A 109,457-nucleotide genomic window follows, 5' to 3' on the forward strand; every position below is an offset into this window, starting at 1 on the left:
GGGACGGGGTTCAGGGGGCGGCGGAATCGACCCGGCGCAGCACGAAGGTGGTGCCCACCTCCGGGTCGCGGCGCCAGCGCCCGTCGCCGGTGGCGACGAGATTCACCGTGTGGCCGCGGCGGGCATTGAGGGTGAGGCGCCCGTCGGCGAAGCGCCAGGTGACCGGATCGAACACCGTCAGGCCGCCGTCGCGGCAATTGTCGAGGATGCGCACGGGAGCCGGGGCGGTGCCGGGCGTCAGCTCGATGCGGCAGACGTCCTGTTCGCGGTAGCGGTCGAGGGCGTAGGTGCCCGGCGCCGGGCCTTCGCCCGGGGGTGCGGCCTCGGGTGCCGGGGCGCTGCGCGTGTCCGGGGCGGCGCTGCCCGCACCGGCGTAGCCGGCACCGGGGCTGGTGGGGACCGCGTCGGTGGGCGGCACCATGGCGACGATCTGGAGCGGCACCAGGCTGAAATGCTCGTCGCCCGCCGCGGCCACGAGGCTGCGGGCATCGACCCGGGCGGCGAATTGCAGCACCGGCCGGACGTCCTTGTCGACGAGGCGCAGGTTGCCGTCGGCGAAGAGCCAGCCGGCGATGTGGTTGAGGATCGGCAGGGCCCGGCGGCATCCGGCCGGGAAGGACAGGCGCCGGCCCGCCGGCCCGCTCGCGCCCGAGAGGGTCAGGACGCAGCGCCGGGTGCTGCCGTCCCGCGACAGGTCCCAGGTGCCCGGCACCCCGGCGATGTCGCGGGGCAGGCTCTCGACGAAGGGCTGCTCGGGCGTGCCCGCACCCGGCGCGGGCGCGGCTTCCTGGCCCGGCGCGGGCGCCGCCTGCGGGGCCGGGGCGGTCTCCTGCGCCAGGACAGGTCCTGGCAGCGCGAGTCCTGCCAGCACGAAACCTGCCAGCACGAAACCTGCCAGGCCGGAGGCGCGGGCGGCGATGAGGCGGGTGCGGATCATGCCTTGGCCGTCCAGGGCGTCTCCGCCACCGGCGTCAGCGGCCCGCGTCCGTCGAACCAGGCGACGAGGTTGTCCACCACGAGCCGGCCCATGGCCGCGCGGGTCTCCACCGAGGCCGAGCCCACATGCGGCAGCAGCACGACATGGTCCATGGCCACGAGCTCGGGCGGCACGTGCGGCTCGCGGGCGAAGACGTCGAGGCCGGCGCCCAGGATCGTGCCGGCCTGGAGCGCCCGGATCAGCGCAGTTTCGTCGACGAGGCTGCCGCGGGCGACGTTGACGAGGAGGCCCTGCGGCCCCAGCGCCTCCAGCACCGCCGCATCGACGATCCCGTTGGTCTCCGGCCCGCCCGGCGCCACCACCAGCAGCACGTCGGAGGCCTCCGTGAGGCCGAGCAGGGTGGGGTGGTAGGCGTAGGGCACGTCGTCCTGCGGCCGGCGGCCGTGATAGGCGATCGTGACGCCGAAGCCTTCGAGTCGCCGGGCGATGGCCCGCCCGATCCGCCCGAGCCCGAGGATGCCCACATTGCGCCCGCGCAGCGTGGGGGTCAGCGGGTAGGTCCGGCGCGGCCAGTGCCCGGCGCGCAGGTGGCGGTCGGCCTGGGGGATCTGGCGCACGGTGGCCAGCAGGAGGCCGAGGGCGAGGTCGGCGACCTCGTCGGTGAGCACGTCCGGGGTGTTGGTGACGACGACGCCCTGCGCGGCCGCCGCCGCCGTGTCGATGGTGTCGTAGCCGACGCCGAAGCTCGCGACGATCTCGAGAGCCGGCAGGCGCGCCAGCAGGGCCCGGTCCACCGGCGCCTGCGCGCCCGTCGCCAGGCCGCGGATGCGCGGGCCGGTCTCGGCCAGGAACGCCTCCGGATCGGGGGCGGTGTCGAGCCGGTGCAGGGTGAAGCGGCGCGCGACGGCGTCCATGACCTCGGGATGCATCGCCTTGAGCATCAGGATGTCGATGGGCTGCATGGGGATCTCGGCGGATATCGGGGTCGGCGCGGGGCCCGGCGGGGCCTGGATGGCGACAGCTTTAGGCTGCGGGTCCGGACCGGTCCAGTGACCCCGGAGCGGCATCCGACCCCCCATGCGGGCGCCTCCGGGCTGCCATCCGCCCGGCGCAGTCAGGCCCCCACTTCCGCCGGGCGCCTTGGAACACTACTAAAGGGTGACCCGAACCCGTTTCCCGATGAACAACCAGAACAGCCACGCCATGACCGCGCCGCGCACCCTCTACGACAAGATCTGGGACGACCACGTCGTCGATGTCGAGCCCGACGGCTCCACGCTCCTCTACATCGACCGCCACCTCGTCCACGAGGTCACCAGCCCCCAGGCCTTCGAGGGCCTGCGCGTGGCCGGGCGCCGGGTGCGCCATCCCGAGAAGACCCTCGCGGTGGTCGATCACAACGTGCAGACCTCGGACCGCCGCTTCGGCATCGAGGACCCGGAGAGCCGCATCCAGCTGGAGGCGCTGGCCGAGAACGTGCGCGACTTCGGCATCGAGTTCTACGACGCGCTGGACCGGCGCCAGGGCATCGTCCACGTGATCGGGCCGGAGCAGGGCTTCACCCTGCCGGGCCAGACCATCGTCTGCGGCGACAGCCACACCTCGACCCACGGCGCCTTCGGGGCGCTGGCCCACGGCATCGGCACCTCGGAGGTGGAGCACGTGCTCGCCACCCAGACGCTGCTGCAGAAGAAGGCCCGGAACATGCGCATCAGCGTCGACGGCACCCTGCCGCCGGGCGTGACGGCCAAGGACATCATCCTGGCGATCATCGGCGAGATCGGCACCGCCGGCGGCACCGGCTACGTCATCGAGTATGCGGGCTCGGCGATCCGCGCCCTCTCGATGGAGGGCCGGATGACCATCTGCAACATGTCGATCGAGGGCGGTGCCCGCGCCGGCCTGGTGGCGCCGGACGCCACCACCTACGCCTATGTCGAGGGCCGGCCGAAGGCCCCCCAGGGCGAGGCCTTCGCCCGCGCCAAGGCCTATTGGGAGAGCCTAGTGACCGACGAGGGCGCCCATTTCGACCGCGAGGTGCGCCTCGACGCCGCCAACCTGCCGCCGATCGTCAGCTGGGGCACCAGCCCCGAGGACGTGGTCTCGATCTCCGGCGCCGTGCCCGATCCGTCGCGGATCGCGGACGAGAACAAGCGCCAGTCGAAGGAGAAGGCCCTGGACTACATGGGCCTGACGCCGGGCACCAAGATCACCGACATCACCCTCGACCGGGTGTTCATCGGCTCCTGCACCAACGGCCGCATCGAGGACCTGCGGGCGGTGGCCAAGATGGTCGAGGGCCGGAAGGTCCACGCCAACGTCTCCGCCATGGTGGTGCCGGGATCCGGCCTCGTGAAGCAGCAGGCGGAGGCCGAGGGGCTCGACCGGATCCTGAAGGCGGCCGGGTTCGACTGGCGCGAGCCGGGCTGCTCGATGTGCCTCGGCATGAACGCCGACCGCCTGAGCCCGAACGAGCGCTGCGCCTCGACCTCGAACCGCAACTTCGAGGGCCGGCAGGGCCATCGCGGACGCACCCACCTCGTCTCCCCCGCCATGGCGGCGGCGGCGGCGGTGGCCGGCCGCTTCGTTGACATCCGCGAGTGGCGCAGCGAGGCCTGAGCCCCGATCGCCGGGCCGGCCGAAAAATCCGCCCGGGGGCGGCAAGAATCCCCGCGCGGGCGGATTGACGGCCGGCCCGGCCCCGCCTAAACGAAACCCCGTCGGCGCCGCAGAGCGGCCTCGGCGAGCCCAGGTGGCGGAATTGGTAGACGCGCTGGTTTCAGGTACCAGTCTTGCAAGAGGTGAAGGTTCGAGTCCTTTCCTGGGCACCAATGTTTTGAGCAACGTCTACGGCTCAGAAATCTAAAGACCGGATCTGGTGTCGAGATCAGCGGACAGCGCCATGGCGGCGTGTGGCACGCTTCTTACCCTCCACCATCCGATGACGCAATCAGACTTCTCTGAAATGCGATCTAACTCGCTCCGCGACATCGATAACCGGCACTTCGGTACTGGCCGGACCCTTCCCGTGCATCGCTACTTCGCGATCCTGTCGCCATGGGCGGCGAAAACCTTTCCAGGCCTCTCCCGCTGAGACGTCGCCGTTGTCGGCCGCCGCGACGTCCATCGCCGCCGAGCGGGCGCCTGAATGGCGTGGTGCCGAGGCTCCGTTCCGAGCGCCCGTCACGCATGGATCGGTTCCTGCATCGCGCACGTTTCCCATGGTGCGTCACAGCATGAGGATGCCGCGATGTCGTTGTTACGCGAAGCCGCCGAAGACCTGGATGCGATGGCGACGGCGGCGCGGGAGGCCATCGACCGGCGCCTGCAGGGTCTGGCCGGCGACGAGGCCGGGCGTTTCTGGTCGGCCGTGGCGAAGCTCTACGCCCGGGGCCTTCCGGAGATCGCGGCCGCCGTGCCGGTGGCGGTGATCCCGCTGATCAATCCGCTTCCAGACCGTACTCCGCCAGAAGCGCCGCCCGCCGGCCTCGCAGCGCAAGCGCCTTGATGGCGTGGTTGCGGCTCGTCGTGAGGATCGCGGCCGCCGTTTCATGCTGAGTGCCGCGCATCGTGTCGGCCAGGGCGGCGAGTTCCGAGGCGGCCGCTTCCTCCGCCGCGATGCCCGCCCGAAGGGTATCGAGCACGGCCTGAACCATGGGAATGACCTGAGGGTACCGAACGTCGTCTCTCATCCTCGGCCCCTATCTCCTTGCGCCCCGTCGCGCGCTCCGACTCGACCCGCCGCGCCCCTGCTCGCGCGCGATCCGCGACAGGGTAGCCTCCTGGGCTCAGGGAGCAAGCGGGTGCGCGCGGGCGCGGGCGTGGCCTCGGGTCGGGCGGAGACGCGCCGCGGCATCACCGCAGGCGGACAGCCTGGATGATCTCGGGCTTCGAGGCATGGACCGCGACGAAATTCGGCGGCCCCTGAAAGTTCTCGTCGCGCGGGTCGTAGCTCCGGAAGGCGGCGCCCCGGGGCATGATCGGGCCGAGAACGAAGCCGTGGCCGGTCAGCACGCGCCAGAAATCCAGCAGCAGGAACTTCGTGTAGATGTTGATCATGCCGTATTCGAACTGGATGACCGAGATCTGCCCCTCGCGCAGCATCCGCGAGAAGCCCTCCAGAACCAGGTGTTCGGCGCCCTCGACGTCGATCTTGAGGAAGTCGATCCGCGCGATGCCGCGTTCCGCGCAGTAATCGTCGCCCCGGATGACCTCGACGCTGCGCCTGGTCCAGGTGCCCCTGTTGATGGCGGTGCCTTCGATCAGGGAGCTCAGGCCGTCCTTCCTGGGATTGACGTTGATCTCCACGGATCCGGGCGTGTCGGACAGGCCGAAATCGTTCGCGACCACCCGGTCGGAGCGCACGTTCGCGACGAACTTCGCGTAGGTCTCGGGAACGAGTTCGAAGGCGTGCAGCTCGGCGTCCCGGAACCGGGTCAGGCAGGCGTTGGCGTATTCGCCCTTGTTCGCGCCCACGTCGAAGATGGTCTTCGTCTCGAAGCGGGCGAGCGTGTCGAGGAGATTGTACTCGCCGTTGGTCCGCATGTCGTAGTTCAGGTTGTTGTAGCTCTTCGCATACGCATTCGCCACGTGATACGCGGCGGTCGAGAGCGGACCGAAATTCTGCGAGAGCAGACGGTTCACCGTGCGGACGGCGCGATCGAGCAGGCTCATGCGTGGGGTCTCCGAAGGCAGGTCAGGTCGGCGGGCGCTGCGCGACCGTCGGGGAGCGCGGGTTCCAGCCGAACCGGGCCGGGACGGCTTTTCTCAGTGCCGCGTGCCGCCCGTCGGCTCCGGGGCCGGTGCGAGCGCCAGGGCCTCGGTCAGCGGGAATTCCAGCACGATCTCGCCGGCGGCGTCCTCCACGAACAGTACGGCCCGGAGGAGCTGCGGATCGCTGTCGGCGCCCTGGAGGAGCTGGCGGGCCAGGAGCCGGGCGGCGTCCCAGGCGGCGTCCGCGTTCGGCAGGTCGCGGCCGTCGGGGTCGACCACGACGTCGTCGCCGATATGCGTGTGGAAGTAGTAGCGCTGCATGAGTGCCGATCCCATTCTGCGCCGCCCGGTGCCGGCGCGTCCCGGGGAGATAGGCGCGCGCAGGGCCGCGGGGCAGGGGTCAGCGCTTCTTGCCGAGTTCGGCCGCGATGTCCTTGGTCATGCGGCCGACCTTGCGGTGGGCGGCCGTGAGCTGGTCCTGGGTGACGCCCCAGCGCTTCATCCAGAACTCCACCGCCTTGCGCTCGGAGAGGTCGAGGCGGTCCTTGTCGATAAAGCCGCGCTTGTCCTTGAGGCCAGCCATGAGAGATCCCGTCCGGTCGGGCGCGGAGCGGCGCCGGACCGGGATATGGGACGCCGGGGCGGCCGGGGCGAGGCGGCGCTGGCCTGCACGCGCCGCCTCGGCGGAACCCGCGGACGGAATCGGCGGGCGGAGCTAGCGCGTCGGCGCGCCGGTGCCCTTGCCGGCCGAGCCCGGCGAGGCGCCCGAGCCGGCATCGTTGGCGCCCGTGCTGTTGGCGGTGCCGGAGCGGCTCTTGTCGCCCGTGGAGGGTCCGCTGCCGGCGGCCCCCGGGGACGAGCCGGCGCCGGCGTCGTTCGGGCCGGTGGTGTTCATGGTCCCGGACTTGGTGGTGCCGGAGCCGCCTTCCGCCGCGAGGGCGGCCGATCCGAGGAGGAGGGTGCTGGCGAGCGCGACTGCGAAGACCTTCATGGCGTTTCTCCCTGATGTTTGGCGTGAAGCACGCGGGAGGGTAACGCCACGCCGGCAGGGCATGTTCGGCCCGGGACCGGTCCGGGGCGCCTGCGCGGGATCGACCGGATGCGGCGACAAGGCCCGTCGCTGTGGATACCGCGCCGTCCGACTGGCGTGCTGCACAAAAATTGCACAGGCAGGACGGCACGCTTCAGGAAAGTCGATTCGCCGATGCCGCTGACCAAACGCCGCCTCCTCGTCGCCCTCGGTCTCGGCGCCGCCCTGCTGTCCTCCGCCGGTGCCCGGGCGCAGGACGCGCTGGCGGGGATCGCCAAGGCCAAGCTGGTCAGGATCGGCATCCCCACCGACTACCCGCCCTACGGCTTCGTCGGGATCGACCTGCAGCCCATGGGCCTCGACGTCGACGTCGCCAATCTCATCGGGGCGAAGCTCGGCGCCAAGGTCGAGCTGGTGCCGGTGGTGAGCGCCAACCGGATTCCCTACCTGCAGACGAAGAAGATCGACCTCATCGTCTCGACCCTCGGCAAGAACGAGGAGCGCCTGAAGATCATCGACTTCAGCGCCGCCTACGCGCCGTTCTACCAGGGCGTGTTCGCCCTCAGATCCATGAGCATCAAGAGCTTCGACGATCTCGCCGGCAAGTCCGTCGCGGTGACCCGCGGCGCCATGGAGGACGAGATGCTCGGTAAGGTCGCGCCGGCCTCGACCCAGATCCAGCGCTTCGAGGACCAGGCCGCGACCACCGCCGCCTTCGCGGCGGGACAGACCCAGGTCATCGCCACCAGCGTCTCGAACATCGGCGTGCTGACCCGCAAGAACCCGAGCCTCGGGGTCGAGTACAAGCTCCTCCTGCGCGACAGCCCCTGCTTCGTCGGCGTCGCCAAGGGCGAGGACGCCCTCCTGAAGAAGGTCAACGAGATCGTGCTGGCGGCCAAGGCGGACGGAACCCTGGAGGCCCTGTCCCAGAAGTGGCTCAAGCGCGGCACCGGCGACCTGCCGCTCTGATCCGTCCCGCCCGCACGGTCCGCCCTGGTGGGGACCGTGCGACCGTCGCCCCCCCCGGGTTCGTTCGCCACGATGCCGCTGCAGCTCGATTTCACGAGTATTCTCGTCCAGTGGCCCCTGCTCCTGCGCGGAGCGGCCTGGACCGTCGGGTTGACCGCGGTGGCGACGCTCCTCGGCGCCGCCCTGGCGATCGCCTGTGCCTGGGCGCGCTCCGGCGGACCCCTCGCCCTGCGCTGGCTCGTGGGCGCCTATGTCGAGCTGATCCGCAACACGCCCTTCATCGTCCAGCTGTTCTTCGTCTTCTTCGGCCTGCCGGAGGCCGGCATCCGCCTGTCGCCGGCGACGGCCTCGGTCCTCGCCATGACGATCAACCTCGGCGCCTACGCCACCGAGATCCTGCGCGCGGGCATCGAGGCGACGCCGCGCGGGCAGATCGAGGCCGCCGAGAGCCTCGCGCTCACCCGCGCCCAGGTCTTCACCCGGGTGGTGCTGCCGCCGGCCCTGGGAAAGGTCTGGCCGGCGCTCGTCAGCCAGATCGTCATCGTGATGCTCGGCTCGGCCGTCTGCGGCCAGATCTCCACCGAGGAGCTGAGCTACGCCACCAACCTGATCCAGAGCCGCAACTTCCGCGCCTTCGAGACCTACATCGTCGGCACGCTGTCCTATCTCGGCCTCGCGATCCTGGTCCGGACCCTGCTCAACTGGGCCGGGCCGCGCTTCCTGTTCGGCCGGTAGGGGGGCGCCATGCCGGACTTCACCCTCTGGGACATCCTGCGCAACCTCGCCCTCGCGGCGCGCTGGACCGTGGCCCTCTCCCTCGTGGCGTTCCTGGGCGGCGCCCTGGTCGGCCTCGTCCTGCTGCTCGTCCGGCTCGCCGGCGGCCCCTGGCTCGGCCGCGCGGTCGGCGCCTACGTCCAGCTGTTCCAGGGCACGCCGCTGCTGATGCAGCTGTTCCTGCTGTATTTCGGCCTCGCGGCGATGGGCTTCGACACCTCCGCCTGGCTCGCCGCCTGCGTCGCCCTCACGCTCTACGCCTCGGCCTACCTCACGGAGATCTGGCGCGGCTGCGTCGCCGCCATTCCGCGCGGGCAATGGGAGGCCTCGGCGAGCCTCGCCCTCAGCTTCGGCCAGCAATTCCGCCACATCATCCTGCCCCAGGCCCTGCGGATCGCGGTGGCGCCCACGGTGGGCTTCCTCGTGCAGGTCGTGAAGGGCACGGCGCTCGCCTCCGTGATCGGCTTCGTCGAGCTGACCAAGGCCGGCGGCATGATCGCCAACGTCACCTACGAGCCGATGCTGACCTATGGCTGCGTCGCGCTGATGTACTTCGTCCTGTGCTTTCCCATCAGCCTCTGTGCCCGCGTCCTCGAAAGGAAACTCGCGATGAGGACCCTCGCATGAGCGCCGCCCCGAACGCGCCGCCGGCCGGTGCGGGCGAGCCCCACACCCAGGTCGGCGCGCCGATCCTGCACATCACGGCCCTGCGCAAGTCCTACGGCGCGCACGAGGTGCTGCGGGGCATCGACCTCGACGTGGCGCGGGGGGAGGTGGTGGCGATCATCGGCAAGAGCGGCTCGGGCAAGAGCACGCTGCTCCGCTGCATCAACGGCCTGGAGGCCTTCCAGCACGGCTCGCTGATCGTCGACGGCCGGCACCTCCTTCACGACAACCCGAAGGCCATGCGCGAGCTGCGCCAGGGCGTCGGCATGATCTTCCAGAACTTCAACCTGTTCCCGCACCTCTCGGTGGGGCGCAACGTCATGCTGGCCCCCCACCTGGTGAAGCGGCGGCCGGGACCGGAGAACGCGGCGCGCGCCCGTCGGCTCCTCGCCCGGGTCGGCCTCGCGGAGAAGTTCGACGCGATGCCGGACAAGCTCTCCGGCGGGCAGCAGCAGCGGGTGGCGATCGCCCGGGCGCTGGCCATGGACCCGGCCATCATGCTCTGCGACGAGATCACCAGCGCCCTCGACCCGGAATTGGTGGGCGAGGTCCTGCGGGTCGTGGAGACCCTGGCCGAGGAGGGCATGACCCTGCTGATGGTCACCCACGAGATGAGCTTCGCCCGCAAGGTCGCCAACCGGGTGATCTTCATGCACCAGGGGCTCGTCCACGAGATCGGGACCCCGGCCGAGATCTTCGGAGCGCCGCGGACGCCGGAGCTGCGCCAGTTCCTGTCGTCGCTGCAGGATTAGGAGGGGTCCGGCTCAGGCCGCCTGGGCCGGCTCGATGTCCTCGCGGGAGGGCTCGTAGGCGCACCACTGGCAGTAGCCCTGGTCGGCGGCCTTCGGTGCGTTGCGCTGCGAGCAGCGGGGACAGATCAGCACGGACAGCTTCGTGCCGCGCAGGCGGGCGTAGCCGCGGCCGCGGAAGGTGACGGCCACCGACTCTCCGGGCTGGGAATCAGGGCTGGATGACATCGGGGCTCCTCGTTCCGTGATCGACGAGGATCAACGGCCAACCTTCGCATCGGTTCAGGCCGATCCCCAGACAATGCCGCGCCGCCGCATTCGGATCTGGCGCCGTCTCAGGCCGGGCGCCGGGCCGCGCCGCTCTCTCCCGAGGCGGATTGCGGACCGAAACGGGCATCGACGGCCGCCATGGTCCGCGCCAAGAGCGATGACAGGGCGGCGATCTCCGCCTCCGTCGTCGGCACCGAGCCGGAGCGGGCCTGGGCCTCGATCGCGCCCAGGGTCTCTGCCAGGGCGCGGCCGCCGATGTTCAGGCTCATCGACTTCAGGCTGTGCGCCGTCCGGGCCACCGCTTCGGCATCGGCTGAGCCCCAAGCGGCCTGCAGGTCCGCCAGGGCCCTCGGAGCGTGCTCCCGGTAGAGGCCGAGGATACGGGCGGCGAAATCGCCTCCGGCCCGGGCCGCCATGTCGACCAAGCCCGCGACCACTTCCGCGTCGAGGAGCCCGTCGGATTCCGATTCCGACGCCGCGACGGGTGTGCCCGCCGGCTCGGCCGCGGTCCCGGCCACCGGCGGCAGGGCGGACTGCGTGTCGGGCACCAGGAAGCCCGCCAGCGTGTCGGCCAGGGCCGACAGGGTGAAGGGCTTGGCGAGCTTGGCGTCCATCCCGGCGTCGCGCCAGGCTTCGGCGCCCGCCCCGACCACGTGGGCGGTGAGGGCGACGATCGGCGTGCGGGGGCGGCCCTCGGCGCGCGCCTCGGCCCGGATGGCCTCGGCCGCCGCGTAGCCGTCGAGGACCGGCATGCTGCCGTCCATGAGGACGAGGTCGAAGGTCCGGTCGCGGCAGGCTTCCAGGGCCAGGCGTCCATCCTCCACTAGGGTGACGGCCGTGACGCCGCAGCGGGCCAGGGCTTCGCGGGCGACCTCGCGGTTCACCGGGCTGTCGTCGGCCACGAGGATGCGGGCGGCGGGGAATTGCGGCAGGCGCGCGCGGGCGGCCGGGCCGGCCGCGCGCACGGCGAACGGCGTGCCGCCGGCGAGCGCGGCCAGGGCCACGCGCCATTCCTCCTGCACCACCGGCCAGGCCAGGACGTGGTCGGCCCAGCCGGCCTCCAGGATCGGGGCCGCGGCCGGGTCGCCGAGGCGCGCCAGGGCCATGACCCGGCCCGCGCCGGTCGGGCGATGCCCGAGGGCCAGGATCGTCGCCGCATCGGCGATCCAGTGGGCTGTGCCGGCCTCGGCGCTCTCCGCCGCCAGGGGGGCGAAGCCGGTCTCGGCGAGGCGGCGCGAGAGGCTGTCCCGGGTGGCCTGCCCCGGCACGGCGACGACGATCCCGGCCGCGACCGCGTCCGCGCGCCGGATGGGGGCGGAGGCGTCGGTGTCGATCGCCTCCAGGGGCAGCTCCGCCCAGAAGGTCGAGCCCTCGCCGAGCACGCTGTCGACGCCCATGCGGCCGCCCATGGCGAGGGCGAGGCGATGGGCGATCGAGAGGCCGAGGCCGGTGCCGCCGAAGCGCCGCGTGGTCGACTGATCGACCTGCGAGAAGGCCGAGAACAGGGTTCCGACCTTGTCGGCCGGGATGCCGACGCCGGTGTCCCGCACGCTGAGCCGCAGCATCCCGCCGGCGCCGCGCTCCAGCCGCACCAGCACCGATCCGGAGGGCGTGAACTTCAGGGCGTTGTTGACGAAGTTCGAGAGGATCTGACCGAGGCGCACCGGATCGCCGGTCACCCGGCGCGGCACGTCCGGGGCCACGGAGGCGGCGAGATCGAGACCGTTCTCGACGGCCTTCTCGGCGAACAAAGAGACCACGGTGTCGACGATCTCAGAGGGGTCGACGGGGATGCGCTCCAGGTCGAGCTTGCCCGCCTCCACCTTCGCGAAGTCGAGGATGTCGTTGATGATCGCCAGCAGGCTCTGGCCGGAGCGCGCGACCACCTCGGCGTAGCGCTGCTGCCGCTGCGGCAGTTCGGAGGCCGCCAGGAGCTCGGCCATCACCAGCATGCCGTTCAGCGGCGTGCGGATCTCGTGGCTCATGGTGGCCAGGAAGGAGGACTTGGCGGCGTTGGCGGCCTCGGCCGCCTGCTTGGCCTCGTGGAGGTCGGCCGTGCGCTCGGCGACGTCGGCCTCCAGGCGCTGCATGTGCCGGGCGAGGCGCGCGTCGCGCTCGCGCACGGTCTCGAGGAGCGCGTTGAACGATCGCGCCAGGACCCCGACCTCGTCGTCGCGCACGATCGCGGCGGCCCGGCTGTAGTCCTGCTCGACGCGGACGCTGTCCATGGTGCCGGCGAGCGCCGCGATCGGCTGCGTGATCGCCCGCTGGATCGCGTAGGAGATCGCGAAGCCCAGGACCATGACGAGGCTCGAGATCAGGGCCGAGGTCCGGAGCAGGGCGAGCAGGCGACCGTTGAGGTCGGCGAGGTCGGAGACGAGGATGAGGCTGCCGACGATCCGCCCGGCCTCCGCGACGGGCACCGACACCAGGGCGGTCCGGCTCGTGAGCAGCGCCAGGGGCGACTGGCCCTTGCGCAGGTCGAAATCATCGGCGAGGCGGGCCGTGAGCCCGCGATCCGCCAGGATCGAGCCGTCCGGGCGCTCGATGGCGGCATAGACGAGCTCGGAGGCCATGCCCTCGCGGGCGTCGGCGCCGTCGGTCTCGGTCCCGGCACCATCGAACTTGCCGATGGCGTTCAGGACGCGGCCTGCCCCCGCCGGATCCCCGGCCGCCGTGGCCTGGGCGCCCGACGCGGCGAGCACGTTGGCGATGGCGACGAGGGAGTCGCGCTTGTCGTCGGCGTAGCGGTTCACCTCCTGCCAGAGCGAGAGCAGCGTTCCGGCGAGGAAGGCGAGCGCCACGGAGGCGAACACCGCCAGGGCGAGGCGTCCGGCCAGGGTGCGCTGTCGGCGCGATTGGCGGGCGGACGGTCGAGGGTCGCCGGAGCGGTCGGGCGCGGGCCGTGGATCGGTCATGGTCGCGCAAGCTTACGCCGTGTTGGTTGGAAGGGTCTTAATCGCCCACGGTCTGCGACCCGCGATGCAGGGCGAACGGGCCGCGAGGCTGGTGTCCGCGACGTCAGGTCATCCATTTCGGGCGGATACCGGAAGATGAGGCGGCGATCAGGCGTCGAGGGCGCGACCCCGAGACCTGTGCGGATACGCAAGCAGCCTTCATGGAAGCCCTGCGGCGTGGGCCGGAGCGCAGGGAATCATTCATCAAGCCGGGTGATTTTGCCCGATTTGCCGGAATCTTAAGCGCTCGCGGCTAGACCGGAGCCGGGCTTCCCGCGACCCGTCCCAACCGTGCCCCGGCAGGTCGCCCGATCCGAATTCCACCCCGTCCCATGTCCGATCCCGCCAGCCCCGATCGCGTCGTCGCGAGACACGGCCGCCCCGTCCGGGGCGGGGGCAGGTGGCTGCGCGCGGTCGTGGCCCGCGCCTCCGTGCGGCGCTTCCGGAAGGATCAGTCCGGCGCCATGGCGGTCGAGTTCGCCATGGTCCTGTTCCCCCTCTGCATCCTGATCTTCTTCGTCCTGGAGAACGCGTTGGTCTTCTGGGTGACGTCCGCCCTCGACAACGGGCTCGACGCCTCGATGCGGCAGTTCTACGTCCAATCCGGCGCCTCGGCGACGTCGCTGCTCGACTCCGTGCGCGGTGAGGTCTGCCGCCAGGTCAATCCGTTCGTGCGTTGCGAGAACCTGAAGGTCGATATCGGCGTCTACGACAGCTTCACGCGGATCGACCGGAGCAGCCCCATCGACGCGGCCTCCGGAACCTGGCGGGCGGATTTCGGTGTCCAGCACGGCTGCCTCACCAAGGGAAGCGTGGTGGTGGTCCAGGCCGCCTTCGCCCAGCACACCTTCCAGAAGTTCGGCGTCGTGAAGAACCAGTTCCAGGACGGCAGCTGGCTCATCAACGCCACGGCCGTGCTGCAACTCGAAGGCAACTCCACCGGCGGCAGCGGCTGTTGAGGCATGCCCGTCGCGCCTCCCCGCCCCGTGATCGCGATCCAGCGGATGAAGGAGGGCCTCGCCCTTCGCTTCGCCCGGGCCGAGGACGGCGTCGCGATCCTCGAATTCGCCCTGATCGTGCCGGTGCTGCTGCTGATCTACTTCGGGACCGTGGAGCTCACGAGCGTGATGCGCAACGTGCGCAAGGTCGACATCCTGTCCCGCACCATCGGCGATACGCTGTCCCAGCGCACGATCCCGACGGCCGCCGAGGTCAACGACGTGTTCCAGGTGGCGCCCATCGTGCTCGCTCCCTTCGAGAGCGGCGGGGTGCAGATGACGGTGAGCGCGGTCGGGGTGGTCGGCGACGGCGAGACCGGTCCGCTCCAGGTCTGCTCCAGCGTGGCCGCATCGGGGTCGCCGGTCCGGGCGGCCGGGGCGCCGGCGCCCGTCGCCGAGGCCGACAGCATCCAGCCGAAGGGGACGCGCATGCTCCTCGTGGAGATCAGCGCCACCTACAAGCCGGTGGCCGGCACGGCCTTCTTCAAGGATGGGGCGGGCTTCGCCATCACCCGCAAGACCCTGTGGCCGGTCCGCTACGGCCGGCGCTACGCCAGCATGAGCCCGGAGGTCGTGCTCGGGAACGGCGTCTCCTGCCCGCCGCGCTGAGGGCAGCGGAACAGCCTCGCCGCTCGCGCGGCGCTGCCCGTCGGCCGACCCGGGCCTATTGCGTGAGCTGCGTGTCAGCGGAGCTCGGGCCGACGCCGGCCGGCACCGGCACGTCGGTGCTGCCGTAGCGGGCGTTCAGCATCAGGTTGGGGCCGTCGTAGAGGTTGATCGTCCGGGCGACGATCACCGTGTAGGCCGACTGATCCGCGACCGGCTTCTTGGAATCGATGATCAGGCGCCCGAGGGGCAGGTAGATCGTCCCCAGGAGCGTGCGGGCGTTGTCGCTGATGATCCGGTACTCGCGCAGGGCGATGAAGCCGCCCGGGGCGGGCTTGGCCTTGCCCTTTCCGCTGAGCGGCAGGGGCAGGATGGCGGGGATCGTGGCGTTGCGGTCCTCGAAGAACAGCAGCCCGGCCAGCAGGCCGTCCTTCGGCGCGGTGAGGCTGACGGTGCTCTTCTCGTCGAAGAGCAGGCCGCCGCGCACGCCGGTGAAGTAGAAACCGGTGTTGACGCCGCTCAGGCTGCCGCCCTTGTCGACCACGAGGGGGCCGTCCTTGAGGATGTAGATCCCGGGCTGCAGCGTGACGACGGCGCCCTTGGTGACGTGAAGGCCGCCGCAATAGGTGCCGGGCTGCAGGGTCACCGTCCCGCTGACGACGTTGACGCCGTAGGTCGGGTCGTCGATGCCGTCGATGAACTTCTTCGGATCGACGAAGAAGCCGAGGCTGATGCACGAGCCCGGCGCAGGACCCTGCCGGTCGATCAGCGGATCGCGCAGGGCGGGGCAGCCGGTGGCGGGCGGCGGCGTGAAGTTCGCGCCCGAGCCGGAATAGCCGCCGGCCGAGCAGGTGGAGAGGGCGGTGGCCACCGCGGCGTTCTCGCCCTGGATGCCCTCGGGGTTGGCGGAGTTCGAGTAGAGCGAGCAGTCGGTGGCGGTGATGCGGGCCGCGCTCTCCAGGTGGAAGGCGCCCATCGCCTGGCGGTCGAGGGCGAGCAGGCACAGCCGGGTGGTGCCGGCGAGCTTCGCCGTCGAGGAGACGCTGACCTCCAGGCTCGGGACGTTGAGGAGCTTGCCGAAGGACAGGGCGACCTGCTCGGTGAGCGTGAGGCGGACGCCGGAATGGTTGTTGAGGACTTCGGCCGTCACGGCCGGGGGCGCCGCGCTGCCGCTGCGGGCCTGGGCCAGGGCCATGGTCTTGGCCGTGCGGATCGCCGCCGCATCGTCGGCATTGGCGAGCTTGAACTGGTTGACGCCCGCGATGCTGCCGCTGTCGGCGGCGCGCTGGAGCTCCGCCCGCCGCTTCACCAGGGAGGCGTAGTCGATGGCCACGGCGCTCAGGCCGGTCAGGATCGGGAACATCAGCGCGACGATCACGAGGACGCCGCCGCTCCGGTCGCGCTTCAGCCGGTCGAGAAGGAGAAGAACGTTGACGAATGTCATGGCGCCGTCATGTCTTGAGCCGGGTTTCCAAGGGCTGAAGCCGTTCGTCGCGAATCCCGTACAGCGCACACAAAGCGGGGGACCGCGCGTCAGGATGCGCGCCGAACCGCGCCGGAAGCCCCGTTCCCGCCCGCCGCCGCACCGGCCTGCAGGGACGGCTGGTCGTGCGCCCGGAGGAAGGCGTCGACGCAGCGCGGGTCGAAATGCGTGCCCGCCTGTTCCCGCAGATAGGCGAAGGCCTCGCCTTGCGACCAGGCCTGCTTGTAGGGACGGTTCGAGGTCAGCGCATCGAACACGTCGGCGACGGCGACGATGCGGCCGCACAGGGGGATCGCCTCGCCGCGCAGGCCCCAGGGATAGCCGGTGCCGTCCCAGCGCTCGTGGTGGGTGGCGGCGATCTCCGCCGCGACCTGCACGAGGTGGGACGAGCTGCCCTCGAGGATGCGGCGCCCGCGCTCGGCATGCAGCTCCATCTCGCTGCGCTCCACCGGCGTGAGCGGGCCGGGCTTGAGCAGGATCGCGTCGGGGACGCTGATCTTGCCGACATCGTGCATGGTGGAGGCGAGGCTGAGTTCGCGGATCTCCGCCTCGGGGAGCCCGAGGGCCCGGGCCGTCAGGGTGACGTAGGCGGCCACCCGGGCGACGTGGTCGCCGGTCTCGGTGTCGCGATGCTCGGCCGCCTTCATCAGCATCGTGACGATCTCGCGCTCCCGCGCCTCGATCACCGCGGTGGCGGCCTTGACCTCGCGGTCGAGCCAGGCGGCGCGGTCGCGCTGCTCCAGGCGCGCCCGGTTGAGGGCCAGGAGGTTGGTGACCCGCGCCCGGACCTCGGAGGCCTCGAAGGGCTTGCCGATGAAGTCGGTGACGCCGCTCTCGAGCGCCTCGCGGCGCAGCTCGCGCGCGTTCATGCTCGTCACCATGACGAAGGGCACGTGCGCGAAGCCCGGCACCGCCTGGGCGGCCTTCAGGAAGGCGAGGCCGTTCATCCCCGGCATGTCGAAATCCGAGATCGCGACCCCGATCGCCTCGGCCTGCGCGCGGACGAAGGCCAGGGCCTGAGCAGGCTCGGTGAACGCGACCGTCTCGCAGCCCGGCAGGCCGCGAATGGCTTCGCCCATCAGGACATTGTTCAGCGGGTCGTCGTCGAGGATCAGAACATACATCAAAACTCAACCATCAGACGCGCGCCCTAACCTCGGTTTATGGGGCATGCTTCTCTACAAAAGGTTGAAATGATCTTCGTGCTCTATTGGCTCCGGGCCTTTCGCGGCCGCCTTGATTCCTGCTCCATCTCTGCGTGTTCCTGCGATGCGCGCCACAGCTCCGAATGGAAAGGGGCCGGATACGAGGCGCGTGCGCCCCGCATCCGGCCCCCAGGCCGTGTCATCGGGAACGGATCGCCCTACTCGGCGGCGATCTGGCTGGGCCGGACCGCCTCGACGCGGGCGGCGCAGAACTTGAACTCCGGGATCTTGCCCATGGGGTCGAGGGCCGGGTTGGTCAGGAGGTTGGCGGCGGCCTCGGCGTAGCAGAACGGCATGAAGATCATGCCCACCGGCACGTCGCGGTCGGACCGGACCTTGAGCTCCACCGCGCCGCGGCGGGTCTCCAGGCGCATGGTGTCGCCCGGTTCCAGGCCGAGGCGGTAGAGCTCCCGCGGCGCCATGAAGGCCACGGCCTCCGGCTCCAGGGCGTCGAGCACGCCCGAGCGCCGGGTCATCGATCCGGTGTGCCAGTGCTCCAGCACCCGCCCCGTCGACAGCACCATCGGGAACTCGGCGTCGGGCACCTCGTCCGGCGGCACGACGTTGGCCGGGACGATCTTGGCCCGCCCGCTCGCCGTCGGGAAGCCGGCATAGAAGATGATCTCGTTGCCGGGCTGGTCGGGACCGTCGACCGGGTAGGTCACGGCGCCCTCGCGCTCCAGCCGCTCCCAGGTGATGTTCTTCAGGGACGGCATCACCTGCGCCATCTCGGCGAAGATGTCGGCCGGGCCGGTATAGGTCCAGTCGAGCCCCAGGCGACGGGCGAGCTCCTGCAGGATCCACCAATCCTGGCGCGCGTCGCCGGGCGGCGGGACCACCGGCTTGGCGATCTGCACGCGCCGGTCGGTGTTGGTGAAGCTGCCCGCCTTCTCGGCGAAGGCCGAGGCCGGCAGCACCACGTCCGCGTGGAAGGCGGTCTCGGTCAGGAACAGGTCCTGCACCACGAGGTGGTCGAGCATCGCCAGGGCGTGGCGGGCGTGGTTGAGGTCGGGGTCCGACATCGCCGGGTTCTCGCCCTCGACGAACATGCCCTTGATCTCGCCCGCATGGATGGCGCGCATGATCTCGACCACCGTGAGGCCGTTCTTCGGATCGAGGGACTGGCCCCAGAACGTCTCGAACAGGTCGCGGACGGTCTCGTTCTCCACCGACTGGTAGTCCGGATAGACCATCGGGATCAGGCCGGCGTCGGAGGCGCCCTGGACGTTGTTCTGGCCGCGCAGCGGGTGCAGGCCGGTGCCGGGGCGGCCGATCTGGCCGGTGGTCAGCGCCAGTGCGATCAGGCAGCGCGAGTTGTCGGTGCCGTGCACGTGCTGGCTGACGCCCATGCCCCAGAAGATGATCGAGGCGCGGGAGCGCGCGTAGAGCCGGGCGACCTCGCGCAGGGTCTCCGCGTCGATGCCGCAGACCGGGGCCATCTTCTCCGGCGTGAACTCGACGATGCGCTCCCTCAAAGCCTCGAAGTTCTCGGTGTACCCGGCGATGTACTGCTCGTCGTAGAGCTTCTCCGTCACGATGACGTTGAGCATCGCGTTGAGCATCGACACGTCGGAGCCGGGCTTGAAGGCGAGGTGCTTGTAGGCGTGCCGCGACAGGACCTGCCGGCGCGGATCCATGATGATCAGCTTGGCGCCGCGCTCCTTGACCGCGTTCTTGATGAAGGTCGCGGCCACGGGGTGGTTCACCGTCGGGTTGGCGCCGATGATGACGATGACCTCGGCGTCGAGGGCCGCCGCGAACGGGGCCGAGACCGCGCCGGAATTCAGGCCCTCCATCAGGGCCGCCACGGAGGAGGCGTGGCAGAGCCGCGTGCAATGGTCGACGTTGTTCGAGCCGAAGCCGAGGCGCACCAGCTTCTGGAAGAGGTAGGCCTCCTCGTTCGAGCCCTTGGCCGAGCCGAAGCCCGCCAGGGCCTTGCGGCCGACGGTGTCGCGGATGTGCTTGAGGCCGCCGGCGGCGCGCTCCAGCGCCTCCTCCCAGGTCGCTTCGCGGAAGTGGGTCCAGGGATTGGCCGGATCGACCTGGTCGTTGGCGTCCTTGGCCACGTTGTCGAGGCGGATCAGCGGCTTGGTCAGCCGGTGGGGGTGGTGGACGTAGTCGAAGCCGAAGCGGCCCTTCACGCAGAGGCGGTTCTGGTTGGCTGGCCCGTCACGCCCCTCGGCGTAGACGATCTTGTCGTCCTTGACCTTGTAGGAGACCTGGCAGCCGACGCCGCAATACGGGCAGAGGGAATCCACCTCGCGGTCGGGATAGACGGTGCGGGTCTGGCTGTCGTCGAGATAGGCCGCCGGCATCAGCGCGCCGGTCGGGCAGGCCTGGACGCACTCGCCGCAGGCGACGCAGGTCGACTGGCCCATCGGGTCGTCGAAGTCGAACACGGGCTTGGCGCTGGACGAGCGGTAGGCCATGCCGATGACGTCGTTGACCTGGACCTCGCGGCAGGCGCGGACGCAGAGGTTGCACTGGATGCAGGCATCGAGGTTCACCCGCATGGCCGGGTGGCTCCAGTCTCCCTCCCAGCGCTGGGCCGCCGGGAAGCGGCTCTCGGTGACCTCGACATGGTCGGCCTGCGCCCAGAAATGCGAGGTCGGATCGTGCGAGATCTCGCGGGCCGGCTGGTCGGCCACCAGGAGCTCCATCACCATGGCGCGCGCCTTGGTCGCCCGCTCCGAGGCCGACTTCACCTTCATGCCGACGCCCGGCACCCGCTTGCAGGAGGCGGCGAGCACGCGCTCGCCCTCGATCTCGACCATGCAGGCGCGGCAATTGCCGTCCGGCCGGTAGCCCGGGGCGGGCTTGTGGCAGAGGTGGGGGATGTGCGTGCCCAGGCGCTGGGCGACGGCCCAGATCGTCTCGCCGGGGGCGGCCTCGACCTGCTGCCCGTCGAACTCGAAGACGACGCCGGGGATGCCGGCCGGCATCTCCTTGAGGCCGAAGGTGCCGCTCGGGGCGGGACCCGCCTGGCCGCCGGACTGGGCGCCCTCCGAATAGGTGCTCCCGGCGCCCGGGTTGGCGCCGTCCGCCTTGCCGCCCGCATCCTGCGGGCCGGTGGGCGTGGTGGCGTGGGCTCCGCTGAGACCCGAGTTCTGTGTGCCGCTGCTCATGGTTCCGCTCCAGTCATGGTGCAGGAAAATCGGGGCGCCGGAAAACCGGGCTTGGTGCAGCCGCCGCCGGGGGCAGCCGCGCCGTCGGGTTCAGGATCGGATCGCTACTCGGCCGCGATCCGCTGCGGCGACGGGAAGAGGTCCGGGAAGTACTTGATCACGGTGGTGAGCGGGTTCGACGCCGCCTGGCCCAGGCCGCAGATCGAGGCGTCGCGCATGCATTGCGAGAGTTCGCCGAGGAGATCGGTGTCCCACACGTCGTTCTCCATCATCACGCGCGCCTTCTGCGTGCCGGAGCGGCAGGGGGTGCACTGCCCGCAGGATTCGTCCTCGAAGAACCGCATCAGGTTCAGGGCCGCGCCGCGCACGTCGTCCTGGTCCGACAGCACGATGACCGCGGCCGAGCCGATGAAGCAGCCGTATTTCTCGAGGGTGCCGAAATCGAGGGGGATGTCGTCCATGCTGGCCGGCAGGATGCCGCCCGAGGCGCCCCCCGGCAGGTAGGCCGCGAAGCTGTGCCCGTCGCTGATGCCGCCGCAATATTCCTCGATCAGTTCGCGGATGGTGAGGCCGGCGGGGGCGAGCTTGACGCCCGGTTCCTTGACGCGGCCCGACACCGAATAGGAGCGCAGGCCGACCCGGCCGTTGCGGCCGTGGCTCTTCCACCACTCGGCGCCCTTCTCGATCAAATCCCTGACCCAGTAGAGCGTCTCGACGTTGTTGATCAGGGTCGGGCGGTTGAACAGGCCGACCTGGAACGGGAAGGGCGGCTTGTGCCGCGGCAGCCCGCGCTTGCCCTCCAGGGACTCGATCAGCGAGGATTCCTCGCCGCAGATATAGGCGCCGGCGCCGCGGCGCAGGTGGATGCGCGGGCCGCCGGCCGGGAGCTTCGCGATCTCGCGGGCCAGGATCTCGCGGGAGATCGGGTACTCGTCGCGCAGGTAGATGTAGACGTCGTCCGCCTCCACCACGTGGGCGCCGATCAGCATGCCTTCGAGGAAGCGGTGCGGATCGGCGTTGAGGTAGAGCTGGTCCTTGAAGGTGCCGGGCTCGCCCTCGTCGCCATTGACCGCCATGAGACGGGGGCCGGGCTCGCCGCGCACCGAGCGCCACTTGCGCCCCGTGGGGAAGCCGGCGCCGCCGAGCCCGCGCAGGCCGCCGTCGTCGAGCACCTGCAGGATCGCGTCGACGCTGAGCTCGCCCGAGCGCAGCCGGTCGAGGACCGCGTAGCCGCCGCCGGCCCGGTAGGCATCGTAGTCGGGATAGGCCGGCAGGTGGGCGTGGGTGTCGCCGGCCTCCACCGCCGCCTTGACGCTGGCGACGTCGGCCTTGTGCAGGAAGTTGTGGCCGACCTCGACCGCAGGGGCGTGGTCGCACAGGCCGACGCAGGGCGCGCGCACGACGCGGACTCCGCTGCCGAGGGTCTCTCGCAGGGCCTCCATCAGGGGCTCGGCGCCGAACATCGCGCAGGTGAGGCTGTCGCAGACGCGCACGGTGAGCGCCGGCAGGTCGGCCTCGCCGTCCTTCAGCACGTCGAAATGCGCGTAGAACGTCGCCGTCTCGAAAACCTCGGCGAAGGCCAGACCCATCTCGTCGGCCAGCGCCGCGAGATGGGCGGCGCTGATCTGCCCGTAGGTGTCCTGGACGAGGTGGAGGTGCTCGATCAGCAGGTCGCGCTGCCGCGACCGGTCGCCCAGCAGGCGCTCGATCTCGACCTTGGCCACGGGCTCGACCTGCCGTCCCTTGGGGACGGGCCGGGCCCGATTGCGTCCCTTGCCGGGATGGTCGAAGCGGCGAACCTCGCCGATGTCATGCGCGCTCATGCGATCATCCTACCCCTTTGGTATTCAAAATACCAGATTCTGCGCAGTGTTCTTATAGGCCTCCCCTTAGCAGCACATCATAAAAATTCGGAAGTGAATTTGGTCGCGCCTCACTGCCCGCCATAGGCGCGCAGCGGACGTCCCGCCTCCGAACGCTGGACGAAGGCCGGTCTTCCGTTCGCCGGCAGCTCCGCGAGTCTTGGACCGACCACGGCACCGAGCTCGAGTTCGAACGCATCGAGGGCTTCGTTGGCCCGTTTCACTGCGTCGGCATCGAGGGATGCTCCGTGCGGGCGGTCGAGGCCGGCTCGGCGTAACGTCTCGCGCACCGCGTCGAGCAGGTCCGGCGTCAGGGGCGGCGCCGCCTCGTCGGCGTAGCCGCGCGCCACCAGTTCGGCCCAGTCGGCCGGGGAAGAGGTCTGGGTTTCGGTCATCGATGCGGCTCCAAGTCGCGACTGTCGGAACACCAACGCGCGACGCGGCCTTTCCGCCGCGCGTCAGTAGCCGCGCATCCGGTCGAGGCCGGCGGGCACCCGGCCCGTCCGGCGGAACTCGGCCACGGCGTCGGCGACGATGGCGGCGGCCGAGGCCATGTCCGTCGGTGCCGCGACGTGGGGCAGGATCGTGATCCCGGGATGCGCCCACAGGCGGTGTTCCGGCGGCAGGGGCTCCGTGGGGAAGACGTCGAGGATCGCGTGGCCGAGGGCGCCCGCTTCCAGGGCGGCGAGGAGATCGTCCTCGACGAGGTGGGCGCCGCGCCCGAAATTCACCAGGGCCGCGCCCGGTGGCAGCTGCCGGAAGACGTCCGCATCGAGGATGCCGCGGGTGTCCGGCGTCAGGGGCAGCAGGTTGACCAGGATGTCCGCCGCCGCGAGGCTCCGCGCCAAGCCCTCGGGACCGCAGGCGACCGGGACCGATCCGTGCGGGGTGCCGGACCGGCTCCAGCCCCGGACGGGGAAGCCGATGGCGCGGAGCAGATCCGCCGCGGCGCGGCCCATCTCCCCGAGGCCGAGGATCGTCACGCGGCGCGCGCTCGCCGGGCGAACCGGGTGCTGGCGCCACGTCCCCGTCCGCTGCTGCGCCGCGTAGCGCGGGAAATCGCGGTGGAGGGACAGCACCGCCGCCGCCACCGCCTCCGCCATGGCCCGCGCCAGGGTCGGGTCGACGAGGCGCCGCACCGGCACGTCGGGCAGCGTGTCGTCCAGGACGAGCCGGTCGACGCCGGCCCACAGGCTCTGGATCCAGCGCAAGCTGGGAAGGCCGGCAAGGGCTCCCAGCGGCGGGTTCGCCACGATGGCGACCTCCGCCTCGGCGGCCTCGGCGCCGTCCGAGATCGTGAGAATGCGCTCATCCGGCATGGCCGCGCCGAGGGCGTCGCGCCAGCCGGCTTCCTCCTCGGCGGGGAGGCTGGTCACGAGAAGCAGAGGGGCCGGCATGGGATTGGATCTCCTCGGGGTCATCGCGCCGCGACGGGATCACCCCGCGACCCGCCCGGCGTCAACGGAGCGGCTTGACCTCCCTGGTATGAAGCATGCCTGATTGCGATCCTCACCGGTCAGCGTCAGGATCCCATGTCCAAGCCCGCGCTCGTCTCCAAGCCCGCGCTCGTCGTCGCCCTCGCGACCCTGCTCACCCAGGCCGTGCCCGCCTCGGCGCAGAGCCAGGCCGCAGCGCCGTTCCGTGTCGAGGAAGCGACGATCGCCGGACTCCGCGAGGCGCTCGCCGCCGGGCGAATCACCTGTCGAGCTCTCGTCCAGGGCTATCTCGACCGCATCGCCGCCTACGACCAGGCCGGCCCGAAGCTCGCGGCGGTCCGGGCGGTGAACCCTCAGGCCCTGGCGCAGGCCGAGGCCTACGATGCGGACCGCGCGGCGGGCGCGGCCAAGCCCCTCGGCTGCGTGCCGCTGCTGCTGAAGGACAACTACAACACCGCCGAGTTGCCGACGACCGGCGGCTCGGCTGCCCTGGCGGGGGCGCAGCCGGCGCAGGACGCCACGTCGGTGGCTCGCCTGCGCGGCGCCGGCGCCATCGTGCTGGCCAAGGCGAACATGCAGGAATTCGCCCTCGGCGGCGTCTCGGTCAGCTCGCTGGGCGGCCAGGTCCGCAATCCCTACGACCTGACCCGCACGCCCGGCGGTTCCAGCGGCGGCGTCGGCGCGGGCATCGCCGCCGGCTTCGCCCTCGGGGGCCTCGGCAGCGACACCGTGAATTCGATCCGCTCGCCGGCCTCGGCCAACGACCTCGTGGGCCTGCGCGTCACGCAGGGGCTGATCAGCCTCGCGGGCATCATGCCGGTCTCGAAGACGCAGGACGCCATCGGCCCGATCACCCGAACGGTGGCGGATGCGGCGGCACTGCTGCAGGTCATGGCCGGAACCGACCCGGCCGATCCGCTCACCGCCGCGGCGGCCGGCAAGGTCGGGCAGACCTACGCCGATGCGCTGAAGCCCGACGCCCTGAAGGGGGCGCGGCTCGGCGTCGTCACCGCCCTGTTCGGGACCAAGCCGGAGCATGCGGAGGTCAATGCCGTCATGCAAAGGGCGCTCGACGCCCTGGAGGCGGCGGGCGCCACCCTGGTGCGGATCGACGATCCGGTCTTCGAGGCCGACGCCCTCAACCGCGAGGACGACGTCCAGACCTACGAGTTCAAGGCGCTGATGAACGGGTATCTCGCCACGATTCCCAACGCGCCGCACAAGGATCTCGCCGGCATCCTGGCCTCGGGCCAGTTCCACCGCGCCGCCCTCGAGAAGTTCCTGACGGCGGCCGAGGCGCGCCGGGACGGCATGGCCGAGCCCGAGTACAAGGCCCGCCTCGGGCGGATCGCCGACCTGAAGGCACATGTCGCCGAGGTCTTCGCGGCCCAGACCCTCGATGCCCTGGTCTATCCGCTGCAGAAGCGGCTCGTGGTGCCGATCGGCGAACTCAACCAGGCGGATCGCAACGGGATCGTCGCCGGGCTGACGGGCTTTCCGGCCATCGATGTCCCGGCCGGGTTCTCGGCGGCCACCGAGACGGCGCCCGAAGGTGTGCCGGTGGGCATGGACCTGCTCGGCCGGCCCTGGAGCGAGGCGAAGCTCCTCGGACTCGCCTACGCGTTCGAGCAGGCGACAAAGCTGCGCCGCCCGCCGGCCAGCACGCCGGCGCTCGGCGCGCCTTGATCAGGTCGCCAGGGTCGGGGCCGGCACCAGATCACGCACCCGCCACATCGCCCGCGCGAGATGCGAGCGATAGGGCGCGAAGGGAAGGGCGCAGGCCTGCGTGTCGGTGCATCCGGTCAGGCGCCGAAGACTGCCGACGGCGGCGACGTCGCCGGCCGGCCAGATGTCCGGGTCGCCGTAGTGGAAGATGCCGATCATGTCGGCGGTCCACTGACCGACGCCCTTGATGCTCCTCAGGATCGTCGAGCGTTCCGGGTGGGCAAGCGTGGCGAGGGTGGGGCCGAACAGGCCCGCCTCGTCCGCCGCGCGGATCGCCAGCACGGCGCGCACCTTGGCGCCGGAGAGGCCGCAGCCGCGCAGGGTCTCGGCATGCGCTTCGACGAAGAGGTCGCGGGGCGTGAGCTTCTGCAGGAGGGCCGCCGCCTCGACGCGGCCCCAGATCGCCGCAGCGGCGCGGATCGAGAGCTGCTGGTTGACGACCTCGAGGGCGAGGCGGTCGGCGACATGAGCGTGGGTCGGCGGATCGACCGGCACCGGTCCGATGCGCATCAGGGCGTCATGCAGGGACGCGGACAACCCCCGGGCGATGCCCAAAAGGTGGGTGTGCGGATCGGGGTCGGGCGTCATGCGGTCCGGTAGGGACGGGCATCGAAAGGCCTCGGCCCCTAGACGGGGCCGAGGCGGTCGGTTCAGCGGTCGCGGCGCTCGCGCGTGATGGTGGTGCGCTCCTCGCGACGCTCGATCCGGTCGTCGCGGCGATCCGGGTCGACGCCGAGGACGCCGCCGACGGTTCCGGTGGCCGCGCCGACGGCGCCGCCCACCACGCCGCCGATCGGGCCGGCCGCACGGTTGCCGTCCTCAACGCCGCGCTCGGCGCCCCGGACGGTGCCCTGGGCCTGGGCCGTGCCGGCAAGCGCCACGGGGGTGAGCAGGAGGGCGGTGGCGATGACGAATGACTTCATGAGAGGGACCTCGCTTCGGTGGTTCGGAATGGCCGGTCACGGCTTCGCGACCGGTTCGGCATGACCCATCAACGGCCGAGACGCGGAAAGGTCACAGAATTCGTTGGATCGGGCGCGGGAGGACGTCGGGTGAGGCCGCACTCCGGTGCCTCGCTCCATGCCGTCTCCGTCCGCGTGGTGGCGCAAGCAAGACGGCACCGCGATGACGTCGACGACGGTCCCTGCGTCGGGCGCCCGGTCGGGGATCGCGTCGGCCGCGAGGCACTGACCGGTGGCGATGGCGCCGTCTCTATCCATGGTCCCGATGCGGCGGGCCGCCATGCCGGAGGCCCGCCGGTTCGGGGCAGCGCCCGTCAGCGCCGTGAGGTCGGCCGGGGCTTCAGGTCGTCGAGGGCGTCGGCATTGGCCCGGCCCCAGGCGTAGAGAAGCTCCACCGGCTCGACGAAGCGGTCGCCGAGCGGGGTGAGCCGGTACTCCACCGCCGGCGGCACCGTGCCGGCCACGTGCCGGGTGAGCAATCCGCTCGCCTCCATGTCCCGCAGGGTCTGGGTGAGCATCTTCTTCGAGATCCCGGGCAGGCTCCGTTGGAGGATTCCAGTGCGCGCGCAGCCGGCATGGCGGGCGTGCAGGGTGTGCAGCACCATGCTGGTCCACTTCGTCGCGAACAGTTCGAGCACCCGGCGCGGCGCACAATCCTCGCGCCAATCCGCGTCCACGCTCAGCCTCTCCATCGTGGTTACCTTCAGGTGCCTATGACCCCAATCGGTGCCGTCTGGTCAGGGACGGACTGTCTCCATAGGTCGGTTCGAAATCAAGACGGAGACTTTCATGACCAGGACGGCCCTCATCGCCGGCGTCAGCGGTATCGTCGGCAACAACCTCGCCCGCCACCTCGTGTCGGAGGGCTGGTCCGTGGCCGGTCTCGCCCGGCGCCCACCCGCCGACCTGCCCGGCGTGACGCCTTTGGCCGCCGACCTGCTCGATCCCGAGAGCCTGCGCGCCGCGCTGGCGGAGATCCGGCCCACCGACGTCTTCATCACGACCTGGCTGCGCCAGGAGACGGAAGCCGAGAACATTCGCGTCAATGGCGCGATGGTGCGCAACCTCCTGGACGCCCTCCGGCCGAACGGTGGCGTGGAGCATGTCGGGCTGGTCACCGGGCTCAAGCACTATCTCGGGCCCTTCGAGGCCTACGGGAAGGGCACGCTGCCGGCCACGCCGTTCCGCGAGGACCAGGGCCGCCTCGACGTCGAGAATTTCTACTATGCGCAGGAGGACGAGGTCTTCGCCGCCGCCGCGCGGGACGGTTTCGGCTGGAGCGTGCACCGGCCCCACACCATCATCGGCTACGCGCTCGGCAACGCCATGAACATGGGCGTGACGCTGGCGGTCTATGCCAGCCTCTGCCGCGAGACCGGCCGTCCGTTCCGCTTCCCCGGCTCGGCCGTGCAGTGGAACGGGCTCACCGACATGACCGATGCGCGGATCCTGGCGCGCCAGCTCGCCTGGGCCGCGACCACGCCGGCGGCGCGCAACGAGGCCTTCAACATCGTCGACGGCGACGTCTTCCGCTGGAGCTGGATGTGGGGCCGGATCGCCGACTGGTTCGGCGTCGAGCCGGCGCCCTTCGACGGAACGGTCCTCCCGCTCGAGCAACAGATGGTCGGGGCCGCCCCGCTCTGGGCCGAACTCGCCGCGCGGCACGGTCTCAAGGAGGCCGATCTCGGGCACCTCGCCTCGGCCTGGCACACCGATGCGGATCTCGGCCGCCCGATCGAGGTCGTCACCGACATGAGCAAGAGCCGGCGCTTCGGCTTCCTCGACTATCAGGCCACCGACGACGCGTTCTTCGACCTGTTCGCGCGCCTGCGGGCCGAGCGGGTCATCCCCTGACGCGCGCCCTGACGCGCGCGTCGTGCCGGGCCGCGGGACATCTCGGGTGACCGCGACGCCCCGCGGCGGGTCCCGCGACTTGCGGGTCTTGCGACTTGCGGGTCCTGCGACTTGGCGGCCCGGCCGTTCGGCTCCATCATCGCCAGAGCCCTCCGATCCCGGGACCCCGATCCGATGAAGCCGTTCGACTGGACCACCGGCTACCCCACCGTGCGGATGCCGATCTTCGGCCGCAACATGGTCTCGACCTCGCACGCGCTCGCGGCCCAGGCCGGCATCCGCATGCTCTGGCAGGGCGGCAACGCGGTGGACGCCGCCATCGCCACGGCGGCGGCCAAGACCATCACCGAGCCCTGCAGCAACGGGCTCGGCTCGGACGCCTTCTGCATCCTGTGGGACGGCCGGCAGCTGCACGGGCTCAATGCCTCCGGCGGCGCGCCGGCGGCCTGGACCCCCGACTACTTCACCCGGAAATACGGTGCGGCCGAGCGCCCGCCGATGCGGGGCTGGGATTCCGTCACGGTACCGGGCGCTGTCGCGGCCTGGGTGGCCCTGAGCGAGCGCTTCGGAAAGCTGCCCTTCGCCGACCTCCTGCAGCCCGCCATCGACATCGCCGAGCGCGGCTACCTCGCGCCGGTGGTGGTGCAGCAGAAATGGGCGGCGGCCGCCCGGGTCGCGGACCTCGTGCGCCAGCCCGGTTTCGCCGAGACCTTCCTGCCCCACGGCCGCGCCCCGCATGTGGGCGAGCGCGTCACCCTGCCGGGCATCGCCCGGGCGCTTCGGGCCATCGCGCAGACGAAGGGGCGCGCCTTCTACGAGGGCGAGATCGCGGAGGCCATGGCCCGGCACGCCGCGGCCCATGGGGGCGCCATGACGGTGGCGGACCTTTCCGCCTTCCGGCCCGAATGGGTGACGCCGACGGCCAAGGATTACCGGGGCTACACGCTCCACGAGATCCCGCCGAACGGCCAGGGCATCGCCGCACAGATCGCCCTCGGGATCCTCGAATCCTTCGACCTCGCCGGCCTGCCGGTGGACGGGCCGGAGGCGCAGCACCTGCAGATCGAGGCGATGAAGCTCGCCTTCGCCGACACCTATCGCTACGTCGCCGACGCCCGCACCATGGCGGTGACCCCGGAGGCGATGCTCGACCCGGCCTATCTGGCGGCGCGCGCCAAGCTGATCGACCCGCGCCGTGCCCAGGACTTCGGCGCCGGCAATCCGGTCCGCGGCGGCACGATCTACCTGACGGCGGCCGACGAATCCGGCATGATGGTGAGCTTCATCCAGTCGAACTTCATGGGCTTCGGCTCCGGCGTGGTGGTGCCCGAATGGGGCCTGTCCCTGCAGAACCGCGGCTACGGCTTCGTGCTGGACGCGGCGAGCCCCAACGTGGTGGCGCCGGGCAAGCGGCCCTTCCACACCATCATCCCGGGCTTCCTCACGCAGGGTGAGGCGCCCGTGATGAGCTTCGGCGTGATGGGCGGCAACATGCAGCCCCAGGGACACCTGCAGACCCTGGTGCGGATGATCGACCACGGCCAGAACCCGCAGGCCGCGTGCGATGCGCCGCGCTGGCGCTTCAATGCCGGGCTGGAGATCAACGCCGAGGCGACGCTGCCGGCCGCGACCCTGCAGGGCCTGGTGGAGCGCGGCCACCGCGTCGACGTGATCGAGGACAGCTACCAGGATTTCGGCGCCGGCCAGTTCATCTGGCGCATGGGCGATCCCGGCACCGAGGGCTATGTCGGCGCCAGCGATCCCAGGCGGGACGGGCAGGTCTCGGTCTGGTGAGGCCGGGTCGTTGCCAACCGGTCCGCTGGCACAGATAATGTATGCACTTTTGGACGTGCCGACCGGATCGAACCTGCCGCGCGTCCTGCGCGGACGAGCGCCGATCCCGAACGGTCCCTGACCCGAAGGACATTGGATGCTGCGTCTGTTCGCTGCCAGCCTCGCCGTGGGCGCTGTCTCGCTGTCACCGGCCCTCGATCACGCTGCCCAGGCTCAGACCCTGCGCTTCGGCCTGATGGAGGACCCGGATGCCCTCGACCCGACGCTCGCACGCACCTTCACCAGCCGCATGGTCTTCGCCGCGATGTGCGACAAGCTCGTGGATATCGGCCCCGACCTGAAGCCGGTGCCCCAGCTCGCCACCCGCTGGAGCCTGTCGGAGGACCAGAAGACGCTGACCATGACCCTGCGGCCGGGCGTGCTCTTCCACGACGGCGAGAAGCTCGACGCCGCGGCGGCGAAGTACAGCATCGAGCGCCACCTGAAGCTGCCCGGCTCGCAGCGGCGCGGCGAGATCGCGCCGATCGACCGGGTCGAGGTCGTCGACGACCTGACCTTCAAGATCTTCCTGAAGACGCCGTTCGCGCCGCTGATGGCGCAGTTCACCGATCGGGCCGGGATGATGGTCTCGCCCAAGGCCGCCGAGCGCCTGGGCGACAAGTTCTCCACTGCGCCCGTCTGCGCCGGGCCGTTCAAGTTCGTCGAGCGGGTGCCGCAGGACCGGATCGTGGTCGAGCGCTTCGACGATTACTGGAACAAGGACCAGATCCACCTCAAGCGCATCGAGTTTCGGCCGATCCCCGACGGCACCGTCCGGTTGACCAACCTGCGCGCCGGTCAGCTCGAACTCCTGGAGCGCCTGACCCCCACCGACCTGTCGCAGGTGACCCGCGACCCGAAGCTCAAGGTCGGCTCGACCATCGAGCTCGGCTTCCAGTCCATCGTCTTCAACCCGAACAGGGCGGGCTCCGCCGTGGCCGATCCGCGGGTGCGCGCCGCCTTCGACCTCGCCATCGACCGCAACGCCCTGAACCAGGTGGTGTTCAGCGGCGAGTTCCTGCCCGGCAACCAGTGGGTCTCGCCCAAGCACCCGGCCTACGTGAAGGACTATCCCCTCCCGAAGCGGGACGTCGCCAAGGCCAAGGCCCTGCTGGCGGAGGCCGGCGTCCCGAAGCCGTCCGTCACCCTCACGGTCTACGCCAACAACGAGGCGCCGCAGGTGGGGCAGGTCATCCAGGCGATGACCCGCGAGGCGGGCTTCGACGTGAAGCTCCAGGCCACCGACTTCACCACCGCGCTCGATGCCGCCGACAAGGGCAACTTCGACGCCTACCTCTACTCCTGGAGCGGCCGGCCCGACCCGGACGGCAACACCTTCAGCTTCCTGGCCTGCAAGACGCCGCTGAACTACGCCCGCTACTGCAACCCGGACGCGGACGCGGCGCTCGCTGCCGAGCGCGCCACGGTGGACCCGGCCCAGCGGGCCGAGGCCTGGAAGCGCCTCGCCGACAAGGTGATGGCCGACCGGCCATTGATCTACCTGTTCCACCGCAAGCTGTTCTGGGCCTACAGCACCAAGCTCGCCGGCTTCACGCCCTATCCCGACGGCCTCGTGCGCTTCACCGGCCTGACGCTGAACTGAGGCGGGAGCCCGGCCGATGCTGCGCTTCCTCGTCCAGCGCCTGGCGCTCGCGATCCCCACCCTGGTGATCGCCTCGATGATCATCTTCACCCTGCAGCAATTGCTGCCGGGGGACACGGCGACCGCCCTGTCGGGCGAGGAGCGCGACCCCGAGGTCATCGCCTTCATCCGGCAGAAGTACCATCTCGATCAGCCGCTTCCCGTGCGCTACGCCCTCTGGGCCGGCGGCGTGCTCCAGGGGGATCTCGGCGAATCGATCCGCCTGCAGAAGCCGGTCATCGACCTCGTGATCGAGAAGCTGCCGGTGACCCTGGAGCTCGCCTGCCTCGCCATGCTGGTGGCCCTGGTCATCGGCGTGCCGATGGGCATCCTCTCGGCGGTCAAGCGCGGCACCGCCGCCGACACCCTGGCCAACGGGATCGCCCTCTGGGGCCTGTCGGTGCCGAACTTCTGGCTCGGCATCCTGATGATCCTGCTGTTCTCGGTCCAGCTCGGCTGGCTCCCGGCCTCCGGCTACGTCTCGCCCTTCGAGAGCCTGTCCGAGAACCTGCGCTCCATGGCGATGCCGGCCTTCGTGCTGGGCAACGCCATCGCGGCGGTGATGATGCGCCACACCCGCGCGGCGATGCTGGGCGTGCTCGGCTCGGACTACGTCCGCACCGCCCGGGCCAAGGGCGTCTCCCCCCTGCGCCTGATCCTGCGCCACGCCCTGCCCAACGCCGCGATCCCGATCATCACCCTGGGCGCCCTCGAATTCGGGCAGCTCCTGTCCGGCGCCGTGCTCACCGAGCAGGTCTTCTCGGTGCCGGGCTTCGGCAAGCTGATGGTCGATGCTGTGTTCAACCGCGACTACGCCACCGTTCAGGGCGTCGTGATCTGCACCGCCACCACCTACGTCCTCCTCAACCTCGCGGCCGACCTCCTCGCGGCCTTCGTCAACCCGAAGCTGAGGCGCGCGTGAGCAACGTCGGCATCACTCGGCCGGACATCCGCGAACCCGGCGCGGCGCTTCCCCCGGCGACGCCGCTGCGTGCCGAGCCCGGCCCCGTCCGCGAATTCTGGACGCGCCTCAGCGCGCGGCGCACCGCAATGGTCGGCCTCGTCATCGTGGTGGCGCTGATCCTGATGGCGGTCTTCGCCGACTGGATCGCGCCCTACGATCCCATCGCCACCGACTGGGGCGCCATCCGCACCGCGCCGAGCTGGGCGCACCCGTTCGGCACCGACGAGGTCGGACACGACGTGCTCTCGCGCATCATCTTCGGGGCGCGGGCCTCCCTGGGGGCCGGCCTGACCTCGGTGGCCCTCGCGGTGGCCCTCGGCCTCCCGTTCGGACTGCTCGCCGGCTATGCCGGCGGCGTGGTCGATCTGCTCATCATGCGCCTGACCGACGCGCTGCTGGCGATCCCGTTCCTGATCCTCGCCATCGCGCTCGCCGCCTTCCTCGGCCCGAGCCTGACCAACGCCATGGTGGCGATCGGCCTCTCGGCGACCTCGACCTTCGTGCGCCTGACCCGGGCGCAGGTGCAGGCGGTGGCGGCGGAGGAGTTCGTGGAGGCCGCGCGCGCGGTCGGCAACCCGCCCTGGCGCATCGCCATCCGCCACATCGTGCCCAACATCGTGCCGGCGATCCTGGTCCAGGCGACCCTGACCATCGCCGCGGCGATCATCGCCGAGGCCAGCCTGTCCTTCCTCGGCCTCGGTCAGCAGCCGCCGGAGCCGTCCTGGGGCTCGATGCTCAACGTCGCCAAGAACTTCCTCGAGCAGGCGCCCTGGATGGCGATCTGGCCCGGCGCCTCGATCTTCCTCGCGGTGCTGGCCTTCAACCTCCTCGGCGACGGCCTGCGCGACGCCCTCGACCCCCGGCAGAGGACCTGACGATGGGCCAGGACAGGGAAACCCTGCTCGACGTCCGCGACCTCGCCGTCGCCTTCGACAGCGAGGGCGGCGCGGTACACGCGGTCAACGGCGTGTCCTACACGCTGGCCGAGGGCGAGACCCTCGGCATCGTCGGCGAATCCGGCTCCGGCAAGAGCGTCCACGTACTGGCGATGCTGGGCCTGATCCCGCGACCGCCCGGCCGCATCACCGGCGGACGGGTCCTGTTCGAGGGCCGCGACCTCCTCGCCCTGCCGGAGCGCGACCTGCGCAAGGTGCGCGGCGGCCAGATCGGCTTCGTGTTCCAGGACCCGATGAGCTCGCTCAACCCCGGCATGACGGTGGCCGCGCAGATCGTCGAGCCCCTGCGCATCCATCTCGGCCTCGACGGCCGCGCGGCCCGCGCCCGCGCGAAGGACCTCCTCGACCTCGTGCGCATCCCCAATGCCGGCGCGCGCCTCGACCAGTACCCGCACGAGTTCTCCGGCGGCCAGCGCCAGCGGGTGATGATCGCCATCGGCCTGTCCTGCCGCCCGAAGCTCCTCATCGCCGACGAGGCGACGACGGCCCTCGACGTCACCGTGCAGGCCGAGATCATCGCCCTGGTGCAGGAGCTCAAGCGCGAGATCGGCATGGCGATCGTCTGGATCACCCACGACCTCGGGGTGGTGGCCGGCATCGCCGACACCGTGCAGGTCATGTATGCCGGCCGCATCCTCGAGCGCGGCCCCGTGGACGACATCTTCCGCGATCCACGGAGCGCGTACACGCTCGGCCTGCTGCGCTCGCTGCCCGATCTCAGCCGGGGCCGGGCCGGGCGCCGGCGCCTGCACCAGATCGAGGGGGCGCCGCCCGACATGCGCCATCCGCCGCCGGGCGACCCCTTCGCCGCGCGCAACGCCTACGCGACGCCGCGCTGCCTCACCGAGGCGCCGCCCCTGGTCCAGGCGCCCGGCGCCGCGCCGGGCCATCTCGTCGCCGCCTGGTACGACCTGCCGGCGCGGCTCGCCGCCGAGGAGGGTGCGCGATGAGGCCGGAGCCCGCCCACCGCTATCCGCTGCTCTCGGTGCGGAATCTGAGCAAGCACTACCCGCTGCGCAGCTGGTGGGGCGGCAAGGGCTCGGTGTTCCGGGCGGTGGAGGATGTCAGCTTCGACATCCGGCCCGGCGAGACCCTGGGCCTCGTGGGCGAGTCCGGCTCGGGCAAGTCCACCATCGGCCGCGCCGTGACCATGCTGAATCCGCCGAGCGCCGGCACCGTCGCCTTCGAGGGCACCGATCTCGCCAAGCTCTCCGCCGGGGAGATGCGCCGGATGCGCGCCCGCATCCAGATGGTGTTCCAGGACCCCTACGCCGCCCTCAACCCGCGCATGAGCATCGGCGATTACGTGGCCGAGCCGTTCCGGCTGCACCGGCCCGAGATGGCACGGGCGGAGCGCCGCGACGAGGTCGAGGGACTGCTGGCCCGGGTCGGGCTCGATCCGCGCTTCGCCCGGCGCTACCCGCACCAGTTCTCCGGAGGCCAGCGCCAGCGCATCTGCATCGCACGCGCCATCGCCCTGAAGCCGAGCTTCATCGTCGCCGACGAGCCCATCGCCGCCCTCGACGTCTCGATCCAGGCGCAGGTCGTGAACCTGCTGCAGGACCTGCAGGACGAGCTCGGCATCTCGTACCTGTTCATCTCCCACGACCTGCGCATGGTGCGCTACCTGTGCCAGCGCGTCGCCGTGCTCTGGCACGGCCGCGTGGTCGAGCTCGCGGAGGCGGATGCCCTCTACGAGGATCCGCGCCACCCCTACACCCGGCGGCTCCTCAGCGCCGTGCCGGTGCCGAACCCGGTGGAGGAGCGCGCCCGCCTGCGCGCCGCCTCCCTCCTGCCCCCCGCCGACCCGGATGCCACCGGCGGCCTGGTCGAGGTCGCCCCCGGCCACTGGGTCGCCGACACCCGCTATTCCTGACGCGCCAAGGACCCGACGCCGTGAGAGACTTCTCCCAACCGGGCCGCTCGCCCGTCTATGCCGCCAATGCCGCGGTCGCGACCTCCCATCCCCTCGCCAGCCTGGCGGCCATCGAGATCCTGAAGGCCGGCGGCAACGCCGTCGACGCCGCCATCGCGGCGGTGGCGGTGCAGGGCGTGGTCGAGCCGGCCATGACCGGCATCGGCGGCGACTGCTTCGCCCTCTACGCGCCGAAGGGTGCCTCCGTCCCGATCACGCTGAACGGCTCCGGCCGCAGCCCGGCCGCCGCGCACGATGCCTGGTACGTGGAGAACCATGTGGCCATCGAGGCGACCTCGCCGCATGCCGTCACGGTGCCGGGCGCGGTGGCGGCCTGGGCGCGGCTGCTGGCCGATCACGGCACCCGCAGCCTCGGCGAGCTGCTCCAGCCCGCGATCCGCTACGCGGAGGAGGGCTATGCGGTGCAGCCGCGGGTCGCCTACGACTGGGCCCGCAACCGGGACAAGCTGCGGGCCGATCCGGGCTCGGCCGCCGCCTATCTCGTCGACGGCGAGGCGCCCCGGGTCGGCACGACCATGCGTCACCCGAAGCTCGCCGCCACCCTGCGGCGCATCGCCGAGCACGGCGCTCCCGGCTTCTATGAGGGGCCGGTGGCCGAGGACATGGTCGCGCGCCTGCGCGAACTCGGCGGCCTCCACACCGTGGAGGATTTCGCCGGCGCCGCACCCGAATACGTGACGCCGATCTCCACCCGCTATCGCGGCTACGACGTCTACGAGTGTCCCCCGAGCGGCCAGGGTCTCGCCGCCCTGATGATGCTCAACGTGCTCTCGCGATACGACGTCGGCGCGTTGACCGAGCTCGACCGAGTCCACCTCTTCGCCGAGGCCTGCAAGCAGGCCTACCACCATCGCGACGCGCTCTTCGCCGATCCGGTGGTGCACGCGGTTCCGGTCGAGCACCTGCTCTCCCAGGCCTGGCAGGCCCGGGCGCACGGCGCCATCGACATGGCCCGCGCGCAGGAGCCCGTGCTGTGGCCGGAGATCCGGCACACTGACACGGTCTATCTCTGCGTGGTCGACCGCGACGGCAACGCGATCTCGCTGATCAACTCGATCTTCCAGGGGTTCGGCAGCGGCATCACCGCGCCCGAGAGCGGCGTGCTCCTGCACAATCGCGGCTTCTCGTTCCGGGTCGAGCCCGGCCACCCCAACACCATCGCGCCGTCGAAGCGCCCGATGCACACCATCATCCCCGGGATGCTGATGCGCGACGGCGCGGTGGTGGCGCCCTTCGGCGTTATGGGCGGGCACTACCAGGCCATGGGCCACGTCGAGCTCCTGACCGGCATCATCGACCGGGGCCTCGACGTGCAGGAGGCGCTGGATGCGCCGCGCAGCTTCGCCTACGGAGGCGGCATCGAACTGGAAGGCGGCTTCGGTCCGGGCCTCGCCGAGGCGCTCGCCGCCCGCGGCCACGTCACGGTGCCGGCACCGGTCCCGATCGGTGGCGGCCAGATCATCTGGATCGACCCGGCGACGGGGATGCGCGCCGCCGGGTCCGATCCGCGCAAGGACGGCTGTGCCCTCGGCTACTGAGGCGCGGGGTGCCGGTTCAGGGGTAGCGCACCGGGGCCGGCTGCTCGGGCAGGGGAATGAACTCGGATTCGCCCGGTACGGTGTCGAAGCGGGCCTGGCGCCAATCCTCCTTGGCCTGCTCGATCCGTTCGGGCCGCGAGGAGACGAAGTTCCACCAGAGATGGCGCAGGCCGTCCATGGGCTCGCCGCCCAGCACCATGAAGCGGGAAGCCTCGGTCGCCCGCACGCTGATCCGGTCGCCCGGCCGGAAGACGAGGAGCTGGCCCGGGCCGAACCCGTCCCCGGCGATCTCGATGGCGCCCGAGACCGTGTAGATCGCGCGCTCGTCGTAGGTCGGGTCGAGGGGCAGGACCGCGCCGGCCTCGAGCATCACGTCGGCATAGACCATCGGGCTCGATGTCCGCACCGGGGATTTCGCGCCGAAGGCCTCGCCGGCGATCAGCCGGACGGTCTTGCCCTCGCCGCTGAGGATCGGCAGCGCCCCGGCCTCGTAATGCTCGAAGGCCGGTGCGGCCTCCTCGTCCTTGCCGCTCAGCGCCACCCAGCTCTGGAGGCCGAACAGGGTCGAGCCGGTCCTGCGCAGGTCCGCGCCCGTGCGCTCGGAATGGGTGATGCCGCGCCCGGCCGTCATCCAGTTCAGCTCGCCCGGCCGGATCGGCAGCTCGGTGCCGAGGCTGTCCCGGTGCATGATCTCGCCCTCGAACAGGTAGGTCACCGTCGAGAGACCGATATGCGGGTGCGGGCGCACGTCCATGCCCTGGCCGAGCAGGAACTCCGACGGCCCCATCTGGTCGAAGAAGATGAACGGGCCGACCATCCGGCACTCGGTCGAGGGCAGGGCGCGCCGGACGGCGAAGGAGCCGAGGTCCCGCGAGCGCGGCACGACCAGGGTCTTGATCGCGTCGCAGGTGAAGTGGTCGCCCGGGACCGGGTCGTCCGCACTGTGCCAGCTCATCCGAAATCCTCCTGCGCGATTCCATCCGGACGGATCGGCCCGTCCGTTCCGGTCAGCCTTAGCACGCGGACGCGGCCACGGCGTCCCGGGGCCGAGTGTCTTGGGGCCGAGTGTCCTGGCGCCGAGTGTCCTAGCGCCGGATTCTCCGAGACCGGCATCCCTGGCGCGCAGGCGCCGGCAGGCCCATGATCGCGACACCGGCGGTCGGTTTCGCTGGGGCTTTCCCGGCCGGGGCGGCGACGGGCAACGAGGCGCGGACATGAACAGTCCCCTGCATCAGGACGAGAGCCGCCGTTTCGCGCGGGCGCAGTTGCGCGGGCAGATGCTGGACTGGCTCCTCGCCGGGACCCGGGGCGAGCGTTTCCTCGACGACATCTTCGTGGCCTTCTGCGCACGCCTGCGCGAGGCGGGCGTGCCGGTGGCGCGGGGCACGATCCACCTGCGGACGCACCATCCGCTCTGGCTCGGCACCCGCATCCTCTGGCGAAGGGGGGCGGAGACGGCGGAGCTGCAGAACTTCGAGTACGGCATCGTCGACACCGACCAGTTCAAGCTGAGCCCGGCCGCCGAGATCCTGAACGGGGCGGAACAGGTCCGCAAGCGCCTGGAGGAGCCGGAGCAGCCCGAAACCGACTACGGCATCTACCGGGACCTGCGGGCGGAGGGACTGACCGACTACGTCGCCTGGCCGCTGCACTACACGCTGGGCAAGCGCCACATCGTCAGCTTCTCGGCCGACGGACCCGGCGGGTTCGAGCCCGACGACCTCGACCTGCTGGCCTCGCTCCTGCCGGCCCTGTCGGTGGTGACGGAGGTGCGGCACAAGAACCGCCTCACCCGCCTGCTCCTCGACACCTATGTCGGCCCGCATGCCAGCGAGATGATCCTCAACGGGGCCACCCGGCGCGGCAGCGGCGTCACCGTGGAGGCGGCCATCATGGTCATCGATCTGCGCGGATTCACCGAGATCTCCGAGCTTTGGCCGCGCGACGACGTGATCTCCCTGCTGAACGACTACTTCGACGCGATCTCGCTGCCGATCGAGCGCCATGGCGGAGAGATCCTGAAGTTCATGGGCGACGGCCTTCTGGCGATCTTCCATCTCGACACGCCGGCGGCCTGCACCGCCGCGCAATCGGCCGCCGGGGAGGCGCGCGCCGCCATGCGGGCGCTGAACGCGGCGCGGTCGGAGCGCGGGCAGCCGCGCCTCGGCTACGGCATCGGCGTCAATGTCGGCGCGGTGATGTACGGCAATATCGGGTCGCGCTCGCGCCTGGACTTCACGATCATCGGCCCCGCCGTGAACGTGGCGGCCCGCCTGGAGGGCCTGACCAAGGTCCTCGACGTCAGCGTGCTGTTCTCGGGCGCCTTCGCGGCCCGGTCCGGCGACGGGCATCGCCTCGTGCCCCTGGGGACCTTTCCCCTGCGCGGCGTCGGCGATCCCCTGGAGGTACTCGCCCTGCCGGACGACGAGGGCGGAGCGTGAATCCGTTGCGCCGTCCGTGAAACGACGAAGGCCAGCCTCGCGGCCGGCCTCTTGGATGGTCGAAGCGGGTTCGAGGCCGCGACTTACTCGGCGGCGGTCATCTCGGGCGAGAAGTGGCCGCACCAGTCGGCGGAGCCGACGACCGGCCACAGGCCATGATCGGACGGACCCGGCTGGCTGATCGGTGGGTTGAACCGGCACAGGCCCTCGTCGGCCGACGCGGCGGCGCCGTTGACCTTGTGCTCGTCGAAGAACTTGCAGCTCTCGCACTTCGCGTTCGCCATGTCCGTGATCTCCATCCTGCGCGGCATCCGCGCCGCCCGTAGTTGCGAATTAGAACAGATCCAATGTAGCAGTCAACAGCGTTTTCGACGGCGGGTTCCCATCCGCTCGGGAAAAGGGTGCGGATGCCGATCGTGAGCCGACCGGGCGCCGATATGGAGCGACCGTATTCCGGCCGGCCGCACTTTGGCCTATCAGCCGCCCATGTCCGCTACGCCCGTCGCCCCCGACGACATCGCCCACGTCATCCAGATCGCCCTCGCGCCCGCCTTCCTGCTGACGGCGCTGGCGACCCTGCTCAACGTCTTCTCGACACGCCTCGGCCGCGTCGCCGACAAGGTCGATGCGGCGGCGGCGGGCCTGCGGACCGCCGATGCGCACGAGGCCGTCCGCCTGTCCCGGCAATTGTCCTACCTGCGGCGGCGCTCCTTCGTGCTCGATGGGGCCGTGGTGCTGGCCTGCACCGGCGCCGTGATGACCGGCATCGCCGTGCTGACCCTGTTCGTGGGGGCCTTGCGCGATGCCGCGACCGCCTCGATCCTGTTCGCCTGCTTCGGCGTCGCGCTGGTCTGCACCGTGGTCGCGGTCGTCGCCTTCCTGGTGGAGATCCTGATGGCCGGCCGCGGCATCCGGGACGAGGTCGACCGTCAGCAGGAGCACGCGGAGGATCGCGGCGCCCGCTGACGTGGCGCCCCGGTTGGCCGGGCGGCGAACGGGAGGCCGGCGCCGCAGCGATGGCCTCGATCATCCGGCCGCACCCTGCTACGCGCCTTCCCGTCGGTGAGGAATGCGGTGGAGGTCCGATGAGCGGCGAGACGGACAGGGCGGATGTGGTCGTCATCGGCGGCGGAATGGTCGGACTCGCCTCGGCGATCGCCCTGCGCGACCGCGGCCTCGACGTCCTGCTCTGCGACCCGGGCGAGGCGCGCGCCCGCACCTCCTTCGGCAATGCCGGCGTGATCAGCCGGGGCTCGATCTTCCCGATGTCGAGCCCGGCCCTCTGGGCCAAGCTGCCGACCTACCTGCGCAACGCGGATCGCGGCCTGCGCCTGCGCCATGCCCACGTGGCCCGCGTCCTGCCCTGGACGGCGCATTTCCTGGCCTCCGCCCGGACCTCCGCCTGGGAGCGGGCCGCCACGTCCCTGCTGCCGCTGACCAGTGCGGCGCTGCCCGAGCATCTCGCACTCTCGGAGCGGGCGGGCGCCGGGCACCTGCTGCGCCGCTGCGGCTGGATCAAGCTCTACCGGACCCATGCCGCCTTCGCCGGCGCGGCCCTGGAGCGCGTGATCCTCGCCCGACACGGCGTGACCTTCGAGATCCTCGACCCGGACGACATCCGCGAGGCCGAGCCGGCCCTGGTCCGGCCCTACGCCCAGGGCATGCTCCTGCCGGAGACCGGGGCGGTGAGCGATCCCGGCGGCCTTCTCGAGGCCTATGAACAGCTCTATCGCGGGCTCGGCGGCCGAACGCTCCGGATGGTGACCACCGCCCTTGAGCCCGACGGCGAGGGCTGGCGCGTCCGGCACGAGGGCGGCGCCGTTCAGGTACGCCAGGTCGTGCTGGCGGCCGGCGCCGCGTCGGGGGACATCGCGCGGGGCCTCGGCTACCGCTTCGCCTTCGCGGCCGAGCGCGGCTACCATGCCCATTACGCCCTGCACCCGGACAGCCCGCCGCTGGTCCGGCCGGTGCTCGACACGGGCGCCGGCTCGATCATCGCGCCGATGGGGGAGGGGCGGATCCGCGTCCTGTCCGGGGTCGAGCTCAACGCCCGCGCGGCGCCCCCCGACTACGTCCAGATCGAGGCGGCGACCCGGGAGGCGGCCGGCACCCTGCGCCTCGGTGCGAACCTCGACAACCGGCCCTGGATGGGCGCGCGTCCCTCGACCCCGGACGGCCTGCCGGTGATCGGCCCGGCGCCCCGGCACCGCGGGCTGATCTTCGCCTTCGGCCACGGCCATATCGGGCTGTCCACGGGGCCGATCACCGGGCGCCTGGTCGCCGATCTCGCCACCGGCGCGATGCCGGCCATCCCGGTCGCCCCCTTCGCGCCCGAGCGCCTCCTCGGCTGGCCGCGATGGAACCCGCCGCGGCGGCGCTCCGGCGCGGATTGACGCCTCCCCCCGGAGGCGCCATGCCGGTGGACCGCGCCACCCCCTCGCCCGAGGACAACGGTCCCCATGCGCCTGAGCGTTCGCCTCGACGGGGGCATGTGCCGTCGTTGGCACCTCCGGCTGATCGAACGCCTCCTGCGCCGCCCCGGGCTGTCGGTGTCCCTCGACCTGTCGCCGGGACCGGGGGCGTTGCCGCCCAACGCCGCCCTGCTGTTCCGGCTCGAGGCGATGCTGCGAAGGCTGCCGCGCACCGGACCGGCCCTGCGGGTCGAACGCGCGGATCTCGAGGCGCGCGCATCCCCATCCGGCGGCCGGCCCGGCCTCGTGCTCGACCTCTGCGGCGACGCCGCGGGGCTGCCGGGCGTCCCGGTCTGGCGCCTCGCCTTCGACGGGGCCTGCGGCGAGGCGGCCCTGCTCGCCTCGCTGCTGGCCGGGCGCACGCCCGTGGTCAGCCTGAGCGAGGACGGACGGATCGTGGCCTCCGGGCGGGTCGGAACCGAGGCGCGCGGGATCATGCTCACGGCCTTCGAGGATGCCCTGGTTCGGACGACCAGCCTGATCCTGGCCGCCCTCGGCGGGGCGGGGCCACGGCTCGCGCCCGACGGACTGGCCGTCCCGGGCCCGGCACCGACGGGCTTCACGGCCACCGCACTCGCCGCCCGTGCCCTGCGCACCTGCACCCGGATGGCTGGCCGGCGGCTCTATGCGCTCTGCACCTGGGCGCCTCACTGGCGGGTCGGCTGGCGCCGGCTCGCCGGCCCCGACCTCATCGACCTCCAGGCCCATCCGGAGACCGGCTGGCATACCCTGCCCGACGACGGGCGCCGCTTCTACGCCGATCCCTTCCCGATCGCGGATGTCGCCGGGACGGTGCTGTTCGTGGAGGATTACAGCCACGTCCTGCAGAAGGGTGTGATCTCGGCGGTGCGCTTCGGGACCGACGGCCCCCTCGGCGCGCCGGTGCCGGTGCTGGAGGCCGCCCACCACCTCTCCTATCCGTTCGTCTTCGCGGAGGACGGCGCCCACTGGATGGTGCCGGAGAGCGGCGCCACCGGGACCCTCGACCTCTACCGCGCCACCGCCTTTCCCGGCGGCTGGGTGAAGGAGGCGACCCTGATCGCGGGCCTCAACCTCAGCGACCCGACCCTGCTCCGGCACGGCGGCCGCTGGTGGCTGTTCGCGACGGTCCGGGACGACGGCGAGCACGACGGCCCCTTCGCGGCCTGGGGCTCCTATTCCGACAGCCTGCATCTCTGGTCCGCGCCGGATTTCCGCGGACCCTGGACCCCGCATCCGCGGAATCCCGTGCTGGTCGACATCGCGGCCGCCCGGTCCGGCGGCCGCATCGTTGCGCGCGACGGCGCCCTGTTCCGGCCGGTGCAGGATTGCCGGGACGGCTATGGCGGGGCCTTGGGCCTCGCGCGGATCCGGCGCCTCGACGAGACGGGCTACGCCCAGAGCGTGGAGATGATCCTGCGATCCGGGCCGCGCTTTCCGGGCACGGGTCTGCACACGCTCAACCGGGCATCGCATTTTGAATTCATAGACGGTGCCGGGCGCGTCCGCCGACGGTTCTAAAATCCGACGTATCGCAGCGACTTACGTCATCACGCAGATTTTAATCCCGCCCGAGGAACAATCAGTTTCGCCCACGCTTGTGCCACCGCTGCCGGGGGGGCGGGGCGTCCGGTCCCCCGCGAGCCCGATCTCACATCGTCCTGCTCGAACGTCCGGAAGGGCCCCCTCATGGCCGAGCCGCTCTCCCCCCGCACCACCACGACGATGCGAAATCCCTCGACGCGCGCCCTGCGCGGCCTCGATGCCCTGAACTTCTTCCTCGCGGACGTCCGTGACGGCCTCGGTCCCTACCTGGCGATCTACCTGATCGCCGTGCGCGGCCCGGATCAGGGCTGGAACGAGGCCACGACCGGCCTGATCATGACCATCGCGGGCATCGCCGGCCTCATCGCCCAGACGCCGGCCGGCGCCCTCATCGACCGCACGAACCGCAAGCGCGCCATCGTGATCGCCGCGGCGGTGGCGGTGACGGTGAGCTGCCTCGTGCTACCCTTCATCTCGAACTTCTACGCGGTGGCCGCCACGCAGTCGGTGGCCGGCATCGCGGGGGCGATCTTCCCGCCGGCGCTGGCGGCCATCACCCTCGGTGTCGTCGGCCCGAAGATGTTCGCCAAGCGCATCGGCCGCAACGAGGGCTTCAACCATGCCGGCAACGCCGCCTCGGCGGCGATCGCGGGCGGCACCGCCTATTTCTTCGGACCGATCGTGGTGTTCTGGCTGATGGCGCTGCTCGCCGTCTGCAGCGTCGGCGCCATGCTGATGGTGCCGGCCGATTCCATCGACGACGACGTCGCCCGCGGTCTCGACCAGACCGAGGCACAGGCCCGGACCGAGGGACAGGAGGAGCCTTCGGGCCTGACTGCGCTCCTGAAGAACAAGTACCTGCTGCTCTTCGCCGTCCTGGCGGCCCTGTTCCACCTGTCGAACGCCGCCATGCTGACCTCGGTGGGGCAGCTGCTGACGAAGCTCTCCGGCAAGGACAACGCCACCTCGCTGATCGCGATCTGCATCGTGGCCGCGCAGCTGGTGATGGTGCCGGTGGCGGTGTTCGTCGGCGCCAAGGCCGACGTGATCGGGCGCAAGCCGATCTTCCTCGCCGCCTTCGGCGTGCTCGCGGTCCGCGGCGTGCTCTACACCCTGTCCGACAACCCGTTCTACCTCGTGGGCGTCCAGCTCCTCGATGGGATCGGCGCCGGCATCTACGGCGCGCTCTTCCCGGTGATCGTCGCCGACCTGACCCGGGGCACCGGCCGCTTCAACGTCTCGCAGGGCGCGGTCGCCACGGCGCAGAGCCTGGGCGCGGCCCTGAGCGCGACGCTCGCGGGCGTGATCATCGTCTCGGCGGGATATTCCACCGCCTTCCTGTCGCTGGCGGCGATCGCAGGCCTGGGCTTCGCCCTCTACCTCTTCGCGATGCCGGAGACGCGGGGCTTCGAGCCCGGCCGCTCGGGCGCCGATGACGGCGGCCTGACGCCGGTCCCCGTGGCGGCGGCCTGACCGGCATGAGCGCCAGCGACGACATCCTCGCCTTCGCCCATATCGGCGACCTGCACCTCACCACCGCGGGCGCCGACAATGCCCGCGACGTCCACGCCATCGTGGACCAGATCAACGCCGTGGACGGGCTCGATTTCGTCTACGTGCCCGGCGACAACGCTGACAACGGCACGGCCGAGCAATACGGCCTGGTGCGGGCGGAGCTCGAACGCCTGCGCCGGCCGGTCCATGTCATCACCGGCGACCACGACATGGAGGGCGGCAGCCTCGACGCGTTCTACGAGGGCCTCGGCGCGCCGCGCCTGCCCTACGCGGTCACGGTGTCCGGCACCCGCTGCCTGTTCCTCGACATGTGCGGGCCGGGCTCCGGCGGGCCCGACTTCCGCCTCGGCGCCGAGCAGGTCGCCTGGCTCCGGCGCGAGGTCGATGCGGCCGAGGCGCAGGGGCAGGACTGCGCCCTGTTCATGCACAGCTACCCCGCCGACCTGAAGGGGGAGGGCGAGGCCGCAGCGGTGGCCGAGCTCGTGCACCGCTCGCGCATCCGCCTCGTCGAGATGGGGCACACCCACTACAACGAACTCGCCAATGACGGCCGGACCATCTACGCGGCGACCCGCTCGACGGGGCAGATCGAGGAAGGACCGGTCGGCTACACCATCGCGGCGATCGACCGCGGCGTGGTGAGCTGGCGTTTCAAGGAACTGGCCGAACGCTGGCCCTTCGTGGTGATCACCGCGCCGGCCGACCGGCGCCTCGCCCATGCCGAGGACCATATCGTCTCGGGCAGCACCGAGATCCGCGCCCTGGTGCTCGGCGCCGGCCGGATCGCGGTCTGCGAATTCAGCATCGACGGCAGTCCCTGGCGTCCGATGCGGCGCGCCGAGGGCGAGCGCCGCTTCCGCGCCATCGTCGATTGGCCGGCCGGCGCCGGGCACCTGACGGTCCGGGCGCAGGACGCAGAGGGCGAGGTCGGCGAGGATCGGATCGAGCCGGCCGGCGATGCCGGCGCGCTGGTCACCTCCAAGGGGCTGGGCAGCGACGCCGATTCCGTTGGCGCCTGGCCGGACCGGGGCATCCTCGGCACCCAGCTCGGCCCGAACCGCAACGGGCGCCACTGGTGAGGCGTCGAGCCCGCCACGCCTGACCTTCCTTCGCGATCAAGGACTTCGAGCCCCATGGGTGCGCTGACGCTGACCCCGAACCTCGTCACATGGGCGATCGCCGCAATGGCCACCCTGGGGGTGATCACCCGTCCCTTCTCCTGGCCGGAGGCGATCTGGGCCGTGCTCGGCGCCGCCGCCCTCGTGGTGTTCGGCCTGTTGCCGGCCGGGACCGCCTGGGAGGGCGTCCTCAAGGGAACGGACGTCTACCTCTTCCTCATCGGCATGATGCTGATGTCCGAGGTGGCGCGGAAGGAAGGCCTGTTCGACTGGCTCGCCGGCATCGCAGTGCGGGCGGCCAAGGGCTCGGCCACCCGCCTGTTCACCCTGATCTACGTGGTGGGCACGGTGGTGACGGTGTTCCTGTCCAACGATGCCTGCGCGGTGGTGCTCACCCCGGCCGTCTACGCCGCCACCAAGGCCGCCAAGGTCGAGAACCCGCTGCCCTATCTCCTGATCTGCGCCTTCATCGCCAATGCGGCGAGCTTCGTGCTGCCGATCTCCAACCCGGCCAACCTCGTGGTCTTCGCCGAGCACATGCCGCCGCTGACCCAGTGGCTGGCGATGTTCGCGCTACCCTCCGTGCTGGCCATCGTCGCCACCTACGCGACCCTGCGCCTGACCCAGAACGCCGTGCTGCGCGACCAGCAGGTCGCCACCGACGTCGAGGCCGTGCGCTTGTCGCGGACCGGACTCGTCGCCGGCCTCGGCATCGTGGCCACCGGCGGCGTGCTCATCGGCGCCTCCGCGTTGGGACTCGACCTCGGCCTGCCGACCTTCGTGGCCGGCGGTCTCACCACGGCCGCCGTCCTGCTGATGAAGCGGGGCGGCCTCGTCGAGGTCGCCAAGGACGTCTCCTGGAGCGTGCTGCCGCTGGTGGCCGGCCTGTTCGTGCTGGTCGAGGCGCTGGAGAAGACCGGCGTCCTGCGGATGATCGCGGACGCCCTCAAGCAGGCGGCGTCCGCTTCGCCCGTCGAGACCGCCTGGGGCGCCGGCACCCTGATCGCGGTGCTCTGCAACCTGGTCAACAACCTGCCGGCCGGCCTCATCGCGGGCGCTGCCGTGCAGACCGCCCACGTGTCCGACAAGGTCGCGGGCGCCGTGCTCATCGGCGTCGATATCGGCCCGAACCTGTCGGTGACGGGCTCGCTCGCCACCATCCTGTGGCTCACCGCGATCCGCCGCGAGGGCCAGGACGTCGGCTTCTGGCGTTTCCTCAAGCTCGGCCTCCTCGTCATGCCGCCGGCCCTCCTGCTGGCGCTCGCCGGCCTTCTCCTCGTCTGATCCGTCGCGTCTTCAGCCCGAAGTCCCCAGCCCCAGGTCCCCCGTGAACGCCGCACTGCTCTATCCCTTCATCCTCGTCGCGGGCGTCCTGCAGGCGCTGGGCAATTCGATGAACGCGCAGCTGCGCGGCCGGCTCGTGAACCCGTGGCTCGCCGCCTCGGTCTCGTTCCTGCCCATCGTGTTCGTGTTCGCCACGCTGTTCCTCGTCATGCCGACGCCGCTCCCCACCCTGGAGACCCTCGGCAGGATGCCCTGGTACGCGCCCCTCGGGGGCGTGGCCGGCGCGGTGGCGGTGTTCGGCGGGCTCGCCTTCATCGACAAGGTCGGCGCAGGGCCCTTCAACGGACTGACGCTCACGGCCAACATCCTGGCCTCGCTCGCCATGGATTCCTTCGGCCTGTTCGGCCTGCAGGGCGGCGGCTTCAAGCTCATGCCCTGGATCGGCGGGCTGCTGATGGCCGTCGGCGTGTTCTTCATCGCCCGCACCACGGCCGACACGGGCGGAGACAAGGAGGGCGGGCACGGCCTCAACCCGAAGCTGCTCTACCCCTTCATCGTGGTGGCGGGCATCCTGCAGGCCGTCGGCGTCGTCTGGAACTCCCAGCTGCGCGGCGCCCTGGTGAACCCCTGGCTCGCCGCGACCGTCTCGTTCCTGCCCGTCGTGTTCGTGTTCGTGCTGGTGTTCCTCGTGCGCCCGACGCCCCTGCCCACGCGCCAGGACGTGTCCGGCGTGCGCTGGTGGATGCCGCTCGCCGGCATCACCGGGGCGGTGGCGGTGTTCGGCGGCCTGCTCTTCGTCGACAAGGTGGGGGCGGGCGCCTTCAACGGGCTCCTCATCACCGCCAACCTCCTGACCTCGGTGGCCCTCGATCATTTCGGATGGGTCGGCATGAAGCAGGTCAAGGCCGGCCCCGCCCGCCTCGGCGGCGCCGCCCTGATGGTCGCCGGCATCGTCCTCATCTCGGTATTTTGAGCGGCGCCTACGTATTCGAAAACGCGAAGCTTGAGGACAAGCGGTTGCAGCCGCCGGGAAACGTTGGCCTTTTCGGCGCCCGGCGTGCTAAACCTCCGACGATCCCGCCCGGAGCCGATCCGCGTCAAGGGTGTGTGGACAGCCTCTCGTGCCGCCCGATTGCCGTCTCCCGGTCTAGTCCGGCGCGCGTCACGACCTGATCGGTCACCGGAATCCGGCGCCCGGGCCGCCCACGCGGCCGCGCCGACGGGCATCTGCGACGCCGCGCCGAGCGCGTGCGGGAGGGTTCAAGGACAGGAATGCAATGAGCGACGAGACCGACGCCCGGACCCGATCCGAAGAGCGCGCCGAGCGGGCCGAGCGGATGGCCAAGGAAGGCGCCCAGGCCATGGCCGAGCATCTCGCCTCGGTGAAGGCCGTGGACGAGCGGACGGTGAAGCTGCGGGCCCTGCGCCTCGCCAAGGAGGCCGCCGACGCCGAGGCGAAGGCCGCCGCCCCGCCGCCCGCGCCCAAGCGCAAGCGGTCCTGAGACGGCCCGGCGGAGGAGAAGCCATGGCATTCGATCGCTCCCGTCGACCGAGCGACCCGCGACAGGCCGCCGAGGCGGCCTTCAAGGCCGCCACCACCAAGCCCGTCGAGACCGCCAAGCCGGCCTCGGCCGTTCCGGCATCCCCGGCCTCGGCCGTGCCCGGCGCCCGCGAGATGGTGAGCCTGCGCCTCGACCGCGCCGTGCTCGAGCATTTCCAGAAGGACGGTCCCGGCTGGCAGGACCGCATCAACGCGGCGCTCAAGGCCGCCGCCGGCCTCTAGGCGGAGCGGCTCGCCGCGACCGGTTCGGCGAACGAGGCCTAGCCGAACCCGCCTCGCTTCAACCGCATGACCGTGCGGTCGAGGGCACCGAGGAAGGCGGAGCGGTCGCGGGCCGAGAAGGGTTTCGGCCCGCCGGTGATCGCGCCGGCCTCGCGCAGGTCCTGCATCAGGTTGCGCGTGGCCAGCGCCATGCCGATGCCGCTCTCGCTGAACGGCTTGCCGGTGGGCGCGAGCACCTCCGCCCCCGCCTTCACGCAGCGGCTGGCGAGGGGCACGTCGGCCGTGACGACGATGGCGCCCGGCCGCGCCCGCTCGGCGATCCAGTCGTCGGCGGCATCGAACCCGTCGCTCACCACCACCCGTTCGATCCAGGGCTCGCGCGGCAGGGCCAGGAAGCTGTTGGCGACCACGTAGACGTGGAGACCGTAGCGCCCGGCGACGCGGTAGGTCTCGTCCTTCACCGGGCAGGCATCCGCGTCGATAAAGACGGCGATGGCCCGGGATGCCGCGTCCCCGCTCATTGCGCGGCCACCGCCTGCGGCGGGATGCCGGGCTCCACCGCCTTCGCTCCGACCCGCTCCAGGGTCGAGACGCTGAGGGGTTGGCCGCGCCCCCGGAGGGCGTGCGCGCCGAGGGAACGGGCGCGGATGCCCTCGGGCAGGCGCGCGATCCGGGCCAGCAGGTCGTCGGAGACGAGGATCTCGGTGCCGAGGGGCCGGCAGAGGGATTCGATGCGCGCGGTGACGTTCACCGCATCGCCGAAATACGCGATCTTGTGCCGGTCGACGCCGACTTCCGCCGTCACGATCGAGCCGCCGTGCAGGGCGGCGCGCAGGCGCGGCACGGTGCCGAACCGGGCCATCCAGGCCTCGGATTCCGCCTCCAGCCGGTCCATCACGTCGAACACGCAGGCGACGCAGCGCGCGTCCTTGAGGCCGCGGGCCATCGGCCAGGTGATCATCGCCATGTCGCCGATGTAGTCGTCGATGGAGCCGGCATTGCGCCGGACCGGCTCGGCGAGAGCCGCGAAGACCGCACCGAGATAGGCCTGGGCCTTGAGGTCGCCGTGGGTCTCGGCGAAGGCGGTCGAGCCGACGACGTCGAGGAACAGGAAGATCCGCTCCTCCCGCACGGGCTGGTGGTAGCGCCCGACCAGGAAGTTCACGAACACCTCGCCGCCGATCAGGTCGCGCATGCGGATGACGAAGACGAGCATCGCCGAGACCGCGAGGCAGTAGGCCAGCACCCGCGGGGTGATCCGCACGGCGTGGCTGAGATCGTCGTTGGTCAGGCCGAGGGCCCAGACCAGCAACCCGCCGAGGGCGATGCCGGCCGCGATCATCAGCACGTAGGCGAACTCGGCCGCCGGCACGTAGAACTTCGCCGGCATCCGGCGCATCCGCGCCTGGAGACCGCCGAGGATCAAGCCCCGGTCGAAGGCCAGCGTCGTCCCGCCCACCGCCAGGCCGTAGATCAGGCCGGCGAGCGGCGTCGCGCCACCGGCGAACAGCACGTTGTAGAGGAGGCCGGCTCCGCCGCAGGCGATGAGGATGAGGAGCCAGAACCAGCGGTGCTGCGGCAGCATCAGCGGCGTCCCCCGTTCGTTGCCCCGGCGGGGGCCGGCGGCGGCGATCCGGCAGGAATGGGGGAGGGTGCAGCGCTGCGCAACGGATGGGCCCCTTCGGGGATAGGCCCGACGGCGGCGCAGCCCCTTGGCGCACCGAGCTTCGGACCACGTCCCCATCACCGCCCCATGATGGCGCGAGTAAGGCCAAGGTGACGCAGGTCAGCGGATCGGGGACCGGTGTGGCTCCCGCGCGTTGGCTCCCCGGACCATCTGGACAGGAGCGCGGGACGGATGCGGAGCAGGACTTTCGGCGCGGCGGACCGCGCGGTGCCCGTCATCGGGCAGGGCACCTGGCACCTCGACCAGGCGGACCACGCCACCGCCGTCGCGACGCTGCGGGCGGGGCTCGATGCCGGCATGACGCATATCGACACCGCCGAGATGTACGGCGAGGCCGAACCCCTGGTGGGCAAGGCCATCGCGGGCCGGCGCGCGGAGGTGTTCCTGGTGTCCAAGGTGGTGCCGGGCAATGCCAGCCGGACGGGCGTGGTCGCGGCCTGCGAGCGCTCGCTCAAGCGCCTCGGCACCGACCATCTCGACGCCTACCTGCTGCACTGGCCGGGCCGGTACCCGCTGGAGGACACCATCGCGGGCTTCTCTACCCTGAAGCGGGCGGGCAAGATCCTGTCCTGGGGCGTGAGCAACTTCGACGTCGCCGATCTCGACGAGGCCCTGGCGATCGCCGGCCCGGGCCAGATCGCCTGCAACCAGGTGCTCTACCACCTGCAGGAGCGCGCCATCGAACACGCGGTGCTGCCCTGGTGCCGGCGCAACGGAGTCGCCCTGGTCGGCTATTCGCCCTTCGGCAGCGGTGATTTCCCCGAGGCCGGGAGCGCCGGAGGCCAAGTGCTCGCCCGCCTCGCGGAGGCGCACGGCACGACGGCGCGGGGCATCGCCGCCGCGTTCCTGACACGCGACGAGGGCACCTTCACGATCCCGAAGACGGCGCGGCCGGAGCGGGCGCGGGAGAATGCGGCGGCGGGCGCGATCACCCTGACGACGGAGGATTGCGCCGCCCTGGAAGCGGCCTTCCCACGCGGCCCGCGCCCGCGCAGCCTGCCGATGCTGTAGCGACCCGGGCGAAGTTGTGGCCAATGGCCGGGGATGATCCAGCGCGGACGGTCCGCGCCGGCCAATGGGTAGGGAGTGCGAGCGATGGCGCGATGGCGGGGTCCGGCGATCCTTCGTCGGGCAGTCCTTCGTCGGGTTGTCCTCGGTTCGGCCTTTCTCGGCCTGTGCTGGCTCGCCGAGGCGCCCGTGCTGGCGGAGGAGGTCAGGTCCGACCGGCGCAACCCGGAGCAGCCCGACGGCGAGACCCTGACGATCGACGGGAAGGGCATCACCCTGACTTTCCCCGACGTCGCCAAGCTGCGCATCGGCGGCAAGCTGCAGCTCGATTACGGGGCGGCCGCCATCCGGCAGGCCGGCTTTCCCGAGCCTTTTCCGGAGAACTTCGCGGTGCGCCGGGCCTGGATCGAGAGCTATCTCACCCTCGGCAAGAGCCTGGAACTCGCCTTCCAGTATGATTTCGCCGACCCGATGCGGCCGATCAACGATGCCGCCGCGGCCTATACGGGTCTGGAGAACACCCTCCTGACGGTGGGCAACATGAAAGAGCCCTTCAGCCTCGACCAGTTGACCAGCGACAACAACACCCTGTTCACCGAGCGCTCGCTCGCCGACGCCTTCGCGCCCGCCCGCAACCTCGGTGTCGCGCTCGGCCGCCACGGGGGGGACTGGACCGTGGTCGCCAGCGTCTTCGGCGGCAACGCCAACACCGGTATCGGCAGCGAGGGTGTCGCCGCCACCGGGCGCGCCACCTACGCGCCGATCCGCGAGGACGACCGCGTGCTGCATCTCGGCCTCGCCGGGAGCGTCCGCGATCTGCCTCGCGACGGTCAGGGATTGTCGCTGTCGAGCCGGTCCGAGGCCTTCCTGTACCAGCGCAACTTCGTCGATACCGGCGACATCCGTGACGCCGCGAGCGTCGGTCGCATCGGCCTGGAGGCCGCCTATCGCGACGGGCCGTTCCTGGTCCAGGCCGAGTACATCCGCACCGCGGTGGAGCGCACCGGCGGCGCTCGGACCATCGGCTTCCAGGGCGGCTACATCCAGGCCAGCGTCATCCTCAACGGCAAGGGCCGGGCCTACAAGCTCGCCCCCGATTACGGCGCCACCTACGCGACCTTCTCCGGCGTGCAGGTGGCGGAGGCCGACCGGATCTCGCGGGGCGGGATCGGCGTGTTCGAACTCGGCACCCGCTTCAGCGCCATCGACCTCGACGATGCAGGCATCCGCGGCGGCATCGAGCGCGACGTCACGGTCGGACTGAACTGGTACCCAGACCGCAACATCCGGGTGGTCGCCGACTATGTCCGCTCCCACACCAGCCCCTCGGCGGTGCAGGGTGGCCGCACCATCGACGCGGACACCTTCATCGGGCGGTTTCAGCTGTATTGGTAGACAGCGGTTCCGGGCGATTTGGAGCCGCCGGACCGGGTTGCGGCCGACCCCCGGTGCGGTGCTACGATGCGCCCGAAAGCCGGGCCGCGCCCGGCGCTCCGGGTCGGCGTGACGATCCATGCAACGCACGGAAGTCCTGATCGTCGGCGCCGGCCCGACGGGCCTGGTCCTCGCCCTGTGGCTGACGCGACTCGGAATCCGCGTCCGGATCATCGACCGGACGGAAGGGCCCGGCACCACTTCCCGGGCGCTCGGCATCCAGGCGCGCACCCTCGAGCTCTACCGCCTGCTCGACCTCGCCGACGCGGTCGTCGAGGCCGGGCACCCCGTGCACGCCGTCAACATCTGGACCGCCGGCACGAAGCGCGCCCGCGTGGCGTTCGCGGCCGACCCGCGGGACCCCACCCCCTATCCCTTCCTGCTGATCTACCCGCAGGACGCGCACGAACGCCTCCTCATCGATCGCCTCACGGCGGCGGGGGTCGAGGTCGAGCGACGCACCGAGCTCGTCGGGTTCACGCAGGACAGGACATGCGTCGTCGCCACCCTGCGCACGCTCGACGGCGCGCAGCAGCAGGTCGCGGCCGCCTACCTGGCCGGGTGCGACGGCGCCCGCTCCACGGTGCGTGAGACCCTGGGGATCGGCTTTCCCGGCGGAACTTACGACCGATTCTTCTACGTCGCCGACATCGCCGCGGACGGTCCCACGATCGACGGCGAGATCCATCTCAACCTCGGTGGAGCCGCCGATTTCCTCGCCGTCTTCCCCCTGGCGGAGCGCGGGCGGGCGCGCCTCGTCGGGACCGTGCTCGACGATCACCCCGGCCGCCGCGAGAGCCTGACCTTCGACGACATCGCCGCCACGGCGCTGGAGGGCCTGCAAATCGCGCCGCGGACGGTGAACTGGTTCTCGACCTACCGGGTGCATCACCGGGTCGCCGACCGCTTCCGGGACGGGCGCGTCTTCCTGCTCGGGGATGCCGGGCATATTCACAGCCCGGCCGGCGGGCAGGGCATGAACACCGGGATCGGCGACGCGATGAACCTCGGCTGGAAGCTCGCCGCCTGCCTCCGGGGACGGGCCGGCGACGCCCTGCTCGAGACCTACGAGACCGAACGGATCGGCTTCGCCCGCCGCCTCGTGGCGACGACGGACCGGGTGTTCACCCTGGCGACCTCGGAGAACGCGCCGGCGCAGCTCTGGCGGACATGGCTCGCACCCTGGCTGGCGCCCTGCATCGCCGGCTTCCCGGCCCTCCGGCGCTTCCTGTTCCGCACGATCTCGCAGATCGGGTTGGCCTACCGGCACAGCGCCCTCGGCGCGGGTCGTGCGGGACGAGTCCAGGGAGGAGAGAGGCTGCCCTGGCTGCCGAGTGCGGACGATGTCGCCCCGGAATGGCAGGTGCGGGTTCACGGAACGGCAGCGCCGGACCTGGCGCGCTGGTGCGCGCAGGCGGGCCTGCCCCTGCGCGTCCTCGCCTGGAGCCCCGAGGCCGAGCGGGGAGGCCTGGCCCGGAACGCCCTCTACCTCGTGCGCCCCGACGGCTACGTGGCCCTCGCCGATGCGAAGGCTTCCGTCCCGACGCTGGCCGCCTTCCAGGCGCAGCACGGCCTGCGCTGGGGAGCGGACGCCTGATCTGAGGAGGCGCGGGGGCTACTCGCCGACCCCGAACAGCTTCTCGAGGAAGTTGCGGTCATCCTGGCTCGGGCCGCGGCTCGCATCCGCGTGGCGGGCGGCCGGGCGCGGCGGGGCGGCGGCCTGCGGCTCGCCGAGGAGGGCACCGATCAGGCCACCGGGGGTGCTGCTGGTGACGGCCGGCTCGGACGGGCCGCGGTTGCGCCAGCGGTTGGCGCCGGGCAGCATCGCCGGGCTCTGCCCCTTCAGCGCCACCGTCATGTAGGCCTTCCAGATCTCGCCCGGCAGGTTGCCGCCCGAGACCTTCTTCGTCGGCTCGCCGTCATCGTTGCCGAGCCAGATTCCGGTGACCAGGGTGGCCGAATAGCCGATGAACCAGGCATCGCGGAAATCCTGGCTGGTGCCGGTCTTGCCGGCGAGATCCCAGCCCGGAACCTCCGCCTTCTTGGCGGTGCCGGTGACGAAGGTCTCGTGCATCATCGCGTTCATCATCGAGACCGCGTTGGCGTCGATGACGCGGCCGAGGCCGCCGTCCTTGCGCTTGTAGAGCACCTTGCCGTCGGCGCTCTTCACGCTGGCGATGATGTAGGGGATCACCCCCGTACCGCCGTTGGCGAAGGCCGCGTAGGCGCCCACCATCTCCAGGGGCGTCACCTCGGAGGTGCCGAGCGCGATCGAGCCGTTGGCCTGGAGCGGGGACGAGATGCCGAGGCGCTGGGCCGTCTGCACCACGGTCTTCGGACCGACCTCCTGGCCGAGGCGGACCGCCACGGTGTTGAGGGAGAGCGCGAGGGCGTCGCGCAGGGTCACGGGTCCCCGGTAGTCGCGGGAGTAGTTCTCCGGGTTCCAGCCCTTGATGCTGATCGGCGCGTCGTCCCGCACGGTGTCGGGGGTCAGGCCGTGCTCGACCGCCGCGAGGTAGACGAAGGGCTTGAACGACGAACCGGGCTGGCGCTTGGCCGTGGTGGCACGGTTGAACTGGCTCTGGGCGTAGTCGCGCCCGCCCACGAGGGCGCGGATCGCTCCGTCCGGCTTCATCGAGACGAGGGCGCCCTGAGCGACGTTGTAGCGGCCGCCCTTCTGGTTCAGTTCGTCCACGAGCGCCTTCTCGCCGGCGGCCTGGAGGCCGGTATCGACGGTGGTCGCGATGACGATGTCGCTCTCGAACTTCGGCAGGAAATCGTCCAGCACGTCCATCACGAGGTCGGCGACGTAGTTCGCCGAGCCGCCGCCGCGCACGCTCGCCGGCCGTGCCGGGGTCGCCAGGGCCAGCTTCGCGTCGGCCGGCTTGGCGAAGCCCAGCTCCTCCATGGCGGCGAGCACCTGGGCGGCGCGGGCCTGGGCCGCGGGCAGGTTGCGGTTCGGCGCCAGGCGCGAGGGCGCCTGGACGAGGCCGCCGAGCATCGCGGCCTCCGCCAGGGTCACGGCTTTCGCCGGCTTGCCGAAGTAGCGCTGGGCCGCGGCCTCGACGCCGTAGGCGCCGGCGCCGAAGTAGACGCGATTGAGGTAGAGCTCGAGGATCTCGTCCTTGCTGTACTTGTGCTCGAGCCACAGGGCGAGGATCGCTTCCTGGATCTTGCGCGAGGCCGAGCGCTCCGGGGTCAGGAACAGGTTCTTGGCGAGCTGCTGGGTCAGGGTCGAGCCGCCCTGGGAGACGCCCCGCCGGGTCACGTTCTGGGCGACCGCGCGGGCGATGCCCACGGGGTCGACGCCGAAATGGCTGTAGAAGCGCCGGTCCTCGATCGCCACGAAGGCGCGCGGCAGGTAGGGCGGCAGTTCCTTGATGCTGACGACCCGGCCGCCGGTCTCGCCGCGATTGGCCAGGAGCGAGCCGTCGCTCGCCAGGATCGCGATGTTGGGGGGGCGCTTGGGCACCGCGAGCTGGTCGATCGGCGGCAGCTGCGAGGCGTGGTAGGCCACGAGCCCCGCGATGCCGATCACGCCCCAGAGGCCGAGGACGAGCACGCCGTAGACGAGCCGCCCGAGGATCGAGCGGCGGGCGCGCCGCGGCGCCTTGCGCAGCGCCCGGGCTGGCGGTGCGGCGGATGCGCGGCCCTTCGCGCCGCGGCCGCCCTTCGAACCTGACTCGCCTCGCGCCACGCCGCCTCCCGCGCGATCGGATCGCGAGAGCCGCAGATCGAGGTCGGCCGGGTCCTCGACGCGGCCCTCGGGCACGTCGAAGTTCGGCTCTCCCCTGCCTCCGCCTGCGCGTCCCTTCGCCATGCGTCCCGTCTGCCCCAAGGTTCGTTCGCGATTCGAGCGTCCCTGCTTGCGCACGGTAAATGCGGCGGGTTTAAGGGGTGTTAACCGGCTGATTTTTCAAAGCCTTGAGAAATCAGGGGAAATTCGATGGCCTCCGCGGTTCGTGCACCGAATGTTCAGGCGGCCGCCGGGCGGGCCGGATGTGCCGGAACGACCTGACGCGCGATGGTCCGCCCCGCTCACCCCTTCTTGCGCAGGGGCCTGACCGAGAGGACGCCCTGGTCGGTGAAGCCGGTGGCGGCGCCGAAGGCCTGCAGGTCCGCCTGCCGAGGGCCGGCGAGCAGCTGGATATCGCCGCACCCCGCCGAGCGCGCCGCCTGCGACGCCGCCTTCAGGAGGAGGCGGCCGATGCCGCGCCGTCGTGCATCGGGATCGACCAGCAGCGTGGTGATCTGCGCCGTCGCCAGGCTGGCGGCCAGGGACGGATACCAATGGACGACGACGAGGCCGCTCGGCGGCCCCCACTCGATGGCGACGAGCGCGGCGCCCGCGCCCTGCCGAAGGGCCTCGATCCGCTCGGCCAGGGCCTCGGCGGCGACGGGATGGCCGCAGGATCGCAGGAGTTCGGCGAGGCCCGCCACGTCGCCGCCATGCGCCGCCCGGATCTCCAGCCCGTAACGGCTCGCCACGCATCGCTCCGATCGGCTCCGCCAGCCGGGCCGGCGGAGCGAGGGGTCCCTGGACCGTTCTAGTCGCGCCGCATCAGGCCGAACAGGGCGAAGCCCGCCAGGGCCGCGAGGCCGAGGGCGAGGCCGCGATTGTCCTGGAAGCGGCTCGCCGCAGCCTGCCCCGCCGCGCGCAGGTCGTTGCCCAGCGGCGAGCCGCTCAGGATGCGCTCGGCACGGTCGTGGTTCTCCGGCCGGGTCGCGATCGACACCGCGAAGGCGTCGTCGTCCAGGCGGTCGATCTCGACGCTGTTGCGCGCGAAGCCGGCGCGCGACAGGCGATCCCGCGCCACGCGGGCGGCCCTGAGAGACGGAACGGTCACGGTGGCCAACACGCTGTCAGACATCAAGTTTTCTCCCTATTCGGCAAACCAAACCTCGGCCGGCGGAATAGGGTTCCGCGAGAGGGCGTCCGGGAAGGTCGCCGGCCGCGCGCCTTAAGCATCCGGCAACCAGCGCGGTCCTAAGCCCGAACCTCGCCGCGCGGTGCCGCCTCGCGAGGCCGTCGAGAGGAGCCTGCCGGACTTGCGCGATCCGTTCGTTCCTGCCGCCCTCGCCGACCGCCTGCGGGAGAAGCGCCGCAAGCCGCGCGCCCGGGATGCGCTCGCCTACGAGCCGGCCAAGCCTGTCTTCGCCGAACTCCTCGACGCGCGTGGGCACGGCACTGGCCAGTTCGTGCGCCTGTCCCAGGGCATGGTGGAGGCGATCACGCGCGGGGTCCGGGAGGAGGCCTGATCGCCGGCCGAGTCCGCATTGGGATCAGCGGTCGCAGCCGATACAGATGTCGCGCACCACGCGCTGGCGTCCGAGACCCGTACGCTGGTTCGGCAACTGTCCGTTGAAGGCATGCTCGACCGGCCGGGCCGTCGGCGCCACCGGTTTCGGCGCCTCGGGCGAGGCCGGCCGGGGGGCGGGGGCTGTCAGGGCCATGTACTGCGCGGCGGCGGGCGGCGAAGCGAGGCCGAGCGCTAGGCCGGCGAGAGCGAGGCTCAGGGGCGACCGCCGGGAGAACGCGCGTTCGCGCGGGGCGGTCGCGGGACGTCGCGTGGCCATCGGATCCTCCGGTCGTGATCTCACGGTGCGAATCGACACGGCGCCGCCATGCGGCGATCCGGCGTCCAGCCTGACGGGAACGAGGGGAAGCAGGGATCGTTCCCAGTCCCTTTGACCGGCTCCGGGCCGGATGGGACCGCACAGATGCTGCACCTCCTCGTGGCCGATGGGAACGACCGGTCGGGACGGGCCGATCACGTTTCGGCCACCGGCGTCACCTCGGCGGAAGCCTACGCGGAGGTCTTGCGCCAGATCTCGGCCGGGGTCGCCTGCACCCTGATCAACCCGGCCGACGCCGATGCGGCACTGCCCCCCGGCATGACGCTCGCCGGCTTCGACGCCCTCGTCCTCACGGGCTCGGCGCTTCACGTCTGCGACGAATCCGCGGCGGTTCGGCGCCAGATCGGTCTCGTGGCCGAGGCGCTCGGTGCCGGACTTCCCGTGTTCGGCTCCTGCTGGGGCGTCCAGGTCGCCGCGGTGGTGGCGGGCGGCCACGCGGCCCGCAATCCGAAGGGGCCGGAATACGGGTTCTCGCGCGACCTCGTGCGGACCGAGGCCGGGCGGGCGCACCCGCTTCTCGCGGGACGGGACGAGCGCTTCGACGCGCCGGCCATGCATCTCGACGCCGTCATCACCCCGCCGGCTCACGCCACTGTCCTGGCCGGCAACGGGGTCCTGTCGGTCCAGGCGATCGAGATCCGGCACGGCGCGGGCGTGTTCTGGGGTACGCAGTACCACCCGGAACTCGACCTCGACGCCCTCGCGGCGATGCTGCGCCTCAGCGCCGACGACGTGGTGGAGGCCGGCGCGCTGCCGGACCACGCGGCGGTGGAGGCCTATGCGGCCGATCTCTGCCGCATCCACGCGGACCCGGACGGGCAGCGGGACCTGATCGCCCGCCACCGGCTCGGGGCCGAACTGCTGGAGCCGGCGCGCCGGCGCGCGGAGATCGGCAACTTCCTCGACCGTCTCGTGCGTCCGCGGGTCGAAGCCGCGGCCTGAGGGATCAGACCACGCGCAGGGCGGCAGCGCCCGGCCGCGGGCGGGCGCCGACGATGTGGAAGGCGCGCGGCCGCACGAACAGGAACGACAGGCGCGTGTGACGGATCATCCGCTCGAAGGCCAGCGGAACCAGGATCGCCACCACGGTCACGACGAGGCTCGCCCAGCCGATGTCGGTGATCGCCCCGGACTTCACGATCAGGGTGCGGGTGAGGGCCATCGGCAGGAAGAAGGCCAGATAGATCACGATCGAGCGCTGGCCGCAGGCCCGCAGGGCCGCCGTCACTGGGCCGCCCGCGCGGGACATCAGGGCGCCGATGGCGACGATCGCCAGGGCCCCCGCGCCGCTGAGGACGAGGCTCAGGCCCGGAAGGTTCGCCGGAAACGGAACGGCGCGGAATCCCGTGGGGATGAACACCATCGCGGCGTTGACCGCGGCCCACAGGGCGAGGCCGAGAAGGGCCGCGCGGGCATGGCGCTGCACGAGGTCGGCGAAGGTGAAGATCCGCGCCGCGAAGAGATAGCCCACCAGGAACCAGACGTAGCGGTCGCAGAACTCGTTGATCAGTTCCGAGCCGGTATGGACGGGCAGGACCTGCAGCAGAGCCGCCCCGCCGAGGAGCCAGGCCGTCGGCACCGGCCGCAGGGCCTTGGTCAGGACCGAGAACACCGCCAGCAGGTAGATGAACCACAGGGTCGAGTAGGGCTCGACGACGGCCAGGGCGAGGTGGGCCACGAAGGCGCCGGGACCGGCACCGTCGGTGATCTGGCCATACTTGAAGGCCGACTGGATCAGCACCCAGAGGACGTAGAAATAGACGAAGTGCACGAGGCGCCTGTCGAGGAACAGGCGCCAGTCGCGGTCGATCACCCGCCCGAGGAACAGTCCCGACAGCAGGAAGAAGTCCGGGATGCGGAAGGGGCGCGCGAAGGCCACGACGGTGTGGAGGAAGCCCTCGCCCTCCATGGCGATGCCGGCGCCCAGGGTCGAGTGCATCATCACAACCAGGATGATGCAGAGGCCCTTGGCGACATCCACCCAGGCGAGCCGGTTCGCATCCTCGGGGGACCCCGCCGCGTGCCGCCCCGCTCCCTGCCCAGCCTCGACCGCCGCCATGATCCGTCCCCGCTCACAGGGCTGCGATCCTCGGGCGCGAGGTCTTAAGGATGGGGATACGGGCCGGAACGCTCGGCGATCATACCGAACGGACGGTAAAGGCGCCGTCGCGAATCGCGGCCTTCAGTGCGGGTTGCGCTTGGCGCCCCGGCGGCCGCGCGTCATGCGGGTCGCCGCATGGAAGTCGTCCGGCTTCGTGCGGATCCAGGCCAGGAACTCCGCCATCTCGGGTGCGGCCCGCAGGGCGTCCACCTCGGCGAGGCGGCGGGCGATCTCGGCCTCGCTGAAGCGGGCGTGGATCGCCGAGTGGCAGATCTGGTGCAGGCGCACCGTACCGGCCCGCGCTCCGCCCTTCAGCTTCGGGGTCAGGTGATGCAGGCTCGATTTGGCATGGGGCGGGATCGGCCGCTCGCAGAGCGGGCAGGTGACCGCAGGCTTGGCCTGTGGACCGTGCGTCGCCGGGTCGTCGTTGCGCCAGAGTCGGGCTCGTCGTCCCAAGGGCCTCTCCGTCGGATGGGTCCGTCAGCGGACCGCTGGCGGGACAAGGGGGCGGCAGGCCGGATCGTTCGATCCGAAGACATCGAGGGCCTGCCGATCCTGCGTCCCGAGGATGGACACGTGGTCGCCGGCGATCACCGTCATTCGCGCGCGCGGACCGGCGAGTGCGGCCAGCCGCTCGGCATGCGCCCTGGGCACGACCGCATCGTCCGCGCCATGGACGATGAGCACCGGCCCGGTACCCGCGGCGATGCGGGAATCGGACCGGAACGTGTCCTGCAGGAGCAGGCGGGTCGGCAGGTACGGGAAACGCCCGGCGACGATGGCCGAGAGGGAATCGAACGGCGCCTCGAGGTAGAGGCCGAGATGCGGCCGGCTCTCGGCCAGGGCCACCGCCACCGCGGCGCCGAGGGAGTGCCCGTGCAGCAGCACCGGCGCCCCGGGCGCCCGGGCCTGGACCAGCGCGTAGGCCGCCTGCCCGTCGGCGATCAGGCCCGCCTCGCTCGGGCTCCCGGTCGAGCCGGGATAGCCGCGATAGGCGATGGCGAGGACGCCCCAGCCTGCGGCGCGCCAGGGCGCGCCGGCAAAGCGCGCCGCGCCGGGCTCCGGGCGCGAGCCGTTGCCGTGGAGGGTTAGGATGATGGGGCAGCCCGGCTCCGGCGCGCGCCAGAACCCGAGCAGGCGCTCCCCGTCGGCCGTCGGCAGGCTGACCGCCTCCGTGCCCGCCGGTGCCGGCCGGGCCGGAGCGGGCGCCTGGCCGCGGAAGGCGCCGGGGTAGATCAGGTGGCGCTGGAACACGGTCAGGAGCGTGACTCCCAGGAGGGAGAGCCCGAGGAACGCGGTGGCCACGAGGGAAGCGAGAAGACGCATGCGCTCGACTGATGGGAGGCCGCGATCCGGCGAAGCCTCGAGGTGTCATGGCGGGGCGCCGGACCCGAGGAAGGGGCTTCGGGGCGTGTCCGAGAGGTAGGGACTGGACTTTGGCGTGTCACCAGCGATGTTGCGTCGCGTGAAAACGCCCGTTCCCGTCTCCCCCCGCCGCCGGCTCGAGCAAGTGCACGACCGGGCCGTCCGGCCCGCACCGGTCCGGCGCCGCGCGCCATGACGGGATCGTCCGGCGATGGACGGGCCGCGGGCATTCCGGGCCTGAGCCCGAACGTGCTCCTCCTCGGGCTGATCTTCTGCGGAATCGGCTTCGGCATCGGTGCCGGGGCACTCGCGGGCTCGGGCGCCGCCTTCGTGTTTCTGATGGCCGGCTGGGTGCTCGGCCAGTGCCTGCACGAGTACGGCCATGCGCGCGCCGCGCGCCATTGCGGCCTGGCTCCGACCGGGGCGCTGACCCTTGATCCGCTGCGGGCGCCCGCCCCTGTGGCGACCATGCTGCTGCCGGCCCTGTTCACCATCTTGGGCGGCATCGGGTTTCCCGGCGGAGCCGGTGTACCGCCCGAGGGAAGGCTGAGCCGGGGCCGGCAATCCGCGGTGGCTGCGGCCGGTCCGGCGATGAGCTTCGCCTTCCTTCTCACGCTCGCGCTGCTCTACGGCCTGACGAGTGCGGAGGCCGAGACCCTGCGGGCGGTTCTCGCCGTCTCGGTTCTGTTCCAGGGGACGGCCCTGGTCCTCGGCCTGATGCCGGTCCCGGGCCTGGACGGCTACGGCATCCTCCGGCCATGGCTGCCCGACTCCGGAACCGCCATCTTATCCTGGACGGACCGGATGGCCCGGCGTCCGAGCCTCGTCCTGCTGGGCCTGTTCCTGGCTTCCTCGGCTTTCACCCGACCCCTGTTCCGGGCCAGCCTGCTGTTGACCGAGACGTTCGGTATCGATCTCGCCGATGTGATCGCCGGTTTCAGGCTCGTTCGCCTCTGGTGATGGAGCAGATGCTCCGCCACGGCGGACGGGGCGCGATATTTGATTTGCCGGCTGAATGCCTGCGATGCAATGTGTCCGTCAGCGAGCCGGGCCGTACGCTTGCCGCGGGTGCGGACAGGTCGTGCAGGGCTCGGAATCCGGGGCGTCGCGCCCGATGGCGGCGATGGTCGAGGTCGTGAGCACAGCATGCGTGACGATACGTCGGGGCGGCAGGCCTCGCCTCACGCCTACCGCGTTCTCCTGCTCGACGCTTCCGGCCGTGTCCTTCGCACCAAATCCCTCGCGGGCTGCACCGAGGCCGAGGCCATCGAGCGGGCCCGAGACTTCGTGGATGGACGGTCGGTCGAGCTCTGGGACGGTAGCCGCCTGATCCAGCGCCTCGACGCGTCCCATGACCCGGAATCGGACGAACCCTGACTGGACGGGCAGCCGCGGCATTCGGGCATCGTGGGGGCCGAGCGAGCTTTCGTGCTAGGTGCCCCTCGACCTCCGGACCCGACGCGATCCGGTGCGCCCGGTGGAGAGACCCCGCGATGGCCCTCAAGACGACGTTCCTGGTGCAGACCTTCGTGCTCAAGCGCAAGCGGCTCTCGCCGGGGGACCGCGAGGTGGCGGTGACGGAGAGTGGGGCGCTGAAGAAAGCCGAGGCCATGGCGGCGCGCTTCCCCGGTACGGCGGCGATCAAGGTCGTGGCCGACGACGAGACGGGGGAACTGGAGAGCGCATCCATCCTCGGCAGCTTCGGCGAGGTGCCGGACGATTTCGCCGAGAGCCTGCAGGGGTCCTGAAGCGGCACCCTCGGCGTCCGCAAGCCCGGGTCTCGAAACGCGAAAAAGGGCTCCGCCTCGCGGCGGAGCCCCTCGATGCTGCGGTGACGCGTCAGCCGTCAGGGGCAGGCGTGGCGCTGGCCGTCATTGCCGAGATAGGTCCCGGTGCGGCGGTCGTAGGAGCGGAAGCGCTGGACGCAGTAGGCGACGTCGTCGCCGCCGGTGGCGACTTCCGGACCGGCCTCGTAGCCCGTCGCGGCATAGCCGCCACCATAGGGCGCGTAGCCGCCGTAATAGGCCGGGGCATAACCGCCGGCATAGTAGTCGTCGCCGTAGTAGCCGCCATAGGCGCTGCCGAGGCCGTAGCCGATCCCGGCTCCTGCGAGACCCAGGCCGAGCCCGAGGCCGAGCCCGCCGTAGCCGCGGCGGTAGCCGTAGCCGCGTCCGGCATAGGCGCCGCCCCGGTTGAAGCCGCCGCGATCGCCCCGGAAGCCGTTGCCGGCAGCAAGGCCCGCTCCGGCGCCGACGGCACCCACGCCGACAGCCCCGCCGCGGTTGAAGCCACCCTGCGCCAGGCCGCCGCGGAACCCGCCGCCGCCGAAGTTGCCGCCGCGGAACCCGCCGCCCTGAGCGAGACCGCCGCGGAAGCCACCCCCACCGAAGTTGCCGCCGCGGAACCCGCCGCCGCCCATGCCACCGCCATGGAAGCCGCCGCCGCCACCCCGGAAGCCGCCGCCGCCACCGCCCGGACGCGCATCGGCGGAGGCGGGAATCATCGAGAGGGCGCCGACCAGGGCGGCCGATGCCAGGAATATGCGCTTCATGGGAGAACCTGTCGTTCGTGTGCCGACCCCGAGGGTCGAACTTCTGGTTAACGAACGCGGGGCCTGACGATAAAGTTCGTTTCACACGCCCTTCCGCGTCGGTTTGCCGGACCGGTGATTGACAAAACGGCCGCCGACCTCGAATCTGGAAGCATTCCGAGGGGGGCTCCGAGTACGGGAGCTGAGATTGGGCGCGTCGCCCTGACCCTTGAACCTGATCCGGTTCGTACCGGCGGAGGGACGGGAATCTCAACGACGGCGCGAATCTCCAGGCGCCATCCCGTCCAATCCCTCCGCCCATGAACCGGATCGTCTCCCACGCCAGGAGCGAAACCGATGAATGCACCCGTTCTCCCGAAGGATCTGCCGCAGGGCCAGCCGCAGGCGGTGACCACCGGCCCGATCATGGGCTCGCGCAAGGTCTACGCGCCCGTGGCCGGGCACGACGACATCCGGGTGCCGTTCCGCGAGATCACGCTCAGCGATCCGAAGGAGGCCCCTGTGCGGGTCTACGATCCGTCGGGTCCCTACACGGAGACGGATGCCAAGATCGACCTCCATGCCGGCCTGCCGCTGGTGCGCGAGCCCTGGATCGCTCGGCGCGGCTACGCCACGGTGACCCCGCGCGCGGTCAAGCCCGAGGACAACGGCTTCGTGCCCGAGGACAAGCTCGTGGCCCCGTGCCCGGCCACCCGCGAGATCCGCAAGGCCGGCCCCGGCCAGATGGTGACGCAGTACGAGTTCGCCCGCGCCGGGATCATCACCGAGGAGATGATCTACGTCGCCAACCGCGAGAACCTCGCCCGCCAGACGATGCTGGAGGGCGCGCAGGCGGCGCTGGCCGACGGCAACAGCTTCGGCGCGTCCCTGCCGGCCTTCATCACGCCCGAGTTCGTCCGCGACGAGGTGGCCCGGGGCCGCGCCATCATCCCGGCCAACATCAACCACCCGGAGGTGGAGCCGATGGCGATCGGCCGCAACTTCCTGGTGAAGATCAACGCCAATATCGGCAATTCCGCCGTGACGTCCTCGGCCGCCGAGGAGGTCGAGAAGCTGGTCTGGGCGACCCGCTGGGGCGCCGACACGGTGATGGACCTCTCGACGGGCCGCAACATCCACAACATCCGCTCGTGGATCGTGCGCAACTCGCCGGTTCCGATCGGCACCGTGCCGATCTACCAGGCCCTGGAGAAGGTCGGCGGCGACCCGCTGAAGCTCGACTGGGAGGTCTTCAAGGACACCCTGATCGAGCAGGCCGAGCAGGGCATCGACTACTTCACGATCCATGCGGGCGTGCGCCTCGCCCACGTGCCGCTCACCGCGCGCCGGGTCACCGGCATCGTCTCGCGCGGCGGCTCGATCATGGCGCGCTGGTGCCTCGCCGGTCACCGGGAGTCGTTCCTCTACGAGCGCTTCGACGAGATCTGCGACATCATGCGGGCCTACGACGTCTCGTTCTCGCTCGGCGACGGCCTGCGCCCCGGCTCCATCGCGGATGCCAACGACGCGGCGCAGTTCGCCGAGCTGGAGACCCTGGGCGAGCTCACCAAGATCGCCTGGGACAAGGGCTGCCAGACCATGATCGAGGGCCCCGGCCACGTGCCGATGCACAAGATCAAGGTGAACATGGAGAAGCAGCTCGTGGAGTGCGGCGAGGCGCCGTTCTACACCCTCGGCCCGCTGACCACCGACATCGCCCCCGGCTACGACCACATCACCTCCGGCATCGGCGCCGCGATGATCGGCTGGTTCGGCTGCGCCATGCTCTGCTACGTCACCCCGAAGGAGCATCTCGGTCTGCCCAACCGCGACGACGTCAAGGAAGGCGTGATCACCTACAAGATCGCGGCCCATGCCGCCGACCTCGCCAAGGGCCACCCGGCGGCGCAGCTGCGCGACGACGCCCTGTCGCGGGCCCGGTTCGACTTCCGCTGGGAGGACCAGTTCAACCTCTCCCTCGACCCCGACACGGCGCGCGCCTACCACGACGAGACCCTGCCGAAGGACGCCCACAAGGTCGCGCATTTCTGCTCGATGTGCGGCCCGAAGTTCTGCTCGATGAAGATCACGCAGGACCTGCGCGCCGAGGTGCTGGCGATGGAGGCGGCCGGGCAGGTGCTCGGCGAGGCCGCGCCCCTGAGCGCGGCCGAGCGCGAGGCCGGCATGGCGGCGAAATCCGCCGAGTTCCAGGCCGAGGGCGGCAAGCTCTACGTCGACGCGGCGGAGTAGGGGGCTGTGTCCCGGGCCAGTCTCAACTGACCGGCCCGGGACAGGCAGCGCGCGAAAGGACCGCCCGCGGCGCACGGAATTCGAGAGCCGTGTCCGCGCGCGCTTCGGAGGCATCGGAGAGCGGGCGGGGTGCCCGGCGCGATCTCCCGGGCGCCTTTCCCGATCACATCACGCGAACAGCCCGTGCACGAACCAGCGCGTGGGCGATTCCATCGTGAGGAATCCCTCGCGATAGACCCAGAGGCGGCGGCCGGCCTCGTCCTCCACCACATAGTAGTCCCGCGTCGGCCCGGGGGCGTGCCACCACGCATCGGCGATGCGCTCCGGCCCGTCCGCATGGGCGACCCGGTGCAGGCGCCGGCGCCAGCGGAAGCGGTGCGGCGGCCCGTCGGGGGCGAGCGCGATGACGTCTTCGGCCGCCTCGCCCCGGCTGAGCAGCACCAGCGGCCGCGGCGGCAGGCTCGGCCGGGGCGCCGGATCGGCCCAGCCCGCCTGGCTGCGCTGGCCCGCCCCCCAGGGTTCCACGATCTCGGCCCGCTCGGGCAGGTGGCTCTCCCGGAAGCCGAGCCGCATCATCCGCCGGCCGAGGCGCTGGCGCAGGGCATCGCCCAGATGTCCGGCTCCTCCCTCGCCACCGGCGGCGGCCTCCACCAGCATCCTCTGACGCGGCGCGATCGGACCCGTGGCGGTGACCGCGAGGCCCACGCTCTCGAAGCCGAAACCGGCATCGAGGGCCGGGCCGAGGCGGTCGAGGCGCAGGGTCAGCAGGCGCCCGAGCTGGGCCGGGCAGCGGGTCGGCAGGCTCATCCCGAGGTCGAGGGTTCGCACCACCCCGTCGACGCGGGTCAGGGACAGCCGCAAAGCCCGGGCGCCGAGGCCGGCCGCCTCCAGCCGCGGGGCCAATCCCTCCATCAGGCGCATGGCCGTGGCGACGATGGTCTCCGGCCGGCCGATCGGTTCGAGGAAGCCGCGCACGGCCTCGAAGTCGCGCGGGTCCTCCGCCGGGACGAGGGGCTCCGGACGGTGGCCGAGGGCTTGGTCGAGGCGCAGCAGCAGGATCTTGCCGAAGCGCCGGGCCAGGGGCGCGCGGGGCGCGGCGGCAAGGTCGCCGATCCGGCGCAGGCCGAGGCGGGCCAGGGCCTGCGCCGTGCCGGGATCGAGGCGCAGGGCCGCGACCGGCAGGGCCCGCAGGGCCTCCCCGTTGCATCCGGGCGCCACGAGGCCGCCCCCGCCGTGGCGCGCCAGGGCGAAGGCGCAGGCGGGCGTGTCGGCCAGCGCGATCCGCGCCGGGATCGCGCCCTCGGACAATCGCCGGGCGAGATCCGCTTGCAGCGGCGCCTCGCCGCCGAACAGGTGGCTCGCCCCGGCGATGTCGAGGAAGAATCCATCCCCGCCCTCCGCCGGGCCGTAGGGCGCGACGACCGGGGTGTAGCGCTTGGCCCAGAGGCAGAGCCGGTGCAGGGCGGCTTCATCCGCTTCCGGGTCGGCAGGATGGACGGAAACGGGCGTGCCGATCCGCGCGCGGGCCCGGGCCAGGGTCTCGCCGGGTTCGAGGCCGAGGGCGCGGGCGGCGGCGTCCACCGCGAGCAGGCGCAGGCCGTTGGCCTCCATCGCGGCCACGACCACGGGGCCGTCATCCCGAGCGCTGGACCCGTGCGCCCGCCTCAGCCGCGTGACCGGCCAATGCTCCAGCCAGACCGAAACGATGCGCGGCATGATCCCACTCCAGAAGCCAGTGTCCGGTCCGCCCATTGCGGCTTCGGTCGAGGGTCACCTGCCAGCACGGCCGCTCGATGCAGCCGAAGCGGTCGCGCAGGGCCTTGCCGGCGGCGATCCGCCAGCGGGTCGCGGCCACGTTGGGGCTCTCCGCCTCCGGTGGCCGCAGGACGAGGAGGAGGAGGTCGGTCCGCCCGGCCGCGAGGTGAAGCCGGCGGCTCTGGGTCAGGGGCAGGGCGGCGTCGACGAGGCCCGCCACGGCGGCCAGCCCCTGCGCGCGCAGGGATTCCTCCAGGGCGCGATAGGCGTCGCCGTCGCTGGCGACCTCGAACAGCAGCAGCCGTCCGGGGTCGAGGCCGAGACCGGCCAGACCATGCCCATAGGGGAGGGGATGGCCCTGTCCCGCCACCAGCAGGGCTTCGCCGCGCACCCGGGCGAGGTGGCGCGCCACCAGGGCGAGGGCGAAGCCGAGGGCCGCCGGCTCGTCCCCCGCCTGGGCCGGGGCGATCTCGTGCAACTGCCCGAGGGCGAGGCCGCCCTGTGCGAGGCGCGAATCGATGTCGTGGATGCCCAGCGGAAGGGCGCCCCGGAGGACCGGGGCATCGCCGCGGCCGGCCACCAGGTCGCGCAGGGCCGCGAGGTCCAAGGGGCCTACATCGGGAGAAGGCGCCTCCACGCCCGGTCGATCCGACGGCTGGGTCTCGATCTCCGCATCGGGAGGATCTTCAGGGCTCTGTCTCATCAGCTCCGCTCCATTCCGCTACGCTAAGAACAGAACAGGAACATACTCAATCGGTTTCCAGGGGCTCCTGAGATTTCACCTGTGTTCAAGGACTTGGCCTGTGGAAGGCTGTGGATGCCTGTGGACGGCAGGGGCCGGGGCGGTGGCTCCGTCACCCTTGACCCTGTGGCGACGGCAGGGCAGCACTCCCCACCTGCCGCGCAAGCAGACGCGGATCAGCCGGGAGAACTCCATGCGTCTCGCTCGTGCCCTCGTGGTCCTGTCGGGCCTGATCACCGTCGCGGTAGGGTTCCCCGCTGCGGCGCAGCCGGCGGCCCAGCCCAGGGGCGAGGCACCCAAGGCGGCGGCACCGAAGGGACGCGGGCCGCAGGCCGCGTCGCAGCCGATCCAAGTCTACGATGCCCGCTTCGAGAACGGCGACCTGCGCATCTCCGGCAGCGTGCGCAAGCCCGGCACCGTGGTGGTGCTCGACGAGGACATCTCGATCATCGCCGACAGCCGGGGCCGCTTCGTCTTCCGCCTGCCCTACGTGCCCACCAACTGCATCGCCACGCTGAAGGCGGGCGAGGACGAGCGCGAGGCGGTGATCGCCAATTGCGGCCCTGCCGGCCAGCCCGGTCCGAAGGGCGAGACCGGGCAGAAGGGCGACACCGGCGACAAGGGCGAGACCGGCCCCGCCGGGCCGCAGGGCGTCGCCGGCCTGCCCGGTCCTCAGGGACCGAAAGGTGACACCGGGGCCAGAGGCGAGCCCGGCCCGAAGGGCGAGACGGGCGCCCGAGGCGAGCCCGGCCCCAAGGGTGAAGCGGGACTCAAGGGTGAGGCCGGCCCCAAGGGCGACGCCGGTCCGAAAGGCGAGCCCGGCCCGCGGGGGCCGGCCGGCGAGCGTGGACCGGCGGGCGCCAGGGGCGAGGCCGGTCAGGCCGCCCTCGCGGCGGCCGCGCCCGCATCCCCGTTCCGGGTGGTGCGCCAGGACACCTGCCCGGCCTCGGGCTGCGCCATCACCTGCGAGGGCAGCGAGATCCTCGCCTCGGCCCTGTGCCTGAAGGGGGGCAGCGCCATCGTGACGGCGGGCGCCGACGGAACCTTGAGCGCGGCCTGTCCCGCCGAGAGCCAGGGTCTCGTCGGCCTCTGCGCCCGGCGCTGAGGGGCCGAGGCGACCCGAGCGATCGCCCCTCGCCGAAACGGAGCCGTCCGGTGTAAGGACGCGCTTCGTTTCGTGCCGAAGCCGATCCCACCCTTGTCGATACCGCCCATGCCGCCTGTCCCCTCCTGCACCGTTCCCAGCGTCCGCGGGGCCTCGCGATGAGCGCGGGCATCTGGGGCAAGCTCGGAGGGGCCGGCCTAGGCCTCGCCATCGGCGGTCCCCTCGGCGGCCTCGTCGGCGGCGTGGCCGGGCACTTCCTGGTCGACCGCGAGGGCGCGCTGTTCGGCGCCACGCCGCGCGACGTGGTCTTCACCACCGGCCTCGTGGCGCTCGCCGCCAAGATGGCCAAGTCCGACGGCGTGGTGACGCCGGCGGAGGTCGAGGCCTTCGCCAAGGTGGTGCAGGTGGACGCGCGCGCCCGGCCCGGCGTGCAGCGCCTGTTCGACCTCGCCAAGGGCACCGCGAACGGCTTCGAGGCCTATGCCCGGCAACTGGCCAACACCTTCCACGACGAGCCGGCCCTGCTGGAGGACGTGCTCGACGGCCTGTTCCACATCGCCAAGGCCGATGGCGCCATCCACGAGGCGGAGGAGCGCTACCTGCGCGCCGTGGCGGAGACCTTCGGCTACGACGAGGCCGCGTTCCGCCGCATCGCCGCCCGGCACGTCCGCCTCTCCGACGATCCCTACCTCGTGCTCGGCCTCGATCACGACGTCGACGATGCCGGGCTGAAGGCCGCCCACCGGGCCCTGGTGCGGGAGAACCATCCCGACCGGGCCATCGCGCGCGGCCTGCCGCCGGAGGCGGTGGCCATCGCCACCCGCCGGCTCGCGGCCATCAACGCCGCCTATGACCGGATCAGCACCGAGCGGGGCCTCACGTGAAACCGACGCCCGAGAGCCCCGTCGCCACCAGCGTCCACCCGTCGCCGAACCACGGCGAGCGCCGCTCCGGCCCGGTCGACCTCCTCATCCTGCACTACACCGGCATGGAGAGCGCGGCCGCCGCCCTGCAGCGCCTCGCCAACCCCGTGGCGGAGGTCTCGGCCCATTACGTGGTGCTGGAGGACGGCCGCGTGGTGCAGATGGTGCCCGAGGGGCGCCGGGCCTGGCATGCGGGCCAGGGCTCCTGGGCCGGGATCAGCGAAGTGAACTCGCGCTCCCTGGGCATCGAGATCGTCAATGGCGGCCATGCCGGCGGCCTGCCGGCCTATCCCGCGGCGCAGATCGAGGCCGTGATCGCCCTCTGCGGCGATCTCGCCGGGCGCTGGAGCCTCGCCCCGCACCGGATCCTCGCCCATTCCGACATTGCGCCCGAGCGCAAGGAGGATCCGGGCGAGCACTTTCCCTGGGAGGGCCTCGCCCGCGCCGGCATCGGCCACTGGGTGCCGCCGGCCCCGATCCGCGATGGCCGCTTCTTCGCGCAGGGCGATGCCGGGCCGCCGATCGAGGCGCTGCAGGCGATGTTCGCCCTCTACGGCTACGACCTGCCGGTGAGCGCCACCTTCGACGCCCGCATGGGTGCGGTGGTGACGGCGTTCCAGCGCCACTTCCGCCCGGCCCGCGTCGACGGCGTCGCCGACGCCTCGACCATCACGACCCTGCGGGACCTGATCGCGGCGCTGCCGGGACGTTAGCGCACCATGGCGCGCGACCTTCCCCCGCAAGGGGGAGAGATGAGCCCGCGCGGCTCTCCAAGCACGGGCCGCCGATCACGCCCGATGCTGGACCGCCTCGCCGCCATGTCCGTGCGCATCCTCGGCCGCCGCGCCGCGGGTGCGCCAGAGGCTGTAGGCGATGCCCGCGATCAGGAACACGACGGTGACCGCGAGGGAGACCCACGGCGGCACGTGGACGAGGTCGAAGGTGTCGGCGACCACGATCTTCCCGCCGATGAAGATCAGGATGAAGGCCAGCGCCGTCTTGAGGTAGGCGAAGCGGTCAACCATCGCCGCCAGGGCGAAGTAGAGCGCGCGCAGGCCGAGGATCGCGAAGATGTTCGAGGTGTAGACCACGAAGGTGTCGGTGGTGATGGCGAAGATCGCCGGCACGCTGTCGACGGCGAAGATCACGTCGGCGCCGTTCACGAGGATGAGCGCCAGCGCCAGGGGCGTCAGCCAGAGGGCGGTCTTGCCGGTCTTCGGATCGGGCTTGCGCACCATGAAGCGCTGCCCGTGCAGTTCGGGCGTGATGCGCAGGACGCGCTGCAGGAACCGGACGGCCCGGTTCTCGCGGATATCGCCCGGCTCCTCGTCCTTCGAGACCAGCATCTTGAGGCCGGCGAAGATCAGGAAGGCGGCGAAGATCGACAGCACCCAGGCGGCCTGGTGCACGAGGGCCGCGCCGAGGCCGATCATCAGGCCGCGCAGCAGCACGGCGGCGAGGATGCCCCAGACCAGGACCCGGTGCTGGGCGGCGCGGGGAATGCCCAGCGCCGTGAGGATGACGGCGATCACGAAGACGTTGTCCATCGACAGCGACTTCTCGACCACGAGGCCGGCGACGTATTCCTGGCCCGCCTGCGGACCGAGATACCACCAGACCCAGCCGCCGAAGATCATCCCCAGGGTGAAGTAGAACAGCGTCAGGAGCAGGCTCTCCTTCACGCCGATCTCATGGTTCTTGTCGCGGTGCAGAAGCCCGAGGTCGAAGGCCAGCAACCCGGCCACGAGGGCGTGGAACCCGAGCCACATCCACACGGGCTTGCCGAGCCAGTCGTAAGACAGAAAATCAACCATGACGCAGGACCGTCGATGCTTCTTGAGGAGAGAAAGCATCGGCTCCGACATCACGGAACGCATCATGCAGCATCCCGCCAGAGGGGCCCGCAGCCGATGAGGCGCAGTTGGGACTCTGAACCGGGCGAATCAAGGGCGCCGGGCCGTCGCGCTTGACAGGGCCGGCCCTCGGCGGCTTCCCAGGATGCATGACGGAAAGCGAACGCAACGGCCGCGGGGACCGCGGCCCCGCCGTGATCGGCGGCGGCCCCGCCGGCCTCGCGGCCGCGGAGGTGCTGGCACGGGCCGGCCACACCGTGACGCTCTACGACCGGATGCCGAGCGTGGGGCGCAAATTCCTCATCGCCGGGCGCGGCGGTCTCAACCTCACGCATTCCGAGCCCCTGCCGGCCTTCCTGGCGCGCTACCAGCCGGAAGGCGGAGCGCTCTCCGAGGCCATCGCGGCGTTTCCGCCCACGGCCCTTCGGGCCTGGTGCGACGACCTCGGCCAGCCGACCTTCGTCGGGTCGAGCGGCCGCGTCTTCCCCGAGGCCTTCAAGGCGTCGCCCCTCCTGCGGGCCTGGCTCCAGCGCCTCGACGGCCTGGGCGTCCGCATCCGCACCCGCCACCGCTTCACCGGCTGGTCGGATGCGGGCGGCCCGGTCTTCGAGGCCCCGGAGGGACGGGTCGAGACCGCGCACCGCCCGCTGCTCCTGGCCCTGGGGGGCGCGAGCTGGCCGCGCCTCGGCTCCGACGGGACCTGGGTGCCCCTGCTGGCGCGGGAGGGCATCGCGGTGGCGCCGCTCAAACCCGCCAATGTCGGGTTCACCGTGGCGTGGTCGCCGGTCTTCGCCGAGCGCTTCGCGGGGACGCCCCTGAAGCGGATCGCCCTCAGCCTCGAGGGCACCCGCGTGCGCGGAGAGGCCGTGATCAGCGCCGACGGGATCGAGGGCGGGGCGATCTACGCCCTCGCGCACCGGATCCGCGTCGCCACCGAGCGCGGCGAGGCCCGGCTGGAACTCGACCTGCGGCCCGACGTCGACGAGGCCGCGCTGGCCCGGGCGCTCAGCGACCCGAAGCCCGGTCTGTCGCTGGCCAACCGCCTGCGCAAGGCCGCGGCGCTGACGCCGGTGGGGATCGGCCTGCTGCGCGAGGCCGCGCATCCGCTGCCGGTCGGCGCCGAAGCCCTGGCGGCCCTGATCAAGGCGGTGCCGCTCCGTCTCCTGGCCCCGCGGGGGCTCGACCGGGCGATCTCGACGGCGGGCGGGGTTCGCTTCGACGAACTCGACGCCGCGCACATGCTGGTGCGGCGGCCCGGCACCTTCGTGGCCGGGGAGATGCTGGACTGGGAGGCGCCGACGGGGGGCTACCTCCTCCAGGGCGCCTTCGCCTCGGGTCGGGCGGCGGCGGCGGGCATGCTGGCCTGGATGGAGCGGTCCGCCGCCTCATAAACCCGCCCCCCATGAAAAAGGCTCCCTCTCGGGGAGAGGGAGCCTGACGGTCCTGCGAGCGCCTGCGCGGTCCTTGCGGTCCGCGCGGTGCCGGCTCTCAGCGGCAGTACACGTCGCCGTAGGCGTCGCGGTAGGTGCCGTAGGGGCAGCGCGGCGCGGTGGAGGCGCCGACGATGGCGCCGCTGGCGCCGCCGATGGCGGCACCCGCGAGGGCTCCGCCGGCGCGGCCGGTGGCGGCCCCGCCGATGGCGGCACCCGCGAGGGCGCCGAGGCCGGCGCCGCCGAGCGCGCGGTCCTGCGGCGTGTTGCAGGCGCCGACCGAGAGGGCGAGGGCACCCGCGAGGGTGGCGGCAATGAGCTTCTTCATGGTTCCGAGACTCCCTTGTGCGTCGTGAGCCGGCCTTCGGCCGTGATGTTCGTGCCGCCCGAGCTTAAGCATTCCGCGCGGGAAATGCACGCCGAACGGCCAAGGTTCCGTCCCGCCTTTCCGTTTCCTCGAAAAACCTTCTAGTGATGCGGCCATCAGGACCCATCGGGGCGGCGCCGGCCGCCCGATCCGCCGCGAGGAATCCATGCAGCGCGCCACCGCCATCGTCCGCAAGGTCGCCGTCCGCGCCGATGCGATCGTCGACACGATCGTTCTCGACCATGCCGCCCGCCAGGCCCCGCCGGAGAGCCTGACGGGGGAGGGCGGCGTGAGCCTGTCCCTCGCGCTCGGCAAGGCCGTCGCCCTGGAGGACGGCGACGCCCTGCGCCTGGAGGACGGCCGCCTCGTCGCCATCCGGGCCGCCGGGGAGCCACTCCTCGAGGTGCGGGCCGAGAACCCGGCCCGGCTGCTGCGCCTCGCCTGGCAGCTCGGCGGCAGCCACGTGCCGGCCGAGATCGCCGCCGACGTCCTCTACGTGCCCCGCAGCGCCGCCGAGCTCGTCCGCGGCCAGGGCTGCGCCGCCACCCCGGTGACCCGGGCCTTCAGGCCGGAGCGCGCGGCCCACGACCACAGCCAGTGCGGCCACGATCACGGGCATCCCGCGCACGACCACGCGGATCACGACCACCACGGACACGACCATGCGGGCCACGATCACGGTCATTCCCATGCGGGGCATGACCATGGGCACGACCATGCCCACGATCACGGCGCGCACGGCCACGTGCACGGCCCGGACTGCAAGCACGACCACTGAGCGCAGCGGCCCTGCGTTGAAGCCGGTGGCGCGGACGGTTATGTCCGCCCGATGATCGCCCGCGACCTCCGCTTCTCCATCGCCCCGATGATGGACTGGACCGACCGTTATTGTCGGGCCTTCCACCGCACCCTGTCGCGGCGCGCCCGGCTCTATACGGAGATGGTCACCACCGGGGCGGTCATCCACGGCCCCCGCGACCGCCTCCTCGACTTTTCCGCCCTGGAGCACCCGGTGGCGGTGCAACTCGGCGGTTCGAATCCGGTCGACCTCGCCGAGGCCGCGCGGATCGCCGAGGGCTTCGGCTACGACGAGGTCAACCTCAACGTCGGCTGCCCCTCCGACCGCGTGCAGGACGGGCGCTTCGGCGCCTGCCTGATGCGCGAGCCCGCCTTGGTCGCCGCCTGCGTGGCCGCCATGAAGGCGGCGGTCTCGGTGCCCGTCACGGTGAAGTGCCGCATCGGCGTCGACGACCAGGACACCGAGCAGGCCCTCGACGCCCTCGCGCAGGCCGTGGTCGCGGCCGGGGTCGACGGTCTCGTGGTCCATGCCCGCAAGGCCTGGCTCCAGGGCCTGTCGCCCAAGGAGAACCGCGACGTGCCGCCCCTCGACTATCCGCGGGTGGCGCGGCTGAAGCGGGCCCATCCGGCCCTGCCCATCGCCATCAACGGCGGCATCGCCACCATCGCGGACGCGGCGGCCCATCTGGCGGACGTCGACGGCGTGATGATCGGCCGGGCCGCCTACAGCGATCCGGCGATCCTCCTCGACGTCGATCCCGTCCTGTTCGACGAGCCCGCCCCGGCCGCCGACCCCTTCGCGGCCCTGGAGGCCTTCGAGCCGGTGCTTGCCGGCTTCCTGCAGGAGGGCGTGCGCCTGCACGCGGTGACCCGGCACATGCTCGGCCTGTTCAACGGCCGCCCGGGTGCGCGGGCCTATCGCCGGCACCTCTCGACCCACGGCCTTCAGCCCGAGGCCGGCCTCGCGACGCTGCGCGCGGCGGCGGACCTGGTGGCCCAGGCCGAGCGGCGGATGAACGCGGCCGAGGCGAGCGCGGCCTGAAGGCGGCGTAGCGCCACCCGGTCCGCGTCGGGCACGGCGAGAGACGTTTTATCAGTATACGGCAAAGCAACTCCGTCGTAGTTGCTTGAATACAACGGAACGATGTCCGCGATATTATGACCGGATTATGAACGGGCGGCCGCTTCTGTTTGCCCCCATGCCTGCCACGGCTGCTCCCCGATGATTCGTGCGGGAGGGCCAGGCTCGGGGGCAGAGATGCGACTTCATCCAGGTGTTTCCCTTTCCGGCGTATCCATCGCGGCCATCGTCGCAGCCACCCTCGGCGCGACCGGCGCACGCGCCCAGTCGGCGCAGAACATCACGGCGACGGGGCTGGTCTCCGGCCTGAGCGTTCTCCCCAACTCGGCCGCCGGCATCGCCGATCTCAAAGCCAACCTCGCCACCGCGCTGGCGATCAACAACGGTGCGACGCCGGAGCAGCAGCTCCGGGCGACCATCGACAACACGATCACCAGTTCCAACGGCGTCGTCGTGGCGGACGCCCTGGGTTCGCGCCTCGGCGCCCTCTACAGGGCTGCGAGCCCCACCAGCGCGGTCAATCCGGGTCCTGCCACCTTCATCCCGACCACCGAGACCTCGTTCTCGCCGAACCTGCTGCAACTGATCCGTCAGGCGAACGCGGTCTCCGGCAGCGACTCCGCCTTCGCCAAGAACTACCTCGCCAACGGAACGGTCACGGGATCGCCGGCGACCTTCATCGGCTCCCAGAACCTTCCGGCGGGCGGCGTCTTCGGAGCCTACGACCGGATCTACAACCCGCCGGCCGGCGCCAACACGGTCGGCAACGCCCGTCCGGCCCAGGCCCGCCCCGACCAGACGGCGTCGTTCACCCAGCCGAACTTCTTCGGCGTGCCGGCAAACAACACGACGGACATCGTGCCGACCCTGCGCGGCAACGCCGCCTATCCGAGCGGCCACACCACCTTCGGGCAGACCACCGCGATCCTGCTCGCCCAGCTCGTCCCCGAGCGCTTCCAGGAGGCCGTGGCGCGCGGCTCCGAATACGGCAACAGCCGTGTGGTGCTCGGCGCCCACTATCCCATGGACGTCATCGCGGGCCGCATCCTGGCGACCTACGACCTCGTCCAACTCCTGAACAACAATCCGCAATACCTGAACTACGCCGTGCCGGGATCGCTGACCACGACGAGCGATTTCCAGGCGCTCTTCAATGCCGCGCGCACGGACCTGACCGGCCTTCTCACCAGCCAATGCGGCACGACCGTCGCAGCCTGCGCCGCATCGGGCACGCCGGACCGCTTCGCCGACAAGGCCCGGACCAAGGCCGACTACACCTACCGGCTGACCTACGGTTTCGCGCCGGTGGGGCCGACCGATCTCGCCCCCGTCGTGCCCGTGGGCGCCGAAATCCTGCTCGCCACCCGCTTTCCCTATCTCACGGCCGCGCAGCGCCGCGACGTGCTCGCCACCACCGAGATCGCCTCCGGCCAGCCCCTCGACAACGGCTCGGGCTACGCCCGCCTGAACCTCTATGCCGCCGCCGACGGCTACGGCGCCTTCAACGGCCCAGTGACGGTGACGATGGACGCCGCCAAGGGCGGCTTCTCGGCCCTGGACAGCTTCAACAACGACATCGGCGGCACCGGCTCGCTGACCAAGGCCGGCACCGGCACCCTGGTGCTCACCGGCACGAACACCTACGCAGGCGGCACCACCATCGCGGGCGGCACCCTCGTCGCCTCCGCCGCCGGCCTCGGCTCGGGCGCCATCGTCGACAATGCCAGCCTGATCCTCAACCAGGCCGGTGACGCCACGCTGTCCAATGCCATCGCCGGCAGCGGGCTCCTGACCAAGGCCGGCGCGGGCAGCCTCAGCCTCACCGGCACCAGCAGCTTCAGCGGCGCCACGGGCGTGGCGCAGGGCCGTCTCGCCGTGAATGGCAGCCTCGCCGGCTCGGTGGTGACGGTGGGCTCGGGCGCCAGCCTCGGGGGCACCGGCACGGTGGGCGGCCTGGTGGCCCAGTCCGGCGCCGTCGTGGCGCCGGGCAACTCCATCGGCACCCTCACGGTCGCGGGCAATGCCAGCTTCGCCCCGGGCGCGACCTTCCAGGTCGAGACCAACGCCGCCGGCCAGGCCGACCGCCTCGCGGTGGCCGGCACCGCCACCCTCACCGGGGGCACCGTCCAGGTCCAGGCTGCGGCCGGCACCTATGATCCGCGCACCGCCTACACCATCCTCACCGCGAATGGCGGCGTGCAGGGCCAGTTCGCCACCGTCACCGCCAACTTCGCCTTCCTCACCCCCACCCTGCGCTACGCCCCCGGCGCGGTCGACCTGACGCTCACGCGCAACGACCTCGCCTTCGCCAGCATCGCCCAGACCCGCAACCAGGCCGGCGTCGCCGACGCCGTCCAGGCCGCCGGGGCCGGCGCCGCCCTCTACGGGCGCACCGTCGGGCTGACCACGCCCGAGGCGCGCGCCGCCTTCGGCGCGCTCACCGGCGACATCCACGCCAGCACGGCGGGCGCCCAGTTCGAGACCGCCTTCTTCGTGCGCGAGGCCCTCCTCGACCGCCTGCGCCGGGGCGCCGCCGAACTCGTCGAGTACGGCACCCTGCCGGCGGCCTACACCGCCGACCTGCCGGGCCGGGCCGTCCCCGTGGCGCCGGTGCCGGTGCGCGTCCTCGACCCGCGGGTGTTCGGGCTCTGGGGCCAGGGCTTCGGCAGCTTCGGCGAGGCGCGCAGCGACGGCAACGCTGCCGGCCTGTCGCGCCAGACCTCCGGCTTCGTGCTCGGGGCGGATGTGCGCCTGGAGACGGGCTTCCGGCTGGGCGTCGCCGGCGGCTACACCGCCACCAGCCTCGACGGCACCGGGCGGCTCTCCTCCGGCACGATCGAGAGCGGCTTCGGCGGCCTCTACGGCGGCTTCGAGCAGGGGTCCGTGGCCCTGCGCTTCGGCGCGGTCTACGCCGACCAGTCGAGCCGCCTGCGCCGGGCCGTGACCTTCGCCGGGTTCTCCGACAGCGACACGGCCCGCTACGGCGGCTCCACCGTGCAGGGCTTCGGCGAGCTCGGCTACCGGTTCGTCCTCGGCGCGGGGCCGTCCGCGCCGGTCACCCAGGGCGATCGGGCGACGGCTCCGGTCCAGCCGGCCTATCTCGAGCCCTTCGTGGGCGGCGCCTACGTGTCGATCGGGCGCGACCGCTTCGCCGAGACGGGCGGCCCGGCGGCGCTGACGGGCGCGGCGCAGACCACCGAGGTGGCGACCTCCACGGTTGGCCTGCGCGGGCAGGCCAGCCTCGACCTGGGGGGTGCCGCGCCGGTCTCGCTGCACGGGCTGGTGGGCTATCGCCGGGCCTACGGCGACGTGGTGCCCAAGGCCCTCCTGAGCTTCGGCACGGGCCCGAGCTTCCTCGTCGCCGGCACGCCGATCAGCCGGGACGCGCTGGTGGCCGGGGCCGGCCTCGACGTGCAGGTGGCGCGTGACACCACCCTGGGCCTGGCCTATACCGGCCAGGTCGGCGATCGCGCCCAGGACCATGCCGTCAAGGGCAACTTCACCTACCGGTTCTGAACCGGTCCGACGCGCGACGGGTGTCACGACGCCGTCCTCCGGGGCGGCGTCTCGCGTTTCGGGGCGGGGATCTCAGCGGTCGCGCAGGACGAGCCGGTCGCCGCGGACCTCGAAGGAGGCGAGCCGGTCGAGGAAACTCATGCCGAGGAGATTCTCACGCAGGGCCCCCGGCCGGCTCACCAGGGCCGGTACCCGCCGCTCGACGATGCCGCCGACCCGCAGGCTGTCGAGGAAGGCCGGGGCCGCCACGGTGACGCCGTTGGCGGTCGAGACCCGGACGCTGAACTCGGATTCTGCCGGGCGGATGCCGAGGGACGCCGCGCTCTCGGCGGTGAGGACCACGGAGCTGGCGCCGGTGTCGAACTGAAAGCCCTGAGGCTGGCCGTTCACCTCGGCCCGGACGTGGAAATTGCCGTCGGCGCGCCGGGTGATCGTCACCGTTCCGTCCGCATCCGTGACCGCGCTGCCGGGCCGCACCGCCCCGAGCATCCGGTCGCCGATGATCCGGGCCTCGTTGCGGTAGGCGTAGCCGGCGACCAGGGCGGCACCGAGGGCACCCCAGACCACCAGGGCCATCAGGTTCGCGCTCATCCGGCCGCGGAACTGGTGCCAGAACCCGGCGGCCACCACCGAGAGCAGGCCCGCGCTCATGGCGAGCTGCGCGAACTGATCCGGTTCCATCCCGGCGATGCGCTGGGTGTCGTCGGACAGGAGCAGCACCGCCAGGGCGCCGCCGAGAATGATGAGTCCGACGAGAATCATGGTGCCGCCGGGCTCGCGGCGCGCGCCGGAAAGGCCCTGCGCAGGCGCGTCTCCAGCGTGGCCATCACCGCCCGGCGCTGGGGCTCCGACATCGAGCCCCACAGGGCGATCTCGTCGCGGGTGCGGCCGCAGCCCTCGCACAGGCCGGTCGCGCCGTCGAGGATGCAGAGCTTCGTGCAGGGACTGGAGGGTTTGGGGCGGGGCTGGGTCATCGCCCCTGTCCATGCCAGGGCCATGGCGTCCGGATCAAGTCCGGCCGCCGCTCAGGCGGGGATGGCCGCGAGCAGGCCGACCAGGGCGGCGATCTCGGCCGCCTGCTGCGCGGCCCCGACGACGTCGCCGGTCTGCCCACCGATCATCCGTCGCGCCAGGGCGGTGACCGCGAGGGACGCGCCAAGGCCGAGGCCGAGCATCAGGAGGAGACCGGGCAGCGGCAGCCCGAACAGGAAGGTCGGCGCGGCAACGGCGAGCGTCAATGCGGCGGCAATGGCCAGAGTCTGCTTGCTCGGGCGGCCGACGGCGGCGCCGGCCCCGTCCGGACGGGCGGGCGGCAGCAGCGCCAGGGGGGCCAGGGCGGCGCTGCGCGAGAGCGCGGCGGCGACGAGCAGGGCCGGAGCCGCCAGGATCTCGACCCGGTCGAGGAGCGTCGCCAGGGCGCCGATCCGCAGGGCCAGCGACAGCATCAGGGCGACGCCGCCATAGGCGCCGATGCGGCTGTCGCGCATGATCTCCAGGCGCCGGGCCGGCGTGGTCCCGCCGCCGAAGCCGTCGGCGACGTCGGCGAGGCCGTCCTCGTGCAGGGCCCCCGTCACCAGGACGCCCGCCGTCACCGCGAGGCCGGCGGCCAGGAAGGGTCCGAGGCCGAGGCCCCAGGCGGCGAGCAGCACCGCCGCACCGGGCAGGCCGAGGAGGAAGCCCGCGATGGGCAGCATCCGCGGGAGGGTGCGGAAATCCGGAATCGCGTGCGGGTCGCCCTCGCCGGGCAGCGGCGGCACGGGCAGGCGGGAATAGAAGCGCAGGCAACCCGCGAGGTCGTAGGCCAGGCGGGCGCCCGGAAAGGCGGCTTCGGCCTCCTCGTTCATCGCGACCCTGCCTCGCCTTCACCACCCGTGCCCGGATCGTTATAGCTCCCGCGACGGGCGGCCCGCCATCCTGGCGCCGGGCCGGCCACCGGAATTGCTTCATGACGACCGAGACGAATGCCACCGAGACGCCGTTCAGCGACATCCGCCGCCTCGTCGAGTCCCTGCCGGGTCCGGATCGGGACGCGGTGGCGATGGTGGCCGAGCGCGACGCCACCCTGACGAAGCCCGCCGGCTCCCTGGGCCGCCTGGAGCACCTCGTCTCCTGGCTCGCCGCCTGGCAGGGCAAGGGCCAGCCCACCCTCGACCGGCCCCTCGTCTGCGTCTTCGCCGGCAGCCACGGCGTCGTCGCCCACGGCGTCTCGGCCTTCCCGGCGGAAGTGAACCGCCAGATGCTCGACAACTTCGCGGCCGGCGGCGGGGCGATCAACCAGATCTGCGCCGCCTACGGCCTCGGCTTCAAGGTGTTCGACCTGGCCATCGACATGCCCACGGGCGACATCACCACCGGGGCCGCCTTCGACGAGAAGGCCTGCGTCGCCACCATGGCGTTCGGCATGGAGGCGGTGGCCGCCGGCACGGACTGCCTGGCGCTGGGCGAGATGGGCATCGGCAACACAACCGTGGCGGCGGCGATCTACGCGGCGCTCTACGGGGGCGAGGCCGCGCACTGGGTGGGGCGCGGCACGGGAGTCGACGCCGCGGGCCTCGCCCGCAAGGTCGCGGCCGTGGAAGCGGCCCTGGCGCACCATGCGGGCCACCTCGACGATCCCCTGGAGATCCTGGCGCGGCTCGGCGGCCGCGAGATCGCCGCCATGGCGGGGGCGATCCTGGCGGCCCGGCTGCAGCGCGTGCCGGTCGTCCTCGACGGCTACGTGGCGACGGCGGCTGCCGCCATCCTGCACCGCCTCGACCCGACGCTCCTCGATCACTGCCTCGCCGGGCACGTCTCGGCGGAGGGCGCGCATGCGGACGTGCTGGAGCGCCTCGGCCTCGTGCCGCTGCTGGCCCTCGGCATGCGTCTCGGCGAAGCCTCCGGCGCGGCCCTGGCTCTCGGGCTCCTCAAGGGGGCGCTCGCCTGCCACCGGGACATGGCGACCTTCGCCCAGGCCGGGGTCTCGGAACGCAGCGCCGGCTGAGGCCCTCAGGCGGCGCGGGCGCGCTTCTCGGCGGGCGCGCCCTGCGCCTCGCCCGGCACTTCCAGGGCCGGCAGGGTCTCCATCACGCGGCTCGCGGGGAAGATCACCACGACCTCGGTCCCCTCGCGCGGCTTCGACTTCAGCTGGAAGTTGCCGCCGTGGAGGTCGACCAGGCCCTTCACGATGGGCAGGCCGAGGCCCGAGCCCTGCTCGGCCGTCTTGATCGCCAGCGAGCCGCGCCCGAAGGACGACATCACGGTGCCGATCTCGTCCTCGGGAATGCCGGGGCCGCTGTCCTTCACGCTGACATACTGGCCGCCCGACGAGGTCCAGCCGACCTTGATGGTGATCTCGCCGCCCGGCGGCGTGAACTTCACGGCGTTCGACAGGAGGTTCAGAACGATCTGGCGCAGGGCGCGCTCGTCGGCCCAGAGCCGGGGCAGGCTGCCGTCGATGAATTCGTGGATCACCTGGTTCTTGCCGCGGGCGCGCAGGCCCATCATGTGGCGGCACTCCTCGACGGCATGGCCGAGCTGGACCGCCTCCTCGTTGAGCTCGTAGCGCCCGGCCTCGATGCGCGAGAGGTCGAGGATCTCGTTGATCAGGTTGAGGAGGTGCATCCCGCTGTCGTGGATGTCGGAGGCGTATTCCTTGTACGAAGGGGCGACGTGAGCGCCGAACACCTCGTTCTTCATCACCTCGGAGAAGCCCAGGATCGCGTTGAGCGGCGTGCGCAGCTCGTGGCTCATGGTGGCGAGGAAGCGGGACTTGGCGAGGTTGGCTTCCTCGGCGCGGCGGCGGGCCTCGTCGGAATTGGCCTTGGCCTGCTCGAGCTCGCCGAAGATCGAGTCCTTCTCCGCATGGGATTGCAGCGCCTCGACCGTGGAGGCGTAGACGCGGCGCCCGAGGCCGAGGAAGAACAGCTGCGCGCCGACCACCATGGTGACCAGCATCATCGTGTTCATGTCCTGGGACACGGCGAGGAGCGACAGGGCGGCGATGCAGAGGGGCACCAGGGCGGCCCCGGCGGCGGCCGGCAGGGTCGCGGCGAGCATCGTCGCCATGGCCGCCACGATCACGAGGCCGAACAGCACGAAGGTTCGCGCCCCCGAGCCGCCGACCAGCACCATCATCGCCCAGGCGGTGCTCTGGAGGAACTCCGAGGCCATGAAGGTGCGGCGCCAGCTGCGCACCGAGACCGCGCCCGGGTCCTGCGCCAGGAAGCGGCGCGTGAGGAGCTTGGCGACGGTGACGGTCGCCAGGAGGCAGAGGCCCCAGGCCGCCGCGATGGCCGGAGGCGTCCAGATCGCCGCGATGCCGGCGACCGCCAGGCCGAGTAGAGCCAGGGGAATGACCGCTCCCGAGCGATACTGCGCGTAGACCCGGATCAGCTCGTAGTCGAAGGCGCGTTCCAGCCCGCTCGTCGAGGTGAGCTTCTCCCGGGCCGAGCGCATGTCGCGCGCGACCTCGCGCCGGCGGGCCGCCTCCTGGGCGGACGGGCCACGGCCGCGCTGAATCATCTCGGCAGTCAGGTCGGTCATCACCGTCTTGAGGAGTCGGAGGAGGCGTCGGGATCGGGACCGCCGAGAGGCCGGGATACAACCGCTTCGAGACTGCGCCGGATTTGTTAAGAAGCGCCTGCCGGAACCGAGCGGATTGTCGGAATCGGGGTCATGCGCCCCGGCCGTGAACAGGAATTCGCGGGGTTCCGCGACGGTACCGTTCCGCTGTGCGCGGAGGGCATCCGGTCTGCCAGGGTGTGCTTCCGCACATGGTTACGCATCGGCAACGATTAGCGTCGTTCCAAACTGCGATCGGGAGGCCGGGATGCTGAAACTCACCGTCAACGGGGTCTCCCACGAGGTCGATGCGGATCCGGAGATGCCGCTCCTCTGGGCCTTGCGCGACCACCTCAACCAGACCGGCACGAAGTATGGCTGCGGCATCGCCCAGTGCGGCGCCTGCACGGTCCATCTCGACGGTCAGCCCGTCCGCGCCTGCCAGACCCGCATCGGGGATATCGGCACGGCCAGGATCACCACCATCGAGGGTGTCTCCGGCAAGGTCGCCGAGGCGGTGCGCACCGCCTGGCGCGGCCTCGACGTCGTCCAGTGCGGCTACTGTCAGTCCGGCCAGATCATGTCGGCGATCGGGCTCCTGTCCGAGAACCCGAAGCCGACCGATGCCGACATCGACGGCGCCATGGACGGCAACGTCTGCCGCTGCGGCACGTACCAGCGCATCCGCGCGGCGATCCACGAGGCGGCGCGAACCCTCGCCTGAGCCCCGGCCCGTCCCGCCAACGACCCCCCTGATTGTCTGAACCGCGCGTCTGAACTGGAGCCACCCATGCTGAAGGTCCGTCAGGCCACCCCGCCCGTGCCATCCCGCCGCGCCTTCCTGGGCGGCGCCACCGTGGCCGCCGGGGCGCTCGTCATCGGCTTCACCCTCGATCCGGCCAAGTTCGCCCGGGCCGCCGCCGGCCCCGACCTCTCGGGCCTGCCGCCGATGCCGAACGCCTTCGTGCGGATCGCCGCCGACGACACCGTGACGGTGGTGATCAAGCATCTCGACATGGGCCAGGGCAACACGACCGGGCTGGCCACCATCCTGGCCGACGAACTCGACGCGGACTGGGCCACCATCCGCACGACCTTCGCGCCGGCCGATGCCACGCTCTACAACAACTTCGCCTTCGGCCCCGTCCAGGGCACCGGCGGCTCCACCGCCATCGCCAATTCCTGGGTCCAGTTGCGCAAGGCCGGCGCGGCCGCCCGCGCCATGCTGGTGGCGGCGGCCGCCGAGCGGTGGAAGGTCCCGGCCTCCGAGATCGCCGTCGAATCCGGCACGGTGCGCCACGCGGCCTCGAACCGGCAGGCCCGCTTCGGCGAACTGGCCGAAGCCGCCGCCGCCCAGCCGGTGCCGAAGGAGCCGCGCCTCAAGGAGGCGAGCGCGTTCACCCTCATCGGCAAGAAGGTGCCGCGCGTCGATTCGGTGGCCAAGACCGACGGCACGGCGATCTACTCCCTCGACATTCGCCGCCCGGGACAGCTGACCGCGGTGGTGGCCCATTCGCCGCGCTTCGGCGGCACCGTGAAGAGCGTCGACGACAAGGCCGCCCGCGCGGTGGCGGGGGTGGTCGACGTGGTGACGATCCCCACCGGCGTCGCCGTCCTCGCCAGGGATACCTGGTCGGCGATGAAGGGCCGGGACGCGCTCACGGTCGCCTGGGACGACAGCGCGGCCGAGACGCGCTCGTCCGACGCGATCCTGGCCGATCACCGGAAGCGCCTCGAGACGCCGGGCCTCGTCGCCTCGAAGAAGGGCGATGCAGCGAACGCGATCGCCGGCTCGGCCAAGGTGCTGGAGGCCGAGTTCACCTTCCCCTACCTCGCCCACGCGGCGATGGAGCCCCTCAACGCCACCATCGAGAAGGCCTCGGACGGCACCTACGACGTCTTCGCCGGCTGCCAGCTCCAGACGATCGAGCAGGCGGTGGTGGCCGCCAATCTCGGCGTGACGACGGACAAGGTCCGGCTGCACACGCAATGGGCCGGCGGCTCCTTCGGCCGGCGCGCGACGCCGAGCGCCGACTACTTCGCCGAGACCGCCTCCATCGTCCGCGCGACCGGCGGCAAGGCGCCCATCCACCTCGTCTGGACCCGCGAGGACGACATGGCCGGCGGCTTCTACCGGCCGATGGTGGTCCACCGCCTGCGCGCCGGCCTCGACGCCAAGGGCGGGATCACGGGCTGGGAGCACCGGACCATCGGCAAGTCGATCATGATCGGCACCGCCTTCGAGACCATGATCGTGAAGGACGGCATCGACGCGACCACCGTGGAGGGCGCCTCGGACACGCCCTACGCGCTGCCCGCCTACCGCTTCGAGGTCCATAACGCCCGCGAGGGCGTGCCGGTGCTGTGGTGGCGCTCGGTCGGCCACACCCACACCGCCCAGGCGATGGAGGTGTTCATCGACGAGCTCGCCCATGCGGCCGGCGCCGATCCGGTCGCCTACCGACTCGGTCTGCTCGGGGGCGCCCCGCGCCTCTCCGCCACCCTGAAGCTCGCCGCCGAGAAGGCCGGCTGGGATCCGAAGAAGGCGGCCGACAAGAATCGCGGCCTGGGCGTCGCGGCGCACGAATCCTTCGGCTCCTACGTCGCCATGGTGGCGGACGTGACCGCCGAGGACGCCAAGGTGAAGGTGAACCGCATCGTGGCCGCGGTGGATGTCGGCGTCGCGGTCAACCCCGACGTGATCCGCGCCCAGGTCGAGGGCGCCGTGGGCTTCGCCCTGTCCTCGGTCCTGCGCAACAAGATCACGCTCAAGGACGGCGTGGTGCAGGAGAAGAACTTCGACGCCTACGAGCCGACCCGCATGAGCGAGATGCCGGTGGTCGAAGTCCACATCGTGCCCTCCACCGCCGCGCCCACCGGCATCGGCGAGCCCGGTGTCCCGGTGATCGCCCCGGCGATCTCGAACGCGATCTTCGCCGCCACCGGCCAGCGCCTGCGCTCGCTGCCCCTCGACCTCAGCGGCCTCAAGGGCGCCTGAGCCGGAGCGACGACGCGGCCCCTCGTCCGGGGCGCGGGCGCCGCCTATCTCGGAGGGCATCATGCTCTCCGAGACCAAGCCGGCCGAGACCCCCTTCGACGCCACCGTGGCGCGCCTGCGTGCCTGCCGGATCTGCCGGGACGCGCCGCTCTACGGCGCGCCCCTTCCGCAGGAGCCGCGCCCCATCGTCCAGGGCCTCGCCTCGGCCCGGCTCTGCGTCGCGAGCCAGGCCCCCGGCAACCGGGCGGACAAGAGCGGCATCCCCTTCATGGACCCCTCGGGCACCCGTCTGCGGGACTGGCTCGGCCTCGACGAGGCGGCGTTCTACGATGCGAGCCGTCTCGCCATCGTGCCGATGGGGGCCTGCTTCCCCGGCTACGACGCGAAGGGCGGCGACAAGCCCCCGCGCCGGGAATGTGCCGAGCGCTGGCGAGAGGAGCTGTTCGCCGGCCTGCCCGACCTCGAACTGATCCTGGTGATCGGGCAATACGCACAGGCCTGGCACCTCGGCCGCTCCAAGGCGGGTCTCACCGACACCGTGCGGCGCTGGCGCGAGATCCTGGCGGGCCCCCGCACGCCGCGGGTGCTGCCGCTGCCCCATCCCTCCTGGCGCAACAGTGGCTGGCTCAAGGCCAATCCCTGGTACGAGGCCGAATTGCTGCCCGTCCTCAAGGCGGAGGTGGCCTGGGCGATGGCGCCCCGTTGACAGGCGCGGTCCTGCGCGGGATCGCTCGCCGCGGAGACGGAGACATTCATGACCGCAATGCTGGACCCGCGCGACCGCCTGATCGTCGCCCTCGACGTGGCGACCGTCGACGAGGCCGAGCGCCTCGTCGACCGGATCGGCGATGCCGCGACCTTCTACAAGATCGGCTATCGGCTGGCCTATTCGGGCGGGCTCGCCCTGGTGCCGCGCCTGGCCGCCTCGGGCCGCAAGGTCTTCCTGGATCTCAAGCTCCACGACATCGGCAACACCGTGGAGGAGGGGGTGCGCGCGCTCACCGACCTCGGGGCCACCTTCCTGACCGTCCACGCCTATCCGCAGACCATGCGGGCGGCGATCCGGGGCCGGGGCACGAACGGCCCGAGGATCCTCGCCGTGACGGTCCTGACATCCTACGACGACGCGGACGCGGCCGAGGCCGGCTATGCCCTGCCGGTGGCCGATCTCGTGGCCCGGCGCGCCGGTCAGGCGGCGGCGGTTGGCATCGACGGGATCGTCTGCAGCGCCGCCGAGGCGCAGGCGGTGCGTGCCCGCATCGGGGCCGACCGTGCCATCGTCACCCCGGGCATCCGGCCGGCCGGCGCCGAGGCGGGGGATCAGAAGCGCGTGATGACGCCCGGCGCGGCACGGCGGATCGGTATCGACCACGTCGTCGTCGGCCGGCCGATCACCCAGGCGGCGGACCCCCGCGCGGTCGCCCAGGGCATCGTCGCGGAGATGCGCTGAGAATCGTGTGCGTCAGGCCTTGCGGCGCAGGCTTCCGAGCAGGAAGTCGATCATCGCGGCGACGGGCGGCGCACCTGCATCGGGGTAATGGCTGACCAGGGCCGGGTGGCAGTAGCGGATGATACCGGTGTGGATGCAGGCCGCCGCGATGGCCGGATCGGCCACCTCGAACTCGCCGGTGTCGACGCCCTCCTGGACCAGGCGGCGCAGAACCGAGCCGATCGCGTCGACATGGGCGCGGCAGACGTCCCAACTCTCGGTGATGGCCGCCTCGACCATCTCGTGCAGGCGGGGATTGGCCTCGCAGCGCTCGACGCAGGCCTGATGCATCACCGTGATGACGCCCGCGATACGCTGGGCCGCATTCCGGCCCGGCGCCACGGCAGCCAGCGCCACCCTCTGCTCGGTATCGTCCATCAGGCGCTGGATCACCGCCTCGTGGATCGCCTTCTTCGATTCGAAGAAGCGGTACACGTTGGCGGGACTCATCCGCAGCGTCTTGGCGATGTCGGCGACGGTGGTCTTCTGGTAGCCGATCAGCCGAAACGCTTCCTCCGCCGTCGCGAGGATGCGGCAGCGCGTGGTCGGGCCGGATTCTTCGGAAATGTCGCGGACGATGGCCGCTGCACGGGTCATGGCGATAAACTAGGCTGTTGCCACGTCGACGTCAAAGAACGCGCCGCACCGTGCCCCCGCTGCCGGCAGCATGCCGACGCGACGCGAAGCCCAGCGCCTCGCGACGCCGGGACGTGTCTCACCAGATCCGGATCGAAAGAAACTAGGATCCGAACTGCGAACCCAATTGCTCCAGGTATTCGGCCAGATCGACGCCGCCGATCCGCTTGCCGTAGTCGAAACGCATGCCCTGGCGGATGTCGACGCTGCTGCTCTTCGTCGTCAGCGTGAAGGGCTTCACGCAGATCCAGGCGCCGTCACGCCGATGTTCAAAGAAGTTCAGGATCTCATGCTTGGCCATGGCGCGCTCCCGGCTGTCTCTCCAGACAACGGGCCGGAACGGGAACGGTTGCGCTCCCACTTAACGAAGTTCGAGCTTGACCGTTAGACTTGGTCGGCACCGCGCCGCACTCCGTGATGGTGCGGCGCGACTGTTCTGCTCTTGAGGGGATTACCACAAGGCCCGTGAACGTGGCTGCCGGAGGGCCTGTGGTCCGCCGGGGTGGCGCATTCCGGGTGATCCGAAATCAGGCGGCGCTCTTCAGGGCACCCGTGCTGTCGTGGAAATCCGGCCCGTTGATCGTCCGGGTCACGTAGCCGTCGCGGATCAGGTAATCGCCGAACCGCTCGCCGGGCTGCTTGTTCCGGGCATAGGCCGCGAAGAGCGGGTCGAGGATGGTCTTGATCTCCGAGGCGGTGACGTCCTCGGCGTAGAGCTTGCCGAGGCGCGAGCCGTCGAAGGCCGCACCCAGATAGAGGTGGTAGCGCTCGGGGCCGCGTCCGACGAAGCCGATCTCGGCGATGAAGGGCCGGGCGCAGCCGTTGGGGCAGCCGGTCATCCGGATGGTGATCTCGTCGTCCTGCAGGCCGTGGGAGGCGAGGCTCGTTTCCAACTCGTCCATCAGGCTCGGCAGGTAGCGCTCGCTCTCGGCCAGGGCCAGGCCGCAGGTCGGCAGGGCGACGCAGGCCATGGAGTTGCGGCGCAGGGCGCTGGCGCCCTTCATCATGCCGTACTGGTCCACCAGCGCCTCGATCTCGGCGCGCTTCTCGCCCGGCACGTTGGCGATGATGACATTCTGGTTTCCGGTCAAGCGGAAGTCGCCCTCGTGGATCTCGGCGATCCGGCGCAGGCCGGTCAGCAGCTGTGGGCCGTTCTCGTAGTCCTTGATCCGACCCGAGGCGACGTAGAGCGTCAGGTGGTGGCGGCCGTCGTCGCCCTCGGTCCAGCCGTAGCGGTCGCCGTTGCCCGTGAAGGTGAAGGGCTTCGGGTCGTCCAGCGGCTTGCCGACGCGCTTTTCGACCTCGGCCCGGAAGGCGGCGAGGCCGTAGCGCTCGATGGTGTATTTCAGGCGGGCGTTCTTGCGGACCTTGCGGTTGCCCCAGTCGCGCTGGACCGTCATCACGGCCTCGGCCGCCTTCAGGGCGTCCTCGGGCTTCACGAAGCACATCACGTCCGCGGTGCGCGGGAAGGTGTCGGTCTCGCCGTGGGTCATGCCCATGCCGCCGCCGACCGTGACGTTCCAGCCCGTGACCTTGCCCTTCTTGTCCAGGATGGCGATGAAGCCGAGGTCGTGGGCGAAGATGTCGACCTCGTTCGACGGCGGCACTGCGACCACGGTCTTGAACTTCCGGGGCAGGTAGGTCTTGCCGTAGACCGGCTCGATCTCGGCCGCGTCCTCGCCGCCGACCACGCGCTCGCCGTCGAGCCAGATCTCGCGCCAGGCGCTGGTCTTGGGCAGGAGCGAATCCGATATGTCCTTGGCGAGCTGGTAGGCGGCCTTGTGGGCGCCGGTCTGGGCCGGGTTCGTCGCCGCCATCACGTTGCGGTTGACGTCGCCGCAGGCCGCGATGGTGTCCAGCAGCGTCGCGTCGATGGCCGCCATCGTGCGCTTGAGGTTCGACTTGATGACGCCGTGATACTGGAAGGTCTGGCGCGTGGTCGCCCGCAGGGCGCCGCCCGCATAGGTCGTGGCGATCTTGTCCAGCGCCAGCCACTGCTTCGGGGTGACGACGCCGCCGGCGATGCGCAGGCGGATCATGAAGCTGAAGGCCTTCTCGAGCTTCTTCTTGGTGCGCTCGGCCCGGATGTCGCGGTCGTCCTGCAGGTACATCCCGTGGAACTTCACGAGCTGTCCGTCATCCTCCGAGATGGCGCCGGTCGCGTGCTTCAGGAGGCCGTCCGCCAAGGTGCCGCGCAGGTAGCCGCTGGCGATTTTGATGTGTTCGTTGGCGGCAAGACCCGCCGCGCGCGCCGCTTCCGCGTCCGAGATCGGGCGGTCGGTGGGCGGGGTCTCGTAGGTGCGGGTGGTGGTCTTGTCGGCCATGGCGGGATTTCCGGTTCGGGAGCTCTCCTCCCCCCTGTGGGGAGGAGTTGGAGGTGGGGGTGGTGCAGGAGGCACCGCGAGCGCTCGATCCTGCACCACCCCCACCCTCGGTCCCTCCCCACGAGGGGGAGGGAGGGGTCTCAGTAGACGTCCTGCTGGTAACGGTGGGCGCGCTCCAGGGCGGCGACGGCCGCTTCGGCCTCGGCGGGGCTGAGCGCCTTCACGTCCTGGAAGGCCTTCACCACGGCGCCCCGCACGTCCTTGGCCATTCGGGTGGCATCGCCGCAGACGTAGAAGCTGGCGCCGCCGTCGAGCCAGGCGACGACCTCCTCGGCGTGCTGGGCGATCCGGTCCTGCACGTAGATCTTTTCCGGCTGGTCGCGCGAGAAGGCCACGTCGATCTGCGTGAGCGACCCGTCCTCCAGGGCCTCCTGCCACTCGAGCTGGTACAGGAAGTCGTGGGTGAAGTGCCGGTCGCCGAAGAACAGCCACGCGCGGCCGGGGGCCTCGACGGCGCGGCGCTCCTGCACGAAGGCGCGGAACGGCGCGACGCCGGTGCCGGGGCCGACCATGATGATGTCGGTGGCCGGGTCCTGCGGCAGGCGGAAGTGGCGGTTGGGCTTCAGCTTCACCCGCAGCTTGGCGCCGTTCCTGATGCGGTCGGCCACGTGGGTCGAGGCGACGCCGCTGCGCGTCCGGCCATGGGTCTCGTAGCGCACCGCCGCGATCACGAGGTGGACCTCGTCGCCCACCTCCTTGCGCGAGGAGGCGATGGAATAGGCCCGCGGCGGCAGGGGCCGGGTGATGGTGTTGAGGTGCTCGGGCGTGAGCGTCGCCGGATAGGCGGTGATGAGGTCGATGAGGTGGCGGCCCTCGATCCAGGCGCGCAACTCGCCGCTGTCGATTAGCTTCTGCGCCTCGGCATGGCCCGTCGCCTTGACGAAGCGCTCGACCGTGGTGGCCGACAGGGTGGTGATGTCGCGTTCGGCCAGCAGCGCCCGGCGCAGGGCCGCGTCGTCGGAGAGCCCGGTGGCGGTCAGGATCTCGTCCACCAGGGCCGGGTCGTTCTCCGGATAGATCTCCAGCGAATCGCCGGGCTCGTAGGCCGGGGCGCCGTCCTCGAATTCGAGGGCGAGGTGGATCGTCTCCTTGTCGGAGCGCGACGAGTTCAGGTTGACGTGGTCGATGACCTCGACGACCCGGGGCTCGCGGCTCGGCTCGGCCTCCTCGTCCTCGTCGCCGGCGGCGCGGGCGGCGAAGTCCACCGCCACCACGTTGTCGGCGCTCGGCGGCGGGGCCAGGGCCTTGAGGGTGTCCTTGATCCAGGCGGCGGCCGGTGTCTCGAAATCGAGGTCGAGGTCGGCGCGCTCGTGCGCACGGGTGCCGCCCAGCGCTTCGAAGCGGGCGTCCAGCGCTTTCCCGATGGCGCAGAACTCCGCGTAGGAGGTGTCGCCCAGCGACAGCACGCCGAAGGACACGCCGTCGAGTCGCGGCGCGCCGTCGGCCATCAGCTCGTTGTAGGCGCGCACGGCCCGGGCCGGCGGCTCGCCCTCGCCCCAGGTCGCCGCGATGGCGACGATGCGCTTCTCCTTGGCGAGACTGGCGATCTCGAGATCCGCGAAGTCGACGATCTTCGGCTTGAAGCCGTTCTTGCGGGCGAGCTTGGCCATGTCGCCGGCGAGCTTCTCGGAGTTTCCGGATTCGCTGGCGAACAGGATGGTCAGCGGCTCGGCCGCCTTCGGTGGCGCGGCCGGGACGGCGGCGGCCTGCTGGGCGCCGCTGGCGTCGAGGCCGGCGAGGAAGCCGGCGAGCCAGGCGCGCTGAATCGGGGAGGCGGCGCCGAGGACGGCGTCGAGGCTCGCGCGTTCGGTGTCGCCGAAGGGAGCTGTGCGGGGGATGATCGCGTGTCGTGCCATGTGGGAAGCCATGTCGTCCTGAGAGGCCGGCTGTCAACGGGGTTGTCCGTTTTACAGAACGACGTCACGGTAGAAGGAGCTGCCTGCGTGTGCAGTGCAAAAGAGAATTTTATTCCCCGGCCACCACCGACAGCGTCGGCGTGAAGCGTCCGTTGGCGGGTGGGGCCGGAAGGGGCAGGGCGGTGGTGGACTTGACCTTCTCCATCGCGAACCGGGAGGTCACGTTCTTGAGGGGCAGAGTCGCGATGAGGTGCTTATAGAACGTATCGTAGGCGCGCATATCGGCGACGACGACGCGGAGCATGTAGTCCACATCACCGGCCATGCGATAGAATTCGAGCACCTCAGGCATCGCCGAGACCGTTTCGGCAAAGCGCTCCAGCCATTCGCGCGAGTGATCCGCCGTCTCGATGGAGACGAATACGGTGAGCCCGAGGCCGAGTTTCACCGGGTCGAGGACGGCCACGCGCCGGTCGATGACGCCGTCCGCTTCCAGGCGCTGGATGCGCTTCCAGCACGGCGTCTGCGACAGGCCGACCTTCTCGCCGATGGTGGCGATGGACAGGGTGGCGTCGTGCTGCAGCAGCGCCAGGATCTTCAGGTCGATCGAATCCAAGCTGGCCTCGCGGGTTCGTGAGCCGGGCCGACGTGCGAGGGAGCACGTCGCGGCGACCGGTCAAAAGGAATTTTCTTCGCCAGGCAACGGAAAACGGTCCGTGCCCGTTGCGGCAGGGCAGTGTTCGCGGATGGGGATTGCCCCGCGCGGATGGCCGCCATGCCTTGACAGCGTTCGTTATAGCGAACATTTCAGGGTCCAGACAAGCCACTTCACAAAGTCTCCCATGACCTCTCAACTGGATAAGACGGCGCGGGACCTGGCCTCCGCAATGGCCGGCCTCGACCTCAAGGGCCGCATCGCGCATATCGAGGCGGCCGTGCCGGGTCGCCTGGTCTTCACCACCAGCCTCGGCATCGAGGATCAGGCGCTCACCCACGCGGTGGCGATGCACAAGGGCCGGACCGAGATCGTCACCCTCGATACGGGCCGCCTCTACCCCGAGACCTACGACACCTGGACGGAGACCGAGTCCGCCTACGGCATCCGCATCCGCGCCTATGCGCCGGAGCGCGAGGCCGAGGAGCGCTTCGTGGCCGAGTCCGGTATCAACGGGTTCCGTCATTCGGTCGCCGCGCGCCAGGCCTGCTGCGGCTTCCGCAAGGTCGAGCCGCTGGGACGTGCCCTCGCGGGGGCCGCCGGCTGGCTCACGGGCCTGCGGGCCGGGCAGTCGGCCAACCGCGCCGACACGCCGCTGGCCGAGGCCGACGCGGCGCGCGGGCTGATCAAGATCAACCCGCTGGCGGATTGGTCCCGCGCCGACGTCGAGCGCTTCGTCCTGGAAAACTACGTTCCCTACAACGTGCTGCACGACCGCGGCTTCCCGTCGATCGGCTGCGCGCCCTGCACCCGGGCGATCCGGGTCGGCGAGGACGAGCGCGCCGGCCGCTGGTGGTGGGAGCAGGCCTCCAAGAAGGAATGCGGCCTGCACGTCCAAACCTCGGACCTGCACGAGACCGTCGCGCCCGGCCAGGAAGCGGCCGCCTTCGAGACGACCCGACACGCCAACACCCTGGAGATGGCCCGATGAGCGCCGCACCCCTCACCACCCATGCGGCGAGCCGGTCCGAGCGGCTCACCCACCTTCAGCGCCTGGAAGCCGAGAGCATCCACATCATGCGGGAGACGGTCGCCGAGACCGAGAACCCGGTGATGCTCTATTCCATCGGCAAGGATTCGTCGGTGCTGCTGCACCTGGCGCTGAAGGCCTTCGCGCCCGGGCGCCTGCCGTTCCCGCTGATGCACATCGACACCACCTGGAAGTTCAAGGAGATGATCGCCTTCCGCGATCGGCGCGCGAAGGAGCTCGGCCTCGACCTCATCGTGCACACCAACCAGGACGGTCTCGCCCGCGGCATCGGCCCGGTGAGCCACGGCTCGGAAGTGCACACCGACGTCATGAAGACCCAGGCGCTGCGCCAGGCCCTCGACAAGCACAAGTTCGACGCGGCCTTCGGCGGTGCCCGGCGCGACGAGGAGGCGAGCCGAGCCAAGGAGCGCATCGTCTCCCTGCGCACGGCGCAGCACCGCTGGGACCCGAAGCGCCAGCGTGCCGAGCCCTGGCACCTCTACAACATGAAGAAGAAGCGCGGTGAGTCGCTGCGCGTGTTCCCGCTCTCGAATTGGACCGAGCTCGACGTCTGGCTCTACATCGAGCAGGAGCAGATCCCGATCGTGCCGCTCTACTTCGCCAAGCCGCGTCCGGTGGTGGAGCGTGACGGCCAGCTCATCATGGTCGACGACGACCGCTTCCCCCTCAACCCGGGCGAGACGCCCCAGGAGCTGACGGTCCGCTTCCGGACACTGGGCGACTATCCCCTGACCGGGGCCGTCGAGAGCGACGCCGCGACCCTGCCGGAGATCATCGGCGAGACTCTGGCCGCCCGCACCTCGGAGCGCCAGGGCCGGGTCATCGACAAGGACGGCGCGGGCGCCATGGAGCGCAAGAAGCAGGAGGGGTATTTCTAAGATGACGATCCATCAGTCACCCGAAACCTTCGGCTACGACGCCTTCCTGTCCGCCCACCAGAACAAGGAAGTCCTGCGCTTCATCACCTGCGGCTCCGTCGACGACGGCAAGTCGACGCTGATCGGCCGCCTGCTGCACGACACCAAGCAGATCTTCGACGATCAGGTCACGGCGCTGCAGCGCGACTCGCGCAAGCACGGCACGCAGGGCGCCGAGATCGACCTGGCGCTCCTGGTCGACGGCCTCCAGGCCGAGCGCGAGCAGGGCATCACCATCGACGTCGCCTATCGCTTCTTCTCCACGGACAGGCGCTCCTTCATCGTCGCCGACACCCCCGGCCACGAGCAGTACACCCGCAACATGGCCACGGGCGCCTCCACGGCGGACGTGGCGGTGATCCTGGTGGATGCCCGCCAGGGCCTGACCCGGCAGACCCGGCGCCATGCGCTCCTCGTCTCGCTGCTGGGCATCCGGCGCGTGGCCCTTGCGGTGAACAAGATGGACCTCGTCGGCTGGTCCGAGACCCGCTTCGAGGAACTCCTGGCGGCGTTCAAGGACTTCGCCACGCCCCTCGGCTTCACCGAGGTCCGGGCGATCCCGCTCTCGGCCAAGAACGGCGACAACGTCGTGCTGCCGGGCGCCGCCGCCCCCTGGTACACCGGCACGCCGCTGCTCCAGTACCTCGAAGAGGTCCCGGTTCGCGTCGAGGAGCAGGCCGCCCCGTTCCGCATGGCGGTGCAGTGGGTGAACCGGCCGAACTCGGATTTCCGGGGTTTTGCCGGCCTGATCGCCAGCGGGCGCGTGGCCCCCGGCGACGCCGTGATCGTCGAGCCCTCGGGCCGGACCTCCAGGATCGCCCGGATCTTCACCGCCGACGGCGATCTGCCCCACGCGGTGGAGGGCCAGTCGGTGACCCTGGTGCTGGCCGACGAGATCGACGCCTCGCGCGGCTCGGTCATCGTCACCGCCGACGCGCCGATGCGGGTGACGGACAGCCTGGATGCCCGCCTGTTCTGGGCGGCCGAGACCGAATTGCTGCCCGGCGCCACCCTGCTCGCCAAGATCGGGACCGTGACGGTGAACGCCGTCGTGTCCACGATCCGGACCCGGATCGATCCCGAGACCGGCAATCCCGAGCCGGCCGCGCGCCTCACCGCCAACGACATCGCCGACGTCACCCTGACGCTCGACCGGGCCGTGGCGGTGGATGCCTATACGCAGAACCGCGACACCGGCGGCTTCATCCTGATCGACCGCGAGACCACCGACACGGCGGCCCTCGGCCTGATCCAGGCCGATGCCGCGGCGGCCACGGTCAAGGACGAGCCCGCGGAGGTGCGCGAGAATCGCTCCGGCGGCGGCTTCCTGTCGAAGCTGCGCTGGGTCTTCGGCGGGATCTGACCCGGCCCGACGGCGCCCGGATAGACACCACCATCGACGGCCTTGCCGCCGCGGCTTCCCCTGGAGCCGCGGCGGTTTGCGTTCGCCTCAGGTGGTCGCCGGACCGCAGAGGGTATCGCTGCAGCAACGGAAGGTCTCCCTTGCCCGTGCGCGGCGGCGCGACTAGGGTCCGCGCCGCTCGATCCGACCTTCGTAAATATACGGGAGTGACCACCCATGGGCTTTCTGGCCGACGCCTTGTCCCGCGTGAAGCCGTCCGCGACCATCGCGATGACGCAGAAGGCGCGCGAGCTGAAAGCGCAGGGCATGGACGTGATCAGCCTCTCCGTGGGAGAGCCGGATTTCGACACGCCCCAGCACATCAAGGATGCGGCCATCGAGGCGATCCGGCGCGGCGAGACCAAGTATCCGCCGGTCTCCGGCATCGTGCCGCTGCGCGAGGCCATCGCGAAGAAGTTCAAGCGCGAGAACGGCCTCGACTACAAGCCGTCCCAGACCATTGTCGGCACCGGCGGCAAGCACGTCATCTACAACGCGCTCCTCGCGACCCTGAATCCCGGCGACGAGGTGGTGATCCCGCGTCCCTACTGGGTCTCCTACCCCGAGATGGTGGTGCTGTGCGGCGGCACCCCGGTCTTCGCCGAGACCGACATGGCGCATGACTTCAAGCTCCAGCCCGAGGAGCTCGAGCGGGTGATCACGCCCAAGACCAAGTGGATCATCCTCAACTCGCCGTCGAACCCTTCCGGCGCGGCCTATGCCCGCGACGAGCTCAAGAAGATCACCGACGTGCTGATGCGCCACCCGCAGGTCTGGGTGCTCACCGACGACATGTACGAGCACCTGACCTACGGCGACTTCGAATTCGTCACCCCGGCCCAGATCGAGCCCGGCCTCTACGAGCGCACGCTGACGATGAACGGCGTCTCCAAGGCCTACGCGATGACCGGCTGGCGCATCGGCTACGCCGCCGGCCCCGAGCACCTGATCAAGGCGATGGACTTCGTCCAGGGCCAGCAGACTTCCGGCGCCTCGACGATCTCGCAATGGGCCGCGGTCGCCGCCCTGGAGGGGACGCAGGCGCACCTCGCCGAGTTCCGCGCGGCCTTCCACACCCGGCGCGACCTCGTCGTGTCGATGCTGAACCAGACCAAGGGCCTGAAGTGCCCGACGCCCGAGGGCGCCTTCTACGTCTATCCGTCCTGCGCGGAGACCATCGGGCGCAAGACCCCGGCCGGCAAGACCATCGCGACCGACGAGGACTTCGTGGTCGAGCTGCTCCAGGCCGAGGGCGTCGCCGCCGTCCACGGCTCGGCCTTCGGCCTCGGCCCCAACCTGCGCATCTCCTACGCCACCTCCAACGCCGCCCTCGAAGAGGCCTGCACCCGCATCCAGCGCTTCTGCGGCTCCTTGAGCTGAAGCCGCGCCGGGCGCAACCCTTGCGTCCCTCGAGCGACCGCGCCCCGGCCGAGAGCCGCGGCGCGGTCGTTCGCGTTTCGGGAGGCTCGTGCTCATGACGACGATCGCCATCCCGGCGGCCGGGGCGATGGGGAACGGCCCGCCTCACCGAGAACGGTGCCGAGGTCCTGACCATCCTCGACGACCGCAGCCCGGCGACCCGGGCTCGTGCCCTCGCCGCCGGCATGACCGATAGCGACGCCGCCGGCCTGATGCGGGTCGACCTCCTGTTCACCATCGTCCCGCCCGCCGGCGCGGCGGATCTCGACGCCCGTTGGTCGGGCCCGGACGAGGCAGGGGAGGTGGCCGCCCTGCGGGCCTGCGCGGCGGCGTGCGGATCGTCGCAGCCGTCATGACGCGGACGATGCCGGTTGCCGGCTCAGCCTGCGCCGCCTACATCGGCGGTCCCTGCTGCCGAGGCGCCCGATGGTTTCGCGAACCCTCTCGGGCTTGGCATGGTGGCGGGGCTTGTCGTGACGGGACCGTGCGGACCAGTTCTCTGCGTGGCTCCTGTGAGGCCTAGTGGGCCGGGTTGCGACAGGCGTGTCACGGACGCGGGGAACAGGAACCGCTGCCTTGGCGCATGGCCCACCTCGACGGCCGCGTCCCATCGCGGGACGGAGGCGGAGCGGTATCCCGATCACGGTCGTTAACGATCCTGGGCAAGTGTAGGAGCCGGCCGGGGAACCGGTCGCGTGCCACTGCGTAGTTTCGGGCCTGACCACCATGAGACGCCTCCTGACGGGTGGCATCAAGGCGATCCTCGCGGTCGCCGCGCTCTCCACCGCCGCTCACTGGACCTTGCGCCTGCAGCGCGAGCCAACCCCCTCGGTCCGCGCCCAGGCGGACCTCGCCGACCCCATCACCACCGGATCGATCACGCCGCGTCGGGCCGAGCCCGCCGTGCTCGCCGAGCCGACGCCCGATTTTGCCAAGACCCTGGACCAGCGCCATCTCTCGGAGCTCTTCGCCGGCGCGTCGCCCGAGAAGGCCAAGGTCCAGAAGACGGCCGTCAAGCGCTGATCCTCCCTGCGCGGCACGACCGCCGCAACGTCGCACGCCCGGACTTCGGGCGCGCGCTCCTCGGCGTTCGGATCCGCCCGTCGATCAGGCGGCCACGCGGCCGCCGTGGTTGCCTTCCCGAACCTCCTCGATGATCTTGGCGCAGAAGGCGTCGAGATCGCCGGGATTTCGGCTCGTGATGAGACCCCGGTCGGTGACGACCGGCTCGTCCTTCCAATCCGCACCCGCGTTGATGACGTCCGTCTTGATCGACGCGAACGAGGTCATCCGCCGCCCCTTCGCCGCGCCCACCTCGATCAGGAGCCAGGGGGCGTGGCAGATCGCGGCCACCACCTTGCCGGATTCCAGGAAGCTTCGGATCACCTCGAGAGCCTTGGGTTCGAGGCGCAGCTTGTCAGGGTTGATCTGGCCGCCGGGGAGGATGAGGGCGTCGTAATCCTGCGGTGAGATCGACTCGAGATCCTTGTCGACGGCGACGTTCTTGCCCCAATCGGTCCGGTCCCAGCCGCGAATGGACTCCTTTGCCGCGCGCGACTGCGGCGCCGCTACGTGGACGGTGGCGCCGGCCTGCCTGAGCCTGTTCTGCGGGACGGTGAGTTCGGTCTCTTCGAAGCCGTCGGTGGCGACGATCAAGACCTTGGCCTGCCTGATGTCAGACATGAGATTCTCCGGAATTCCGAGGGTATGGCACTGAACAGGAGCGGCGGGACGCCGGTTCCCCGCGCGCGCCCTCCGGGCGGGGAACCCGGCCACGCTCGGCCGTGTTGGTCCGCACATCCCTCAGACAGACAGGAGGCTTCGCATGGCCAACCAGGAGATGGCCAATCCCGGCCTGCCGATCCCGGAGCCGCTGCCGGGTGGAATTCCCGGCGATCTGCCGATGCCGCCCCCGCCGGACGAGCAGCCGGATATCGGGCCGACGGGTCCGCGCACGCCCTATCCGGTCAACGACCCGGGAATCGACGAGCCGGCCGGTCCGGGCTCGGAGCCGGACTACCTGCCGGGCGGCCCGACCGATCCCGGCATACGCATGTAGTGAACCTCAGTGGTCGCCGTGCGACGCACGCACGTCGCGCGGCGCGCTCAGGATCTCGGAGAGGCTCGTCGCCACATGACGGGCCTCTTCGTCCGTCAGGCGAAGCTGAAACGGCGGCAGGGCGCCGGCCTGTAACGCCACGACGGCCTGGCCCTTCTCGTCGGTTCCGACCTCGATCGCCGAAGACGTGACGTCCAGCATCGCGATCTCTTCGTCGGTGAGGTCGTCCGGAAGGTCGGAATCGTCGGGTTCGTCGATGGCGGTGAGCAACTGGCCCACTGCGCGCACGAGGGCGCGGGCCGCTCGCGCATCCATCACCACCGCCGTGGCCTGATCGTCCTTTTGAAATGAAAGCTGAATGTTCGCCCCTTCGAGGGAAACCGAAATGCCCGCCATGAATCGCCTAACCGCTTGCTCGGGAACTCTTATATGCGGTCGGCCAGGCAAATGACACTGGGTGTCCCGTCGCGGACGCGCTGCCGCGCCCTCGCTTCGGTCGGGTAGGATGCCTTGTTGCCGCCGCATGATCGGACTACATGGTGGATAGCGGGTATCGGTGAGCTGGGATCTTGTACCGCAAGCGTCTCACGTCCTGCTGATTCCGTCAGGCCTACCGAAGAGGATCCGCCGCTTGCGTCGAGCAGACGCAGGCTGTTGATCGACGAACGATACGAGGATCTATTTCGTGAATACCGGCACTGTAAAGTGGTTCAACGAGACCAAGGGCTACGGCTTCATTCAGCCTGACGACGGCGGCAAGGATGTGTTTGTGCACATCTCCGCAGTCGAGCGCGCTGGCATGCGCAACCTCATCGAAGGTCAGAAGGTCTCCTACGAGATCCAGACCGACAAGCGCAGCGGCAAGGACTCGGCTGGCAACCTCCAGGCGGCCTGACGCTCTCGGCGCCAGCCTCCGGGCTGGCGTCACCCCGAACGGCTTCCCACGAAGCCTCCGCCGCCGGCGACCGACGCCCTTCTGGGGAGAATGGGTCGAGGCTCCGGCATCTCCCGCAACACCAACGACGCTCGCGGTTCCCTGATTCCGACGCGTCCGAGACATTGCACGCAAAACTGCACGTTATTGAAAGCACACAAGAAAAATATGTTGTTTGAATACACCCGACGCCGCGGCGTCCGTTCGCCCGTCACCGATGCGGCGACCTTCAAGGTGGGTCATCTGAAGCAGACCATGGCTCAGGAAGCCAAGACCGTCGACCTCAGCCACCTCATCGACACCTCCTACAACTACCATTCGCCGCGCGAGCTGCGCTGGCATCTGGCCGAGCGGTTCGGCATGGCCCCAGAGGCGATCGCCCTGCGCGAGCATCACTGATCCAACGCCGCCCTGATCCTGTCGGGGCGGAGCGCTCGTTTCACCATCCAACCGACGTCAAGGTCGAGCCCGGCGCCCAGGTGTCGGGCTTTTCTGTGTCCTGGGTGCGCAAGCCGTGGTCGGGCCTGCCCTCAGCAGGGCGCCATCGCGGCGACGACGTCGTCGCGCAGGCCCTGCGAGACCGCCACCAACTCGCCGTGCACGGGGTCGGGTCGATTGTAGGTCGTCGGCCGTCCCTGCAGGTCGCTGACCGTACCGCCCGCCTCGCGCAGGATCAGGTCGGCACCGGCCAGGTCCCAGTCTCGCGCATGGGGCGAGACGAGACCGATATCGATGGAGCCCTCGGCCACCCGCACGACGCGCAGGGCGAGGGAGGGCACGCGCTCGACGGTGACGAGGTCGGCCGGCTGCCCGTTCGCGCCGGCGCCTCGGGAGAGACGGTCCATCATCGGCTTCGGGCCCGTGACCCGCGCACCCTCGACGGCCCCCTGGCCGGAGACGGTGATGGTCTCGCCGTTGCGGGTGGCGCCCGCACCGGCCACGGCCTCGTAGAAAGTGTCGGTCACGGGCGCATGGACGAAGCCGAGGATCGGCTGCCCCGCGGACAGCAAGGCCACCGCGATCGACCAGTCGGGATGGCCGGACATGAAGGCGCGCGTCCCGTCGATGGGATCGACGATCCAGACGAGGCCGGCATCGAGGCGGATCGGGTTGTCGCTGGTCTCCTCGGAGAGCCACGCCGCCCGCGGCAGCATGGCGCTGAGGCGCACCTTCAGGAACGTATCCACCGCCACGTCGGCCTCGGTCACCGGAGAGCCGCCGGCCTTCGACCAGACCCGTGCCCCGGTCTGTCCGCCCACCTTGTAGAACGGCAGGGCGAGGGCGGCCGCTTCGCGGATCGTCTCGCGCAGGGCGGGAACGAGGGCGAGCGCGGATTCCGGGGCGATCGGGTCGGACATGCGTCTCCATACGGCTCTGGAGGTCTGGCTGGGCACCTGTTGAAGAGCCCTTCGCCCCGGCACGGATACCTGGAGGGCGGCGCTGCCTTCGTTGTAGGGTGCCGGGCGGGCCGCCACAAGCAGAGCGGCGCAGATGTCGATACGGGCAAATCTTGTCGAACGAAGCAAGGAAGCGTTGAGCATTCCGCGCGCTTCACCCTTGTCCATACTCGCTTAACGCTCACTCTTAAGCTGGTCTGAGGAGGTTAGACGCAAATCTGCTTGTCATAGACGGGCAGCCCATAGAGGTTGCCAGCGCCAACAGGGTGTACGAGCCATGAACACTTTCGCGAACATGAACGACATGTCGGCGGATGCCACCTTTGGCGGCGCTGTCCCGGCTCTCACGGTGTCGCTCCTTCCGGTGATCGCCCGAACGGGCGCCACCCGCCCTGCCGGCGTGGCCCTGGCCTTCGCCGAGGACGACTCGGATGCCTGCGGCGAAGATCGCTTCGATCTCCTCCTCGTCGATGCCGCCGGTCGGGTCGTCGCCCGACTCGGGCCGTTCTGCGAGGACGAGGTGGTGGCTCACTGGCGCGACGTCTCCGCAAAGTCGGGCCTGCCGCGGATGATCGTCAAGGAGGACGGCGAACTCGCCAGCGTCTCGAACCAGCTCGGTCCGGTGGCCTTGGGCCGGACCCGGACCCGCCGTCGGCACGGCCTGCTCAACGGCCGCCGCCCGCGCTTCCTCGTCCGTCGCAAGACCGGCGCGCTGCCCGTCCGCCCCCTGATCCATCGCGGCGAGAGCGAGATCATTTCCGGCGCCCGCTGCTGAATTCGGGTCGACGGCTCTAAAGGATATGCTTCACGGCGGCATCCGCTGCGAGGCCCAGGAACAGGATCAGGCCCGCCTCCCGGTTGGAGCGGAAAAGCGTGAGGGCGCCGCGCCCGTCCCGCGTGTCGAGGTGCAGCACCTGTCGCCCGAGATGGGCGCCGAACAGGGCGACGCCGAGGAGGCCCACGGGGCCGGCGCCCGCCAGGAACGCGGCCAGCCCGACGAAGGCGACGCTGGCGCCGTAGCACAGGCCGATCGCCCCCCGCATCCGGCGCCCGAAGAAGCGGGCCGAGGAGCGGATGCCGGCGATCTCGTCGTCCTCGATGTCCTGCACCGCGTAGATCGTGTCGTATCCGATCACCCAGGCAATGGTGCCCGCGTAGAGCAGCAGGGCCGGCGCATCGAGACGCGCGAACACCGCCACCCAGCCCATCAGCGCGCCCCACGCGAAGGCGAGACCGAGGACCGCCTGCGGTACCGGCATGACGCGCTTCATGAAGGGATAGATCGCCACCGGCACCAGGGAGGCGATGCCGATCGCGATGGCGATCCCGTTGAACTGCAGAAGCACCGCGAGGCCGACCAGCGCCTGCGCCACCAGGAAGACGGCGGCGTGGCGCGCCCGGATCTGCCCCGAGGGCAGGGGGCGCGAGCGCGTGCGCTCCACCTGAGCATCGAGGTCGCGGTCGGCGATGTCGTTGTAGGTCGAGCCCGCGCCCCGCATGGCGACGGCGCCGACGAAGAACAGGGCGAGGTGGACCGGATCGGGGAAGGCGGCGCCGGACCGGATGGCCGCGAGCGAGGCCGACCACCAGCAGGGCAGCAGCAGCAGCCACCAGCCGATGGGGCGGTCGATGCGGGCGAGGCGCAGGTAGGGGCGCGCCCAGCGAGGCGCGATCCGATCGACCCAATGGCCCGCGACCGCATCGGCGACGCGGCGATCGGCGTGCGGGGAACTCACGCCGCCCATGAACCCGCAGGCGCGATGAACCGACCCGTCCGTGATTGGTTCAGCACAGGATCAGAGGGCGCCCTGCGGCATCTTCAGGCTGCCGGTCAGGCCGGGGCCACCGAGCAGGCCGCCGCCGCCGCCACCGTTCTGGGCCTGGGCACGGGCCTGGGCTTCCATCTTCGAGGCCTGAGCGGCGACGCCGCAGACCTTGGTCTTGATGCCCGACACCTTGACGTGGTCGGCCTTGAAGCCTTCCGCGAAGGAATCCGGGATCGAGCACCACTCCTTGTTGGCGGTGATCCACTTCAGGCCGGCGGTGCCGTTGGCCTGGAGCTTGCCGAACAGGGTACAGGCCTCGGCCGGGGTCATCTTCTTCTTCGAGTTCGAGGCGGCGTTCGCCTTGCCGATCAGGTCCTTGCGGGCCTGGAGGGTCTGCTGGATCTCGCCGCATTCAGGGGCCTGCGCAAAGGCCTGGCCGCTGAAGAGCGCCGTGCTGGCGATGGCGACGGCGAGCGCCGCATTGGTCTTGAACGACATGCCCTGAGATCCTTTCTCCCTCCATCCTCGATCCGATGCGGTTGAGCCCGGCGACCGGATGCGGAATGGCTTGATTCGTGCCGCGATGCGCTGGAAGTCCGGCGCATGCTGGTCCTGGCCTCGTTTCGGCATAGGAATGTGGCGCCTTTCAAGCCGCAAACGCCGGGCCGCATTCGGAGGTGGATTTGCGGCGCAATGTTGCCGCTTGTTGCGGTTTTGCATCAGGCGCGACGGTTGAGGAACGTGCCGTTGACAGCCGGGGCACCCCACGCGACCACCCGGGCATGGCCGCTTACGATTTCACCGCTCCGCGCCTCTTCGTCGAGGCAGACCTGGCCGTCGGCGCCAGCCTGCCCCTCGACCGAGCGCAGGCGAACTATCTCCTCAACGTCCTGCGGCGTGGACCCGCTGACCCGGTCCTCCTGTTCAACGGACGCGACGGCGAGTGGCGAGCCGAGATCGCGCCGACCGGGCGCAAGAGCGCCGACCTCGTCGTGCGCGAGCGCACACGCCTGCAGCCGGAGCGCGCGGATCTCCACTACCTGTTCGCGCCCTTGAAGTCGGCGCGCCTGGATTACATGGCGCAGAAAGCCGTGGAGATGGGGGCCGGCACCCTCCGGCCGGTCTTCACCCGCTACACCCAGGGCGAACGGCTGAACCTCGAGCGCATGCGGGCCAACGCCATCGAGGCGGCCGAGCAATGCGGCATCCTCGACGTGCCCGAGATCCAGGAGGCCACGAAGCTCCCGGTGGCGCTGGCCGAGCTCAACCCCTTGCGCCTGCTGGTGTTCTGCGACGAGGATGCATCGGTCGCCGACCCTGTCTTCGCCCTGCGTCGGGCGGCGGACCCGGCTGCCGCCCCGCCCCTCGCGGTGCTGGTGGGACCCGAGGGCGGCTTCGCACCCGAGGAACGGGCCCTGATCCTGGAGCGCCCGAACACGGTGGCCCTCTCCCTCGGACCGCGCATCCTGCGCGCGGACACGGCCGCGGTGGCGGTGCTGGCCCTCGTGCAGGCGGTGCTCGGTGACGCCCGCTGAGGCGGGGCAAGCCCGCGTTGTTCGCGCGGGTCCCCTGGCCTATGAGGCGCGTTGACCCGACTTAAGGGGCCACGCCGCTGCGGTCCGGTGCGCCTCTCCTTTGAACGACCTTCCTGAAGAGGCAGCGCATGGCGCGCGACACGTCCGACACGACGCCCCTGACCACGCGGGACGAGCTCATCGCCTGGTTCGCGGAGGGCGAGAAGCCGCGTGCGCGCTTCGCCATCGGGACCGAGCACGAGAAGGTGCCGTTCTACCGCGATGGCAACCGGCCGGTCCCGTACGAGGGCCCGAACGGAATTCGAGCCCTCCTCGAGGGGCTCGGCCGTGAGACGGGATGGGAGGCGATCGAGGATGCCGGTCATCTCATCGGCCTCGCCGGCGCCGAGGGCGGCGCGATCTCCCTGGAGCCGGGCGGGCAGTTCGAACTCTCCGGTGCGCCCCTCGCCGACGTGCATGCGACCGCGGCCGAACTGCGCGCGCATCTCGATGCGACGGCCCGCGTGGCGGATGGGCTCGGCATCGGTTTCCTCGATCTCGGCATGAGCCCGAAATGGACACGGGAGGAGACCCCCGTCATGCCGAAGAGCCGCTATAAGATTATGGCGGGCTACATGCCGAAGGTGGGTCACCTCGGACTCGACATGATGCTGCGCACCGCAACGGTGCAGGTGAACCTCGATTTCGCCTCCGAGGCCGACATGGTCGCCAAGATGCGCGTCGCCCTAGCGCTGCAGCCGGTGGCCACCGCGCTCTTCGCCAACTCGCCCTTCACCGACGGCCGCCCCAACGGCTTCCTCTCGCGCCGGTCCGAGATCTGGCGCGACACCGACGCCGATCGCACCGGCATGCTGCCGCGCGCCTTCGAGGACGGCTTCGGCTATGAATCCTACGTCGACTGGCTGCTCGACATGCCGATGTACTTCGTCAAGCGCGGCGAGACCTACCACGACGTCTCCGGGGCCTCGTTCCGCGACCTGATGGCCGGCCGCCTCACGGCGCTGCCGGGCGAGCGCGCCACGGTGTCCGACTGGGCCAACCACGCCTCGACCGCCTTCCCGGAGGTCCGCCTGAAGCGGTTCATCGAGATGCGCGGATCGGACGTCGGTGGCCCGGCGATGATCGCCGCGCAGGCCGCCTTCTGGGTCGGACTGCTCTACGACCAGGCCTCGCAGGCCGCGGCCTGGGACATCGCCAAGGGCTGGAACGCCTGCGACCGCGAGGGCCTGCGGGCCACCGTTCCGCGCCTCGGCCTTGCCGCCCGCATCGCCGGCCGGCCCCTCGGGGCCGTGGCGGCCGAGGCGCTGACGATCGCCCGCGCAGGCCTCGTCGCCAGGGCGCGCCGGGACGGACAGGGCCGCGACGAGACCCACTTCCTCCAGCCCCTTGAGGCCATCGTCGCCGCCGGGCGCTCCCTCGCCGAGGAACGCCTCGTCGATTACGAGGGCCGCTGGCAGCGCTCCGTGGAGCCGGCCTTCACCGAATGCGTCTTCTGAGCGACCCGCTTCG

Annotated in this window: 108 protein-coding genes, 1 tRNA gene and 1 riboswitch; of the genes, 61 read left to right on the plus strand and 48 right to left on the minus strand. The window is 71.2% G+C overall.

Going from position 1 to position 109,457, the window contains the following annotated elements; all coding sequences use genetic code 11:
• Positions 1-10 precede the first annotated feature (10 nt).
• Together AC0IWM_RS09540 and AC0IWM_RS09545 are read right to left on the minus strand one after the other, a co-directional pair.
• Positions 11-937 carry an AprI/Inh family metalloprotease inhibitor gene (locus AC0IWM_RS09540; RefSeq protein WP_471754628.1) on the minus strand — a complete coding sequence of 309 codons (927 nt, stop codon included), beginning with the start codon at positions 935-937 and terminating at the stop codon, positions 11-13.
• Positions 934-1,899 (minus strand): 2-hydroxyacid dehydrogenase, encoded by a 966-nt coding sequence (locus AC0IWM_RS09545; RefSeq protein WP_471754630.1) that lies wholly within the window; start codon positions 1,897-1,899, stop codon positions 934-936. Before AC0IWM_RS09545 ends, AC0IWM_RS09540 begins: the two co-directional genes overlap by 4 nt.
• Positions 1,900-2,140: 241 nt before the next feature.
• Here AC0IWM_RS09545 and leuC point away from each other — a divergent pair, with 241 nt between their 5' ends.
• From leuC to AC0IWM_RS09560, 3 genes are all read left to right on the plus strand, one after another.
• A complete protein-coding gene (gene leuC / locus AC0IWM_RS09550; protein WP_471754865.1) occupies positions 2,141-3,556 on the plus strand; it encodes a 3-isopropylmalate dehydratase large subunit in 1,416 nt (471 codons plus the stop codon).
• Positions 3,557-3,683: 127 nt separating this feature from the next.
• Positions 3,684-3,768: transfer RNA gene (locus AC0IWM_RS09555), tRNA-Leu, on the plus strand.
• A gap of 419 nt (positions 3,769-4,187) precedes the next feature.
• The gene (locus AC0IWM_RS09560; protein ID WP_471754632.1) at positions 4,188-4,445 is read left to right on the plus strand and encodes a hypothetical protein; all 258 of its coding nucleotides are present in this window, start codon (positions 4,188-4,190) and stop codon (positions 4,443-4,445) included.
• Here the strand turns inward: AC0IWM_RS09560 and AC0IWM_RS09565 are convergent.
• From AC0IWM_RS09565 to AC0IWM_RS09585, 5 genes are all read right to left on the minus strand, one after another.
• A complete protein-coding gene (locus AC0IWM_RS09565) occupies positions 4,378-4,593 on the minus strand; it encodes a hypothetical protein (protein ID WP_471754634.1) in 216 nt (71 codons plus the stop codon). The two genes, AC0IWM_RS09560 and AC0IWM_RS09565, sit on opposite strands and share 68 nt — an antisense overlap.
• Positions 4,594-4,792: 199 nt before the next feature.
• Positions 4,793-5,611 (minus strand): FkbM family methyltransferase, encoded by an 819-nt coding sequence (locus tag AC0IWM_RS09570; RefSeq protein WP_471754636.1) that lies wholly within the window; start codon positions 5,609-5,611, stop codon positions 4,793-4,795.
• Positions 5,612-5,704: 93 nt separating this feature from the next.
• The gene (locus AC0IWM_RS09575; protein WP_056477430.1) at positions 5,705-5,971 is read right to left on the minus strand and encodes a DUF6894 family protein; all 267 of its coding nucleotides are present in this window, start codon (positions 5,969-5,971) and stop codon (positions 5,705-5,707) included.
• A gap of 79 nt (positions 5,972-6,050) precedes the next feature.
• Entirely contained in the window at positions 6,051-6,233 is a 183-nt protein-coding gene (locus AC0IWM_RS09580) for a DUF3606 domain-containing protein (protein WP_003600567.1), read from the minus strand.
• 132 nt (positions 6,234-6,365) lie between these two features.
• Positions 6,366-6,641 carry a hypothetical protein gene (locus AC0IWM_RS09585; protein WP_471754638.1) on the minus strand — a complete coding sequence of 92 codons (276 nt, stop codon included), beginning with the start codon at positions 6,639-6,641 and terminating at the stop codon, positions 6,366-6,368.
• 213 nt (positions 6,642-6,854) lie between these two features.
• Between AC0IWM_RS09585 and AC0IWM_RS09590 the strand changes: the two genes are divergently transcribed.
• The 4 genes from AC0IWM_RS09590 (at position 6,855) to AC0IWM_RS09605 (ending at position 9,841) form a co-directional block, all read left to right on the plus strand.
• A complete protein-coding gene (locus tag AC0IWM_RS09590; RefSeq protein WP_471754640.1) occupies positions 6,855-7,649 on the plus strand; it encodes a transporter substrate-binding domain-containing protein in 795 nt (264 codons plus the stop codon).
• A gap of 72 nt (positions 7,650-7,721) precedes the next feature.
• Positions 7,722-8,384 carry an amino acid ABC transporter permease gene (locus AC0IWM_RS09595; RefSeq protein ID WP_471754642.1) on the plus strand — a complete coding sequence of 221 codons (663 nt, stop codon included), beginning with the start codon at positions 7,722-7,724 and terminating at the stop codon, positions 8,382-8,384.
• A gap of 9 nt (positions 8,385-8,393) precedes the next feature.
• Positions 8,394-9,050, plus strand: a complete 657-nt coding sequence (locus tag AC0IWM_RS09600) for an amino acid ABC transporter permease (RefSeq protein ID WP_471754644.1) — start codon at positions 8,394-8,396, stop codon at positions 9,048-9,050.
• Positions 9,047-9,841 (plus strand): amino acid ABC transporter ATP-binding protein, encoded by a 795-nt coding sequence (locus AC0IWM_RS09605; protein WP_471754646.1) that lies wholly within the window; start codon positions 9,047-9,049, stop codon positions 9,839-9,841. Before AC0IWM_RS09600 ends, AC0IWM_RS09605 begins: the two co-directional genes overlap by 4 nt.
• Positions 9,842-9,853: 12 nt before the next feature.
• Here the strand turns inward: AC0IWM_RS09605 and AC0IWM_RS09610 are convergent, their stop codons facing one another.
• Both AC0IWM_RS09610 and AC0IWM_RS09615 read right to left on the minus strand, forming a co-directional pair.
• On the minus strand, positions 9,854-10,066 hold the full coding sequence (locus tag AC0IWM_RS09610) for a hypothetical protein (protein ID WP_471754648.1): 213 nt from the start codon (positions 10,064-10,066) through the stop codon (positions 9,854-9,856).
• Between the two features lie 107 nt (positions 10,067-10,173).
• Positions 10,174-13,026, minus strand: a complete 2,853-nt coding sequence (locus AC0IWM_RS09615; protein ID WP_471754650.1) for an ATP-binding protein — start codon at positions 13,024-13,026, stop codon at positions 10,174-10,176.
• 503 nt (positions 13,027-13,529) lie between these two features.
• Here AC0IWM_RS09615 and AC0IWM_RS09620 point away from each other — a divergent pair.
• The gene (locus AC0IWM_RS09620; protein WP_162240990.1) at positions 13,530-14,024 is read left to right on the plus strand and encodes a TadE family protein; all 495 of its coding nucleotides are present in this window, start codon (positions 13,530-13,532) and stop codon (positions 14,022-14,024) included.
• Between the two features lie 3 nt (positions 14,025-14,027).
• On the plus strand, positions 14,028-14,672 hold the full coding sequence (locus tag AC0IWM_RS09625) for a TadE/TadG family type IV pilus assembly protein (protein ID WP_471754652.1): 645 nt from the start codon (positions 14,028-14,030) through the stop codon (positions 14,670-14,672).
• A gap of 55 nt (positions 14,673-14,727) precedes the next feature.
• Here the strand turns inward: AC0IWM_RS09625 and AC0IWM_RS09630 are convergent, their stop codons facing one another.
• The 6 genes from AC0IWM_RS09630 to AC0IWM_RS09655 all read right to left on the minus strand — a co-directional run bounded on the left by AC0IWM_RS09630 (position 14,728) and on the right by AC0IWM_RS09655 (position 23,741).
• Entirely contained in the window at positions 14,728-16,113 is a 1,386-nt protein-coding gene (locus tag AC0IWM_RS09630; RefSeq protein ID WP_471754654.1) for a pilus assembly protein TadG-related protein, read from the minus strand.
• Positions 16,114-16,202: 89 nt separating this feature from the next.
• Entirely contained in the window at positions 16,203-17,276 is a 1,074-nt protein-coding gene (locus tag AC0IWM_RS09635) for a response regulator (RefSeq protein WP_471754656.1), read from the minus strand.
• 239 nt (positions 17,277-17,515) lie between these two features.
• Entirely contained in the window at positions 17,516-20,482 is a 2,967-nt protein-coding gene (gene fdhF, locus AC0IWM_RS09640) for a formate dehydrogenase subunit alpha (protein ID WP_471754658.1), read from the minus strand.
• A 104-nt stretch (positions 20,483-20,586) separates the two neighbouring features.
• The gene (locus tag AC0IWM_RS09645) at positions 20,587-22,305 is read right to left on the minus strand and encodes an NAD(P)H-dependent oxidoreductase subunit E (RefSeq protein WP_471754660.1); all 1,719 of its coding nucleotides are present in this window, start codon (positions 22,303-22,305) and stop codon (positions 20,587-20,589) included.
• Positions 22,306-22,415: 110 nt separating this feature from the next.
• A complete protein-coding gene (locus AC0IWM_RS09650) occupies positions 22,416-22,739 on the minus strand; it encodes a hypothetical protein (RefSeq protein WP_471754662.1) in 324 nt (107 codons plus the stop codon).
• A 63-nt stretch (positions 22,740-22,802) separates the two neighbouring features.
• Positions 22,803-23,741, minus strand: coding sequence for a 2-hydroxyacid dehydrogenase (locus tag AC0IWM_RS09655; RefSeq protein WP_471754664.1), 939 nt, complete (start codon positions 23,739-23,741; stop codon positions 22,803-22,805).
• A gap of 135 nt (positions 23,742-23,876) precedes the next feature.
• Here AC0IWM_RS09655 and AC0IWM_RS09660 point away from each other — a divergent pair, with 135 nt between their 5' ends.
• Positions 23,877-25,466 (plus strand): amidase family protein, encoded by a 1,590-nt coding sequence (locus AC0IWM_RS09660; RefSeq protein WP_471754666.1) that lies wholly within the window; start codon positions 23,877-23,879, stop codon positions 25,464-25,466.
• Here the strand turns inward: AC0IWM_RS09660 and AC0IWM_RS09665 are convergent, their stop codons facing one another.
• From AC0IWM_RS09665 to AC0IWM_RS09675, 3 genes are all read right to left on the minus strand, one after another.
• Positions 25,467-26,093, minus strand: a complete 627-nt coding sequence (locus AC0IWM_RS09665; protein ID WP_471754668.1) for a DNA-3-methyladenine glycosylase family protein — start codon at positions 26,091-26,093, stop codon at positions 25,467-25,469.
• 62 nt (positions 26,094-26,155) lie between these two features.
• Positions 26,156-26,428 carry a hypothetical protein gene (locus tag AC0IWM_RS09670; RefSeq protein WP_056477399.1) on the minus strand — a complete coding sequence of 91 codons (273 nt, stop codon included), beginning with the start codon at positions 26,426-26,428 and terminating at the stop codon, positions 26,156-26,158.
• A gap of 353 nt (positions 26,429-26,781) precedes the next feature.
• The gene (locus AC0IWM_RS09675; RefSeq protein WP_471754670.1) at positions 26,782-27,159 is read right to left on the minus strand and encodes a winged helix-turn-helix transcriptional regulator; all 378 of its coding nucleotides are present in this window, start codon (positions 27,157-27,159) and stop codon (positions 26,782-26,784) included.
• A gap of 97 nt (positions 27,160-27,256) precedes the next feature.
• Between AC0IWM_RS09675 and AC0IWM_RS09680 the strand changes: the two genes are divergently transcribed.
• The 8 genes from AC0IWM_RS09680 to ggt all read left to right on the plus strand — a co-directional run bounded on the left by AC0IWM_RS09680 (position 27,257) and on the right by ggt (position 37,190).
• A complete protein-coding gene (locus AC0IWM_RS09680) occupies positions 27,257-28,321 on the plus strand; it encodes an SDR family oxidoreductase (protein WP_471754672.1) in 1,065 nt (354 codons plus the stop codon).
• A 174-nt stretch (positions 28,322-28,495) separates the two neighbouring features.
• A complete protein-coding gene (locus tag AC0IWM_RS09685) occupies positions 28,496-30,115 on the plus strand; it encodes a gamma-glutamyltransferase family protein (RefSeq protein WP_471754674.1) in 1,620 nt (539 codons plus the stop codon).
• Positions 30,116-30,251: 136 nt separating this feature from the next.
• Positions 30,252-31,757, plus strand: a complete 1,506-nt coding sequence (locus AC0IWM_RS09690) for an ABC transporter substrate-binding protein (protein WP_471754676.1) — start codon at positions 30,252-30,254, stop codon at positions 31,755-31,757.
• A gap of 16 nt (positions 31,758-31,773) precedes the next feature.
• On the plus strand, positions 31,774-32,718 hold the full coding sequence (locus AC0IWM_RS09695; protein WP_055957014.1) for an ABC transporter permease: 945 nt from the start codon (positions 31,774-31,776) through the stop codon (positions 32,716-32,718).
• Positions 32,719-32,783: 65 nt separating this feature from the next.
• On the plus strand, positions 32,784-33,635 hold the full coding sequence (locus tag AC0IWM_RS09700) for an ABC transporter permease (protein WP_471754867.1): 852 nt from the start codon (positions 32,784-32,786) through the stop codon (positions 33,633-33,635).
• Positions 33,636-33,637: 2 nt separating this feature from the next.
• Positions 33,638-34,666, plus strand: coding sequence for an ABC transporter ATP-binding protein (locus tag AC0IWM_RS09705; RefSeq protein ID WP_471754678.1), 1,029 nt, complete (start codon positions 33,638-33,640; stop codon positions 34,664-34,666).
• A complete protein-coding gene (locus tag AC0IWM_RS09710) occupies positions 34,663-35,592 on the plus strand; it encodes an ABC transporter ATP-binding protein (protein ID WP_471754680.1) in 930 nt (309 codons plus the stop codon). Before AC0IWM_RS09705 ends, AC0IWM_RS09710 begins: the two co-directional genes overlap by 4 nt.
• A 20-nt stretch (positions 35,593-35,612) precedes the next feature.
• Positions 35,613-37,190, plus strand: coding sequence for a gamma-glutamyltransferase (ggt, locus tag AC0IWM_RS09715; protein ID WP_471754682.1), 1,578 nt, complete (start codon positions 35,613-35,615; stop codon positions 37,188-37,190).
• Between the two features lie 16 nt (positions 37,191-37,206).
• On the opposite strand, the gene AC0IWM_RS09720 is transcribed toward ggt, so the two are convergent.
• Complete coding sequence (locus AC0IWM_RS09720; RefSeq protein ID WP_471754684.1) at positions 37,207-38,145, minus strand: pirin family protein; 939 nt, start codon at positions 38,143-38,145, stop codon at positions 37,207-37,209.
• Positions 38,146-38,404: 259 nt separating this feature from the next.
• Here AC0IWM_RS09720 and AC0IWM_RS09725 point away from each other — a divergent pair, with 259 nt between their 5' ends.
• Complete coding sequence (locus AC0IWM_RS09725; protein WP_471754686.1) at positions 38,405-39,631, plus strand: adenylate/guanylate cyclase domain-containing protein; 1,227 nt, start codon at positions 38,405-38,407, stop codon at positions 39,629-39,631.
• An 83-nt stretch (positions 39,632-39,714) separates the two neighbouring features.
• Here the strand turns inward: AC0IWM_RS09725 and AC0IWM_RS09730 are convergent, their stop codons facing one another.
• The gene (locus AC0IWM_RS09730) at positions 39,715-39,915 is read right to left on the minus strand and encodes a hypothetical protein (RefSeq protein WP_471754688.1); all 201 of its coding nucleotides are present in this window, start codon (positions 39,913-39,915) and stop codon (positions 39,715-39,717) included.
• A 202-nt stretch (positions 39,916-40,117) separates the two neighbouring features.
• Here AC0IWM_RS09730 and AC0IWM_RS09735 point away from each other — a divergent pair, with 202 nt between their 5' ends.
• From AC0IWM_RS09735 to AC0IWM_RS09775, 9 genes are all read left to right on the plus strand, one after another.
• Positions 40,118-40,597 carry a DUF2721 domain-containing protein gene (locus tag AC0IWM_RS09735; RefSeq protein WP_471754690.1) on the plus strand — a complete coding sequence of 160 codons (480 nt, stop codon included), beginning with the start codon at positions 40,118-40,120 and terminating at the stop codon, positions 40,595-40,597.
• Positions 40,598-40,716: 119 nt separating this feature from the next.
• Positions 40,717-42,024 (plus strand): NAD(P)/FAD-dependent oxidoreductase, encoded by a 1,308-nt coding sequence (locus AC0IWM_RS09740; protein WP_471754692.1) that lies wholly within the window; start codon positions 40,717-40,719, stop codon positions 42,022-42,024.
• A 66-nt stretch (positions 42,025-42,090) separates the two neighbouring features.
• The gene (locus tag AC0IWM_RS09745; protein ID WP_471754694.1) at positions 42,091-43,602 is read left to right on the plus strand and encodes a glucosamine inositolphosphorylceramide transferase family protein; all 1,512 of its coding nucleotides are present in this window, start codon (positions 42,091-42,093) and stop codon (positions 43,600-43,602) included.
• Positions 43,603-43,770: 168 nt separating this feature from the next.
• Positions 43,771-45,099, plus strand: a complete 1,329-nt coding sequence (locus AC0IWM_RS09750) for an MFS transporter (RefSeq protein ID WP_471754696.1) — start codon at positions 43,771-43,773, stop codon at positions 45,097-45,099.
• A 5-nt stretch (positions 45,100-45,104) separates the two neighbouring features.
• A complete protein-coding gene (locus AC0IWM_RS09755; RefSeq protein ID WP_471754698.1) occupies positions 45,105-46,220 on the plus strand; it encodes a metallophosphoesterase family protein in 1,116 nt (371 codons plus the stop codon).
• Positions 46,221-46,274: 54 nt separating this feature from the next.
• Positions 46,275-47,543 carry an arsenic transporter gene (locus AC0IWM_RS09760; RefSeq protein WP_471754700.1) on the plus strand — a complete coding sequence of 423 codons (1,269 nt, stop codon included), beginning with the start codon at positions 46,275-46,277 and terminating at the stop codon, positions 47,541-47,543.
• A 43-nt stretch (positions 47,544-47,586) separates the two neighbouring features.
• Positions 47,587-48,516: a DMT family transporter gene (locus tag AC0IWM_RS09765; protein WP_471754702.1), complete on the plus strand. Its 930-nt coding sequence runs from the start codon at positions 47,587-47,589 to the stop codon at positions 48,514-48,516.
• Positions 48,517-48,820: 304 nt separating this feature from the next.
• Positions 48,821-49,045, plus strand: coding sequence for a hypothetical protein (locus AC0IWM_RS09770; protein WP_055956977.1), 225 nt, complete (start codon positions 48,821-48,823; stop codon positions 49,043-49,045).
• 23 nt (positions 49,046-49,068) lie between these two features.
• Entirely contained in the window at positions 49,069-49,326 is a 258-nt protein-coding gene (locus AC0IWM_RS09775) for a BrnA antitoxin family protein (protein ID WP_471754704.1), read from the plus strand.
• Positions 49,327-49,364: 38 nt separating this feature from the next.
• Here the strand turns inward: AC0IWM_RS09775 and AC0IWM_RS09780 are convergent, their stop codons facing one another.
• Both AC0IWM_RS09780 and AC0IWM_RS09785 read right to left on the minus strand, forming a co-directional pair.
• Positions 49,365-49,847, minus strand: coding sequence for a YaiI/YqxD family protein (locus AC0IWM_RS09780; protein ID WP_056477352.1), 483 nt, complete (start codon positions 49,845-49,847; stop codon positions 49,365-49,367).
• Positions 49,844-50,911, minus strand: a complete 1,068-nt coding sequence (locus AC0IWM_RS09785; RefSeq protein WP_471754706.1) for an adenylate/guanylate cyclase domain-containing protein — start codon at positions 50,909-50,911, stop codon at positions 49,844-49,846. Before AC0IWM_RS09785 ends, AC0IWM_RS09780 begins: the two co-directional genes overlap by 4 nt.
• A gap of 273 nt (positions 50,912-51,184) precedes the next feature.
• Between AC0IWM_RS09785 and AC0IWM_RS09790 the strand changes: the two genes are divergently transcribed.
• From AC0IWM_RS09790 to AC0IWM_RS09800, 3 genes are all read left to right on the plus strand, one after another.
• Positions 51,185-52,024, plus strand: a complete 840-nt coding sequence (locus AC0IWM_RS09790; RefSeq protein ID WP_471754708.1) for an aldo/keto reductase — start codon at positions 51,185-51,187, stop codon at positions 52,022-52,024.
• A gap of 84 nt (positions 52,025-52,108) precedes the next feature.
• On the plus strand, positions 52,109-53,416 hold the full coding sequence (locus tag AC0IWM_RS09795) for an OprO/OprP family phosphate-selective porin (RefSeq protein WP_471754710.1): 1,308 nt from the start codon (positions 52,109-52,111) through the stop codon (positions 53,414-53,416).
• Between the two features lie 118 nt (positions 53,417-53,534).
• Entirely contained in the window at positions 53,535-55,052 is a 1,518-nt protein-coding gene (locus tag AC0IWM_RS09800; RefSeq protein ID WP_471754712.1) for an FAD-dependent oxidoreductase, read from the plus strand.
• Positions 55,053-55,070: 18 nt separating this feature from the next.
• On the opposite strand, the gene AC0IWM_RS09805 is transcribed toward AC0IWM_RS09800, so the two are convergent.
• The 3 genes from AC0IWM_RS09805 to AC0IWM_RS09815 all read right to left on the minus strand — a co-directional run bounded on the left by AC0IWM_RS09805 (position 55,071) and on the right by AC0IWM_RS09815 (position 58,326).
• Positions 55,071-57,275 carry a transglycosylase domain-containing protein gene (locus AC0IWM_RS09805; protein ID WP_471754713.1) on the minus strand — a complete coding sequence of 735 codons (2,205 nt, stop codon included), beginning with the start codon at positions 57,273-57,275 and terminating at the stop codon, positions 55,071-55,073.
• 218 nt (positions 57,276-57,493) lie between these two features.
• On the minus strand, positions 57,494-57,943 hold the full coding sequence (locus AC0IWM_RS09810) for a GNAT family N-acetyltransferase (RefSeq protein WP_471754715.1): 450 nt from the start codon (positions 57,941-57,943) through the stop codon (positions 57,494-57,496).
• Positions 57,944-58,002: 59 nt separating this feature from the next.
• The gene (locus tag AC0IWM_RS09815; RefSeq protein ID WP_471754717.1) at positions 58,003-58,326 is read right to left on the minus strand and encodes a hypothetical protein; all 324 of its coding nucleotides are present in this window, start codon (positions 58,324-58,326) and stop codon (positions 58,003-58,005) included.
• Positions 58,327-58,504: 178 nt separating this feature from the next.
• On the opposite strand from AC0IWM_RS09815, the gene AC0IWM_RS09820 reads away from it, so the two are divergent.
• Positions 58,505-58,714 carry a hypothetical protein gene (locus AC0IWM_RS09820; RefSeq protein ID WP_471754719.1) on the plus strand — a complete coding sequence of 70 codons (210 nt, stop codon included), beginning with the start codon at positions 58,505-58,507 and terminating at the stop codon, positions 58,712-58,714.
• Positions 58,715-58,738: 24 nt separating this feature from the next.
• Here AC0IWM_RS09820 and AC0IWM_RS09825 read toward each other — a convergent pair whose 3' ends face one another.
• Positions 58,739-59,032 (minus strand): hypothetical protein, encoded by a 294-nt coding sequence (locus tag AC0IWM_RS09825; RefSeq protein ID WP_471754721.1) that lies wholly within the window; start codon positions 59,030-59,032, stop codon positions 58,739-58,741.
• A gap of 144 nt (positions 59,033-59,176) precedes the next feature.
• Between AC0IWM_RS09825 and AC0IWM_RS09830 the strand changes: the two genes are divergently transcribed.
• The gene (locus tag AC0IWM_RS09830; protein WP_471754723.1) at positions 59,177-60,034 is read left to right on the plus strand and encodes a glutamine amidotransferase-related protein; all 858 of its coding nucleotides are present in this window, start codon (positions 59,177-59,179) and stop codon (positions 60,032-60,034) included.
• Between the two features lie 4 nt (positions 60,035-60,038).
• Here AC0IWM_RS09830 and AC0IWM_RS09835 read toward each other — a convergent pair whose 3' ends face one another.
• From AC0IWM_RS09835 to AC0IWM_RS09845, 3 genes are all read right to left on the minus strand, one after another.
• On the minus strand, positions 60,039-61,151 hold the full coding sequence (locus AC0IWM_RS09835; RefSeq protein ID WP_471754725.1) for an acyltransferase family protein: 1,113 nt from the start codon (positions 61,149-61,151) through the stop codon (positions 60,039-60,041).
• Between the two features lie 123 nt (positions 61,152-61,274).
• Entirely contained in the window at positions 61,275-61,649 is a 375-nt protein-coding gene (locus tag AC0IWM_RS09840) for a restriction endonuclease (RefSeq protein WP_471754727.1), read from the minus strand.
• A 24-nt stretch (positions 61,650-61,673) separates the two neighbouring features.
• Positions 61,674-62,519: an alpha/beta hydrolase gene (locus AC0IWM_RS09845; protein WP_471754729.1), complete on the minus strand. Its 846-nt coding sequence runs from the start codon at positions 62,517-62,519 to the stop codon at positions 61,674-61,676.
• Between the two features lie 231 nt (positions 62,520-62,750).
• On the opposite strand from AC0IWM_RS09845, the gene AC0IWM_RS09850 reads away from it, so the two are divergent.
• The 3 genes from AC0IWM_RS09850 (at position 62,751) to AC0IWM_RS09860 (ending at position 64,306) form a co-directional block, all read left to right on the plus strand.
• Positions 62,751-63,518 (plus strand): zinc metalloprotease, encoded by a 768-nt coding sequence (locus tag AC0IWM_RS09850; RefSeq protein WP_471754731.1) that lies wholly within the window; start codon positions 62,751-62,753, stop codon positions 63,516-63,518.
• Between the two features lie 186 nt (positions 63,519-63,704).
• On the plus strand, positions 63,705-63,935 hold the full coding sequence (locus AC0IWM_RS09855; protein WP_471754733.1) for a hypothetical protein: 231 nt from the start codon (positions 63,705-63,707) through the stop codon (positions 63,933-63,935).
• Between the two features lie 116 nt (positions 63,936-64,051).
• Complete coding sequence (locus AC0IWM_RS09860) at positions 64,052-64,306, plus strand: hypothetical protein (protein WP_055956943.1); 255 nt, start codon at positions 64,052-64,054, stop codon at positions 64,304-64,306.
• A 98-nt stretch (positions 64,307-64,404) separates the two neighbouring features.
• Here the strand turns inward: AC0IWM_RS09860 and AC0IWM_RS09865 are convergent, their stop codons facing one another.
• A complete protein-coding gene (locus AC0IWM_RS09865) occupies positions 64,405-65,109 on the minus strand; it encodes a BA14K family protein (RefSeq protein ID WP_471754735.1) in 705 nt (234 codons plus the stop codon).
• Between the two features lie 149 nt (positions 65,110-65,258).
• Positions 65,259-65,367: riboswitch (TPP riboswitch) on the plus strand.
• 78 nt (positions 65,368-65,445) lie between these two features.
• Here AC0IWM_RS09865 and thiC point away from each other — a divergent pair.
• The gene (gene thiC / locus AC0IWM_RS09870; protein WP_471754737.1) at positions 65,446-67,338 is read left to right on the plus strand and encodes a phosphomethylpyrimidine synthase ThiC; all 1,893 of its coding nucleotides are present in this window, start codon (positions 65,446-65,448) and stop codon (positions 67,336-67,338) included.
• A gap of 168 nt (positions 67,339-67,506) precedes the next feature.
• Here the strand turns inward: thiC and AC0IWM_RS09875 are convergent, their stop codons facing one another.
• Entirely contained in the window at positions 67,507-69,054 is a 1,548-nt protein-coding gene (locus AC0IWM_RS09875; protein ID WP_471754739.1) for a Y-family DNA polymerase, read from the minus strand.
• On the minus strand, positions 68,972-69,796 hold the full coding sequence (locus AC0IWM_RS09880) for an ImuA family protein (protein WP_471754741.1): 825 nt from the start codon (positions 69,794-69,796) through the stop codon (positions 68,972-68,974). Before AC0IWM_RS09880 ends, AC0IWM_RS09875 begins: the two co-directional genes overlap by 83 nt.
• A gap of 232 nt (positions 69,797-70,028) precedes the next feature.
• Between AC0IWM_RS09880 and AC0IWM_RS09885 the strand changes: the two genes are divergently transcribed.
• The 3 genes from AC0IWM_RS09885 (at position 70,029) to AC0IWM_RS09895 (ending at position 72,576) form a co-directional block, all read left to right on the plus strand.
• The gene (locus tag AC0IWM_RS09885; protein WP_471754743.1) at positions 70,029-70,940 is read left to right on the plus strand and encodes a collagen-like protein; all 912 of its coding nucleotides are present in this window, start codon (positions 70,029-70,031) and stop codon (positions 70,938-70,940) included.
• Positions 70,941-71,098: 158 nt separating this feature from the next.
• Positions 71,099-71,824, plus strand: a complete 726-nt coding sequence (locus tag AC0IWM_RS09890; protein ID WP_056477292.1) for a molecular chaperone DjiA — start codon at positions 71,099-71,101, stop codon at positions 71,822-71,824.
• Positions 71,821-72,576 (plus strand): N-acetylmuramoyl-L-alanine amidase, encoded by a 756-nt coding sequence (locus tag AC0IWM_RS09895; RefSeq protein ID WP_471754745.1) that lies wholly within the window; start codon positions 71,821-71,823, stop codon positions 72,574-72,576. The genes AC0IWM_RS09890 and AC0IWM_RS09895 overlap by 4 nt, the downstream gene beginning before the upstream one ends.
• 75 nt (positions 72,577-72,651) lie before the next feature.
• Here AC0IWM_RS09895 and AC0IWM_RS09900 read toward each other — a convergent pair whose 3' ends face one another.
• A complete protein-coding gene (locus AC0IWM_RS09900; RefSeq protein WP_471754747.1) occupies positions 72,652-73,677 on the minus strand; it encodes a TerC family protein in 1,026 nt (341 codons plus the stop codon).
• Between the two features lie 188 nt (positions 73,678-73,865).
• Between AC0IWM_RS09900 and AC0IWM_RS09905 the strand changes: the two genes are divergently transcribed.
• The gene (locus AC0IWM_RS09905) at positions 73,866-75,107 is read left to right on the plus strand and encodes a TIGR03862 family flavoprotein (RefSeq protein WP_471754749.1); all 1,242 of its coding nucleotides are present in this window, start codon (positions 73,866-73,868) and stop codon (positions 75,105-75,107) included.
• 97 nt (positions 75,108-75,204) lie between these two features.
• On the opposite strand, the gene AC0IWM_RS09910 is transcribed toward AC0IWM_RS09905, so the two are convergent.
• Positions 75,205-75,474: a hypothetical protein gene (locus AC0IWM_RS09910; protein WP_056477283.1), complete on the minus strand. Its 270-nt coding sequence runs from the start codon at positions 75,472-75,474 to the stop codon at positions 75,205-75,207.
• Positions 75,475-75,679: 205 nt separating this feature from the next.
• On the opposite strand from AC0IWM_RS09910, the gene AC0IWM_RS09915 reads away from it, so the two are divergent.
• From AC0IWM_RS09915 to AC0IWM_RS09925, 3 genes are all read left to right on the plus strand, one after another.
• Positions 75,680-76,291, plus strand: coding sequence for an urease accessory protein UreE (locus tag AC0IWM_RS09915; RefSeq protein ID WP_471754751.1), 612 nt, complete (start codon positions 75,680-75,682; stop codon positions 76,289-76,291).
• A 51-nt stretch (positions 76,292-76,342) separates the two neighbouring features.
• Complete coding sequence (dusA, locus tag AC0IWM_RS09920) at positions 76,343-77,353, plus strand: tRNA dihydrouridine(20/20a) synthase DusA (RefSeq protein WP_471754753.1); 1,011 nt, start codon at positions 76,343-76,345, stop codon at positions 77,351-77,353.
• A gap of 216 nt (positions 77,354-77,569) precedes the next feature.
• Positions 77,570-80,908, plus strand: coding sequence for an autotransporter domain-containing protein (locus tag AC0IWM_RS09925; protein WP_471754755.1), 3,339 nt, complete (start codon positions 77,570-77,572; stop codon positions 80,906-80,908).
• Between the two features lie 72 nt (positions 80,909-80,980).
• On the opposite strand, the gene AC0IWM_RS09930 is transcribed toward AC0IWM_RS09925, so the two are convergent.
• The 3 genes from AC0IWM_RS09930 to cobS are packed head-to-tail and all read right to left on the minus strand — an operon-like array spanning position 80,981 to position 82,752.
• Positions 80,981-81,670: a retropepsin-like aspartic protease family protein gene (locus AC0IWM_RS09930; protein ID WP_471754757.1), complete on the minus strand. Its 690-nt coding sequence runs from the start codon at positions 81,668-81,670 to the stop codon at positions 80,981-80,983.
• Positions 81,667-81,882 carry a DUF1289 domain-containing protein gene (locus tag AC0IWM_RS09935; RefSeq protein ID WP_471754759.1) on the minus strand — a complete coding sequence of 72 codons (216 nt, stop codon included), beginning with the start codon at positions 81,880-81,882 and terminating at the stop codon, positions 81,667-81,669. Before AC0IWM_RS09935 ends, AC0IWM_RS09930 begins: the two co-directional genes overlap by 4 nt.
• Before the next feature lie 51 nt (positions 81,883-81,933).
• Positions 81,934-82,752, minus strand: coding sequence for an adenosylcobinamide-GDP ribazoletransferase (cobS, locus tag AC0IWM_RS09940; RefSeq protein ID WP_471754761.1), 819 nt, complete (start codon positions 82,750-82,752; stop codon positions 81,934-81,936).
• Between the two features lie 101 nt (positions 82,753-82,853).
• Here cobS and cobT point away from each other — a divergent pair, with 101 nt between their 5' ends.
• A complete protein-coding gene (cobT, locus tag AC0IWM_RS09945) occupies positions 82,854-83,891 on the plus strand; it encodes a nicotinate-nucleotide--dimethylbenzimidazole phosphoribosyltransferase (protein ID WP_471754763.1) in 1,038 nt (345 codons plus the stop codon).
• Positions 83,892-83,896: 5 nt separating this feature from the next.
• Here the strand turns inward: cobT and AC0IWM_RS09950 are convergent, their stop codons facing one another.
• Positions 83,897-85,432: a sensor histidine kinase gene (locus AC0IWM_RS09950; RefSeq protein ID WP_471754765.1), complete on the minus strand. Its 1,536-nt coding sequence runs from the start codon at positions 85,430-85,432 to the stop codon at positions 83,897-83,899.
• A gap of 286 nt (positions 85,433-85,718) precedes the next feature.
• Here AC0IWM_RS09950 and AC0IWM_RS09955 point away from each other — a divergent pair, with 286 nt between their 5' ends.
• The 4 genes from AC0IWM_RS09955 to pyrF all read left to right on the plus strand — a co-directional run bounded on the left by AC0IWM_RS09955 (position 85,719) and on the right by pyrF (position 89,898).
• Entirely contained in the window at positions 85,719-86,174 is a 456-nt protein-coding gene (locus AC0IWM_RS09955) for a (2Fe-2S)-binding protein (RefSeq protein ID WP_471754767.1), read from the plus strand.
• A 66-nt stretch (positions 86,175-86,240) separates the two neighbouring features.
• Entirely contained in the window at positions 86,241-88,448 is a 2,208-nt protein-coding gene (locus AC0IWM_RS09960; protein ID WP_471754769.1) for a xanthine dehydrogenase family protein molybdopterin-binding subunit, read from the plus strand.
• Between the two features lie 61 nt (positions 88,449-88,509).
• Positions 88,510-89,154, plus strand: coding sequence for a uracil-DNA glycosylase family protein (locus AC0IWM_RS09965; RefSeq protein ID WP_471754771.1), 645 nt, complete (start codon positions 88,510-88,512; stop codon positions 89,152-89,154).
• 48 nt (positions 89,155-89,202) lie between these two features.
• The gene (gene pyrF / locus AC0IWM_RS09970) at positions 89,203-89,898 is read left to right on the plus strand and encodes an orotidine-5'-phosphate decarboxylase (protein ID WP_471754773.1); all 696 of its coding nucleotides are present in this window, start codon (positions 89,203-89,205) and stop codon (positions 89,896-89,898) included.
• A gap of 12 nt (positions 89,899-89,910) precedes the next feature.
• Here the strand turns inward: pyrF and AC0IWM_RS09975 are convergent, their stop codons facing one another.
• The 5 genes from AC0IWM_RS09975 to AC0IWM_RS09995 all read right to left on the minus strand — a co-directional run bounded on the left by AC0IWM_RS09975 (position 89,911) and on the right by AC0IWM_RS09995 (position 95,429).
• Positions 89,911-90,534, minus strand: coding sequence for a TetR/AcrR family transcriptional regulator (locus AC0IWM_RS09975; RefSeq protein ID WP_471754775.1), 624 nt, complete (start codon positions 90,532-90,534; stop codon positions 89,911-89,913).
• Between the two features lie 142 nt (positions 90,535-90,676).
• Complete coding sequence (locus tag AC0IWM_RS09980) at positions 90,677-90,874, minus strand: hypothetical protein (protein ID WP_056477244.1); 198 nt, start codon at positions 90,872-90,874, stop codon at positions 90,677-90,679.
• Positions 90,875-91,100: 226 nt separating this feature from the next.
• Positions 91,101-92,897, minus strand: coding sequence for an NADPH-dependent assimilatory sulfite reductase hemoprotein subunit (locus AC0IWM_RS09985; RefSeq protein WP_471754777.1), 1,797 nt, complete (start codon positions 92,895-92,897; stop codon positions 91,101-91,103).
• A 140-nt stretch (positions 92,898-93,037) separates the two neighbouring features.
• Positions 93,038-94,813: a diflavin oxidoreductase gene (locus AC0IWM_RS09990; protein WP_471754779.1), complete on the minus strand. Its 1,776-nt coding sequence runs from the start codon at positions 94,811-94,813 to the stop codon at positions 93,038-93,040.
• 109 nt (positions 94,814-94,922) lie between these two features.
• Complete coding sequence (locus AC0IWM_RS09995; protein ID WP_056185002.1) at positions 94,923-95,429, minus strand: Lrp/AsnC family transcriptional regulator; 507 nt, start codon at positions 95,427-95,429, stop codon at positions 94,923-94,925.
• Positions 95,430-95,655: 226 nt separating this feature from the next.
• Between AC0IWM_RS09995 and AC0IWM_RS10000 the strand changes: the two genes are divergently transcribed.
• The 6 genes from AC0IWM_RS10000 to AC0IWM_RS10025 all read left to right on the plus strand — a co-directional run bounded on the left by AC0IWM_RS10000 (position 95,656) and on the right by AC0IWM_RS10025 (position 101,280).
• Positions 95,656-96,459, plus strand: a complete 804-nt coding sequence (locus AC0IWM_RS10000) for a phosphoadenylyl-sulfate reductase (protein ID WP_471754781.1) — start codon at positions 95,656-95,658, stop codon at positions 96,457-96,459.
• The gene (gene cysD / locus AC0IWM_RS10005) at positions 96,456-97,397 is read left to right on the plus strand and encodes a sulfate adenylyltransferase subunit CysD (RefSeq protein WP_471754783.1); all 942 of its coding nucleotides are present in this window, start codon (positions 96,456-96,458) and stop codon (positions 97,395-97,397) included. Before AC0IWM_RS10000 ends, cysD begins: the two co-directional genes overlap by 4 nt.
• Before the next feature lies 1 nt (position 97,398).
• Entirely contained in the window at positions 97,399-98,799 is a 1,401-nt protein-coding gene (gene cysN, locus AC0IWM_RS10010) for a sulfate adenylyltransferase subunit CysN (protein WP_471754785.1), read from the plus strand.
• 216 nt (positions 98,800-99,015) lie between these two features.
• Positions 99,016-100,218 (plus strand): pyridoxal phosphate-dependent aminotransferase, encoded by a 1,203-nt coding sequence (locus AC0IWM_RS10015; RefSeq protein ID WP_471754787.1) that lies wholly within the window; start codon positions 99,016-99,018, stop codon positions 100,216-100,218.
• Between the two features lie 224 nt (positions 100,219-100,442).
• Positions 100,443-100,613, plus strand: coding sequence for a hypothetical protein (locus AC0IWM_RS10020; RefSeq protein WP_471754789.1), 171 nt, complete (start codon positions 100,443-100,445; stop codon positions 100,611-100,613).
• A 370-nt stretch (positions 100,614-100,983) separates the two neighbouring features.
• Positions 100,984-101,280: a hypothetical protein gene (locus AC0IWM_RS10025; protein WP_471754791.1), complete on the plus strand. Its 297-nt coding sequence runs from the start codon at positions 100,984-100,986 to the stop codon at positions 101,278-101,280.
• Between the two features lie 84 nt (positions 101,281-101,364).
• Here the strand turns inward: AC0IWM_RS10025 and AC0IWM_RS10030 are convergent, their stop codons facing one another.
• Complete coding sequence (locus AC0IWM_RS10030; RefSeq protein ID WP_471754793.1) at positions 101,365-101,940, minus strand: type 1 glutamine amidotransferase domain-containing protein; 576 nt, start codon at positions 101,938-101,940, stop codon at positions 101,365-101,367.
• 157 nt (positions 101,941-102,097) lie between these two features.
• Here AC0IWM_RS10030 and AC0IWM_RS10035 point away from each other — a divergent pair, with 157 nt between their 5' ends.
• On the plus strand, positions 102,098-102,316 hold the full coding sequence (locus AC0IWM_RS10035) for a hypothetical protein (protein WP_056477523.1): 219 nt from the start codon (positions 102,098-102,100) through the stop codon (positions 102,314-102,316).
• 6 nt (positions 102,317-102,322) lie between these two features.
• On the opposite strand, the gene AC0IWM_RS10040 is transcribed toward AC0IWM_RS10035, so the two are convergent.
• The gene (locus AC0IWM_RS10040) at positions 102,323-102,712 is read right to left on the minus strand and encodes a hypothetical protein (RefSeq protein WP_056477212.1); all 390 of its coding nucleotides are present in this window, start codon (positions 102,710-102,712) and stop codon (positions 102,323-102,325) included.
• A 289-nt stretch (positions 102,713-103,001) separates the two neighbouring features.
• Here AC0IWM_RS10040 and AC0IWM_RS10045 point away from each other — a divergent pair, with 289 nt between their 5' ends.
• Both AC0IWM_RS10045 and AC0IWM_RS10050 read left to right on the plus strand, forming a co-directional pair.
• The gene (locus tag AC0IWM_RS10045; protein WP_026175704.1) at positions 103,002-103,211 is read left to right on the plus strand and encodes a cold-shock protein; all 210 of its coding nucleotides are present in this window, start codon (positions 103,002-103,004) and stop codon (positions 103,209-103,211) included.
• A 207-nt stretch (positions 103,212-103,418) separates the two neighbouring features.
• On the plus strand, positions 103,419-103,649 hold the full coding sequence (locus tag AC0IWM_RS10050; RefSeq protein ID WP_056477208.1) for a hypothetical protein: 231 nt from the start codon (positions 103,419-103,421) through the stop codon (positions 103,647-103,649).
• Between the two features lie 131 nt (positions 103,650-103,780).
• On the opposite strand, the gene AC0IWM_RS10055 is transcribed toward AC0IWM_RS10050, so the two are convergent.
• A complete protein-coding gene (locus tag AC0IWM_RS10055; RefSeq protein WP_471754795.1) occupies positions 103,781-104,608 on the minus strand; it encodes a 3'(2'),5'-bisphosphate nucleotidase CysQ in 828 nt (275 codons plus the stop codon).
• A gap of 316 nt (positions 104,609-104,924) precedes the next feature.
• Here AC0IWM_RS10055 and AC0IWM_RS10060 point away from each other — a divergent pair, with 316 nt between their 5' ends.
• On the plus strand, positions 104,925-105,422 hold the full coding sequence (locus AC0IWM_RS10060; RefSeq protein WP_471754797.1) for a DUF6101 family protein: 498 nt from the start codon (positions 104,925-104,927) through the stop codon (positions 105,420-105,422).
• A gap of 16 nt (positions 105,423-105,438) precedes the next feature.
• On the opposite strand, the gene ubiA is transcribed toward AC0IWM_RS10060, so the two are convergent.
• Together ubiA and AC0IWM_RS10070 are read right to left on the minus strand one after the other, a co-directional pair.
• Complete coding sequence (ubiA, locus tag AC0IWM_RS10065) at positions 105,439-106,392, minus strand: 4-hydroxybenzoate octaprenyltransferase (protein WP_471754799.1); 954 nt, start codon at positions 106,390-106,392, stop codon at positions 105,439-105,441.
• A 51-nt stretch (positions 106,393-106,443) separates the two neighbouring features.
• The gene (locus AC0IWM_RS10070; RefSeq protein ID WP_471754801.1) at positions 106,444-106,911 is read right to left on the minus strand and encodes a hypothetical protein; all 468 of its coding nucleotides are present in this window, start codon (positions 106,909-106,911) and stop codon (positions 106,444-106,446) included.
• Positions 106,912-107,195: 284 nt separating this feature from the next.
• Here AC0IWM_RS10070 and AC0IWM_RS10075 point away from each other — a divergent pair, with 284 nt between their 5' ends.
• Both AC0IWM_RS10075 and AC0IWM_RS10080 read left to right on the plus strand, forming a co-directional pair.
• Positions 107,196-107,948 (plus strand): 16S rRNA (uracil(1498)-N(3))-methyltransferase, encoded by a 753-nt coding sequence (locus AC0IWM_RS10075; RefSeq protein WP_471754803.1) that lies wholly within the window; start codon positions 107,196-107,198, stop codon positions 107,946-107,948.
• Between the two features lie 128 nt (positions 107,949-108,076).
• On the plus strand, positions 108,077-109,444 hold the full coding sequence (locus AC0IWM_RS10080) for a glutamate--cysteine ligase (RefSeq protein ID WP_471754805.1): 1,368 nt from the start codon (positions 108,077-108,079) through the stop codon (positions 109,442-109,444).
• Positions 109,445-109,457 lie beyond the last annotated feature (13 nt).

It is taken from the genome of Methylobacterium sp. AC433 (assembly GCF_979253015.1).

Excerpts from the sequence above, each read along its gene's own strand:
- AC0IWM_RS09540 (WP_471754628.1), bottom strand. The coding sequence starts at position 937 with ATGATCCGCACCCGCCTCATCGCCGCCCGCGCCTCCGGCCTGGCAGGT.
- AC0IWM_RS09545 (WP_471754630.1), bottom strand. The coding sequence starts at position 1,899 with ATGCAGCCCATCGACATCCTGATGCTCAAGGCGATGCATCCCGAGGTC.
- leuC (WP_471754865.1), top strand. The coding sequence starts at position 2,141 with ATGACCGCGCCGCGCACCCTCTACGACAAGATCTGGGACGACCACGTC.
- AC0IWM_RS09560 (WP_471754632.1), top strand. The coding sequence starts at position 4,188 with ATGTCGTTGTTACGCGAAGCCGCCGAAGACCTGGATGCGATGGCGACG.
- AC0IWM_RS09565 (WP_471754634.1), bottom strand. The coding sequence starts at position 4,593 with ATGGTTCAGGCCGTGCTCGATACCCTTCGGGCGGGCATCGCGGCGGAG.
- AC0IWM_RS09570 (WP_471754636.1), bottom strand. The coding sequence starts at position 5,611 with ATGAGCCTGCTCGATCGCGCCGTCCGCACGGTGAACCGTCTGCTCTCG.
- AC0IWM_RS09575 (WP_056477430.1), bottom strand. The coding sequence starts at position 5,971 with ATGCAGCGCTACTACTTCCACACGCATATCGGCGACGACGTCGTGGTC.
- AC0IWM_RS09580 (WP_003600567.1), bottom strand. The coding sequence starts at position 6,233 with ATGGCTGGCCTCAAGGACAAGCGCGGCTTTATCGACAAGGACCGCCTC.
- AC0IWM_RS09585 (WP_471754638.1), bottom strand. The coding sequence starts at position 6,641 with ATGAAGGTCTTCGCAGTCGCGCTCGCCAGCACCCTCCTCCTCGGATCG.
- AC0IWM_RS09590 (WP_471754640.1), top strand. The coding sequence starts at position 6,855 with ATGCCGCTGACCAAACGCCGCCTCCTCGTCGCCCTCGGTCTCGGCGCC.
- AC0IWM_RS09595 (WP_471754642.1), top strand. The coding sequence starts at position 7,722 with ATGCCGCTGCAGCTCGATTTCACGAGTATTCTCGTCCAGTGGCCCCTG.
- AC0IWM_RS09600 (WP_471754644.1), top strand. The coding sequence starts at position 8,394 with ATGCCGGACTTCACCCTCTGGGACATCCTGCGCAACCTCGCCCTCGCG.
- AC0IWM_RS09605 (WP_471754646.1), top strand. The coding sequence starts at position 9,047 with ATGAGCGCCGCCCCGAACGCGCCGCCGGCCGGTGCGGGCGAGCCCCAC.
- AC0IWM_RS09610 (WP_471754648.1), bottom strand. The coding sequence starts at position 10,066 with ATGTCATCCAGCCCTGATTCCCAGCCCGGAGAGTCGGTGGCCGTCACC.
- AC0IWM_RS09615 (WP_471754650.1), bottom strand. The coding sequence starts at position 13,026 with ATGACCGATCCACGGCCCGCGCCCGACCGCTCCGGCGACCCTCGACCG.
- AC0IWM_RS09620 (WP_162240990.1), top strand. The coding sequence starts at position 13,530 with ATGGCGGTCGAGTTCGCCATGGTCCTGTTCCCCCTCTGCATCCTGATC.
- AC0IWM_RS09625 (WP_471754652.1), top strand. The coding sequence starts at position 14,028 with ATGCCCGTCGCGCCTCCCCGCCCCGTGATCGCGATCCAGCGGATGAAG.
- AC0IWM_RS09630 (WP_471754654.1), bottom strand. The coding sequence starts at position 16,113 with ATGACATTCGTCAACGTTCTTCTCCTTCTCGACCGGCTGAAGCGCGAC.
- AC0IWM_RS09635 (WP_471754656.1), bottom strand. The coding sequence starts at position 17,276 with ATGTATGTTCTGATCCTCGACGACGACCCGCTGAACAATGTCCTGATG.
- fdhF (WP_471754658.1), bottom strand. The coding sequence starts at position 20,482 with ATGAGCAGCGGCACACAGAACTCGGGTCTCAGCGGAGCCCACGCCACC.
- AC0IWM_RS09645 (WP_471754660.1), bottom strand. The coding sequence starts at position 22,305 with ATGAGCGCGCATGACATCGGCGAGGTTCGCCGCTTCGACCATCCCGGC.
- AC0IWM_RS09650 (WP_471754662.1), bottom strand. The coding sequence starts at position 22,739 with ATGACCGAAACCCAGACCTCTTCCCCGGCCGACTGGGCCGAACTGGTG.
- AC0IWM_RS09655 (WP_471754664.1), bottom strand. The coding sequence starts at position 23,741 with ATGCCGGCCCCTCTGCTTCTCGTGACCAGCCTCCCCGCCGAGGAGGAA.
- AC0IWM_RS09660 (WP_471754666.1), top strand. The coding sequence starts at position 23,877 with ATGTCCAAGCCCGCGCTCGTCTCCAAGCCCGCGCTCGTCGTCGCCCTC.
- AC0IWM_RS09665 (WP_471754668.1), bottom strand. The coding sequence starts at position 26,093 with ATGACGCCCGACCCCGATCCGCACACCCACCTTTTGGGCATCGCCCGG.
- AC0IWM_RS09670 (WP_056477399.1), bottom strand. The coding sequence starts at position 26,428 with ATGAAGTCATTCGTCATCGCCACCGCCCTCCTGCTCACCCCCGTGGCG.
- AC0IWM_RS09675 (WP_471754670.1), bottom strand. The coding sequence starts at position 27,159 with ATGGAGAGGCTGAGCGTGGACGCGGATTGGCGCGAGGATTGTGCGCCG.
- AC0IWM_RS09680 (WP_471754672.1), top strand. The coding sequence starts at position 27,257 with ATGACCAGGACGGCCCTCATCGCCGGCGTCAGCGGTATCGTCGGCAAC.
- AC0IWM_RS09685 (WP_471754674.1), top strand. The coding sequence starts at position 28,496 with ATGAAGCCGTTCGACTGGACCACCGGCTACCCCACCGTGCGGATGCCG.
- AC0IWM_RS09690 (WP_471754676.1), top strand. The coding sequence starts at position 30,252 with ATGCTGCGTCTGTTCGCTGCCAGCCTCGCCGTGGGCGCTGTCTCGCTG.
- AC0IWM_RS09695 (WP_055957014.1), top strand. The coding sequence starts at position 31,774 with ATGCTGCGCTTCCTCGTCCAGCGCCTGGCGCTCGCGATCCCCACCCTG.
- AC0IWM_RS09705 (WP_471754678.1), top strand. The coding sequence starts at position 33,638 with ATGGGCCAGGACAGGGAAACCCTGCTCGACGTCCGCGACCTCGCCGTC.
- AC0IWM_RS09710 (WP_471754680.1), top strand. The coding sequence starts at position 34,663 with ATGAGGCCGGAGCCCGCCCACCGCTATCCGCTGCTCTCGGTGCGGAAT.
- AC0IWM_RS09720 (WP_471754684.1), bottom strand. The coding sequence starts at position 38,145 with ATGAGCTGGCACAGTGCGGACGACCCGGTCCCGGGCGACCACTTCACC.
- AC0IWM_RS09725 (WP_471754686.1), top strand. The coding sequence starts at position 38,405 with ATGAACAGTCCCCTGCATCAGGACGAGAGCCGCCGTTTCGCGCGGGCG.
- AC0IWM_RS09730 (WP_471754688.1), bottom strand. The coding sequence starts at position 39,915 with ATGGCGAACGCGAAGTGCGAGAGCTGCAAGTTCTTCGACGAGCACAAG.
- AC0IWM_RS09735 (WP_471754690.1), top strand. The coding sequence starts at position 40,118 with ATGTCCGCTACGCCCGTCGCCCCCGACGACATCGCCCACGTCATCCAG.
- AC0IWM_RS09740 (WP_471754692.1), top strand. The coding sequence starts at position 40,717 with ATGAGCGGCGAGACGGACAGGGCGGATGTGGTCGTCATCGGCGGCGGA.
- AC0IWM_RS09745 (WP_471754694.1), top strand. The coding sequence starts at position 42,091 with ATGCGCCTGAGCGTTCGCCTCGACGGGGGCATGTGCCGTCGTTGGCAC.
- AC0IWM_RS09750 (WP_471754696.1), top strand. The coding sequence starts at position 43,771 with ATGGCCGAGCCGCTCTCCCCCCGCACCACCACGACGATGCGAAATCCC.
- AC0IWM_RS09755 (WP_471754698.1), top strand. The coding sequence starts at position 45,105 with ATGAGCGCCAGCGACGACATCCTCGCCTTCGCCCATATCGGCGACCTG.
- AC0IWM_RS09760 (WP_471754700.1), top strand. The coding sequence starts at position 46,275 with ATGGGTGCGCTGACGCTGACCCCGAACCTCGTCACATGGGCGATCGCC.
- AC0IWM_RS09770 (WP_055956977.1), top strand. The coding sequence starts at position 48,821 with ATGAGCGACGAGACCGACGCCCGGACCCGATCCGAAGAGCGCGCCGAG.
- AC0IWM_RS09775 (WP_471754704.1), top strand. The coding sequence starts at position 49,069 with ATGGCATTCGATCGCTCCCGTCGACCGAGCGACCCGCGACAGGCCGCC.
- AC0IWM_RS09780 (WP_056477352.1), bottom strand. The coding sequence starts at position 49,847 with ATGAGCGGGGACGCGGCATCCCGGGCCATCGCCGTCTTTATCGACGCG.
- AC0IWM_RS09785 (WP_471754706.1), bottom strand. The coding sequence starts at position 50,911 with ATGCTGCCGCAGCACCGCTGGTTCTGGCTCCTCATCCTCATCGCCTGC.
- AC0IWM_RS09790 (WP_471754708.1), top strand. The coding sequence starts at position 51,185 with ATGCGGAGCAGGACTTTCGGCGCGGCGGACCGCGCGGTGCCCGTCATC.
- AC0IWM_RS09795 (WP_471754710.1), top strand. The coding sequence starts at position 52,109 with ATGGCGCGATGGCGGGGTCCGGCGATCCTTCGTCGGGCAGTCCTTCGT.
- AC0IWM_RS09800 (WP_471754712.1), top strand. The coding sequence starts at position 53,535 with ATGCAACGCACGGAAGTCCTGATCGTCGGCGCCGGCCCGACGGGCCTG.
- AC0IWM_RS09805 (WP_471754713.1), bottom strand. The coding sequence starts at position 57,275 with ATGGCGAAGGGACGCGCAGGCGGAGGCAGGGGAGAGCCGAACTTCGAC.
- AC0IWM_RS09815 (WP_471754717.1), bottom strand. The coding sequence starts at position 58,326 with ATGTCTGACAGCGTGTTGGCCACCGTGACCGTTCCGTCTCTCAGGGCC.
- AC0IWM_RS09825 (WP_471754721.1), bottom strand. The coding sequence starts at position 59,032 with ATGGCCACGCGACGTCCCGCGACCGCCCCGCGCGAACGCGCGTTCTCC.
- AC0IWM_RS09830 (WP_471754723.1), top strand. The coding sequence starts at position 59,177 with ATGCTGCACCTCCTCGTGGCCGATGGGAACGACCGGTCGGGACGGGCC.
- AC0IWM_RS09835 (WP_471754725.1), bottom strand. The coding sequence starts at position 61,151 with ATGGCGGCGGTCGAGGCTGGGCAGGGAGCGGGGCGGCACGCGGCGGGG.
- AC0IWM_RS09845 (WP_471754729.1), bottom strand. The coding sequence starts at position 62,519 with ATGCGTCTTCTCGCTTCCCTCGTGGCCACCGCGTTCCTCGGGCTCTCC.
- AC0IWM_RS09850 (WP_471754731.1), top strand. The coding sequence starts at position 62,751 with ATGACGGGATCGTCCGGCGATGGACGGGCCGCGGGCATTCCGGGCCTG.
- AC0IWM_RS09855 (WP_471754733.1), top strand. The coding sequence starts at position 63,705 with ATGCGTGACGATACGTCGGGGCGGCAGGCCTCGCCTCACGCCTACCGC.
- AC0IWM_RS09860 (WP_055956943.1), top strand. The coding sequence starts at position 64,052 with ATGGCCCTCAAGACGACGTTCCTGGTGCAGACCTTCGTGCTCAAGCGC.
- AC0IWM_RS09865 (WP_471754735.1), bottom strand. The coding sequence starts at position 65,109 with ATGAAGCGCATATTCCTGGCATCGGCCGCCCTGGTCGGCGCCCTCTCG.
- thiC (WP_471754737.1), top strand. The coding sequence starts at position 65,446 with ATGAATGCACCCGTTCTCCCGAAGGATCTGCCGCAGGGCCAGCCGCAG.
- AC0IWM_RS09875 (WP_471754739.1), bottom strand. The coding sequence starts at position 69,054 with ATGCCGCGCATCGTTTCGGTCTGGCTGGAGCATTGGCCGGTCACGCGG.
- AC0IWM_RS09880 (WP_471754741.1), bottom strand. The coding sequence starts at position 69,796 with ATGAGACAGAGCCCTGAAGATCCTCCCGATGCGGAGATCGAGACCCAG.
- AC0IWM_RS09885 (WP_471754743.1), top strand. The coding sequence starts at position 70,029 with ATGCGTCTCGCTCGTGCCCTCGTGGTCCTGTCGGGCCTGATCACCGTC.
- AC0IWM_RS09890 (WP_056477292.1), top strand. The coding sequence starts at position 71,099 with ATGAGCGCGGGCATCTGGGGCAAGCTCGGAGGGGCCGGCCTAGGCCTC.
- AC0IWM_RS09900 (WP_471754747.1), bottom strand. The coding sequence starts at position 73,677 with ATGGTTGATTTTCTGTCTTACGACTGGCTCGGCAAGCCCGTGTGGATG.
- AC0IWM_RS09905 (WP_471754749.1), top strand. The coding sequence starts at position 73,866 with ATGACGGAAAGCGAACGCAACGGCCGCGGGGACCGCGGCCCCGCCGTG.
- AC0IWM_RS09910 (WP_056477283.1), bottom strand. The coding sequence starts at position 75,474 with ATGAAGAAGCTCATTGCCGCCACCCTCGCGGGTGCCCTCGCCCTCTCG.
- AC0IWM_RS09915 (WP_471754751.1), top strand. The coding sequence starts at position 75,680 with ATGCAGCGCGCCACCGCCATCGTCCGCAAGGTCGCCGTCCGCGCCGAT.
- dusA (WP_471754753.1), top strand. The coding sequence starts at position 76,343 with ATGATCGCCCGCGACCTCCGCTTCTCCATCGCCCCGATGATGGACTGG.
- AC0IWM_RS09925 (WP_471754755.1), top strand. The coding sequence starts at position 77,570 with ATGCGACTTCATCCAGGTGTTTCCCTTTCCGGCGTATCCATCGCGGCC.
- AC0IWM_RS09930 (WP_471754757.1), bottom strand. The coding sequence starts at position 81,670 with ATGATTCTCGTCGGACTCATCATTCTCGGCGGCGCCCTGGCGGTGCTG.
- AC0IWM_RS09935 (WP_471754759.1), bottom strand. The coding sequence starts at position 81,882 with ATGACCCAGCCCCGCCCCAAACCCTCCAGTCCCTGCACGAAGCTCTGC.
- cobS (WP_471754761.1), bottom strand. The coding sequence starts at position 82,752 with ATGAACGAGGAGGCCGAAGCCGCCTTTCCGGGCGCCCGCCTGGCCTAC.
- cobT (WP_471754763.1), top strand. The coding sequence starts at position 82,854 with ATGACGACCGAGACGAATGCCACCGAGACGCCGTTCAGCGACATCCGC.
- AC0IWM_RS09950 (WP_471754765.1), bottom strand. The coding sequence starts at position 85,432 with ATGACCGACCTGACTGCCGAGATGATTCAGCGCGGCCGTGGCCCGTCC.
- AC0IWM_RS09955 (WP_471754767.1), top strand. The coding sequence starts at position 85,719 with ATGCTGAAACTCACCGTCAACGGGGTCTCCCACGAGGTCGATGCGGAT.
- AC0IWM_RS09960 (WP_471754769.1), top strand. The coding sequence starts at position 86,241 with ATGCTGAAGGTCCGTCAGGCCACCCCGCCCGTGCCATCCCGCCGCGCC.
- AC0IWM_RS09965 (WP_471754771.1), top strand. The coding sequence starts at position 88,510 with ATGCTCTCCGAGACCAAGCCGGCCGAGACCCCCTTCGACGCCACCGTG.
- pyrF (WP_471754773.1), top strand. The coding sequence starts at position 89,203 with ATGACCGCAATGCTGGACCCGCGCGACCGCCTGATCGTCGCCCTCGAC.
- AC0IWM_RS09975 (WP_471754775.1), bottom strand. The coding sequence starts at position 90,534 with ATGACCCGTGCAGCGGCCATCGTCCGCGACATTTCCGAAGAATCCGGC.
- AC0IWM_RS09980 (WP_056477244.1), bottom strand. The coding sequence starts at position 90,874 with ATGGCCAAGCATGAGATCCTGAACTTCTTTGAACATCGGCGTGACGGC.
- AC0IWM_RS09985 (WP_471754777.1), bottom strand. The coding sequence starts at position 92,897 with ATGGCCGACAAGACCACCACCCGCACCTACGAGACCCCGCCCACCGAC.
- AC0IWM_RS09990 (WP_471754779.1), bottom strand. The coding sequence starts at position 94,813 with ATGGCACGACACGCGATCATCCCCCGCACAGCTCCCTTCGGCGACACC.
- AC0IWM_RS10000 (WP_471754781.1), top strand. The coding sequence starts at position 95,656 with ATGACCTCTCAACTGGATAAGACGGCGCGGGACCTGGCCTCCGCAATG.
- cysD (WP_471754783.1), top strand. The coding sequence starts at position 96,456 with ATGAGCGCCGCACCCCTCACCACCCATGCGGCGAGCCGGTCCGAGCGG.
- cysN (WP_471754785.1), top strand. The coding sequence starts at position 97,399 with ATGACGATCCATCAGTCACCCGAAACCTTCGGCTACGACGCCTTCCTG.
- AC0IWM_RS10015 (WP_471754787.1), top strand. The coding sequence starts at position 99,016 with ATGGGCTTTCTGGCCGACGCCTTGTCCCGCGTGAAGCCGTCCGCGACC.
- AC0IWM_RS10020 (WP_471754789.1), top strand. The coding sequence starts at position 100,443 with ATGACCGATAGCGACGCCGCCGGCCTGATGCGGGTCGACCTCCTGTTC.
- AC0IWM_RS10025 (WP_471754791.1), top strand. The coding sequence starts at position 100,984 with ATGAGACGCCTCCTGACGGGTGGCATCAAGGCGATCCTCGCGGTCGCC.
- AC0IWM_RS10030 (WP_471754793.1), bottom strand. The coding sequence starts at position 101,940 with ATGTCTGACATCAGGCAGGCCAAGGTCTTGATCGTCGCCACCGACGGC.
- AC0IWM_RS10035 (WP_056477523.1), top strand. The coding sequence starts at position 102,098 with ATGGCCAATCCCGGCCTGCCGATCCCGGAGCCGCTGCCGGGTGGAATT.
- AC0IWM_RS10040 (WP_056477212.1), bottom strand. The coding sequence starts at position 102,712 with ATGGCGGGCATTTCGGTTTCCCTCGAAGGGGCGAACATTCAGCTTTCA.
- AC0IWM_RS10050 (WP_056477208.1), top strand. The coding sequence starts at position 103,419 with ATGTTGTTTGAATACACCCGACGCCGCGGCGTCCGTTCGCCCGTCACC.
- AC0IWM_RS10055 (WP_471754795.1), bottom strand. The coding sequence starts at position 104,608 with ATGTCCGACCCGATCGCCCCGGAATCCGCGCTCGCCCTCGTTCCCGCC.
- AC0IWM_RS10060 (WP_471754797.1), top strand. The coding sequence starts at position 104,925 with ATGAACACTTTCGCGAACATGAACGACATGTCGGCGGATGCCACCTTT.
- ubiA (WP_471754799.1), bottom strand. The coding sequence starts at position 106,392 with ATGGGCGGCGTGAGTTCCCCGCACGCCGATCGCCGCGTCGCCGATGCG.
- AC0IWM_RS10070 (WP_471754801.1), bottom strand. The coding sequence starts at position 106,911 with ATGTCGTTCAAGACCAATGCGGCGCTCGCCGTCGCCATCGCCAGCACG.
- AC0IWM_RS10075 (WP_471754803.1), top strand. The coding sequence starts at position 107,196 with ATGGCCGCTTACGATTTCACCGCTCCGCGCCTCTTCGTCGAGGCAGAC.
- AC0IWM_RS10080 (WP_471754805.1), top strand. The coding sequence starts at position 108,077 with ATGGCGCGCGACACGTCCGACACGACGCCCCTGACCACGCGGGACGAG.